The sequence below is a fragment of the Cryptosporangium japonicum genome (assembly GCF_039524755.1).
Lineage (GTDB): Bacteria > Actinomycetota > Actinomycetes > Mycobacteriales > Cryptosporangiaceae > Cryptosporangium > Cryptosporangium japonicum.
In genome coordinates this window covers 305,420-418,231 of the sequence record NZ_BAAAGX010000014.1, presented here as the reverse complement: position 1 = coordinate 418,231, position 112,812 = coordinate 305,420, and the positions used below count along the sequence as shown (strand labels likewise).

The window sequence follows — 112,812 nt, the reverse complement described above, 5'->3', positions numbered from 1 at the left end:
GTCGAGCCGCCACTCCAGCACGGTCCGGTCGATCACTATCGCCCCGGGGAGCTCGCCGGCCGCGGCCCGCTGCGTCTCCGTCCTGGTGTCGATGAGCAGCGCACCCCGCGCGGCCGCCGCCCGCGCCTGTGTCGGCGTCAGGCGATGGAGCCCGGCGCGGGCCTTGGCGAGCACGGCCTCGACGCCGCGCGGAGAGTCCGGCACACGACCTATCCTGCCTCACGTGCGAAGTACCGGCGGACCGGCCAACGCATCCTGAGAATGTCCTAAACTGCTGACAAAAATCAGCTGGAAGGGCCGGGACATGGCTGCCGCTATCGACGCAACGCCGACGACGCTCCCGGAGGACCTGTTCCTGGACGTCGACCGCACCAGCGCGATCCCGCTGTACTTCCAGATCGCCACGCGCATCGAGCAGGCCATCGTCGACGGACGGCTCGCGCCCGGCGCCCGGCTGGAGAACGAGGTCACGCTCGGGCAGCGGCTGAACATGTCCCGGCCGACGATCCGGCGCGCGATGCAGGAGCTGGTCAACAAGGGCCTGCTGGTGCGCCGCCGCGGCATCGGCACCCAGGTGGTGCACGGTCCGGTCACCCGCAAAGTGGAGCTGACCAGCCTCTACGACGACCTCGACCGGGGCGGTCAGCGCCCGGCCACCAACCTGCTCGTGCACGAGATCGTGCCCGCCGACGACGTGGTCGCCGACCGGCTCTCGATCGCCGCCGGTGAGCCGGTGCTGCACGTCCGGCGGTTGCGCCTGTCCGACGGCGTGCCGCTGGCCGTGATGGAGAACTACCTGCCCGAGGACTACACCGATCTCACCGCCGACGCGCTGGCGAGCCGCGGGCTCTACCAGCTGCTGCGCGGGCGGGGCACGCAGATCCGGGTCGCCCAGCAGCGGATCGGCGCGCGCGCGGCCACCGCCGAGGAGAGCCGGCTGCTCGAGATCAAACGCAGCGGCCCGGTGCTGACGATGGACCGCACCGCCTACGACACGTTCGGCAAGGCCGTCGAGTACGGGCACCACTGCTACCGCCCGGACAACTACTCGTTCGAGATCACGCTCGTCAACAACTGAGCGCTCCGTGCACGAGCGCGGCGGCGACGTCGACCGCTCCGGCCACGTCGCCGTCGTGCGGATAGAGCAGCGTCCGGCCGACGACCAGCCCGTGGACGCCGGGCAGCCCGAGCGCGTGCTCCCAGGAGGCGTAGGTGACCTCGGGGTCGCCGCCGCCCTCGCCACCGAGCAGCAGCGTCGGGAGGGTCGCGGCCTCCAGAACGCGTTCCATGTCGTCGACCACCGGCAGTTTGAGCCAGGTATAGGCGGACGAGCCGCCGAGCCCGGACGCGATCGCCACCGAGGTGATCACCGCGTCGGTGGACAGGTCGTTCACGATCCGGTCGCCCCGGCGGGCGCTGCGGAACGGTTCGAGCAGGAGCGGCAGCCGCGCGTTCGCGGCCGCCGTCACCGCGTGCGCGGTCGCTTCCAGGGTGCGGACGGTGCCCGCGTCCTCCAGATCGATGCGGACGAGGAGCTTCGCCGCGTCGAGCCCGGCGGACACCATCGAACCGACGTCGTGGCCGGTGAACCGGTCGTCCATCTCGAACACCGCACCGCGCAGCCCGCCGCGGTTCATCGAGCCCACCGCGACCTTGCCGTCCAGCGCGCCGAGCAACGCGAGGTCGTCGAGGACGTCCGGCGTGCCGAGTACGCCGTCGACGCCCGGTCGCGAGAGCGCGAGCACGAGGCGTCGCAACAGGTCGTAGCGGTTGGCCATCGCCATCGGGTCGGCGCCGACGCCGAGCGCGCCCCGGGCCGGGTGGTCGGCCGCGACGATGAACAGCCGCCCGTCGCCCCGCACCAGCGGACGGCGGGTGCGGGATGCGAACGCGGCGGCGATCGCGTCCGGGTTCTCGAACCGGGTCCGGCGCAGCCGCCCGAAGTCGACGGCCGGAGGCGCCAGGTCAGGCCGGGACATGCTGCTCCACTTCCGCGGTCGTGGGCATCGCCGTCGAACACTCGCGGCGGCCGGCGACGATCGCGCCGGCGACGTTCGCGAAGCGAACAGTACGTTCGAGCGACCAGCCCGCCAGCAGGCCGTGGCAGAGCGCGCCGCCGAACCCGTCGCCGGCCCCGAGCCCGTTGACGACGTCGACCGGGTGCGGTGGCATCTCGACGCTCTCGTCGCGGGTCCTGGCCAGCACCCCGCGTGGCCCCTGTTTGACGACCGCGAGCTCGACGCCGCGCTCCAGCAGCGCGTCGGCCGCGCGGTGCGGATCGGCCTCGCCGACCGCGACCTCGCACTCCTCGCGGTTGCCGACCGCGACCGTGACGTGCTCCAGCGCCTTTCCGACCTCGTCGCGCGCCGACTCCGGTGACGGCCAGAACATCGGGCGCCAGTCCAGGTCGAGCACGGTGAGCGGCGCCCGGCCCCGCGCCTGCCAGGCCGCGTGGTGGGTGGCGCGGCTCGGCTCGCGGGAGAGGCCGGTGACCGTGGCCCAGAAGATCCGGGCCTCGGCGACGGCGGCCTCGTCGACCGCGTCGATCATCAGGTCGGGCGCCACGGGCTCGCGGTAGAAGTAGAGCGGGAAGCGGTCGGGCGGGAAGATCTCGCAGAACGTCACCGGTGTCTTCAGGTGGCCGATCGTCGCGACCCAGCGGTCGTCGACGCCGAGGCGGGTCAGCTCCCGGCGCGCGTACCGGCCGAACGGGTCGTCGCCGACCGCGGTGATCACGGCGCTCCTCCGGCCGTGCCGCGCGGCCGCGATCGCCACGTTGGTCGCGCTGCCCCCGAGGTACTTGCCGAACGTCTCGACGTCTTCGAGGCCGACGCCGTCCTGCAGCGGGTAGAGGTCGACGCCGATCCGGCCGATCGTGATCAGGTCGTACGGTGCGGACATCCCGGAGCCCACCCTTCGTCTTTTTGTCCTGACAAACTATCAATGCCCTGTTGTTCGGACAAGTGGTCACGCGCTTGTTCCGTTCCGTGACACTGGCTATCGTCAGTCCACAAGTGAGTCAGGGGTGGGCTGGCTCGAGGGGGATCGATGATCGTCGTGTTCGGCGGCCGAAGAACCAGCGGCCGCGACGGTGCCTTTCCGGACACCAACGTGCCCTACGTCAAGCAGCGGATCGAGCGGCTGATCGCCGGCATCAGGCCGTCGCATCTCATCGGCTCGGCCGCGGCCGGGAGCGACATCCTGTTCCTCGAGGCCGCGCTGAAGCACCGCATCCCGGCGACCGTCGTCGTCACCGGCGGCAGGAAGGCGTTCGCCGCCGCGAGCGTCGACGACCGGCCGGGGTGGCGCCACCGGTTCGACCGGGTCCTGCGCTCGCGCCGGGTATCCGTCCGCGAAGCCAGGGCCGGCACCGGCGACGAGGCCTACCGGGCGGTCAACACCCGGATCGTCGACACCGCGCTGCGGATGCGTGACTCCCAGGCCCACACCGAGATCCTCGGGTTGGTGGTGAGCGACGGCGGGGGGCGCAACCACACGGAGGAGTTGGCCGCGGAGCTCGACACCCACGGCGTCGTCGTTCTCCGGGTCGACCCGCTGGTCACCAAGGACGAGGCCCCGCTGGCGTTCGTGGCGATGCCGTTCGGCGACAAACCCGATCCGGCGCGACGCACCGAGCCCTACCAGTCCGACGCCACCTGGGACCGGCTGCTCTTCCCCGCGCTGACCGACGCCGGCTACCGCGCGGTGCGGGCGGACTCGGAGGCGCGTCCCGCGGTCATCGACACCCAGATGATCCGTAACCTGCTGCGTGCCGATCTCGTCGTCGCCGACCTGGCGACGCTCAACCCGAACGTGCTCTGGGAACTGGGCGTGCGTCACGTCGCGCAGCGCCAGGGCACGATGGTGATCCAACCGCGGTCGGCGGCGATCCCGTTCGACCTCACCCGGCTGTCGATCCGCCCGTACGAGCGCGCGGCCGAGGCGATCACCGATCAGCAGATGCTCGACGGCCTGCGCATGCTCAAAGAGGCGCTGACCGAGATCGGCGAGCACCGCGGCAACCAGGACCACGTCGACAGCCCGGTCCACGACATGGTCCGCACGCTGCGCCTGGTCGGGCTCCCGGAGACGACCGACCCCAACCTCGACCTCGCCGAGATGGTCGACGTGGCCCGCGAGACCGACGACATGACCGGCCTGGTCGACGCCGCACAGGCGGCGCAGGATGCGAACATCGCACCGGAGGACCGGACCACGCTCCAGTTGAAGGCCGCGCTCTCCCTCGTCGAGGGAGCGCGGTACGACGCGGCGATCGACATCCTGCGGCCGCTGGCCGACGCCGACGCCGGCCACGACAACGAGCTCCTGCAGCAGACCTACGCGCACGCCCTCGTGCGCACCGGCCGGCGGCCCGCCGCGAGCCTCGAGGACGCCGAAGCGCGGCTCCGGACGCTCAACGAACGGCACCCGGGCTCGGCCGAGACGCTGGGGCTCATCGGAAGCGTCGCCAAGGCGCACGCCAACCGGCGCAACCGGGCCCGCAAGGACGCCACCGCGGAACTCCGGACCGCCGCCGAAGCCTACGAGGAGGGCTTCCACCTCGTCCCCACCGACTACTACCCCGGCGTCAACGCGGTGACGCTCCGGCGCCTGCTCGCCGACCACGCCGACCTCCCCGACCGCGAACGCGACCGCAACCGGGCCGCCGCGATCCGCCTGCTGCCGGTCGTCCGGTTCATGGCGGAACGCGCACCGGGCACCGACGGCTGGGCCCGGGCGACGCTCGCGGAGCTCGCCCTCCAGGAGCACCTCCTGGCCGACGCTCCCTACCGCGACGCGAAGGACCGGTACGCGGTCGCCGCGGCCCAGGCCACGAAACAGCAGTGCACGAGCATGGCGAACCAGTTGAAGATGCTGCGCGAATGGGGTGATTCCGACGAGGTGATCACCCCGTTGCTCGAAGCGGTGACCCGGCGACGACACACCTGATCTACTGTGGAAAGGCGGCGCGCGGGTGAGGGGTTTCGTGGGTCCGTTGCCCGAAGGTTCCGAGGACTGGCTCACCGACGATCAGCTGCCCGGGTTGTTCCGCGCCGCCGATCGGGCCTCGATGGCCGGGCAGCGGTACACGCTGTGGTGGAACCAGCTCCGGCTCGGTGGTGCGGTCGTCGCGGCGGTCGGTGGGGCGTTCAGCTTCATGGCCGGCCGGTTCGACCTCTGGGGGTTCGTCGGCCTCGCGGGTTTCCTGGCGGCGCTCGTCGCCGAGCTGGTGATGCTCGCGCAGCGGCCGGAGCAGGAGTGGTACACCGGGCGCGCGATCGCGGAGTCGGCGAAGACGCTCGCCTGGAAGTACGCGGTCCGCGGCGCGCCGTTCGACGACACGCTGCCCGACAAGGACGCGCGTCTCCTGCTCGCCGAGCGGCTGCGTGAGGTCACGGCCAAGGCGCAGGGGCGGGTCACCGTGCCGACCGGCCCGCACGCGTTCGTCACCGAGGCCATGCTCGCGTTACGCGAGCAGGACCTGCCCACGCGCCGGGCGATCTACCTGCGCAACCGCGTCGACGACCAGCGCGCCTGGTACGAGCGCAAAGCCGAGGCCAACCGGCGGCGCGCGGTCTGGTGGCAGCTCTCCCTGGTCGCGGGTGAGATCGCGGCCATCCTGATCGCCGCCGGCCGGGCGTTCGGCATCTGGGAGGCCGACTGGTCCGGCATCATGGCCGCGCTGGTGGCGGCCGGTGCGGCCTGGCTCGTGCTCAAGCAGCACTCGTCGCTCGCGACGGCGTACGCGGTGACCACGAACGAGCTGGGGCTGGCCGCGGAACAGCTGTCGACGGCGTCGGACGACGACTGGTCCCAGGCGGTGGCCGACGCCGAGGAGGCGATCAGCCGCGAACACACCATGTGGCTGGCCTCACGCAACGACCGCGGTCACTAGAGCGTGGCCACCTCGGCGGCGGTGAGAGCGGAGTCGTAGACCCGGACGTCGTCGATCGTGCCGCGGAACCAGTCGGCGTCGCGGCCGTTGAACTTGGCCCGGCCCACCGCGAACTTCCCCGTGGACGCGAACCCGGCTCGGTAGGCGGCGGTGCCCTGCGGCACCCCGTCGACGTACAGGCGGAGCTGGCCGGCCCGCGCGTCGAACACGCCGACCAGCCGGACCCACGTCATCGTCTTCGCCGGGGCGGTGGAGAGCGCGCGGGTGCCCGCCGCGTTCTGCGTGTCCCCGGCCACCCGCGAGAACGCCCACTTCTTCTCGGCCACCGAGTACTGGAGGTAGAACGCGCTGTTCACCGCGCCGTCCTGGCTCACCGCGGTCTGGTAGCCCTCGCCGTTCACCAGGAACACCGACGCGGCGACGGTGAAGCTGCTCGTCGCCGCGGTGTCGAGCACCGCGCCGGGCGTCGTCATCTGGCTGTTCCGGCCGTTGAAGCCCCCGGCTCCCCCGGCGGCGGTGACGTTCGCGGCGGTGAGGTTCCGGCCGCCGACGTCGGCCGTGCCGCTACCACCGTCGACGCCCCACGCCGCGACCGGGCGGGGCCCCGCGGGCGCCGGCGCGGCCGCGCTCGGAGCGGCCGACGACACCGCCGGTGACGCGGTGGGCGACGCCGCCGGCGGTTCCGCGGAGGGCACGGCCGGGGACGGCTGCTCGCGTGACGCGGTGGGCTCGTCGCCGCCGAACACGCCGCTGACCAGCACCACTCCCGCGACGATCGCGACCGCGAGCACCGCCGCCACCGCGACGAGCACGCCCACGCGCCGCGTCGACGCGGGGGCCTCGGGTGGCGCCCCGCCGGCGTCGAAACTCGGCACCGCGGACGGGTCGGCCAGCACGAACGGCACCGCCGCCGGCTGCCCCCAGGGGTCCGACGTCACCTCGGTCGGCGCCTCCGCTCCGCCCGGGGCGCTCAGGAGGACGGTTTCCCGATCCAGCGAGACGGTTTCGTCGTGGCGTAACTCGGGCGTGTCCTGCGGCACGGCGGAACCTCTCTGAATCGATCGAAGTACCCCACTCTATCCACAGTGGTAACTCGGGCTCCGGCGGGCCGAGGTAGCGTCGGGCCGTGCGCCCCGAGTTCCTCTGGTACATCCCGAACGAGGTCACCGCCGGGCACCGGGGCGACGACGTCGTCGAGAACCACAACAGCCTCGCGACGCTCACCGCGCACGCGCTGGCGATCGAGAAGTACGGCTGGGGTGGCGCGCTGCTCGGCGCCGGGTGGGCCCGGCCCGACACGTTCACCGTGGCCACCGCGCTGGCCGCCCGCACCACGACGTTCCAGCCGCTGATCGCCGTCCGGCCCGGCTACTGGCACCCGGCGCACTTCGCCGCCGCGGCGGCCACGCTCGACCGGCTCAGCGGGGGCCGGGTGCTGGTGAACGTCGTCTCCGGCCGGGACGATCCGGCCGCCTACGGCGACACCGACGGCGACCAGGCCCAGCGGTACGCCCGCACGGCGGAGTTCCTGCGCATCGTCCGGGCGCTCTGGACCCGCGAACGGGTGACCTGGCGCGGCGAGTACTTCTCGGTCACCGACTCCACGGTCGGGTCGCGCCCGGTGGTCCGGGCCGGTCGCACGCACCCCCGGCTGTACTTCGGCGGTGCCTCCGCGGCCGCCGAGCGGGTCGCCGCCGCCGAGGCCGACGTGCAGTTGTTCTGGGGCGAGCCGCTGGAGGGCATCCGGGACCGCATCGCGCGGCTGCGGCACCTGTGCGCCGAGGTCGGCCGGGAACACGCCCCGCTGGAGTTCGGGTTGCGCGTCACCACGGTGGTGCGCGACACCACCGAGCAGGCCTGGGCCGACGCGGAGGCCCGGGTGGCCGCGATGGCCGCGGGCCGGATCGCCGGCGGGCCCGACTGGAGCGCCGCGGTGGGCCAGCAGCGCCTGCAGGAGCTGGCCGCGCGCGGCGACGTCCTCGACGACAACCTCTACACCGCACCGGGCCGGTACGGCGCGGCCGGCGCGGGCACCACCTGGCTGGTCGGCTCCCCCACCGACGTCGCGACCGCCCTGCGCCGCTACCGCGCGCTCGGGGTGACCCATTTTGTCCTCTCCGACACGCCGTACCCTGCCGGAGGTGGAGCGCCAGGGCCGCCACCTGCTCCCCCTGCTGACCACGGACTAGGGGGCTCGCCTCACCACGCGTGCCACTGCACGGCCTCTTCCACCGGGCGGCGGGCCGGCTGGGACCAGCGGCCCCGAGCCGCGTGGTCCCCGGGCCGTCGTCAGCGCGTCGGCGGGCGGGCCCAGCAGGTCACGCACCTCCCCGTGCCGACGTGGAACGACATGAGCGGGCCGCCGTTCGGAGCTGCTGCACGGCGCCGTAGGTCGACGCGCCGAGGCGGGGGTCGGTCAAGCCGGCGGCGTTACGCCGCACCGGGATCACCCACACCGGGGCCTCGTCGAGGTGCCCCGGTACGCGGCGGGGCTGAGCCCCCGACGTCGCTCGCCGGGGCGCTGAGCAGTTCGTCGCGGCGCGGCCCGCAGGCCTGCTGCCAGCCCTCCCGGCACCAGGCGCCGGTCGGGGACCGGTCGGAGCGCCACGACGAGTTCGACGGCTTCGCCCCGCTGGCGCGCACCGCCGAGACGGCTCGGCCGGAACCTCGTGACCACGCACAACACGTGGACCGGGGAGAACCTCCCCGACGGCGCGGAGCACGCGCGGCGACTCGCTCGCGGACGCCCGCGAGAAGGCCGCGTGGTTCGCCGCGCGCACCTGGACCGACCGGCGGATCCGCGGGGTACTGGAGAGCGTCCGGGGCTGCGATCTCTCCGCCTACGACGTGGAGGGACTCAGAGCCGGTCGAACCCCAGCAGACCACCGAACACGGTGTCGTGAACAGCGGCGCACTCCGTGCGGGCCGGTGCGATCGACGGGCTGGACCTCGTCCCGAACGCGGTGCCGACCGGTTTCGACGAGGTCGTCGAGCGGCTCGTGTCCGAACTCCGGGACCGGGGCGTCCATCCGGCCGGGTACCCCGGCACCACGCTGCGCGTGAAACCTCGCGTTACGTCCTCACCGCGCGGGGCGGTGATCGACGATCCGGCGCATCTTGCCGACCGAGCGTTCGATGCCGCCCGGCTCCACGACCTCGACCCGCACCGAGACCCCGATCCGGTTCTTGATCCGGCGCGCCAGCTCGTCCCCGGCGTTCCCGGGCCGCACGGCGTCCCGGTGCTCGACCCGCACGGTCATCGAGTCCAGGTGACCGCTGCGGTCGAGCACGCACTGGAAGTGCGGGCTCAGCGGCGCGAGGCCGAGGATCAGCTCCTCGATCTGGGTGGGGAACAGGTTCACCCCGCGCAGGATGATCATGTCGTCGGTGCGGCCGGTGATCTTCTCGATCCGGCGCATCGACCGCGCGGTGCCCGGCAGTAACCGGGTCAGGTCGCGGGTGCGGTAGCGGACGATCGGCATCGCCTGTTTGGTCAGCGAGGTGAACACGAGTTCGCCCTCCTCGCCGTCGGGGAGCACCCGGCCGGTGATCGGGTCGATCACCTCGGGGTAGAAGTGGTCCTCCCAGACGTGCAGGCCGTCCTTCGTCTCGACGCACTCGCTGGCGACGCCGGGCCCGATCACCTCGGACAGCCCGTAGATGTCGACCGCGTGCAGGTCGAGCCGTTCCTCGATCTCGCGGCGCATGTCGTTGGTCCACGGCTCGGCCCCGAAGATGCCCACCTCGAGCGACGTCGAACGCGGGTCGACGCCCTGGCGCTCCAGCTCGTCGATCAGCGCGAGCAGGTACGACGGCGTCACCATGATGATCTGGGGCCGGAAGTCCTGGATCAGCTGCACCTGGCGCTCGGTCATGCCGCCCGACACCGGCACCACCGTGCAGCCGAGCCGTTCCGCGCCGGCGTGCGCGCCGAGGCCACCGGTGAACAGGCCGTAGCCGTAGGCGTTGTGCAGGATCATGCCGCGGCGCCCGCCGGCCGCACGGATGCTGCGTGCCACCACGTCGGCCCAGGTGTCGAGGTCACCCCGGGTGTACCCGACGACGGTCGGGCGGCCGGTCGTGCCCGACGACGCGTGGATCCGGACGACCTCCTCGCGCGGCACCGCGAACATGCCGAACGGGTAGTTGCGGCGCAGGTCCTCCTTGGTGGTGAACGGCAGGAGGGCCAGGTCGTCGAGGGTCTTGACGTCGTCGGGGTGCGCGCCGGCGGCGTCGAACGCGGCCCGGTAGTGCGCGACGTTGTCGTAGGCGTGCCGGATCGTCCGGTGCAGGCGCCGGGTCTGCAGCGCGCGGAGCTCGTCGCGCGACGCCGTCTCGATCGGGTCCAGGTCGCCGGGGCGGGGGCTCAGGTCCTTCACGGCGCCTCCCCGGAGAACGTGGGCTGCCGCTTGGCGAGGAACGCCTCGACCGCGCCCTGGTGATCCTTGGTGAGCCCGAGCCGCGCCTGGGCGCGCGCCTCGGCGGCGAGCACCGGGTCCAGCTGCTGGGCGAACAGACGTTTCGTCGCGGCGTAGGCCGCGGTGGGGCCCTGCGCGAGCCGGCCGGCCAGGGCCCGGGCGGCGGCCGGCAGGTCGTCGGCGGGCACCGTGGTGGCGCCCAGGGACGCGGGTGTGAACGGTGTGCCGAGCAGCACCAACTCGCGGGCCCGGCCCACCCCGACCGCGGCCGACAGCGTCGCGGTCAGCCCCGAGTCGCAGGTGAGGCCGATCGCGGTGAACGCGGTGGCCAGCGTCGCGCCCTCGGCGAACAGCCGGACGTCGCAGGCGAGCGCCAGCGCGAGCCCGGCGCCGGCCGCGGTGCCGTTCACCCCGGCGACGACCGGCTTGTCCATGGTGGTCAGCAACCGCACCACCGGCGCGTAATCACGTTCGACGGTGTCGAACGCGGTCGCCGCGTCGGCACGCAGCGCGTCGGCGTGTTCACCGAGGTCCTGGCCGACGCAGAACGCGGAGCCCGCGCCGGTGAGCAGCACCGCGCGCACGCCGTCGTCCGCGGCGACCTCGGCCAGCGCCGCGTGCAGCGCGGTCTTGGTGGCGGCGTCGAGCGCGTTGCGCCGGGCGGGCCGGTTGAGCGTGACGATCGCCGCCGCGCCGTCGCGTTCGAGCAGCACCTCGCTCATTTCGCCACCAGCGTCAGCACGTCGTAGGTGGCGACCGGGGCGCCGTCGGAGTTGGTGACCACGGCGTCCCAGCGGACCTCGCCGTAGTCGGCGGTGGTGCGCGGCGAGATCTGCTTCACGGTCAGCGTGACGCCGATCGTGTCGCCGGCCTTCACCGGGGTGAGGAACCGCAGGTTGTCGACGCCGTAGTTGGCCAGCACCGGGCCCGGCGAGGGCTCGACGAACAGGCCGGCGGCCAGCGACACGACCAGGTAGCCGTGGGCGACGATGCCGCCGAACAGCGGGTTCTTCGCGGCCGCGTCGGCGTCGGTGTGGGCGTAGAACGTGTCGCCGGTGAACTCGGCGAAGTGCTGGATGTCGGCGAGCGAGACGGTGCGGGTGGCCGAGCGGATCGTGTCGCCGACGCGCAGCGTGGCCAGGCTCTTGCGGAACGGGTGGACGTCCTCGTCGTTGCGTGCCGCGCCGGTGGTCCACTGGCCGGTGACCGCGGTCAGCAGGTCCGGGGACGCCTGGACGGCGGTGCGCTGCATGTGGTGCAGCACGGCCCGGATCCCGCCGAGCTCCTCGCCGCCGCCGGCGCGCCCGGGGCCGCCGTGCACGAGCACGGGCAGCGGCGAGCCGTGACCGGTGGACTCCCCGGCGTCGTCGCGGTCGAGGACGAGGACGCGGCCGTGCCAGGGTGCGAGCCCGAGCACGACGGCGCGGGCCACGGCCGGATCGTGGGTGACCACCGACGCGGCCAGGCTGCCCTTGCCGCGGGCGGCGAGCGCGATCGCGTCGTCGACGCCGGAGTAGCCCAGCACCGTGCTGACCGGCCCGAACGGCTCGACGTCGTGCGGCTCGCCGGCACCGGCCCGGGCCCGCAGCACGACCGGATCCAGGAACGCGCCCCGCTCGGGGACGCGGTCCGGGTCGCCGATCACGACGTCGGCCGACGCACGCAGCGCCTCGATCGCCTTCCGGACCTCGTCCCGCTGGGCCAGGCTCGCCAGCGCGCCCATCCGGACGTCGGGGTCGCGCGGGTCGCCGACCGGGATCCGCGCCAGGCGGGCTCCGAGGGCCTCGATCACGGTGTCCTCGAGGGCCGACGGCACCAGCACCCGGCGGATCGCGGTGCACTTCTGCCCGGCCTTCACCGTCATCTCGGTGACGACGCCCTTCACGAACAGGTCGAACTCCGGATCCTCGGGGCGCACGTCGGGTCCGAGGATCGAACAGTTCAGCGAGTCGGCCTCCACGCCGAGCACCACTCCCCCGTCGACGATGTTCGGATGCCGACGCAGGATGCCCGCCGTGTGCGCGGAGCCGGTGAACGCGACCGAATCCTGCACGGTGAGTTCGTCGAGCAGGGTTCCGGCGCGGCCGGCGATGAGCTGGAGCGCGCCCTCGGGCAGGATCCCCGACTCCACGATGCGGCGGACGACCAGTTCGGTGAGGTAGGCGGTCTGGCTCGCGGGCTTGACGATCGTCGGCAGCCCGGCGAGGAACGCCGGGGCGAGCTTCTCGAGCATGCCCCAGACCGGGAAGTTGAACGCGTTGATCTGCACCGCGACGCCGGGCCGGGACGTGTAGAGGTGCCGCCCGACGAACGTGCCGGCCTTGCCCAGGCGCTCGACGCCGCCGTCCAGCACGATCGTGTCGTTCGGCAGCTCACGCGTGCCCTTGCCGGCGAAACTGAACAGCGTGCCGATGCCGCCGTCGACGTCGACCGCGGTGTCCCGGGTGGTGGCGCCGGTGTGCAGCGAGAGCGCGTAGAACTCGTCCTTCTGCGCGGTGAGGTGCTTGGCCAGGTTCTTGAGCAACGCCGCCCGCTGGTGGAACGTCAGCGCGGTGATCGCCGGGCCGCCGACCTCGCGGGCGTACCGCACCATCGCGCCGAGGTCGAGGCCGCGGCTGGAGATCCGGGTGACCTCGTCGCCGGTGACGGCGTCGAGCAGCGGCTCGCCCTCGTCCGGGGCGCGGTACCAGCGTCCGGCGGCGTAACTCTCGAGCACGGTGCCTCCTCGGGTGTTGCGAAGAGCGGCTTGTTCATGTCACGGTATTACAGACCGATCGTTAAGTAAATGCGCCGGAGGGGACGATGGAGCTGCAGGAGAAGTTCGACGCGGTCATCGCCCACCACGACCGGATCGAGCCGCGCGACTGGATGCCCGACGGCTACCGCCGCACGTTGATCCGGCAGATCGCGCAGCACGCGCACTCCGAGATCATCGGCATGCAGCCGGAGGGCAACTGGATCGGGCGCGCACCGTCGCTGCGCCGCAAAGCGATCCTGCTGGCCAAGGTGCAGGACGAGGCCGGCCACGGCCTGTACCTGTACTCGGCGTGCGAGACGCTCGGGATCTCCCGCGACGAACTGGTCGAGCTGCTGCTCTCCGGCAAACAGAAGTACTCGTCGATCTTCAACTACCCGACGCTGTCCTACGCCGACGTCGGCACGATCGGCTGGCTCGTCGACGGGGCCGCGATCTGCAACCAGGTGCCGCTCTGCCGCACCTCCTACGGGCCCTACGGGCGGGCGATGATCCGCATCTGCAAAGAGGAGTCGTTCCACCAGCGGCAGGGTTACGAACTGCTGCGCACGATGATGAGCGGCACCGAGGAGCAGCGCGCGATGGTGCAGGAGTCGGTCGACCGGTTCTGGTGGCCGTCGCTGATGATGTTCGGCCCGCCCGACACCGAGTCGCCCAACAGCGCCCAGTCGATGGCCTGGGGCATCAAGCGCAACTCCAACGACGAGCTGCGCCAGAAGTTCGTCGACATGACCGTGCCGCAGGCCGACGCCCTCGGGGTCACGCTCCCCGACCCGGCGCTGACCTGGAACGACGAGCGGGGCCACTACGACTTCGGCGAACCCGACTGGGCCGAGCTCACCGCGGTGATCCGCGGCGACGGCCCCTGCAACGCCCAGCGCCTGGCCCACCGCCGGGCCGCCCACGACGACGGCGCCTGGGTCCGGGAAGCCGCCCTGGCGTTCCGCGCCCACGAGGACGGCACTGCGCCCGTGGTTCACGATGCGGCGGACGCGTTCGGAGACCGGTCGTGAACCGCGCCGAGTGGCCCCTCTACGAGGTGTTCGTGCGGGGCAAGCGCGGGCTCAACCACGTCCACGTCGGATCGCTGCACGCGCCGGACGACACGATGGCGCTGCGCCACGCCCGGGACGTGTACACCCGGCGCAACGAGGGCGTGAGCATCTGGGTCGTCAAGGCCGACGCGATCACCGCGTCCAGCCCCGACGAGAAGGACCCGCTGTTCGCGCCGAACGGCGACAAGGTCTACCGCCACCCGACGTTCTACGAGATCCCCGCCGACGTCCCGCACATGTGAGGCCGCCATGGACAACGTGTACGACGGACTGCTCGAGGGCGACTCGTCGCAGTGGGCGTTCGGCACCGACTTCGAGGACCCGCTGGCCGGGGTCGACACCACCGTGCCGGCCGGCGTCGACGGGGCCGACCTCGCCACCTACTGCCTCATGCTCGGCGACGACGCGCTGGTCCTGTCGCAGCGTCTCGCCGAGTGGTGCAGCCGCGCCCCGGAACTCGAAGAGGACATCGCGCTGGCGAACATGGCGCTCGACCTGCTCGGCCAGGCGCGGTTGCTGCTGGCGCGCGCGGCCGCGGCCGACCCCGCGGTCGTCCCCGCGCTGCCGTCCGGCTCGCCCGTGCCGGCCGAGGACGCGCTCGCGTTCTTCCGCGACGCCGGGCAGTTCCGCAACGTGCGCCTGGCCGAGGTGCCCAACGGCGACTTCGCGCACGTCGTCGTGCGGCTCCTGCTGTTCTCGACCGCGCGCCTGGCGACCCTGGACGCGCTGCGCGCCAGTGTGGACACGGTCCTCGCCGCGGTGGCCGCGAAGGGCGTCAAGGAGCTGACCTACCACCGGGACTGGGCCGGTCGCTGGTTCGTGACGCTCGCCCAGGGCACCGAGGAGTCCCGGCGGCGCCTGCTGGGCGCGCTCGATTCGTCGTGGCCGCTGCGGGCCGAACTGGTCACCGCGCACCCGGTCGAGCGGTCGCTGCCCGGCGTCGCCGCCGATCAGAGCGCGGTCGCCGGCCAGGTCGACGCGGTACTCGACCAGGTGCTCGCCGTCGCCGGGGTGGACCGGCCGGGGAAGGCCCCGCTGGCCGGTGTCGGTGGCCGCACCGGCCGGGACGGCCGGCACACCGAGCACCTGAGCCGCCTGCTGGCCGAGATGCAGTCGGTGGCCAGGGCGCACCCGACGGGCCGCTGGTGACCCCGGACCCGTGGGTGGTCGCGAGCGAGGTCCGCGACCCGGAGATGCCGATGCTCACGCTCACCGACCTCGGCGTGCTGCGCGACGTCCGCCTCGTCGACGACACCGTGATCGCGTCGATCACGCCGACGTACTCCGGGTGCCCGGCCATGGCCACCATGCGCGACGACCTCGTGCACCGGCTCACCGACGCGGGGTTCCCGCGCGTCGAGGTGCGGATCGTGCTCGAACCGGCCTGGTCCAGCGACTGGATCACCGCGCGCGGCCGCGCCGCACTCCACGACGCCGGCCTCTCCGCACCCGGCCCGGCCCGGACGGACACCGGCCCGGCCCGGACGGACACCGGCCCGATCGCGCTGACGCTGGGCCCGGTGCGCCGGGCGCTGACCTGCCCCCGCTGCGGCAGCGGCGCGACCGAGCTGGTCTCCGAGTTCGGCGCCACCGCCTGCAAAGCGCTCTACCGCTGCACGGACTGCCTGGAGCCGTTCGACCACGTGAAGGAGATCTGATGACCGCGCCCGCCCTGGTCCCGGCCCGGTCGGCGGTGTTCCATCCGCTGACGGTGTCGGACGTCGAGCGGCTCTGCGACGACGCGGTCGCGGTCACGTTCGCGGTGCCCGACGACCTCCGCGAGGCCTACGCGTTCTCCGCCGGGCAGTCGCTCACGCTGCGTCGTTTCGTCGGCGGCGTCGAGGAGCGGCGGTCGTACTCGATCTGCGCCCCGGCCGGGAGCGCACCGGCGATCGGCGTCCGGGAGATCCCGGGCGGGCTGTTCTCGAGCTGGCTCGTCCACGAGGTCCGGCCCGGCACCCGGATCGACGTCCGGACGCCCACCGGGGCCTGGAACGCGGATCCGGCCACCGGTGAGCGGCACCTCCTCATCGGCGCCGGCTCCGGCATCACTCCCCTGCTCTCGATCGCCGGTACCGTGCTCACCCACCCCGACGCCCGGGTGTCGCTGCTCTACGGCAACCGCACCAGCGCGACCGTGATGTTCACCGAGCAGCTCGGCGACCTGAAGAACCGCTACGGCCCCCGCCTGCAGATCGCGCACGTGCTCTCCCGCGAACCCCGCGACGTCGAGCTCTGGGCCGGGCGCCTCGACCGCGACCGCCTGAACCGGCTGTTCGCCGACGTGATCCCGGTCGAGACCTTCGACCACGTCTGGCTCTGCGGCCCGCTGGCGATGGTCGAGGACGCCCGCGCGGCGCTCACCGGGTGCGGTGTGCCGCCGGAGCGCGTGCACGTCGAGCTGTTCCACGTGGACGCGCCGCCACCGCGGCCGCGCCGGACCGGCCCGGAGACGGTGGGCGCCACGACGGCGCTGACCACCGTGCTCGACGGTCTGCGGACCACGGTGGACGTCCCGCGCGACGGCACGCTCCTGGACGGGGTGCAGAAGTCCCGGTCCGACGCGCCGTTCGCCTGCAAGGGCGGCGTCTGCGGGACGTGCCGGGCGCTGGTGCGCGACGGCGAGGTGGACATGCGCCGCAACTACGCGCTGGAGCCGTCCGAGGTCGCGGCCGGGTTCGTGCTCACCTGCCAGACGTTCGGCGTCAGCGACGCGGTGACGGTGGACTTCGATGCCTGAGCCGCTGGTCGTCGACGACGCCGGGGACCGGGTCGTGTGGCGGCTCAACCGGCCCGAGGTGCGCAACGCGATCGATGCGGAGCTGGTCACCGCGCTGCACGACGCGTGCGCGCGGGTGGAGGCCGAACCGCGGGTCGTGCTGATCGTCGGCGAGGGCGGCACGTTCGCGGCCGGCGCCGACATCGCGCAGCTGCGGAAACGGCGCCGCGACGACGCGCTGCGCGGCATCAACTCGTCGGTCTTCGACCGCGTCCACCGGCTGCCGATGCCGACGATCGGGCTGGTCGACGGGTACGCGCTCGGCGGCGGTGCGGAGCTGGCGTACGCGTGCGACTTCCGGATCGGCACCCCGCGCACGCGGGTGGGCAACCCGGAGACCGGGCTCGGCATCCTCGCCGCCGCGGGCGCGGCCTGGCGGCTCTCCGCGCTGGTCGGTGAACCGCTGGCGAAGGAGATCCTGCTGGCCGGTCGGATACTGAACGCGTCCGAGGCGCAGGCGGTGCGGCTGCTGAACGAGGTGGTCGAACCGGAGGAGCTGCTCGCGGCCGGGCACCGGCTGGCCGACCGGATCACCGCGAACGCGCCGCTCGCGACCCGGCTGTCCAAGGCGGTGTTCCACGCCCCGCGCGGCGCGCACCCGTTCGTCGACGACCTCGCGCAGGCCGTGCTGTTCGAGACCGAGGAGAAGGAGACGCGGATGACCGCGTTCCTCGAGCGGAAGGGGCGACGCCCGTGACCGCCGACGTCGCACGGCGCAGCGCCGAGGTGATGCTGGCCGCCGACCGGGCCAGCCGCTCGCTCGGGATCACGCTCGAGCACGTCGGGCCGGGCACCGCGGACGTCTCAATGGTGGTCCGCGAGGACATGACGAACGGCTGGGACCTGTGCCACGGCGGTCTCATCGCGACGCTCGCCGACACCGCGTTCGCGGTCGCGTGCAACTCGCACGGCGAGGTGACCGTCGCCGCCGGGTTCGACGTCACGTTCCTCGAGCCGGGCCGGGCCGGTGACCGGCTGCGTGCCCACGCGGAGGAACGCTCCCGGCGCGGCCGCTCCGGCATCTACGACGTCACCGTGCGCCGCGACGAACCCGACGGCTCCCCCGGCGTCGTCATCGCCGAGTTCCGCGGCCGGAGCCGCTCGCTGGGCCGCCCGATCACGGGCTGACCACCCAACCGGCCACCCGGGCTCGGCGGCGGCCGAAGGCGAGCGGCGGCCGGCTCAGCGGCGGGCCAGGCCGTCGAACGCGAGCTGGGTCAGCGCGTCGGCCACCGCGGCCGCGTCGTAGGTGCCCTCGGCCCGGTACCACTCCGCCAGCGAGTTCACCATGCCGAACAGCAGGCGGCTGACGAGCTCGGCCGGGATGTCGTTCCGCAGCGCGCCCTCGGCCACCGCCGCACGCACCAGCGCGGCGAGCCGGTCGTCGAGCCACCGCCGCCGCTCGAGCGCCTCGACCTCCACCGGCGTGTTGCCCCGCACGCGCAGCAGCAGCGTGACCGCGGGCTGGTGCGCGACGAGCACCTCCACCGAGCGACGCACGACCCCGCGCAGCCGCTCGTAGGCGCCGGCCGAGCCGGCGTCCTCGACCGCGCCGCCCACCACCGCGGTCAGCTCGTCGAGCGCGTCGTCGAGCGCGAGCCGGAGCAGGTCCTCCTTGCTCGTGACGTGGTGGTAGATCGCGGGTTTGGTGACCCCGAGCTCCTTGGCCAGGTCACCGATGCTGGTGGCGTCGTACCCCTTGCGGTTGAACAGCTCCACCGCGGTGCGCAGGACCGCGGCCTGGTCGTAGCCGGGCCGGCCGCGGCCGCGGCGTGGAGCGGGGTCGGCTGCAGTCACCGCCGAAGCCTCTCACGACCGGAGGCGTTCGGCGGCGCGCGCCACCACCGGCCCACGGTTGCGCCGGTTGTCGGCGAGGAGGCGCTCGACCTGCTCCGGGTCGGCCTCCGGGCTGGTCGGCGACCCGGCGTCGAACGGCGGCCGCGGGTCGTACTCCATCACGAGTTGCACGGCGCGTGCCGTCGCCGCGTCGTAGACCTCGGCGGCGACCGTGAGCGCGAAGTCGATTCCGCTGGTCACGCCCCCACCGGTGATGACGTTGCCGTCCCGGACCACGCGCGCCCGCTCGGGCACCGCGCCGAGCAGCTCCAGCAGCGGGTGCGACGCCCAGTGCGTGGTGGCGCGCTTGCCGCGCAGCAGCCCCGCCGCTCCGAGCACGAACGCGCCGGTGCACACGCTGGTGACGTACCGGACGCCGGCAGCCTGCGCGCGGACGAAGTCGAGCGCGACGTCGTCGGCCAGCAGCTCGAACGCGCCCTGCCCGCCCGGCACCATCAGCACGTCGGCCGGCGGGGCGTCGGCGAAAGCCACCGTCGGGACGATCGAGAAGCCGGCGTCGGTCGGCACCGGCCGGGTGTCGTGCCAGGCCAGGTCGACGGTCGCGCCGGGTAGCCGGGAGAACAGCTGCACCGGCCCGGTGAGGTCGAGCTGGGTCACGTCCGGGAACAGCAGAGCCACGAAGCGCACGGCTCCGAGACTAGCTCGGGCGGGTCAGGCCTCCGGGTCGAGCCGGTAGCCGGCGCCACGGACCGTGCGGAGCGTGTCGCGGTCGAACGGGCGGTCGATCTTGTCACGCAGGTGACGGACGTAGACGTCGACGACGTTCGAGCCGCCGTCGTAGGCGAAATCCCAGACGTGGTCGATCAGGTGGGTGCGGCTGAGCGTCTCGCCCGGGTGGCGCATGAACTCGTGCAGCAGCGCGAACTCGCGCGCGGACAGGTCGAGCGGCGTCGTCCCCCGACGCACGCGGTGCGTCGCCGGGTCGAGCTCCAGGTCCCCGACCAGCAGCTGCGTGGGGCGCGGTACCGGGCCGCGGCGGGTCAGCGCCCGGACACGGGCGTACAGCTCGTCGAGCGCGAACGGTTTGGTGAGGTAGTCGTCGGCGCCGGCGTCCAGGCCGCGGACCCGGTCCTGGACGTGGTCACGGGCGGTCAGCATCAGCACCGGCACCCAGACGCCGTCGGCCCGGATGCGGCGGACCACCTCGAACCCGTCCGGCGGCGGGATCGTCGCGTCGAGCACGATCCCGTCGTACTCGGTCTCGGCGATCCGCCACAGGGCGTCGACGCCGGTGACCACGATGTCCACCGCGTAGCCCGCGCGGCGCAACCCCCGGTCGAGGAGCGCGGACATGGGCGGGTCGTCCTCGACGACCAGCAGCCTCATGCCCCCAGGATAGGGGTAGACATGTCGGGAGGGGTGGTGCGATGCGATCGCTACGGAGCCGGCTCGTCGTCATCTTCGCGGTGGGGTCGGCGCTGACGCTGCTGCTCGGCCTGGGCGGGCTGTACGCGCTCGTCGACCTGCGCCTGCGCTCGGCGCTGGACACCGAGCTGAGCTACCGCAGCGCCGACCTCGCCGCGAGCATCACCGTGCGTGAGGGCCGGATCGTGCGCTCGGACCCGCTGGCGCAGCTCTACACCGCGGACGGGGCGCTGATCGCCGGGTCGCCGTCGCTCAACGGCCACCGGCTGCTCAGCGAGGAACAGGTCCGCTTCACCGACCAGCCGTGGATGACCGACGCCGAGACGCGGATCGGGCACAGCACCGGCACGGTGCCGCTGCGGGTGGAGGCCCGCCGGGTCGGCACCAGCGGCGAGGTGCTGGCGGTGGCGGCGTCGCGGCGGGTGATCGACCGCGCCAGCCTCAGCGCGCTGGTGGGCCTGGTCGCGGCCGCGCCGCTGCTGATCGTGGCGCTGAGCGGCGCGGGCTGGCTGGTCGTGCGGGCGGCGCTGCGTCCGGTGGACGCGCTGACCAGGGAGGCCGCCGCGATCTCGTCGTTCGACCACGACCGGCGGCTGCCGCGGGTCGCCGGTGACGACGAGATCGCCCGGCTGGCGACGACGCTCGACGGCATGCTCGACCGGCTCCGCGTCGCGTTCGAGCGGGAGCGGGCGTTCGTCGACGACGCCAGCCACGAGCTGCGGACCCCGATCGCCGTGCTCCGCGGTGAGCTGGAGCTCGCGCTCACCGCCCTCGACGACCCGGCCGAGGTCGAGCAGTCGCTGCGCGCCGCCCAGACGCAGGCGGTGCGGCTGACCCGGCTGGCCGAGGACCTGCTGCTGCTGGCCGGTGACCCGGTGGCGGTCCGCGAGCCGGTCGAGCTGCTCGCGTTCACGGCCGCCGAGACGCCGGCGCTGGGCCGGGTCGTCGGCCTGCGGATCGAGACCACCGGTTCCCCGGTCGAGGCCCCGGTCGACGCCGACCGCCTCCGCCAGGTGTTCACGAACCTGGCCGGGAACAGCGCCGCCGCCGGCGCGGGCGCCGTCCGGGTGACGATCGGCCACGACGAGGCCGGTGCGCTGATCGAGTGGGCCGACGACGGCCCCGGCTTCCCCCCGGCGCTGCTCGGCTCGGCGTTCGACCGGTTCGTGCGCGGCGACGCCGCCCGCGCGCGCGGTTCCGGCGCGGGCCTCGGGCTCTCGATCGTGCGGGCGATCGTGACCGCGCACGGCGGCACCGTGCAGGCCGGCAACGGCGCTCCGCTGGGTGGCGCGGTGGTCACCGTGCGCATCTGACGTTTCATCGTGGTGTCATGCCGCGCGGCGCATCGTGCGGTCATGACCCTGATCGGACTGCCGCTCCTGCTGGTTCTGAGCGCGGCACTGCTGGTGGTGCTGGCCGGAACGCTGATCGGCTGGAACCGCTGGCCGCGCCGGGTGGCGTGGCCGGCCCGGGTGCTCGGCCTGCTGCTGGTGATGGTGCTGCCGGTCGCGGTGAGCGGCGACATCATGAACCGCTACTACGGCTTCTACACGTCCTGGAGCGACCTGACCGGCGGCCCGGTCGACGTGCGGCTGACCGCGGCGGCCGAACTCCACCACGAGCGCGTCTCCTCCTCGGACCTCGCCGACGGGCGGGCCGCGGCGGCGCACGGCCACGGGATCATGATCCCGTGGTCGATGCCGGGGGCCCGCTCGGGCCTGAACCGCAGCGGCTACGTGTACTTACCCGCGGCCTACTTCGACCGGGCGCGCTCCACCGAGCGGTTCCCGGTGATCGAGCTGCTGCACGGCTACTCCGGCAGCCCGCACAACTGGGTGCACGCGCTGCCGATCGCGTCGATGCTCGACACCGAGATCGCGGCCGGGCGGATGGCCCCGGTGATCGCGGTCGCGCCGTACGAGTACGACCGGAACGACGGCGAGTGCGTCAACGCGGTCCGCGGCGAACAGAACGAGACGTACCTCGCGCGGGACGTCCCCACCGACATCGCCGACTCGTTCCGCACCGCGACCGCGCCCGGCTCCTGGTCGACGCTCGGCTTCTCCACCGGCGGGTTCTGCGCGGTGAACATGGCGTTGCATAACCCCCACACCTACCGCGCGGCGGTGTCGCTCAGCGGCTACTTCACCGCGCTGACCGACGCCTCGACCGGTGACCTGTACCGCGGCGACGCGGCCGTGCGCCGCTACGACTCGCCGGCCTGGTTCGTCCGGCACCGGCCGGTGTATCCCTCCCTCTACGTGTTCGCCAGCGGCGGGGACACAGCGGCGATGCGTGAGATCGCGCCGTTCCGCCGGGCCGTGCCGGCCGGCACCGACCTCACCACGGTCACGATGCCGACCGGCGGCCACAACACGACGGTGTGGAACGCCGCCCTGCCACCGGCCCTGGACTGGCTCGGGCACCGCCTGCCCGCGCCGACCACGACGCCGCTGGTCGCGAAGTGAACGCGCACGTCGTCGCGCTGGGGCTGGCGGCCGGCGCCGCGGCCGGGTACGGGATCAGCTCCCTGCTGCAGGCGATCGGCGCCGGGCAGCCCGGCGGCACGCTGCGCCGGCCGGTGTACCTGGCCGGGCTCGGGCTGGACGGCGTCGCCTGGGTGGCGTCGCTGGCCGCGGTCCGCGGGCTGCCGCTCTACGCGGTGCAGGCCGTGCTGGCCGGGTCGGTGGCGGTCACCGCGGTCGCGGCACGGATCGTGCTCGGCACCCGGCTGGGCCGCGCGCACACCGCGGCGCTGGTCGTCACCGTGGGGGCGCTGGCCGTGCTCGGCGGCAGCGCCGGGTCCGAACACGCGGTCGCGCTGTCGCTCCCGGTCCGCTCCGGCGTCCTCGCCGTCGCGCTCCTGCTGGCCGCCGCCGGGTGGGCCACGGTGCGCCGGACCGCGTCCGGATCAGACACCGCGCCGACGTCCGCCGGGTGGGCCGCGCTCACCGCGGCGCTGGCCGGTGCCGCGTTCGGGGGTACCGCGCTCGCCGCCCGCGCCGTCACCCTGCCGACGCCGTTCTCGCCGCTCGCCCTGGCCACCGACCCGCTCGTCTGGGCGCTCGCGTGCTTCGGCGTCACCGGCACCGTCCTGTACGCCTCGGCCCTGGAGCACGGGGACGCCGCCCGCGTCACCGCGCTGCTCTGGATCGTCGAGGTCCTTCTTCCGGCCGGCTTCGGCGTCGCCCTGCTCGGCGACACCGTCCGGCCGGGCTGGGGACCGGCCGCCCTGAGCGCCGTCCTCGCCTCGACCGCCGCCGCGGTCGTGCTCGCCACCCCTCAACCGGAAATGGCCCGACGATGAACGAAGACCTGGTCCCGGACCGGCTCACCCTCGACCTGCCCGCCGACGCGACCGTGCTGGTCGGCAGCGACCTGCACCTGCACCAGACCGCGACCCCCGCCACCGCCCGGATGGAGCACGACCTCGTCGAGCGCCTCGAGGCCTGGGACGGGCCCGGCGCCGTCGTCCTCAACGGCGACGTCGTCGAGCTGTGGGGCGAGCCGGACGGCACGGTCGCCGGTGCGCTGGCGGCCCACCCGGCGCTCACCGCGGCGCTGCGCCGCTTCACCGACGGGCCCGGGCGCACGCTGGTGATCACGGTCGGCAACCACGACGCGGCGATCGCCTGGGACGAGAAGGCGGCGACCGTCCTGCGGGACACGATCGGCGCGCGCTGCGCCCTGCAGGTCGACCTGGTCTTCGCCACCCCGGCCGGGCGGCGCGTGGTGCGCTGCGAACACGGCCACGCCTACGACCCGGCCAACGCGTTCGCCGACCCCCGCGACCCGCTCGACTCGCCGCTGGGCCAGCACATCGTCCAGCAGGTGCTCCCCGAGGCGCGGCGGGCGCCGTTGCTCGGTGACCTGCCGGAGCTGGCCGATCCGGGCGCGGCCGGCGAGTTCATCGGCTCGCGCCTGCTCTACCGGCACCTCGCCCCGGCGGCGAAGTGGCTGCTCGTCCCGCTGGCCGTGCTGCTCGCGCTGCGGATCCACGGGCTGGTCCGGCTCGTCTCGCACCCGGCCCGGTTCGAGCGCTGGGGGTTCTTCCTGGGCGCCGGGATGCTGGCCGAGGTCGCCCTGATCGCCCTCCTGGTCCTGCTGGTCATCCGCACCGTCTACACCGGCCTGGCCGCGAGCGGTCTCGGGCCGCGCGGCCGGGGCTCCAACGCCGCGCCGAACGCCGCCGCCGCGGCGCTGTGCGCGCAGGGGTTCGCCGGTCTGATCACCGGCCACACCCACCAGCCCGAGCTGAGCCCGGTGCCCGGCGGCTTCTACGCCAACACCGGCAGCGGCACGCGGGTGGTCGAGCGGCGCGCGGCGCGCTGGTTCCTGCCCCCGGTCTTCGTCCCGTTGCTGCGCCGCGTCTGGGTCGAGCTCGACGTGGTGCACGACCTGCGGATCCGGCTGGTCGTGCACGAGACGTCCAGCGGCGAGAACACCCGGGTCGAGCGGCTGGCCGTGCGCCGGGTCGCGGACCGCGACGCGGTCGTCGCCCAGCTGCCGGGGCAGGCCGGCTGGCCGCTGCCGCAGAGCGGGCTCCAGCGGCGCGCCCGGCTGGAGCGAACCCGCCGGATCGCGGCGCTGGCCGTGGCCGCGGTCGCCGTGGTGGGGCTCGGCTCGGCGTTCACCGCGCCGCTGCACGGCCGGTTCGACGCGCTGCTCGACGTGTTCCCGGTGCAGGCGCCGCGAGCGGCGGCCGCCGCCGTGGTGTTCACCAGCACCGCGCTGTTACTGCTGGCCTGGGGCCTGCGCCGGGGCCGGAGCGTGGCCTGGGCCACCGCGCTCGCGCTGCTGTTCTCCTCGGCCGTGCTCCACGTGCTCAAGGGCCTGGACCTGGAGGAGGCGCTGCTCGCGCTGGCGGTGGCCGGGTGGCTGGTGCGGCAGCGGGCCGCGTTCCCCACCCACCCCGACCGGCGGACGCTGCGCTGGACGCTCGTCGTGATCGCCGCCGGCGCCGCGGTCGTCGGGGGCGCGAGCGCCGCGCTCGGGGGCCTGCGCGCCGACACGGTCCGGGCGGTCGCCGAGCGCATGGTCGGCGACCACGACCTGCCGCTGCCGGGTGCGGGGCCCGCGTCGGTCGCGTTGCTCGTCGCCACCGGGCTCAGCCTGCTGATCGTGCTGTCCGGGGTGCTGCTGCGCTCCCGCGAGCTGCCGGCGACCGGCGGGGCCGACCGCGCCGCCGACCTGGCCCGCGCCCGCCGCATCGTCGCCCGCCACGGCGGCGGCACCCTCGACTACTTCGCGCTGCGCGACGACAAGAGCTGGTTCTTCACCGGCGACTGCCTGGTCGCGTACGCGATCCGCAACGGCGTCTGCCTGGTCTCCCCCGACCCGATCGGCCCGCCCGACCAGCACGCCGACGCGTGGGCGCAGTTCACCGCGTTCGCCGATCGGCACGGCTGGCCGGTGAGCGTGCTCGGCGCCGCCGAGGGGTGGCTGCCGATCTACCAGGCCGGTGGCCTGCGCCCGATCTACCTCGGCGACGAGGCGATCGTCGACTGCACCGCGTTCTCGCTCGAGGGTCGTCCGGCCAAGAGCATCCGCGGGGCCTACAACCGGGTCCGCAAAGCCGGGTACACGGTGCGCTTCTACGACCCGGCGGCGCTGCCGCCCGCACTCGCCGACGAGCTGCGCGCACTGGCCACCGAGAGCCGCATCGGGGAGGTCGAGCGGGGCTTCTCGATGACGCTGTCCCGGCTCGGCGAGGCCGACGACACCGGGCTGATGCTCGCCGTCGCGCACGCGCCCGACGGCCGGCCGGACGCGTTCTGCCACTGGGTTCCGGCCGCCGACCTCAACGGCTGGTCGCTGGACCTGATGCGCAGGCGCACCGACCGGGAGCTGCCCAACGGGCTGACCGACTTCGTTCTCATCGAGACGATCCACCACCTGAAGACCCGCGGCGAGTGGGGGCTGGGCCTGAACTTCGCGGTGATGCGTGCGGTGCTCGCCGGTGAGCGCGGTGAAGGGCGGCTCAGCGAGCTCCAGCGCCAGCTGCTGCGCCGGTTCTCCGACGGCACGCAGATGGAGACGCTGTGGCACTACAACGAGAAGTTCCGGCCGCTGTGGCGCCCGCGGTACGTCGTGCTCAGCGACCTGAGCAACGTCGCGCCGCAGGGCCTGGCCATCGCCGGCGCGGAGGGGCTCACCGAGATCCCGATCCTCGGCCCGCTGCTGCGCCAGCGCCCGGCCCCGCACGCCCCGGCCGAGCCGACGCGTCAGGAGGTCGCCGGCCTGCGGTGACGTACAGTTCGTCCGGTGATCCGCCTCGACGACCTGCGTACCGGCCGGACGCTCGGCTTCCCCGACGTCACGACCGTGATCGAGGCCCGGTCGGCGGCGGAGGTCGCGCCCGCGCTGCAGGCGGTGCAGGACGCGGCCGACGCCGGACGGTGGGCCGCCGGGTACGTCGCCTACGAGGCCGCGAGCGCGTTCGACCCGGCGTTACTCACCCGGCCGCCGGTGCCGGGCCTGCCGCTGGTCTGGTTCGGCGTCGCCGACCGACCCCGGCCGGTGCCGGCGCTGGAGGCGGCGCCGTACACGACGAGCGACTGGACCGACGGCTGGACCTACGCCGAGTACCGGGACGCCGTCACCGCGGTACGGGCGGCGATCGCCGCCGGCGAGACCTACCAGTGCAACCTCACCACCCGCCTGACCAGCCTGTTCGACGGTGATCCCGGGGGCATGTACGCCGACGTCGCCTCGGCCCAGCGCGGCGCCTACAACGCCTACCTCGACCTCGGCGACCACGTCGTGGCCAGCGCCAGCCCGGAGCTGTTCTTCCGCCTCGACGGCGAGCACCTGCTGCTGCGGCCGATGAAGGGCACGGCGCCGCGCGGTGCCACCCCGGCCGAGGACGCCGCGCTCGCCGAGGCGCTGCGCACCAGCGCGAAGGAACGCGCCGAGAACGTCATGATCGTCGATCTCCTGCGCAACGACGCCGCGCGGATCGCCCGCACCGGCACCGTCGACGTCCCCGCGCTCTGCCGGCTCGAGCACTACCCCACCGTCCACCAGCTCACCTCGGACGTGACCGCGCGGCTGCGGTCGGGCGTCGGCCTCGTCGACGTCTTCCGGGCGTTGTTTCCCTGCGGTTCGGTCACCGGGGCGCCGAAAGCGAGCACGATGGCCCTGATCGCGGACCTGGAGAGCGGCCCGCGCGGGGTGTACTGCGGCGCGATCGGCGTCGTGGCCCCGGGGCGCCGCGCCGAGTTCTCGGTGGCGATCCGCACCGCGGTGATCGACCGGCGCACCGGCGTCGCCACCTACGGCGTCGGCAGCGGTGTGACCTGGCCCTCGGTCGCGGCGGACGAGTACGCGGAACTGCGCGCCAAAGCAGCGGTGCTCTCGCACCACATCAGTCGCACGACAGACGGCAGACACCTCGTGTGACCGATGCGTCCGGCACCGGGGCGGCGTCATCGTGGAGGCGTGACCATACTGCTCGCGCCGGTGGCCGGAGTCCTGCTCGGCTCGCTGGACTTCCTGTGGATCAAGTACGTGCCGTTCCCGCTGGGCGGGCTCGGCAACTCCAGCGCGGTCTGGGCCGTCGCCGCGTTCCTGTTCGCCTACCGGCGCCGGTCGGTCGCCGGGTCCCTCGCCGGGTCGATCGTGCTGCTCGTCGTGGCGGTGCCCAGCTACTACCTCACCGCGACGCTGGTGCAGGGTGACGACCTCGCCAACGTCTGGAGCCCGGTCTGGACGGCGTTCGCGGTGATCGCGGGGCTCGTGTTCGGCGCCGCCGGCGCGGTGGCCCGGCGGACCGACCGGTGGCAGGTCGCCGCGCTCGCGGTGCCGGTCGCGGTGCTGTTCGCCGAGGCGGCGCTGCACCTGGCGCGTCCCTCGTCGGACGCCGGCGACGCGCAGCACGCGGCGCTGGTGACCGCGCTCGGCGTCCTGCTGCCGCTGGCGGTCGCGGCGTCCGGGAAACGGCGGGCGGCGGCCATCGGGCTCGCGGTCCCGATCGCCGCCGCGGGTTACGGCCTGTTCCGGCTGGCCGGTTTCATGTGGTGAGCCCGACCCGGAACTCGTCGGTGAGGCCCAGCCCGGCCAGCACCCGTCGTACCGGCTGGGAGGGCGCCTCGATCAGCAGCGAGAGCATGTCGAGGTCGGCCAGCTTCCGCAGACGCAGCAGGAAGGTGGCGCCCTCGGCCGAGAAGAACGACACCCCGGACAGGTCGGCGTGGATCGTCTTCGGCCGTAGCGTCGACGTGGTCCGCACCGCGTCGGCGAGATCGCCGCGGGAGCCGAGGTCGATCGCTCCGGTGAGCGTGATGCGCAGGTCACCCGGAGGGTCGGGTCGTACGGTGCACGTGTAGTGCGTCATGGGGAATCGACTTCCAGCTCGGGGAACGGTTCGCCCTGGTGCATTCGGCAGGCGTCTGCGTCGTGCGCCCCGGTCACCAACCCGAAGCCGGCCCTACCCCTCCAGCGTGCGCGCTGACCGTGGATATCGCAACCCGGATGACCTGCGAATTCGTATTAACGAAAGACGCGGAGGACGATCGGTGCCCACCCCGACGGGTGGGAATAGTGTCCGAATCGCACCAGCATCAAGGCGATCATCGCCACCAGCATCAGACCGTGCCCGACGGTGTACACGACGCCCCCGGAGACCAGGCCCAACCCGTACGGCGCGAGCAGCAGCAGGAACGGCACGACCATCACCGCGGACATCTCGCCGATCATCCGGAGGTCGTGGCCGCGCACCGCCATCCACGCGCCCATCCCGACCGTCATGTCGAACGCCATCGTGAGCACCATCCCCACCGTGCCCCCGGTGAGCCCGGCCGCGGTCCACAGCGGCCCGAGCAGCATCATCCCGGCGACCATCGCGACCACCATCTCGACCAGGTGCAGCAGCCAGTACCCCGCGCGAAGAATTGTCATGGCGACGAGAATGCGGTGCCGCGCGGTCACTCCACCCGTGCCGAAGGTCACGGCCGAGGTCATGATGGGCCCGTGAACCGCATTCTGTGGCTGGTGACCGCGGCCGCGTACGGCGTCCTGCTGCTCGGCGCCGCCGGGTGGACGGCCGCGCTGGCCGGAGCGCTGTTCGCCGTCCTGACCGTGCTCGGCACGCTGGTGCTCCCGGCCCGTTCCCTTCCCGAGCGCGTCGCGTTCGTCGTCGTGCAGCTCGGGCTCGGGTACCTGGTCTTCTCCTCCGCGGGCGCATCCGCCGGCGCGACGCTGCTGCTCATCGTGCTGGTCGTGCAGGCGGGGCTGCTGCTGCCGCTGGCCGGTGCGCTCGCGGTCGCGGTCGTCGTCCCGCTCGCGCACCTCGGGATGGAGTGGCGCGGCGCGCTGCGCGAAGGCCTCGGCACGCTCACCGCGACGCTGCTCGCCGTCGCCGTGACCTGGCTGCTGCGCCGCGAGCGCGAGACCCGACGCGCGCTGGTGACGCAGGCCGAGGAGCTGGCCACCACGCGGGAACGCAACCGGGTCGCCCGCGACATCCACGATGGACTCGGGCACCATCTGACCGTGCTCCAGATGCAGGTACGGGCCGGCCGGGCCCTCCTCCCGTCCGACTCCGCGCGCGCCGACGCCGTCCTCGGGCAGGCCGAGGAGCAGGCCCGGGAGGCGCTGGGCGAGGTGCGCCGGTCGGTCGCGGCGCTGCGCGAACCCCGGGTTCCGCTGGCCGCGCGGCTGGCGCGGCTCGGCGCCGAGGTCGACGTGGACGGTGTCGCCCGGTCGCTGCCGCCCGACGTCGAGGAGGCGTTGTTCCGCGCGGCCCAGGAGGGCCTCACCAACGCACGCAAGCACGCGCGGGCGTCGTCGGTGTCGGTCGTACTCGGTTACCGCGACGGCGAGGTGCGTCTCTCGGTCCGTGACGACGGCGTCGGTGGCGCCGGCCGCGGTCCGGGCGGCTTCGGCCTGGTCGGGTTGACCGAGCGGATGGCCGCGCTCGGCGGAACGCTCACGCTGGAGTCCGCGCCCGGGGCGGGCACCACGCTCACCGTGAGCGCACCGGCGTGATCCGCGTCCTGCTCGTCGACGACCAGCGCCTGTTCCGCGAGGCGCTGGCCATGCTCCTGTCCGTACGCGACGACGTCGAGGTCGTCGGTGGGGCCGGCGACGGGGCCGAGGCGGTGGAACTGGCCGCGCGCCTCGACCCGGACGTCGTCCTGATGGACCTGCGGATGCCGGGCATGGACGGCGTGAGCGCCACCCGGCGGCTGCGTGCCGACCGGCCGCGGACCCAGGTGATCGCGCTGACCACGTTCGACGACGACGCCGACGTGTTCGCCGCGATCCGCGCCGGCGCGATCGGCTACCTGCTCAAGGACGCGTCCTCGGAGCGGCTGGTCGAGGCGATCCAGGCGGCCGCGCGCGGCGAGTCCCTGCTGGAGCCCGCGGTGGCCGCGAAGCTCGTGGCGCGGTTCGCGCAGCTGCCCGACGAGCCCGCCGGGCCGCGTCCCCAGCCCCTGCTCACGCCGCTGACCGACCGCGAGCTCGACGTCGTCCGGCTGCTCGCCGACGGGCGGAGCAACCGCGAGATCGCCGCGGCGCTGTTCCTCGCCGAAGGCACCGTCAAGAATCACGTGACCGCCGCGCTCGCCAAACTGAACGCCCGCGACCGGACCCAGGCGGCGCTCCGGGCCCGCGACCTGGGCCTGCTCTGAGCCCGTCGTAATAAGCCGTCGCGGTACACGGTCGGTATCCCCCCGGAGTCTCGGTTGCGGTGACACGACCAAGGTCGGCCGGGCCGGTTGCCGGGGCCGCACCGCGCCGGGAGCGGGGCGGTTGCGCCCGAGCCGCGCCCGGCGCCCGCAACCGGCCGGTCACCGGGTGGCCGTGACCACGTCCAGGATCCGCGCGCGGTCGGCGGCGTCCCCGAACGGCATCAGGACGACGTCGGTCGCGCCGGCGTCGCGGAAGCGGTCGAGTTCGGCGGCGAGGTGCGACTGGTCGCCGACGATCACGGTGTCGGCGATGCCGCCGATGCCGAACCGGCGCAGCGAGTCCCGGTAGGCCGGCAGGTCACCGGCGAAGCCGAACTCGCGCGTGATCCGCTCCCTGGCCGCGTCCGGGTCGTCGCTCAGCACGACGCCGACGCCGGCCACCACCCGGGCACCCGGCGTCACGGCCGGAACGATCCGGGAGGCCACCACCTCGGGCGTGATCCAGGTCAGCACCACCCCGTCGGCCAGCTCACGGGCCAGCTCGAGCATCTTCGGGCCGAGCGCGGACATCAGCACCGGCGGCGCCGGGGCGGACACGGTGAGCGCGGCGTCCACCGAGAAGAACTCGCCGGTGCGGCGCACCGCCTCGCCGCGCAGCAGCGGCCGGAGCACCGAGAGGTACTCCCGGGTGTGCCGCAGCGGCGAGGTGTACGGGATCCCGAGCATCTGCTCGACGAACCAGGCGTGGCTCGGCCCGATCCCCAGCGTCAGCCCGCCCCGCGCGGCCTGCAGCGTCAGCGCCTCGGAGGCGAGCGCCACCGGGTGGCGCGGGTAGGTCGCGACGATCGCGGTGCCGATCTCCGGCGGGCGCTCGTCCAGCACGGCGAGCAGCGCCAGCGGATCCCAGCCGCCGGGCATCTGGTTGGTCCAGAAGCTGTCCAGCCCGCGCCGGGCGGCGTCGGCGGCGGCCGCGACGACGTCGGCGGGTGAGGTGGTGACGGCCAGAGCGGTTCCGATACGCATGCCTCCATCCCATGACCTACGGGCGGGGAGAACCAGACGCACTTCACCCGGGCAGCGATCACTTTTCGTGATAGATAGAGACGTGGAACTCAGGTCGCTGCGCTACTTCGTGACGGTCGCCGAGGAGCTGCACTTCGGCCGGGCCGCCGAGCGCCTGCACATCGTCCAGCCCGCGGTGAGCCAGCAGATCGGCCGGCTCGAACGTGAGCTCGGCGTCCGCCTGCTCGACCGGTCGTCGCGCCGGGTGCGGCTGACGCCGGCCGGTGAACGCGTGCTCGACGCCGCCCGCGACACCCTCGCCGCCGCGGCCCGGGTGCGCGTGGTGGCCGGCGAGCAGGCCGCCGTGCTCCGGATCGGGGTCGCCTCGTGCGTCACCGGGCGGCTCGACCGCGCGCTCACCCGGCTCCAGGGCGGCGACCGGCCCGCCGAGCCGGTCCTGGTCGACCTGCCGGTGGGCGCGCGGCTCGACGCGGTGCGCGACGGCGAGCTGGACCTGGCCCTGGTGCGCGGCCCGGTGGCGGCGGGGAACCTGACCGTGGTCCGGGCCTGGTCGGAGCCGCTGCACGCGGTCGTCGCGCGGGCCCACCCGGCGGCGGAGAAGCCCACCATCGGCCTCGACGACCTGGACCCGGCCGGCCTGCGCCTGCCCTCCCGGGCGACCGACCCCGGCCTGCACGACGCGGTCGTCGCGGCGCTGCCCGTGGCGCCGGTGCGGCCGGCCGCCGGGAATCTGGTCAACGTGCTGTTCGAGGTCGGCACCGACCCGCGCGGCTGGACCCTGCTGCCGGCCGAGCAGATCGCCGGCGCCAGCGTCGACCGGCTACGCACGGTGCCGCTGGATCCGCCGGTACTGGTCGACGGCTACGTGGTGACGTCACCGGTGACCCCGCACACCTGCGTGGAGTCGTTCCTGGCCGCGTTGGCCGACTAGATTCCGCGACCCGGCCGGGACCCTCGGCGGGGAACGCTCGGAGCGGGGCGGCTCCACGGCTGTGCCTACAGGCGGCCGACCAGGTCGCGTAGTTCGCGCAGGGCGGCCGGGTCGTGGCGGCGGCCGGCGGTGTCGACCACCTCGGTGACGCCGTCGAGCAGGCGGGCCGCGCCGGCCACGTCGCCGAGCTGGGCGAGGGCCTGTGCGGCGAGCCAGTCGCAGTAGGGGCCGGGCGCCCCCACCGCACGCAGCTGGGCGACGAGCACCAGGCAGACCTCGTCCAACCCGCCGGCCAGCACGAGCCGGGCCAGGAAGTCGGTGCCCTCGGTCCATTCGGGCGTGCCGGGGAACCGTTCGCGCAGCGCCTCGAACGTGTCCACGGCTTCCTGCCACTGCCCGGCACCCACCAGGCTCCGGCCGAGGTCCAGCATCGTCGCCGCGCTGACCTGCTCCTCGAGCGCCCGGCGGGCCAGCGCGGCGTTGCGTGCCGACTTCGCGCGTCGCGCCTCCGGGGTGGCGTACCCGTCGTGGGACAGCGTGATCGCCGCGCGGGGCACGGCCGCGGTGACCCCGCCCATCAGCCGCTCGTGGATCCGGCCGTGCCAGACCGCGGTGTCCGGCCGGTAGATCCGTCCCTCGGAGTGCGTGTACGGCAGCTCGTCGTGCGCGTTGTCGATCTCGACGCGCAGCACGTCCGCGTCCGTGGCCCGCAGGCAGGCACGCAGCGCGCCGGGGTCGCCCGCGTACCGCTGGTCGGCGTCGACGGCCAGCACCCAGGGCGTGCTCACGCCCTCGTGCGCGGTGTTACGGGCGGCGGCGAAGTCGTCCACCCAGTGCCCCCGCCGGACGACCGCGCCCGCCGCCGACGCCACCTCCACCGTGCCGTCGGCCGAGCCGGTGTCGTACACGTGCACCGCGTCGACGACGCCGCGCAGCGACGCGAGGCACCCGGGGAGCGTCGCCTCCTCGTCGCGCACGATCAGTACCGCCGCGATCAGATCGCTCACCCCACCCCGTTCGGCAGCGGGCGCCGGAACTTTAGCGGCCCGGTCCGGACCGGTGGCCGTTTCCCGGCCAGCGCCGTCGCGTCCCACCGGGCCGGCCATCGCACCCGGTCGAACGCCGCGCCCGCAGCGGTGGCCCGGTCACCGAGCCCTGCGCCTGGCCCGGGTGAACGGCGACACGCCCGCCCCGGCCGATCGTCGGGCGACCACCCCCGACCAGCGGGGCACGCCCGGCGCGGGCGGAGCACCGGGAGGACGTGCCGCCGGCCGGTTCGCGGTCCTGGCCGGCCGTAGGGTCCGGTCGTCGACCGGCGGGCCCCGGCGCCCTCCGCGGGACCACCGCCCGTATTTCAGTCCAAATCGGACCGCGTCCGAATGAAATGCGCCGAACGAGTTGGCGTGCAGAGGCCCAACCGGTTTAGTAGTCGGCACAGTCTGGTGTGACTAATGAGCCTTGTGTTGCTCCGCGCGGTGAGGTGACCGAGAACGTGTCGACGGCACTGCCGAGTACGGCGATGGTGCGCGCTGCTCAGGACGGCGATGTGCAGGCCGTCCGCACGCTCGTCTCCGATCACCTGCCGTTGCTGTACACGCTCGTGGTCCGCGCCGCGGGTCCGTCCGTCGACGTCGACGACGTGCTGGGCCGCACCGTGTCGCTGGTCGGCGCGGGCATGCCCGGCCTGGCCGAGCCGGAGAGCTTCCGCCCCTGGTTGATGGGCACCGCGCTGCGCTTCCTCTGGACGGCCGAGCAGGCGGCGAACCGGCCCGGGCCGTGCGGCGACTGGCCGCCGGTCGTCGCCATCGACCCGTCCGACCAGCGCGAAGAGGCCAACAACGCGGTGCGGTGGCTCGCCCCCGACGACCGTGAGCTGCTCTCGATGTGGTGGCTCGAAGCGTCCGGCGAGGTCACCCGCGAGGAGGTCCTCGCGGCCTGCGGCCTGACGCCCACGGTCGCGGAGAACCGGCTGCGTCAGATCGAGGCACGCTTCGAGGACGCCCGGACCGCCATCCGGACGCTCGGCGCGTCCCCGCCGTGCGGGCCGCTGACGACCCTGCTGCAGCACTGGGACCGCCGCCCGTCCGACCGTCAGCGCCGGCAAATCGCGCGGCACGCCACCGACTGCCCGACCTGCTCCGGGCGGGCCGCCGACCTGATCCCGGCCGACCGGTTGCTGCGCGGCACCCCGCTGATCGCGCCGCCGCACGCGCTGCGCGAGTCGTTGCTGGCCCGCTGCGAGCAGGTCCCCGACCCGGCCGACGGGTCGGGCTCGACGGCGATCGTGGAGCGGGTGCGCCGGACCGCGGCGAACCCCTGGGTGGGCAACACGGCCCGGATCGTCGCGGTGACCGTCGCGGTCGTGCTGCTGATCATCTCGCTGGCGACGTACGCCGACAGCCGGAAGTCGCGGCCGGTGCCGACCGGGGTGCGCAACAGCCCGTCGGCGTCGGCGGCCGCGTTACCGTCGGGCTCCGCGTCGGCCCGGCCGTCGACGGTCGTCTCGTCGGCGATCGGGACGCCGTCCCCGCTCGCGGCCGGCGATCTGACCGGCCGCCGGGCGCTGCGGTCGGTCGCGAGCCCCGACCGGTACGCCCAGGTCGTCAACCGGACCGCGTTCGTGCTCCCGGTGACCTCGACCAGCCCGGTCGCGCTCCGGCAGGGCGCCACGTTCGAGCTGGTGACCGGTCTGGCCGACGCGAAGTGCCGGTCGTTCCGGGTGGCGCCGGGCCAGTACCTGCGTCACTTCAGCTTCCGGGTGCGCGTCGACCCGGACGACAAGTCCGACCTGTTCCGCAAGGACACCACGTTCTGCCCCCGCCCCGGGGCGACGCCGGACTCGGTGTCGTTCCAGTCGATCAACTACCCCGACCGGTACCTGCACGTCCGCGGGGACGAGCTGTGGATCGACGAGCCCGACGGCACCGCCGGTTTCCGCGCGACATCGTCGTTCCACGTCGTCGGGGGCTGGGTCTAGGCCTAGTCGTCGTCCTTGCGGGACAGGGCCAGTTCGAGCGCGAGCACGCCGGCCAGGATGAGCAGGTCGTTCTCGCCCGCGACGATGTCGACCGCGTAGGTGTCACGGACGCGGAACCACTTCTTCGAGACCGCCGCGACGTGGCGCCCACCGCGCTCGACCCGGAACTCGTGGTCGATCAGGTCGCCCTTCATCTCCAGGTCGTCGGGCCCGGGCACGTCGATCGTGAACTTCTCCCGGAACGGCGTGAACAGCTTCTTCTTCACCTCGGCGGCCTTCTGGCCCCCGATGGTGATCTCGTAGGTGGGGCGCAGCGAGATCAGGTGCCGATGGACCGAGGCGAGCTCCTGGCCGTCCAGGTTCTCGATGATCAGCCGGTTGCGCAGGCTGAGCACCTTCCCGTCCACGTGCAGGAGCTTGGTGCCGTGTTCGTCGGTGATGTCGTAGTCGTCGCCGATGTCGAAGAACCGCTCCTTGATCAAGTACATGCCTCGATTGTCGTCCCTCCCCGCTACTGCCCTCCCCCGACGTGCCGGAACAGCTCGCGAACACCGGGCCGCAGCCCCCACCCGTCGAAGAGCGGCAGCGACGCGTTCTCGTCGCCCTCCCGTCCGTGCGTGCTCCCCGCGAGCACCCAGCCGGGGCGTCTACCGCTGCGCACCTCGTAGACGGTCTCGCCGGGACGCGTCTCGCCGACGACCGGGCGTGCGGTCTCCGGCCGGCCCACCGTGATCTCGAGGCCCGCCAGCTCCGTCGCCAGGCAGGCCGCCGCGGCCGGCTTGAACCAGATCTCGACCCGGCCACCGCGCCCCGGCGCCGGGTGGCTCCGCAACAACAGGCCGTGGTGACCGACGCCCCAGCCGACGACCTCGAACCGACGGGGGCTCCGGTAGATCACGCCGCTGTGCACGTCGTCAGTGTGGCGGAAAAGTTTTTTCGACCCGGGTGTCGTGGGAGGGCCGACGGTTTCGTAGCCCTGATGAGAGACCGGAAACCACACCGCATCGGAGGCTCGACATGACCACCACCGCCCTCGCCCCGGCCACCACCTCGACCCGCGCCCTGCTCGTCGCCGGCGCCGCGGCCACCGTCGCCGCCGCGGTCGCCACCGCGGCCGTGGCCGCCGCCGGCTCCGCCGCCGGGATCAGCCTGGACGTGTCCGGCGCACCGATCCCGATCCCCGGCTTCGCCACGCTCACCGCGTTCTTCTCGATCGTCGGCCTGGTGCTGGCCGCGGCGATCGGCCGCTTCGCGTCGCACCCGCGCCCGGCGTTCGTCCGCACGACGGTGGCCCTGACCGTCCTGTCGCTGGTCCCCGACGTCCTGGCCGACGCGACGACCGGCACCAAGCTCCTCCTGATGCTCACCCACGTGGTCGCCGCCACCATCGTGATCCCGGTCGTCGCCCGCCGCCTGCGCGCCTGACCCACCGGGTGATTCCGCTGCGACGGACGTCGACGCTTGCGAGGATTCGTCGATGGATCGCGGCGGGAAGCGCTGGGACGTCTTCGTCTCCTACACCGGGGCGGATCAGGCCTGGGCCGAATGGGTCGCCTGGGTGCTGCGGGAGAGCGGCCGGTCGGTGCTCTTCGACAAGTGGCACATGGTGCCCGGCGAGCGCTGGGTCGCGCGCATGGCGGAGGGCATCCGCGACTCGGAGCGGACGGTCGCGGTGTACTCCGAGGCGTACCTGGAGTCCGAACACGGTGCGACCGAGACCGAGGGTGCGTATCTGCGTGATCCGCGCGGGGTTGATCGCCGCTTGATCCCGGTGCGCATCGAGGACTGTCCGCGGCGGGGCATCTTCGACGGCATCGTCGGCATCGATCTGTTCGACCGTGCGTCCGAGGCCGACGCCCGCCGCGCGTTGATCGACGGGGTCCGCGCGGCGGAGCAGGGCACCGCTCCGGTGCCGGATCGCCCCGGCTGGCCCGGCCGGCCAGCACCGGCCGACCGCCCGGCGTTCCCGCAGGAGGGTCCGGCGAAGCGCCTCACCGAGACCACGTTCCTCGACGGCGTCCGGTCCGGTGGGTACCCGGCCGGCTACGCCGAGGCGTTGCGTGCGCTGTTCGCGGAGCTCCGGGAGCTGGGGCTGACGTTCGAGTGGGGCACCGCGGGAGCCAGCGCGCGGCTGCGGTTCGCCGGCCGCACCGAACCGGTCTCCGTGGGGTGGATCTTCACCCGGACGCCCGGCTGGTACGGCCTGCGCGACCTGACGCTGGGCTTCGATCCGGCGACGGCCGTCTCGTTACCGCAGGCGCGGCCGGCACTGGACGCGTACCGGGCGGCGGTTTCGGCGGTGAACGGTGCCGTCCGCGTCCCGAAGCTCGAGGCGTACCAGTTCGCGCCGGGGGTCGTCGTCGCCGAGCGGACCGCGATCGTCGAGGCCGTCCGGAGCTTGTGCACGGCCGTGGGGGCGGCCGGTACGGACGGGTCGCGCGGGGCCGCGGACGCGGCGCGCGGGAGTGCCGTCTTCGAGGACGCCATCGGGTCGGCGCCGGCTGAGCGGCAGAAGGAGCTCCGCCGGCTGCTCGCGTGGGCGCGGAGTGTGGAGCGCGAGGGGCTGGCCGAGTTGTCGACCTCCACCGGTCGGAATCGGTGGGTGCTGCGGATGCACGTTCCGGGCCGGGGCCGCGGCCTGGTGGTGCTGTGGAACGAACGGGGGCCGACGCTCTCACCGTACCGATCGGTGTTCGCGGACCTGGCCCCGGGCACGCTCGCGCAACTCGACGCGCGTCGGCCGGGCGAGGTCCGCCAAGGCTCCCCTCTCACCCCACCCCTCGACGACACCACTCTCGACCTGCTCCGCACCGCCTACCTCGAGGCGAACGGGTCCGCGCATCACCGGTGACATCAGCGCCGCTCTCCGAACCACGGGCAGACAATGTTCGCCGCCGTCCCTACTGTGTGCCGATGGTGTCGTCACGATTCCGCGTTCCGTTCACGGGACGGCCGGGTGAGGGGTACCTCGAGGATTACCTGCACTCGGCGACGGTGGAGTCCGCGATCGACCGGTACGGTCTCCTCAAGATCCGCCGGGCGGCGTTGAACAGCGCCGTCCGTGACCTGGCACGACGGCCGAAACTCCGCGGATATCCTCCGCGGATCTTCGTCTCCTACCGCTGGGACGACGAGGCCGGCCACGAATGGATCCGGAACCTGGTCCACCACCTGCGCGAGCGCGGATATCACGTCGAACTCGACCAGGAGCATCTGGACGTGATCGGCCCGCACGGAATCGAGATCGGACCCTTCGTCGCGCGGGTCATCGACTGCCACATCTTTCTGCGGGTCGTCACCCGGAAACTCCTCGCGGACGACGCCCGGGAATGGCTCGTCGAGGAACAGCAACTGGCCACGCTGGCCGAGCACACCGGCCAGCGACAGATCGACGTGACCAAGGAGACCCGGCCCGGTCCCCGCCGTCGGTCCGGTGCGTTCAGCCTGGACGAGATGCTGAAGGACGGTCACGGCGTCACCGTCTCGGCGTTCCCGGAGCGTCGCGCCGTCGAGACCATCGATCTCTCCGCGGACCCGTCCGACCTCACCCCGTTGAACCGGCTCGCCGAGTACCGCGGCCTCGTGCTCTCCCCGGACGAGGAGGCGCGGCTGCTGGCGCTGATCGAACGCGCCGATCCGCTCCTCGACGCCGGCGACGGCGACGGCGACACGGTCCTGCAGCTCCTGGCGCAGCACGAGAACCTGGCCGCGACCGACGAGTACGACCAGCTCCGGGCCAACGCGCTCGCGCTCGTCGGCGCCACGAGCGCGGCCGTGGCCACCGCCGACGCCGTCCTCGTCCGCGGAAGCGCGTCGTACCAGACGTCCCGCGACCTGTGCTTCCTGCTCCTCGAGCTGGGCCGTCCGCGCGTCGCGCTGCGGGCGCTCGGCACGATCCGCCGGCCGGGCAGCGCGCTGGACTGGTCGATCGCCGGCCTCATCGGCGACATCCTGGACGATCTGGGTTCGTACCAGGCGGCGATCAATCACTACCGGCACACGGCGTCCGCCCCTGGTGAGCACCACAACGAGGCGCGCGCCGCGGCTCTCGGCAACCTCGGTTACGTCTACCTGATCCGGCTGGGCGACGCCCCGTCGGCACTGCCGCTGCTCCGGGCAGCGGTCGAGTCCGACCCGCGGCACGAGTCGGCTTGGGCGAACCTGGTCACCGCACTCGCGGCCCTGGACCGGCTCGAGGACGCCCGGGCGGCGGCACACCGAGGCCTTCGCCAGGTGGGGCGCAGCGAATCGCTCCGCACGCTCGCCCAGGACCCCGAGACGCCACTACCCCTCCCCGACCCCGTGCGATTACCGCCGGCCACGCACGCATGCGGGACGTGCGGCGCGGGCTACGTCCTCACCTCGACCGTGCGGACCTGCACGGCGTGCGGCACCTCGTACGCCGACCATCCCTGGTGCCCGTGCTGCCGGCATCCCGCGACCCTGTCCGATTCCGGCTCCCGCTGCCCGACGTGCCTCGACGGGGTCGTCACACCGGCCTAACAACGTCGTGGGTTCGCGGGCCAGTCAGGTATCCCGCATCTGTGGAAACCGTTTAAGACTGATCGGGTAGTTTCCTTCCTCCATCGGCATGAGTACCTCGCGGCTTTGTTCCTGCCACGAAATTGGATTCGGGGGCCCGTCGCGAGACTGCGAGCACAGCCAGTGCGTTGCGAGGGCCTCGACCGTCGCAGGGTTGAAGCCCCATTCATCCATTCACTTCGCTCCTACCTGTCCGAAGCTCGGCGACTGTTGTACCGCGGCGTAACCGCCTGCGGAAGGGCTGACCAGGAATAGGGCGAGGGGGCCCCCGCCGCGTTCGCGGAGGCCCCCTCTACCGGCCCTCTACCAGGTCGCTTCGAGCGCCAGCGGCCCCCGGACGTTCAGCGACTTGCGGACGTCGACCCGTTGGTTCTCCACCAGCCGCAGCCCCGGCAGGCGCTCGACCAGGGTCTGCAGCGCCACCCTCATCTGCAGCCGGGCCGAGGCCGCGCCCACGCACGTGTGCACCCCCGCGCCGAACGCGAAGTGGCGGCTCGGCTTGCGGGTCACGTCGAAGCGCTCGGGGTCGGGGTAGCGCTCCTCGTCGCGGTTGGCCGACGCGAACAGGAGCAGCACGTCGGCGCCCGCGGGGAGGTCGACACCGCCCACCGTCGCCGGGCGGGTGGTCAGGCGGTACTGCGCCGGGATCGGGGGTTCGAAGCGCAGGGCCTCCTCCACCGCGTACGGCACCAGGTCGGGCTGCCGGCGCAGCAACTCCCACTGGTCGGGGTGGCCGAGCAGCAGCGCGAGCGCGCTGCCGATGCCGTCGGCGGTGGTGATGTGCGCCGCCCCGAACGTGCTGGCGAACGTCGCCACCAGCTGGGCCTCGTCCTCGAAGGACAGCGGGTCGTCGCCGGGGTGGAGCGCGGCGACGACGTCGCTGATCAGGTCACCGGTCGGCTCGGCGTGCCGGGCCCTGGCGTACTCGGCCAGCCGGTGCTGGAACGCGACCACGGAACGCGCGACCTCGACCTCCTCCGCTTCGGTCTGGTCGGGCGTCGCCAGTGCGAACAGCGACCGGCTGCCGGCGTCGGCCAGCGGGACGTCGTCCGGCGCGAAGCCGAACAGGTCACCCGCGGTCTCCAGCGGCAACGGTGCCGCGTAGCTCGAGACCAGGTCGACGGTGGAGCCGAACGAGTCGATGTGGGCCTCGGCGCGTTTGCGGATCGCGGGTTCGCTCCCCTTCACGCGGCCGGGCGTCGTCATGTGCTTGCTGTAGGGCACGCGCAGGCGGCGGTGGGCCTCGCCGTCGGACGTGACGTGGTCGGGGCGCTGCGGGTAGCCGGTCATCAGGACCTCGATCGAGGCCGGATACGGCGACCGGAGCGGCCGGAGGCTGTTGACCGAGGAGAATCCCTCCGGGTCCTTGATGATCTCGTCGACGTCGGCGAACCGCGTGACGACCCAGGCGTCGAGCCGCGGCGCGAAGAAGATCGGCTCCTCGCGTCGCGCCTGGGCGTAGATCGGGTATGGATCCTCGTAATTCGCCCCTAACGGATCGAAGCTCTCGGCGAGCTCGCTGACGGTCAACTCGGCTCCTCTGACGGTGTTTCTCTGATGACGCCTCATGAGCATGGCCCGGCTTCTCCACAATGGGCAAACGCGCCGGGGCCCGGCCCCCAGCGACACGGTGCGGACGCGTAAAACGTTCATGCCGAAACGCGGACGACCGTGCCCCCGGTCGACCGGCTCACCCAGGACGGCGTCGCGCACGTCAACTGTTCGCGGTCGCTGCTGCGCCGCACGGTGGCCGCCGGTGACCTGCGGTTCTCGACGGCGGCGGGGATCGAGTTCGTCCTCGGCCGGGGCGACGGGCCCGACTTCGGGCCGGCGTGCGAGGGCCCGGCCTACGGGCTCACCCGGCTGACCGAGCTGAGCGCGTACTGCGACGACGTCCTGACCGGGCTCGACGCGCAGGGCGTGCCGGTCGATCAGCTCCACCCGGAGCACGCGCCCGGCCAGTTCGAGATCTCCGTCGGGGCCACCGACCCGGTCGCGGCGGCCGCTACGGCCTCACCCCCGAGACCGAGGCGCTCGCCGCCGGCATCCTCGACGCGCTCCCGGCGCAGGCCGCGGTGAACACGCCGAGCCCGGCCGGCTTCCTGCGCCGGCAGCCGAGCCACTGGGCCGGCGTCCACGCCTGCTGGGGCCACGAGACCCGGGAGGCCGCGCTCCGGGTCGTCACCGGGGCGATCGGCGTCCGCGGCACCGCGGCCAACCTGGAGGTGAAGGCCGTCGACCTGGCCGCGCCGTCCGGGCCCTCCCCACCACCATGGACGACGCCGTGCGCGCGTTCACCGGCGGCGTGCCGGCCACCGCCTGGGACGAGCTGCTCGTCGGCGCGATCGTCGCGGAGAAGCGGCCCGGATGGACGGGCGGTCGCCGGCCGCCGTCGCGGAGGCGTACCGGTGGGTCCACTGATCGATCACCGCTGTCACGGTGTCGTCACCCGCGAGCTGGACCGCGCGGGCTTCGAGGCCCTGATCAGCGAGGGCGGCGCCCCACCACCCCGGCGGGACGAACTTCGACACGCCCGTGGGCCTCGCGATCCGGCGGCACTGCGCCCCGCGGCTGGACCTGCCCCGGCACGCGTCGGCCGAGGACTACCTGGCGCGCCGCGCGGAGCTCGGTACCGCGGAGGTCACCCGGCGGCTGCTCGCGACGACCGGCACCGCGCGCTACCGGCTATAAACCGCACCGATGGCAGGCATCAGAAGATCGCTGTTCCGCATGGCTCCGCGATCCTCGATAGTTCTCAGCGTGTTCGAATACTTTCCCGGCAATTACGTCTGGAACCTGGGCGTCGTCGCGGCCCTCAACTCCGGCGGGCTGATCGACGAGGTCGATCGCGCCTGCCGCCCGATCCGCGAGGCCGCGGCGCAGGGCGAGGACGCCGGCACGCCGGACTTCCTGCGTGCCTGGACCGCGCTCACCGACCAGCTCGTCGGCCAGGCCGAGGACGCCGAGAAGGCCGGGCACCGGCGCACCGCGACGCAGCTCTACCGGCGCGCGACGAACTACCTGTGCCAGGCCGAGCGGATGCTGTCGAACTCCGACCCGAACCGCGTCCCCACCTACCGCCGGGTGCTCGAGCTGCAGGAGAGGGCGTTCCCCCCGAGCGTGGAGCGGGTCGCGGTGCCCTACGAGGGAACGACGCTCCCCGCCTACTACAGCGCGGCCCCCGGCGACGGTCCGAAGCCGGTCGTCGTCCTGGTGAACGGCCTGGACTCCACGAAGGAGCACCAGTTCTCCTCCGGGCACTGGGAGGAGCTCGCCGCCCGCGGGATCTCCTGCCTGATGCTCGACCAGCCCGGCAGCGGCGAGGCGCTGCGCCTGCAGGGCCTGACCGCACGCGTCGACGCCGAGGCCTGGGGCGCGGCCGCGGTGGACTACCTGCTCGGCCGGGACGACGTCGACGCCGGCCGGCTCGGCATCGTCGGCTGGTCGCTGGGCGGGTACTACGCGCCGCGCGTCGCCGCGTTCGAGAAGCGGTTCGCGCTCTGCGTGGCCTGGGGCGCGAACCACAACTGGGGTGCGGTGCAGCGCCGCCGGCTCGAACGCGAGGGCGAGCGCCCGGTGCCGCACTACTGGGAGCACGTGCTCTGGGTGTGGGGCCACACCGACCTCGACGAGTTCATCGCGTTCGCCGACGACGTGCACCTGGACGGCGTGGTCGAGAACATCACGGTGCCGTTCCTGATCGCCCACGGTGCGAACGACCGGCAGATCCCGCTCGAGTACGCGCACCGCTCCTACGACCAGGCGGTGAACGCACCCCGGCGGGACCTGCGGATCTTCACACCGGAGGAGGGCGCGACCGAGCACATCGGCCTCGACCACCTGCCCTACGTCAGCACGTTCATCGCCGATTGGGTGGCGGATACGTTCGCCTAGTGAACGGACTCGCGTTCGTCGGCACCGGCGAGGGGCCCGCCGGCCCGATGCCGCACGACGCGCGTTACCTTCCCGATGACCAGGTCATCAGCACCGTGGCCACCGCGCTGCTCGCCGGCTGGCTCGGTGCGGCCACCGTGGAAGGGACGTCATGCAGCTCGACGCCGTCATGTGGCCGGACGCGACCTGGCCGGTCGTGCGGGAGGAGTGGCGGCACGCCGAGCGCCTCGGGATCCACCGCGGCTGGTTCTACGACCATCTGAACCTCAACGGCCCGGCTCCGTGGCACGAGGCCTGGACCGCGCTGGCCGCGGTCGCGGCGGCCACCTCACGCATCGGGGTCGGCACGCAGGTGACCTCGCCGAACTTCCGGCACCCGGTCACCACGGCGAAAGCGGCGCTGAGCCTCGACGCGCTGTCCGAGGGGCGGTTCGTGCTGGGCATCGGCGCCGGCGGACCGGGCCGCGACTCGGACGCGTTCGGCGGCGCCCCGCTCCCCCGGACCGAGCGCACCGCCCGGTTCCGCGAGTACGTCGCGCTGACCGACCGGCTGCTGCGCAGCGAGCACACCGACGTCACCGGCACGTACTTCACCGCGCACGACGTCGCCCTGGGCGGCGGTGAGCCGCGCCGCCCGCCGATCGCGATCGCCGCCACCGGGCCGCGGGGCATGGCGCTCGCGGCCGAGTTCGGCGACCTGTGGATCACCCAGGACATCGCGAAGGACCCGGCGGTCTCCGGCCACACCGAGATCGCCCGGCAGCTCGGGGTGCTGGCCGAGGTCTGCGCCGAGCACGGCCGCGACCCGGCGACGCTGCCGTCCCTGGCGGTGCTCGGCTACGGCGACGAGCGTCCGCTGGCCTCGATCGAGTCGTTCCGCGACTGCGTCGGACGCTACGCCGAGCTGGGCGTCACGACGCTGGCCGTGCTCTGGCCCCGCGAGCACGACCAGCTCGCGGTGCTGGAGGAGGCGGCCGCGCTTCTGGTCCCCGACCGCGTCACCGGGGGGTGCGGTGACGGCGCGGCTACGCCGGTGCGGTGAGGTAGGTGGTGACCATGACGGTGAGGTTCGCGAGCGTCGCGTCCCAGTCGCCGCCGTCGGCCTTCTCGGCGGTGCCGAGCCCGAGGTGCCGGGCGATGACGCTGTAGGTCACGGTGTACGCCCACCGGGTGGCCGCGTCCGGATCGGGGTGGGCGATCTCGTCCCGGCGGGCGCCGAGCCGCTCGTTCCACAGCTCGAGGATGCGGGCGTAACTGACCTTGCCCCCCTGCGCGATCGTCTCGTCGTGCGCCGCGACCAGCATGAACGCGCGCAGCAGGGCGGCGTTGCGGCGCAGGTGCTCCCCGACCTGCCCGATCAGCTCGCCGACGAGCTCGCGGAACGACCCGGAGCCGGACGGGGGCGCGGCGAGGGCCGCCTCCCCCTCGGCGACCAACCGGGACATCTCCCGCTCGTGCGCGGAGCGGATCAGGTTCTCCTTGCTGTCGACCCTGGTGTAGATCGACCCGGTGGAGACCCCCGCCCGCGTCGCGACGTCGGCCAGCGTGAACGCGTCCGAACCGCGCTCGGCGAGCAGCTCGACGACGGCGTCGAGCGCCCGCTCGAACGAGATCTTGCTGCGTTCCTGCTTGGGCGCGCGGGCGAGGGCTCCGGTCGGGTTCACCGCTCGATTGTCACATCGACGTCGATCGCGGTCGACGACGTGCCCAGGCGAACGGTGTGGGTTCCGGCGGGCACGTGCCACCCCGGGCCCCAGCGCCGGAACGCGTCCGCCGGCAGCGCGACCCGCACGAGACGCGTCTCGCCCGGTTGCAGCTCCACCGCGGTGAACCCGGCGAGCCGCGACCAGGTTTCGCCGGGCCCGCGGACGTAGGCCTGGAGCACCTCCTTGCCCGGGCGCGTGCCCACGTTCGTCACGCGGACGCCGGCCACCGCGCCGCCGTCGCCGGTCGGGTGGACGGCGTGGTCCTCGCGGCGGAACCGCGTGTACCCGAGGCCGGCGCCGAGACCGAAGCGAGGCGCGGTCCCGGCGTGTTCCAGGCCGCGGTAGCCGCTCGGCTCGGACGCGGTGTAGTCCAGCGCCGAGTTCTCGTCCAGGTGCTGTCCGAACGTCGGCCGGTCGGCGTCGGCGAACGGGATCGACACCGGCAGCCGGCCACCCGGCTCGCGGTCACCGGCCAGGACGGCGGCCAGCGCGGTCCCGAAACCCTGCCCGGGCAGCCAGGCGCAGAGCACGGCGGCGACGTCGTCGGCCCAGGACAGGTCGACCGGGCGGCCGGCGTTGACGACCACGACCGTGCGCGGGTTGACCGCCGCGACGGCCCGGATCAGCGCGACCTGGTCGTCGGGCAGCGCGCTGGTCTCCCGGTCGCGGCTCTCCCGCGTCGCGGTGATGGTGTCGCCGACCACGAGGACCACGTCGTCGGCGGTGGTCGCGGCGGCCACCGCGTCGGCGAGCGCGTCCCCGGGTTGCGGTGGGAGGATGCCCGCGGTCAGCGCGATCACCCGTCCTTCGGTGCACGCCATGTCGACGACGACCGACACCGGCACCCCGGCCGTGAGCGCGACGTCGACGCCGCTGGTCTCGGAGCGGGCGACCGCGCCCATGAGGTCCTGCGGCGCCGGTGCCGGCCGGTCGAGCAGGTGGGCACCGTCGACGGTCAGGGTCAGCGCGCCGCTGCCGCCGATCGTCAGCCGGTGCACACCGGACAGGTCGGGCGTGACGGTCGCGGAGAGCCGCACCCGGTCGATCTCCGGGGTCGGCCCGACACCCGGCACGGCCCCGAACCAGGTGAACAACGACGACTGGCGGACGTCGGCGAGCGCCGGGGTGTCCTCGCCGCGCCGCCAGTGCTCGACCAGGAGCCCGGGCCGTCCGTCGGGGGTCGTGACGCCGGGTCCGGTGAGGGGCCCGGCCTCCGGCTGCGCGGTTCCGGGGGCGTGCACGACGGTCCCGAACCGGGCGCGGACGGCGTCCAGCGGGGTGGCGACGCCGTCGAAGGGGTGGATCCGGCCGAACGTGGCGCCCTGGTACGTGGGCCGGGCCGCGTTCGGTCCGATCACCGCGAGCGAACGTCCGGGCGCCAGCGGCAGGACGCCGTCGTTGGCCAGCAGCACGAACGAGGCGACGGCGGCGTCGTGCAGCGTCGGGGTCGGGGCCGGCGCGGGCTCGGTGAGCACGACCGGACCACCGGCCAGCGCACCGGTGCGGGCGCCGAGGCGCAGCAGCCGGTCCACCGCGGCGTCGAGGCGTTCCTCCGGGACCTGCCCGGCGCGGACCGCGTCGGCGATCTTCGGCCCGTACCAGATCGCCGGGCCGGGCATCTCGAGGTCGGTACCGGCCAGGAACGGCTCGATCGTGCGCTTGAGCGCGTAGTAGTCGGAGACGACCAACCCGTCGAAGCCCCACTCCTCGCGCACGATCGCGAGGATCTGGGCGTGCTCGGCGTTGGGGACGCCGTTCACCGCGTTGTAGGCGGTCATCAGCCCCCACACCCCGGCGCGGACGGCGAGCTCGAACGGCCGCAGGTAGACCTCGCGCAGCGTCACCTCGTCGAGCGTCGCGCTCATCGTCTGACGCGCGGTCTCGGTGTCGTTGGCGACCAGGTGCTTGACGACCGAGGCCACCCCCTGGCTCTGCAGGCCGAGCGCGAACGCGACGCCGAGCACCCCGGTGAGCTCCGGGTCCTCGGAGTACATCTCGAACGACCGTCCGGAGAGGCCGGTGCGGGGCAGGTTGAGGTTCGGGCTGTAGACGCCGTGCACGCCCCGGCCGACCGCCTCGGCCCCGAGCACCTGGCCCAGCGCGCGGGCGACCGCCGGGTCCCAGGTCGCGGCGACCGCGGCGCCGCACGGCAGCAGCAGCGACCGGTCGCGCTCGTCCATCGTCGGGCTGACCAGGCCGAGCGGCCCGTCGCACAGGATCACCGGCGCGAGCCCGACGGCGGTCGCGTCCTCGGTGCTCCAGCCGGTGCGCCCGGCGGTGAGCCGCGCCTTGGCGTCGAGGTCGAGCTTGTCGACGAGAGGGTCGGTCATCGCGCGAACCGCGGCATGACCTGCTCGGCGAAGAGCTTGAGCGACTTCTCGCCCAGTGCCGCGCGCTCCGGCGTGAGCGGGCCGCCGAGGAAGCCGCCGAGGATGTTGCCGATCCCCAGGTCGGCGTACTTCTGCAGCTTCTCGGCGACGGTGTCGGGGCTGCCCCACAGGCACCAGGTGCCCTGCCAGCCGTTGCCCTTGCCGCGCGCCGGCGGGTGCGGACGCAGGTCGACACCGCTGATCGTCTCGGCGGCCTTGTTCGCCTCGTGCTCGCGCTCGATCGCGTCCATGTAGCCGTCCATGATGATCTGCAGTTCGTCCTCGGCCTGCGCGTCGGACTCGGCGACGTGGATGTGCTGGTAGGTGTGGGTCGTCCAGTCCAGGGCGGCCGCGACGGCCTCCTCGGAGTGGCCGGCGGCCTCCAGCGCGGTGCGGTAGTTGGTGAAGTGCTTCTTCACGTGCGTGTACGGGTCACCGTCGTCGAGCACCGGCACCGTGAACGCGGGGATGAACGCCGGCTGCGCGTACGTCGCGGCGCGCTCCACGCTGGACGGCCGCTGCGCCACCGACATCAGCCTGCTCATCGGCTTCGAGTACGGCGTCGGAACGATCCGCGAGACCACCGCACCCTGGTAGCGGCCGTTGTCGAAGATCACCGGCTCGTCGTCGGGCTGCTTGGCCCACAGCCGCTCGGCGATCTCGATGTTCTGCACCGACAGCGTCGAGGACTCCTGGAACTTCACGCCGAAGCCGATCATCTCCTCCGGCGTGGTGCCGCTGCCGACGCCGACCAGGAGCCGGCCGTCGGTGAGCTGGTCGAGCAGCGCCACCCGTTCGGCGAACCGCACCGGGTGGTGCAGCGCGACGGTCTGCACCGAGAAGCCCAGGTGCATGCCGGGCAGCCGGCTGGCCAGGTACGCGCCGAAGATCATCGGGTCGCTGGCCGGCGGGCAGTACCCGGTGAAGTGGTGGTCGGGCAGGAAGACCGCGTCGAAGCCGTAGCGGTGGCACGCGGTGGCGTGCTCGGTCAGCGCGTGGATGAGCCGCCGGTCGTCGCCGGGCTCGAGCGAGCGCGCGGTGAGGAAGCTGGAGAATCGCATCGTTGCTGCTCCTAGAGGGTGGGGGTGGCTTCGGCGTAGGCGCCGCCGAGGAAGACGAGCGGTCCGCTGCTGGTCGGGCCCGCGTCCAGATCGAGGACGCGACCGAGGACGACGTCGTGGTCGCCGGCGGCCTGGACGGACTCGATCACGCAGTCGACCCAGGCCGCGGCGCCCACCAGCAGCGGGCAGCCGGAGGGGCTGTCGGCCCACTCGAGCAGGTCGAATCGCCCGGGGTGCTTGGCGACGATCATCCGGCAGACGTCCTGCTGGTCGGCGGCGAGCACGCTGACCGCGAACCGGCCGGTCGCCCGGATCCGCGGCCAGGACGTGGAGCCGTGGTCGGGCAGGAAGCCGACCAGCGGCGGCTGCAGTGAGACGGCGGTGAACGTGCCGACCACCATCGAGACCGGCGTGCCGTCGGGCTCGCGGGAGGTGATCACGCTGACGCCCGTGGGGTAGCGGCCCAGTACCTGACGGAACCTCGCGTCGTCGACCAGGGTCACGTGAGCTCCTCGGCGGGAATTTTCAAGATCAAAATGATGATTTTGAAGTTAGGCTACCCGCGGCCCGGTCGTCAACGGGCCTCGGAGGTTCTCGTGGATCAACGGTTCGCGGTGAGCGCGTCGGTCGTCGCGGCCGGGTCACTCACGCTGCTGGACGGCACGATCGTGAACGTCGCCCTGCCGGCGATCAGCGCGGACCTGCACCTGACGGTGCCGGGTACGAGCGCGGTGACGGTCGCGTACCTGATCGCGCTCGCGACGGCGATTCCGCTGGCCGGGTGGGTGGGCGACCGCTTCGGTGAAGCGGTGACGCTGCTCGGGGCGATGGCGCTGTTCACCGCGGCGTCGGCACTGTGCGCGCTGGCCGGGAGCTTCGGAGCACTGGTGGCGTTCCGCGCGCTGCAGGGCCTGGCCGGAGGGCTGCTGCTGCCGACCGGGACCGCGCTGCTGTTCCGGACGTTCCCGCCGTCCGAGCGGGCCCGGGTCGCGGCGATCATGGCGGTTCCGACCGCGGTGGCCCCGGCGATCGGCCCGGTGCTCGGGGGCGTGCTCGTCGCCCATCTCGACTGGCGCTGGATCTTCGCGGTGAACCTGCCGCTGGGCGTGGCCGCCGTCGTCTTCGGCCTGGCCTTCGTCGACCGCCACCGCGGGCGACGCCGGGCGCGGCTGGACGCGGTGGGGTTCGCGCTCGCGGCGGGCGGGCTGGTGGCCCTGATGGTGGGCCTGGACCTCGGGCCGCGGACCGGGTGGGGCACACCGGCCGCCTGGGGGTCGATCGTCGGTGGGGTCGTGCTGCTCGGCGGGCTGCTGGGCCACCAGCTCACGACCCCGGCGCCGCTGCTGGCCCTGCGGCTCTTCGGCGACCGCGCCTTCCGGTACGGCTCGATCGTCACGCTCCTGCAGTCGGCCGCGTTCGCCGGCACGCTCTACGCGGTCGCGCTCTTCCTGCAGGACGGCCTGGGCATCGATCCGCTCGACGCCGGCCTGGTGATGTGTGCCGACGCGGTCGGGGTGGCGGTCGGCGCCCGGCTGGCCGGCCGGTTCCTCTACCCGCGGACCGGTCCGCGCCCGCTCCTGATCGGTGGCCTGCTCGGGATGGCGGCGGCCTGCGCGGCGCTGGCCGTGGCGTCCGGCCCCTGGGTGATCCGCGCGGTGCTGTTCGGGCTCGGCGTGAGCCTGGCGCTGTTGATCGTGTCGTCCCAGGCGTCCACGATGGCCCGCATCCACCACGACGACCTCGGCGCGGCCTCGACCCTGGTGACCGCCGGCCGCCAGGTCACCAGCGCACTGGGGGTGGCGCTCTGCGCCGGTCTCCTCGGCGCGGCGGGCTACCGGTGGGCCTTCAGACTTTGCGCCGCGCTCGCGGTCGTGGCGGTCCCGGCCGCGGCCCGGCTCCGCGACGCCGACGTGAGATCGCCTCTTGACACCGGCACCGCCTCAATATCAAATTCGGAATGTTGATTTCGCAAGCCGCAACGGAGCGCGCATGACGATCAAGACCGCGGCCGGCGATACGGACCGCCTCGTACGACGAGAACACATCCGCTGGGCCGAGCGCATCGGCTTCGGGGCCGGTGACTTCGCCACCAGCCTCCCGTGGAATCTCGCCGGAAGCTTCCTGCTCTACTACTACACCGACGTGGTGAAAGCGCCGGTCGCGGCGCTGGGCACCCTGTTCCTCGTCGCCCGCCTGCTCGACGCGGTGTTCGACCCGTTCGTCGGCTTACTCGTCGACCGCACCCGCAGCCGCTGGGGCAAGGCCCGCCCGTACCTGTTGTTCGGCGCGATCCCCCTGGCGGTCACCGGCGTGCTGATGTTCAGCGCTCCCCCGGGCCTGGGCGACACCGGCAAACTCGCCTTCGCCTTCGCCACCTACCTGCTCGCCGGGCTGGTGTTCTCGATGGTCAGCGTGCCCTACAGCGCGATGCTGCCGATGATCACCCGCGATCCGGCCGAGCGGCTGCGGCTCGGCGGCATCCGCGCGGTGGGCAGCGCGCTCGGCATCATCGTCGCCACCGGCACCGCGACCGGCCTGGTCGCCGCGCTCGGCGGTGACGACGAGCGCCGCGGCTGGACGCTCGCCGGCATCGTCTACGGCGTCCTGAGCGTCGCGCTGCTCGCGCTGACCTACCGCTACTGCCGGGAGCGGTACACGGTGCCGACGCTCGGCGGGCGCGCCGAGGTGCGGCGGGCCGTCCGGAACATGCTGCGCAACCGGCACTGGGTGGTCATGTTCACCTACCTGGTCCTGAACTTCACCCGCCTCGGCCTGACGCTCACGGTCACCGTGTTCTTCGCCCTGCACGTGCTCCACGCGCCCTGGGCGATCGCCGTGCTGCTGCCGCTGGTCTCCGGCGCGCTGCTGGTCGGCGGGATCGCCTCCCCCGCGTACTACCGCCGGTTCGGCAAGCGCCGCGGGAACCTCCTCGCGCTCGGCGTCGGCGGCGCGCTGTGGCTGGTGCTGCCGCTGCTCACCGGCGTCATCCCGGCGTTCATCGTGGTGTACCTGCTGGCGAGCGTCGCGATCGCGCTCTCGATGGCGTCGTCGTTCACGTTGGTCGCCGACACCGTCGACTACCAGGAGTGGCGCTTCGGTCAGCGCGACGAGGGCCTGCTCTCGGCCGGCATCAGCCTGGCCACCAAGGTCGGCTCCGCGGTCGGCGCGGCGCTCGTCGCCTACGGCCTGTACCTCGCCGGGTACGACGCCGACGACGTGAGCGGCTCGGCGGTCACCGCGATCGAGATCCTCTACTTCGCCGTACCGGTCGTGCTCATCGCGCTGCAGGCGCTCACGATCGCGTTCTACCGGCTCGAAGACCAGCACGCGGCGATCCTCACCGACCTCGCCGCGCGCGAATCCTGACTCCCTCCCCGAGAACACAAGGAGCAACCATGTCCGTAGAAGACCGCCTCGCCGAGCTCGAGAGCCGCCTGGCCGCGGCCGAGCTGGAAGCCACCCGCGCGAAGGACCGCGGTGACGTCGAGAACGTGTTCTCGAAGTACATGTACTACCACAACGCGTTCGAGGACCAGCGCATCATCGACGAGCTGTGGGTGGCCAAGGGCACCGAGGGGGTGCGGTCGCAGTACACCAACGAGGGTGTCTTCACCGACTGGGACTCGATCATGGAGTACCACCGGGGGCGTCCGCACCCGATCGGCAAGCTGCTCATGCACTACACGACCACGCCGGTCATCGAGGTCTCGGCCGACGGCCGCACCGCCAAGGGCCTCTGGATCATGATGGGCCTGGAGTCCGGCACCAGCGAGCCGTCGGAGATCGAGAACGTCCCGCCGTTCATGTTCGTCGAGAAGGAACTCCCGGACGGCCGCAAGGTCTGGGCGCACTGGGTGTGGTGCAAGTACGGCATCGACTTCCAGAAGCAGGACGGCGAGTGGAAGATCTGGCGCTTCCGCTGCTACGAGGTGGCCCGGGCCTCCTACGACGAGGACTGGATCAACTTCGCCGCGCACGAGCGGGCCGAGTTCGACGCCAAGCTCATGTACTTCGGTGACGACGGCAAGCCGGTCTTCTACCCGCCGGTCGACGGGCCGACCGTCACCAAGTCGTTCCCGTACGCGCTGGACACGAGCGAGAAGCTGCTGCCCGAGCCGCCGCTGCCCTACTCCGAGATCCAGGACACGTTCGCCTGATCCCACCCGCCGCGCCGCGCGGGCACGATGTGGTCCATGACCACAGTGCTCCGCGCGGCGTGGTGGTACGACGGCGTCACCCCACGCTGCCGACGATCCTCGCCGCCGGCCCGCCGCTGACCACGGTCGGCGGCCACTGTCACTTCCTGGGTGGCGCGGTGTCCGACCCGCGCGCCGCGGTCCGCGCGCACGCCGAGCGCGGTGTCGACGTCGTCAAGATCATGGCCAGCGGCGGGGCGCTCACGCCGGGCACCCGCTCCGAGGTGGCCCAGTTCAGCCCGGCTGAGCTCCGCGCGGCGGCCGACGAGGCCCACCGGCTCGGGCTGCCGGTCATCGCGCACGCGCACGGCACCCAGGCGATCCGGAACGCGATCGAGGCCGGCGTCGACGGGCTGGAACACGTCACGTTCATGACCGCCGACGACGTCGACCCCGCGCCCGGCGACGTCCTGCGCGCCCTGGCCGCGAAGCGCATCACGGTCGGCCTCACGTTCGGCACCGTGCCCGGCACGACGCCGCTGCCGGAGATCGGGCGCCGCATGCCGGGCCTGCTCGCCAACGGCCGGCGCCGGTGGAACTGCGGCGCGCCGGTGGCCCTCGGCACCGACGCCGGCATCGGCCCGGTGAAACCGCACGACGTGCTGCCCTACGCGGCCGCCCAGCTCGAGCGGCTCGGCGCGACACCCGCCGACGCCCTCCGCACGGTGACGTCCGGCGCGGCCGCGGCCTGCGGTCTCGGCGACCGGAAGGGCCGCATCGCGCCGGGCTACGACGCCGACCTGCTCGCCGTCGACGGGGACCCGCTCACCGACCCGGCCGCGCTCCAGCGCGTGCGTGCCGTCGTCGTCCGCGGCCACCTGCTCCCCACCGCGGGAGGCCGGTGAGCCCGGCCGCGTGCTCAGGCTTGGCGGCTCTCGTACATCTCGCGGACCATCGGTTCGAGCGTCGTCGGCCACCAGTCGCCGCCGGGCACGGGCTCTCCGAACCCGTCCGGCAGCCCGAGCGTGACTTTGCCGGTCGCGGCCCACTCCGCGCCGCGCACGAACAGCCCGCGGAACGACGGGTGCGAGACGGCCTCGGGCCCGTGGCCGATGCCGGTCGCGTAGACCCGTCCCTCGCCGTACCGGTTCGTCCAGACGATCGGGTGCTCGTCACCCATGCCGGGCAGCGCGTTCCACTCGCTCGGCACCTGGGTGTACCGCAGCGGGTTGTCCCACCCGCTGATCAGCACCTCGACGTCGGCCGACGGGTCCCACCGCAGGTTGACGTAGAGGTCGTCGTCGTAGTGCGGGAAGCTCGAGGGCATCCCCGCGGTGACCGGGTGATCGGGCGCCTTCACGTGGAGCCGGAAGTCGTTGATCGGCGCCCGGCGGCTGCACTCCTCGCGGAGCACCCCGCCGGCCATCTTCTCGAAGTCGTCGCCCCAGCCCGCGCCCATCTGCAGCGACGCATGGTAGACCACGACGCCCTTGCCGGCCGCCACGAAGTCGTAGAGCGCCTGCTCGGCGGAGGTGCCCCAGCGCTTCTCCGGCGCGTGGCCCCACGGCTCGAACCGGCCGAAGTAGTTCAGCACGACCAGGTCGTACGGTTCGAGCGTCTCGCTGCTCGCGCCGCGGAACTCCTCGGTGATCCGGACGTCGAACGCGCCCGTCCCGGTGAGTAACTCGGCCAGCATCGGGGACATCGTCCGCCAGTCGTGATGGATGTCGGTGTGGCCGGTGATGATCAGGGTCTTGATGGTGTCGCTGTCGCTCAACTGCCGCTTACCGATACCAGGCATGGCTCCATTATTTATGTATAGAATCAACATAAGTCAAGGGAAGGATTTCGCTTGTCCGCCCCACCGTCCGCGCGGGACATCCTCGTGCTGGCCCAGATCGTCGACCTCGTGCGCGCCGGCACGGCGACCACGCGCCCGGAGCTCGAGACCGCCACCGGCCTGGGCCGCACCGTCGTCAACGACCGGGTCCGGGAAGGACTGGAACTCGGCGTCCTGGCCGAGATCGAGGCCGCGCCCTCCGGCCAGCGCGGCCGCCCCTCGCGGGCGGTCCGCTTCCGGGCCGAGGCCGGCGTGATCCTGTCCGCGGCCCTGGGCGCAGTGTCGCTGCACACCGCCGTGTCCGACCTCGACGGCACCCCGCTGCGCACGGCTCACCACGACATCGACATCGACGACGGCCCCGACCGCGTCCTGGCGGCCGTGCACGCCGCGTTCGGTGAGCTGCTGCGTGGCGAGGACGTCTGGGGCATCACCCTCGCGCTGCCGGGGCCGGTCGACATCGCCACCGGCAGCGTCGTGGCCGCACCGGCCATGCCCGGCTGGGAGGGCTACGACGTCCGGCTGCCGCTGCGGCTGCGCTACGGCGCGCCGGTCTGGGTCGACAACGAGGTCAACCTGATGGCGCTGGGCGAGTGGGAGCGCGGCACCCCGCAGGAGCGTCGCGACCTGCTGTTCGTCAAGGTCGCGAGCGGCATCGGCAGCGGCCTGGTCACCAACGGGCGCCTGCACCGCGGCGACAGCGGCGCCGCCGGCGACATCGGGCACGTGCGGGTGACCGACGACCCCGCCGCGCTGTGCCGGTGCGGCAAGACCGGCTGTCTGGTCGCGGTGGCCAGCGGCTGGGCGCTCCTGCGCACGCTGGAGGAGCGCGCCCGCACCGGCGCCAGTCCGCTGCTGGCCCGGCGGCTGGCCGAGCGCGGTCGCGTCGTGCCGGAGGACATCGGGTACGCGACCGCGGCCGGTGACCCGGTCGTCCGCGAGGCGGTGGCCGCCTCCGCACGGCTCGTCGGCACGACGATCGCGAGCGTCGTGAACTTCGTGAACCCGGGCACGCTGGTGCTCGGCGGCGGGGTGATCCGGTACAGCCCCCTGTTCTTCGACGAGTTCCGCCGCGCCGTGCTGGCCGACACGATCGAACTGGCCGCCCGGAACCTCACGATCCGGACGGCGAGCCTCGACCACAGCGAGGGCGCGGTCGGCGGCGCCCTGCTCGCCGCCGACCGCCTGTTCCGCCCCGACTCCCTGCGCGTCTGGCTGGCCGACGGCAGCCCCGTCGGCTCGGCCCTGCGCTTACAGGAGCCCGCGTAGCTCGTGGTTCAGGTACCACCGGTTGAGCATCACGAGCTCGGCCGGGTTGCCGCCCTGGTCGCTCTCGACGACGACCCAGCCGTCGTAGCCGTGGTCCCGGAGCGCCCCGACGAACGCCTTCACGTCGACGAGGCCGCCCTCGGTGCCGAGCTCGTAGAACCACCGCTCGATCCGCCGGCCGGCGCCGCCCTTCAGCATCGTGGACTCGGCGCCGGGCATCCGGTACTCCTCGCCCGCGTCCGCGAACCGCGTGTCCTTCAGCTGGACATGCGTGACGCGTCCGGCATGCGAACGGTAGAAGTCGACCGGGTCGATGCCGCCCACGGTCAGCTCGGCCGTGTCCAGGGCCAGCCCCACGTCGGTGGCGGCGAGCAGCCCCTCCAGCTCCGCCCGTGAATGCACCGCACCGAGGCAGTCGTAGTGCAGCGACACCCCCACGCCGGACGCGGCCGCCACCTCCCCCACCCGGTTCCAGACCTCGCCGATGACCTTCAGGTCGTCGGCGGACACCGGCGGGCCCATCCACGCCGGCCCCACCGGCCGCGCCACCAGCTGCGAACCCCCGACCGCGGCGAGGAAGTCCACGAACGGCCGCGCCGACTCGACGATCGCGTCGTGGTCGGCCGGGTTGCGCGTCGACCGGAACGCCCAGCCCTCCTCCTCGGCGAACTGGCCGGGATCCCAGAAGAAGCTGGAGACGCCCCGGATGCCGCAGCGGTTGAGCATCGGCCGGAAGTCGTCGCCGTAGTTCAGCGCGATCTGCTCCGGCCGGCCCAGGTTGTCCCACCGCCCGGTGCCGGCGGCCAGTTCGACGTGGTCGAACCCGCACGCCGCGATCGTCTTGAACGCCCGGGCGTGGTCCTCGTGGCGCACGAAGACATCCATCCGGAAGTTCCACTGATTGAGCGCGTAGGCCCACTTCACCGCGCCACCTCCGCGAGCACGTGGTCGATGTACCACTTCGCGACGCAGGTGGCCTCGGCGTAGGACCCGCCGCCGAGCTCGGCCTTGTCGTGCTCGACGGTGAGCCACCCGTCGTAGCCGGACGCCACGATCTCGCGCATCAACGCCGGGAAGTCAACCAGCCCGCCCTCGGTGCCCATCTCGTAGAACCAGCGGGAGACGGTCGGCGCCATCAGCTCGGGGTCCGGCGGTGTTCGGTACGCGCCCTCGGTGTCCACGTCGTGGGTGTCCTTGAAGTGGAACCCGGTGCACCGGTCGGCGTAGTCGCGGAACATCCGCACCGGGTCGACCCCGGCGATCGTGTGCTGCGCGGTGTCGCAGAAGAAGTACACGTACCGCGGGTCGGTGTACTCGAAGAACAGGTCGAGCTGGGCCCGGGTGCGGATCGCGCCCCAGAACTCGAAGTGGCACGTGGTCTTCTGACCGTGCGCGAGCGTCAGCTGTCCGACCCGGTTCCACAGGTCGGCCATGACCTTGATCTTGTCGTCGGTGACCGGCTCCACCTGGAAGTACGTGGAGGACGGCATCACGATGAAGTTCTCGACCCCGGTCAGGCCCTCGCAGGCCCGCAGGGTGTACTCACAGTCGGCCACGATCCGGTCGTGCGTTTCGCGGACGTGCGGGGCCTGGAACTTCGTCGCGGACGGGTAGGCCGAGAAGATGCCGGTGATCTTCTCGAACCCGTTGTCCTGCAGGAACCGCTCGAACCCGGGCAGCGAGCCGTACATGCCGGCGTACATCGGCAGCGAGAAGAAGAACGTGTCGAAGCCCGTGAAGCCCAGCGCCGACAGCTGTTTGACGTACCGGTCCATGTGGGCGCGGTTGAACGACGGCGGCTGCGGGCCCTGCGGCGTCTCGGTGACCCAGTGGTCCATGTACGACCACTTCATTTCGCGCCCCCGGAGGAGAACGCCGCGTCGAACGCGGCTTCCGGGGCGTCGAAGAGCTTGCTCTTGACGTAGTTCAAGGCGTCCGGCGCGCCGGCGAGCCGATCCATCCCGGCGTCCTCCCACTCGACGGAGATCGGACCGGAGTAGCCGATCGAGTTCAGGGCCCGGAAACACTGCTCCCAGGGGACGTCGCCGTGGCCGGTCGACACGAAGTCCCAGCCGCGGCGCGGGTCGGCCCAGGCCAGGTGCGAACCGAGCCGCCCGTTGCGCCCGTTGCCGACGTGCAGCTTCACGTCCTTGCAGTCGACGTGGTAGATCCGGTCGGCGAAGTCGAGGATGAACCCGACCGGGTCCAGGTCCTGCCACATCATGTGCGACGGGTCCCAGTTCAACCCGAACGCCGCCCGGTGCCCGATGGCCTCCAGCGTGCGCTTCGTGGACCAGTAGTCGTACGCGATCTCCGACGGGTGCACCTCGTGCGCGAAGCGGACACCGACCTCGTCGAACACGTCCAGGATCGGGTTCCACCGGTCGGCGAAGTCCTGGTACCCGGCGTCGATCAGGTCGGCGGGCACCGGCGGGAACATCGCCACGTACTTCCAGATCGCCGACCCGGTGAACCCGACGACGGTGTCCACTCCCAGCCGCGCGGCCGTGCGGGCGGTGTTCTTCATCTCCTCGGCCGCGCGCTGCCGGACGCCCTCGGGGTCGCCGTCGCCCCAGATGGCGTCGGGCAGGATGTCGCGGTGGCGGGCGTCGATCGGGTCGTCGCAGACCGCCTGACCCTTGAGGTGGTTGGAGATCGCGTGGACGCGGAGCCCGTACTTGTCGAGGATCGCTCGGCGGTCGTCGAGGTACGCGTCGTCGACGGCGCCCCGGTTGGGGTCGAGGTGATCGCCCCAGCAGGCGATCTCCAGTCCGTCGTATCCCCAGCCCGACGCGAGCCGGGCGACCTCCTCGAACGGCAGGTCGGCCCACTGGCCGGTGAACAACGTGATCGGACGGGGCATGATCAACTCCCTCGCAGCATCAGATACTTCGCGTCCCGGCCGCCACCCGGGACCGGCATGTACGAGAGCCGGAGGCGCACCGAGACGGCGACCTCGTGCTCACCGGGGCGCAGCGGTTCGTCGGTCTCGAACGTGAGCGTCGCCCGCTCGCCGAACTCCCACCGGTCGTCGACGACCCGCGGCATCTCCGCGAACGTGTAGGTGGCGCCGTGCACGGTGAACGTCGCCCGGGCCGGGGGCACCGGGCGCCCGTCGAGGGTCAGGTCGACGGCCTCGACCATCGACAGCCGGAGCCCCCGGTAGTACGGCATCCGAACTTCGACGACACCCCCGGGGCGGCCGTCCGGGCGGCCACGCAGGCTGCCCTCACAGACGATGTACTGGTCGAACACGGCTCACCCCTCGTTCTCACCGAGCAGGCGGACGAACATCGCCTGCTGGCGGCGCACCTGCTCGACGCTGTCGACCGGATACGCGTCCTGGATGTGGCGGTTGCCCTCGTACTCGCTGGACAGGTAGCCGCTGAACCCGCCCTCGACCAGCAGGGGCACGATGCGGTCGTAGGGGATCGAGTACTCCGTGCCGTCGTCGCCCATGTCGTAGAACTTGGCCTGGACGTGGTGGATCAGCGGCATGTGCTCGAGCATCGCCCGCGGGTCGGACCAGATGTAGTGGCCGGCGACCCGGGCCAGCTCGTACTCGCGCGGGCCTCCGCCCCGGTAGTTCACGATGTCCATCAGCGCGTGGGTGTCGCCGTGGTCGTCGTAGAGCTTGACGATGTAGTCCACGATGCGCGGGTTCGCGCCGTCACGCAGCGCCCGCTCCTTCACGACCAGCGGGAACCGTTCGACGAACGTCATCATGTCCGGCATCAGGCCGAGCGCCGACATGCCCGGCCGGTGCATCACGTCCAGGTGCTCGAGGATCCACGGGTGCTCGTAGTGGAACGGGGCGTGCACCTCGATGAGCAGGCGCACGCCCTTCTCCTCCGCGTACGGCGCGGCGCCCGCCATCACCTCGGGTGACGTGTTGATCGTCGCCTTGACGATCGGCATCCCCAGCCGAACGGCCACGTCGATGTCGGTGCGGATCGACGCGACCTGCTCCTCCAGGCTCAGCCACTCCCCCGGACGCAGCCGGGTGTCGAGGTAGGAGTTCGTCGCGGTGGGGGTCGTTCCGTACTTCTCCATCCAGGCGAACCAGGTGGCGACGAACTCGTCGTCCAGGTCGGTGAAGTGCGGGAGCGACTGCTCGGGGATGATCTCGATCCCGTACGCCCCCATCTCGCTGCAGATCCGGATGCAGTCCTCGAGGTCCAACGTCCGCAGGAACGTCTCCTCCTGGAACGAGTACAGGCTCACGCCGCGCTTGATGCTCATGCCCGGTCCTTTCCGGAGACGAGCGGGCGGAGGTCCCGCTGCAGCAGGTAGCCGCCGAGCAGCGCACTCGCCGCTGGGTGCGGGCTCTGGTCGCTCTCGAACACGATCCAGCCGGAGTAGCCGGCGGCGACGAGAGCGCGGGTGAGCGCGGCGAAGTCGACGGTGCCGCCGTCGCCGCCCGGTTCGCCGAACCAGCGCGGTACCTCGCGGGCGCCGCCGCGGACCCGGACGGTCCAGTGGGCGTGCTCCTGGCGGTACTCCTCGTCGGTGTCGCGGTCCAGGGCGTCCTTGAACTGCACGTGCCGGATCCGGTCACCGTGCCGTTCGACGACGGCGAGCGGGTCCAGGCCGGCGACCGTGAGTTCCCCGGTGTCCAGGGCCAGGCCGACGAGGTCGGGATCCGTGCGGCGCAGCAGCTGATCGAGTGCGTCGCCGGTGCGCAGTGCGGACAGGAAATCGACGTGCAGTGCGGTGTGGATCCCCTCGGCCCTGGTCGCCGTCCCGACGGCCTCCCAGCAGGCGGCCAGCGCATCGAGCCCGGCGTCGTCGAGCCCGCCACCACCGGCCGGACCGGCGCCGGGCGGGAGGTCGCCGGCCGCGGGACCGGGCGGGAGGTCGCCGGCCGGACCGGCGCCGGGCGGGAGGTCGCCGGCCGGACCGGCGCCGGGCGGGAGGTCGCCGGCCGCGGGGCCGGCCGGGACGACCAGCACCGAGCCGCCCAGCTCGGCCAGTGCCGCGGCGAACTCCCGGGCCCGCTCCACGATCCCGGGCACGTCGGCCGGCTCCAGCAGGGAGTACGGGCCGGTGAGATGCTCCGCCGACCGCGGCTGCGGGTCGAGGAACCAGCTGCTCACGCCGTCGAGCGCACAGTCGCCGAGGAACGTGCGGAACCCCTTCAGCGAGCCGAAGTTCGCCACCAGCTGCCCCGGGTTGCCCAGCGGCTCCCACCGGCCGGTGCCCGACGTCAGCTCGACCCCGGTGAAACCGGCGACCGCAATCGTCTTGAACGCCCGTTCGTGCTGCTCCCGCCGGACGAAGTCGTCGAACTGGGGCTTCCACTGGTTGATCGCGTAGCCCCAGCGGATGCCGCTCACGAGTAGATCCGTTCGAGGACGTTCGCGGCGTACCACCGCGCGACGGCGGTGCTCTCCGAGTAGTCGCCGCCCTCCTTGTTGGCCTTGTCGTGCTCGACCGAGATCCAGCCCCGGTACTCGTGGTCACGAACCGCGGTCATCATCGCCTCGAAGTCGACCAGGCCCTGGTCCGTGCCCATCTCGTAGAACCACTTCCCGGTGGTCGGCGCCATGATCTCCGAGTCCGGCCGGTGCCGGTGGTCGTCCCCGGTGGCGATGTTCCGGGTGTCCTTGAAGTGGAACCCGCTGACCCGGTCGGCGTGCCGCCGGTACAGCGCGACCGGGTCGACGCCGGCGATGCAGTGCTGCGCGGTGTCGACGAAGAGGTGCACGTAGCGCGGGTCGGTGTACGAGTAGAACGTCTCGATGTCGGCTTCGCTCTGGATGCCGCAGAAGAACTCGTGGTGGCAGGTGAGCCGCACCCCGGCGGCGGCGGTGATCGCGCCGACCTTGTTCCACAGCTCGGCGGCGTGCTTGAGCTTGTCCTCGGTGACCGGCTCCATGTCGTAGTAGAGCGTCGCCGGCATCACGATGATGTTGTCCAGCTGGATGCTCGACCAGAGCCCCAGCGTGACCCGGAAGTCCTCGAGGATGGTCGCGTGCGTCTCCGGCACGTGCGGGGCGTAGTTCCGGACGTCGTAGTCCGCCGCGTGGAACGTGTTCACGATGCGTTCGAGGCCGTGGTCCTGCACCATCTCCTGGTACTTCGCCGGGCTGCCGTAGTCGCCGAAGATCTGCCCGATGCGGAAGTCGAACGTGTCGATCGCGTCGAAGCCCGTGGCTTTGATCTGTTTGAGGAACCGCGACATGGTCTTCACCGAGTGCCACTGGTCGATCGGCCCGGCCGGGCCGTCACTGCGCCAGTGGTCCATGTAGCTCCACTTGATGCGCCGCTCCATCAGCGCACGTCGCTGAGGGTCCGGATCAGCGCGTGCTGGCGGCGCAGCTGGTCCGAGGCCCGGCCGACGCCGTAGTCGCCCTCGTACTCGCTCGACAGCCAGCCGTCCCAGCCCCGGCGGGTCAGCAGGTCGAGGAACTCCTTCCACGGGATGTAGTGGTCCTGCAGGTCGTCGTCGATCTCGTAGAACTTGGCCTGGACGTGGCAGACGTGATCGAGGACGTCCTCCAGGTCGGAGACCGGCACGACCGGGACCTCCGGCGGGCGGCCGCCCTTGTCGCCCATCCGCGACGCGACGCCCCCGGTGCGCCGGTGCATCGACGTCTGGAACACGCCGGTGTCCATCAGGAGTGCGAAGTGCGACGTGCCGGTGCGCTGGATGAACGCGAGGTAGTCGTCGACGACCTTCGACTTGATGACGCTCGGCCAGTGGATCTCCGGGCAGATGATCACGTTCTTCTCGGCCGCCAGGTCGAGCACCCGCTCGGTGGCCGGCTCCCAGACCGGGTCCGGCTCCAGGTCGTCGGTGACGACGCCGAGCTTCGGCCGCACGTACGCGAAGCCGAGGGTGGACGCCAGCCGGATGTCGGTCTCCAGCTGGGCCACGGCCTCGTCGACGGTGATCGGCCGCCGGCCGCGCCGGGTGTCGACCCAGGAGCCGTAGCAGGTGGGGGTGAGTTCCCACCGCGACAGCCGCGCGAACCAGGCGTCGATCCACGCGGTGGACGGCGACGGGTAGTTCTCGACGTGCGCCTCGCCGAGGATCTCCAGCCCCGAGGCGCCCAGGTCGGCCACGTCCTCGATGCAGTCGTCGAGCGTGAGAGTGGTACCGAACTCCGACGTGTAGCTGTAGAGGGAGACACCGAGCTTCATCGCGTGATCACCAGCCTGCGCTCTTCGCTCCAGATCGTCGGCTGGAGCTCTTCGGGGATGTACGACATGTGCAACCGCAGTTCGGCCGCGACCGTGTGGAAGCCGATCGACAGCGGCTCGCCGCGGGGAACGGTCAGCGTCGCCGGGACGTCGACCGGCCAGCGTGCGGTGTCCGAGCCGACCAGTTCGGCCAGCGTGTAGTCGGTGCCGGCCAGGGTCCAGCCGATCGTGTCGGCGGCGTACTCCTCGCCGTCGACGGTCAGCGAGACGCCTTCGAGCAGGTTCGTCCAGACCCCCCGGTAATACGGGAGGCGGAGCCGGACCTGGAAGCCGCCGTCGGAGTTCCGGAAGCCCCTGGTCTGGATCATCGGTACGTCGAGCATGGTCACCGTCCTGTCGTTGCTGCCGCGGTGGGCGTGGTGAGGTGGGCCGCGATGTTCCGCGCCCCGGTCACGGCGAGCGCCACCGAGGTCAGCGTGGGGTTGCAGGCGATCGGCGTCGGGATGACGTTGTTGCCGGCGACGTAGAGCCCGTCGACGCCCCAGACCTCGGAGTTCGGGCCGCAGACGCTGGTGCCGTCGTCGACCGGGCCCATCCGGGTCGTGCCCTGGTAGTGCAGTGAGGCCCCGGGCGAGAGCACGAACGGGTCGGTGCCGATGTGTTCGCCGAGCGCGGTCGCGGCCCGGAGGATCGCGGTACGGGCACGGGCCAGCGTCTCGTGGTCGCGGGGCGTCAACCGGTAGTGGATCGTCGGCTTCGGCATCCCGTAGTCGTCGGTGGTGTCCTCGTCGAACTCGATGCGGTCGGACGCCTGGAGGTCCTTGCCGCAGAACCAGCCCAGGCCGACGATCGTGCCGAGCGCGGGTTCGTCGTCGGACACCAGCGGGATCGGCGACGCGTCGAGCTGCATGACCTGACCGTGGAACGGGTGCTCGTCGGTGTAGGGGACCCAGCCGACGCCGCTCTGCCCGACGATCTCGGTCGCGTCGCCGGTGTCCGCGGCCGGTTCGCGCACATCGCGGAGCCGGATCGCGAACACGGTCTGCGGCTGGTCGTTCAGGTACCGGCCGAGCGCGGGCAGGCGTACTCCGGAGGCGAACAGCAGCTGCGGGGTGCGCAGCGCGTCGCACGCGACGACCACGTACCGCGCCCGCACGTCCACGCCGTTGACGTGCACCCCGACGGCTTTCCCGTCCTCGATCAGCACCCGCTTCACCGGCGACTCGGCGTACAGCGAGAAGTTCGGGTTGTCCCGCGTGACGTCGCCGAACACCACGTCCGGGCCGCTCCAGATCAACGCGCCGTCGTCGCGGCGGTGCACGGCCAGGGGCATCGGCTGCACGCGCCGGTCCGCCGCCCGGCCCGGGTCGAACTCGGCCGCGAGCCGGTCGCGGACCACGTCGGTGTAGGGCGCGCCGGCGAACGGGTGCTTGTCGACGGAGAGCAGGCGCTCGGCCTCGTCCAGCAGCTCGTCGAGGTCCGGCAGGAAGTCGATCCGCTCGGCGTCGCCGGGGCGCGGGCACGCCCCGGTCCAGTGCGCCCCCATGCCGCCGACGTTCGTCGACATCGCGAGCGCGGGAAGGCCGTCCTCCCCGTCGACCTGGTAGCCGGACTCGAGAAGGAACGTGCCGGGGCGCACGACGCGGCGGGCCGGGTCGGCGTACTCGCCGGCCGTGCTGTCGGTGTGCGGGCGCAGGCCCTCGGAGCGGCGCTGCGCCGCGATGCGCTCGGCGTCGTCGGCGATGTTCTTGACGTGCATGCCCGGTGGATCGGTGAGGACCGGCCCGGCCTCGAACACGGCGATCCGCGCGGACGGGGCCCGCTCGGTGAGGATCCGGGCGTACGCCGCGCCGGTCGGTCCGCTGCCGACGATGGCCACGTCGACGTCGTCGGGATAGGTCATGTCGTCTCCGATCGGAACGGAAGGGGGAGCCGCGCTCAGGCGGTGGTCGGGAAGGAACGCGGAGGCGGCCAGCGCGAGGAGGAAGAGCAGCACCAGGCCGAGGAACAGGGGGCGCATCGCGGTGAGGTAGGTCTGCGCGTAGAGCTCGCGGGCGGCGTCGGGGAGCTCGCGGAGCCGGGCCGGGGAGAGCCCGGCCAGCGCGGCCCGGTCGCCCAGCCCGGCCAGGAGCCGCGCGCCGAGCAGCCCGCCGAGCGCGGCCGAGCCGAGCGTCACCCCGAGTTCGCGGACCAGCGTCACCGCCGCGGTGGCGGTGCCGACGACCGCGGCCGGCATCGCGTCCTGGACGGCCACCGTCATCACCTGGTTGAAGCACCCGACGCCGAGGCCGAGCACCCCGATGAAGAGCCCGATCAGCGCTACCGGGGTGCCGGTACCGATCGTGGCCAGCCCCACCAGCGCCACCGCGCCGGCGAGGCTCCCGTAGACCGGGAACGAGCGGTACCGGCCGGTCCGTGCGACCCGGTGCCCGGTCCAGATCGAGGTCAGCATGATCCCGGCGACCATCGGCAGCACCACGGAACCGGCGACGGTCGCCGGCAGCCCGTACACCGCCTGCATCAGCCCCGGCAGGTACCCGACCATGCCGAACACCGCGGCCCCGACCACGAACGCGAGGCCACTGCTGATCACCACGACCCGGTGCCGGAACATCCAGAGCGGCACGATCGGGTGCTCCCGGCCCCGGCTCCAGGCGACGAACGCCGCGAACCCGGCCAGGGCGCCGAGCGCGATCGCCCAGAGCCGCGGCGACGACCAGGCGATGCGCGATCCGCCCCACGCCGCGAACAGCACCGCGCCGGTGGTCCAGGTCGTGAGCAGCGCGGTGCCGGTCCAGTCGAAGCGGGCCCGCGCCCGGACGGCGACCGCCGGCACCGACACCCACGCCAGCAGCAGCGCCAGCGCACCGAGCGGCGCGTTGACCCAGAAGATCCACCGCCACCCGACGGTGTCGGTCAGCGTGCCGCCGAGCAGCGGCGAGACGACGCTGGCGATCCCGTACACCGCGGTGATCGGCGCGAGGAACCGGCCCCGCTCCCGGGCCGGGACCGCGTCGGCCACCACGGCCAGGCTCAGCACCGTGATCCCGCCGCCGCCGATGCCCTGGCCGAAGCGCAGCGCGATCAGCTGGCCGAAGCCGGTGACGAACCCGCAGAGCAGCGACGTCAGCACGAACGCGGCGATCGAGGAGAGGAACAGGGTGCGGCGGCCGCGCAGGTCACCGAGCCGGCCGAACATCGGCATCGCGATCGTCACCGCGAGCGTGTAGGCGACGAAGATCCACGCCAGGTCCCGCTCGCCGCCCAGGTCGGCGACGATCGTCGGCAACGCGGTGGCGACGATCGTCGCGTCCATCGCGGTGAGCAGCGTGACGACGACGAGCGCGACGAACAACATCCGCCGCTCCGAAGGCGCTCGGGAGAGCCGAGCACTCGGCCCGCTCAGCGGCGCAGCTCCGCGGTCAGCGCGTGGGCTCCCCGGAGGGAGAGCGCGACGCTGGTGAGCGTGGGGTTGCAGGTGTTGGCGGTGGGGATCAGCCCGTTGCCGGCGAGCACCAGCCCGTCCACACCCCACACCCGGCTGTTCGGATCGCAGACACTCGTGCCGTCGTCGACCGGCCCCATCCGGACCGTGCCCATGTAGTGCAGCGAGCTACCGGCCGGCAGCACGCGGGGCATCCCGTCGACGAACGACCCCAGCGCGGCCGCGGCGCGGGCCTGGATCTTCTGCGCGCGCTCGATCTCCGCCTGTTCGCGATCCGTGAGTTCGTACGCGATCCGGATGGACGGCAACCCGTCCTCGTCCGGCTGCGTGTCGTCGAGGATCACCCGGTCTTCGGCCCGCGGCCACTTCCGCACGCCCCAGCCCATCCCGACGTAGCCGCCCGCGCTGTTCCGGTGCGGCGAGTCGGCCGGGAGCGGCACCGGACACACCGGCGTGTACATGACCTGGGCGTGGAACGGGTGGTGGTCCTCGTCGTAGCCGACCGACACCACGGCGCGCACCGGGTCCACGGCCGGTCCGGTCACCGGCGGCAGCACCCCGGCCCGCACCGCGACCACGCCGAAGATCAGCGGGTGTTCGGTCAGGTACCGGCCCAGCGCGGCCGGCCGGATCCCCGACGCCCACAGCAGCTGCGGTGTGCGGATCGCGTCGGCCGCGACCACGACCGCGTCCGCCGTCACGCTCTCCTCGGCGCCGGTGGCCAGGTTCCGCAGCACCGCGCCGACGACCCGCGGTCCCTCGCGCAGCAGCCGGACGCACAAGGTGAACGACCGCAGGGTGAACCGCGGATCGTCGACCACCGGTCCGAGCACCACGTCGGTGCCGCCCCAGCGCAGCGACCCGTCCGGGAGCTCGTCGGCGGCGACCGGCAGCGACCGCACCCCGATCCGGTCCGGCGCGAACTCCTCGCTCAGGCGCTCCAGGATCGCGGTGGCCTGGGGCGCGTCGCCGAACGCCGACTTCGTGACGTGCAGCAGCGCCTCGGCCTCGTCGAGCCGCGCGTCCAGGTCGGGCAGGAACCCGATCCGTTCGCCGCCGCTCGGCCGCGGGGTGGCGCACGTCCAGTGCGCGCCCTGCCCGCCGACGCAGGTCGCCAGCGCGGCCGCGGGCAGGCCCGGCGAGCCCTCCGCGGCCCGGCCGATCAGGTGGGTGCCCTGCCGGGCCGTGACCGTGCCCTCGACGACCGCGCCGAGCGGCAGACCGGCGATACCGGCCGCGCCGGTGCGTCCCTGCGAGGCCAGCCGCGCGGCCGCCTGCGCGTCCGCGTCCGGGATGTTCCGCACGTTCATGCCGAGTGGACGGTCGATGACCGGCCCGGCCTCGACCATGAGCACGGTCGCACCGGGCACCTCGTCGAGGACCGTGCGGGCGTACGTCGCGCCGTTCGGACCCGAACCGACGATCAGCACGCGCGTCATGACGCGGTCTCCTTGCGGTGGTCCACCCAGCCCGGCAGGTCCCAGGGCCGGGCCAGCGCCTCGCGCAGGGCGGTGCTCAGCTCGTCGGCGCCGGGCAGCGGGGACGACCGGCCGTCGGCGCGCCGGTAGACCCGGCAGGTCAGCGACGGTTCGGTCGCGGTGGGGAACAGGTCGCGGCGACCGACCTGGAACGTCGGCGACCCGGGGAAACTCCGGTCGGTCGCGTCGGCGCGGTTCCGGATCTGCCGTTCGACCACGGTCACGTCGTCGCGGCCCAGGTCGGCGAGGGTGTCCCGGAGCAGGTCGGCGGCGCGTCCCCGGCTCGGGCACCCGTCCCACCACAGCAGCTCCACGCGCCACTTGATCGAGCACCCGGCCGGTGAGGTCCAGGGCCGGCGCACGTTCCGCCCGGCGAGCACGTCGTCCAGCGCCGCGCGCACCCATTCGGCGTCGCGCGCCGGGTCGTCGTAGTCCCCGTCCGGCGCACCGTGGTACCGCACGACCCCGTCCCGGTCGAGCACGAACACCTCGGGCGTCGCGGTCGCCCCGAACGCCCGCGCGAACGCCTGGTCCGCATCGTGCACGAACGGTGCGGCCGGTCGGGCGTCCTCCGGCCGGTGGGTCGGGTCGTTACTGATCACCTGCACCAGTTCGACGCCCTGAGCGGCGTAGTCGCGACCGACGGCCTGGATCCGGTCGTGCCAGGCCTGCGCGTACGGACAGCCCAGCGAGGTGAACACCACGACCGTCACCGTGTTCGCGGCGGGGATCCACGGGGCGTTCTCCCCCACGGCGAGGCGGGTCATGCCGGCACCTCCGCCCAGGCCCGGGTGCGTGCGGATTCGAGGACCGCCTCGATCAGGGCGGCGGCGCGGGCACCGTCGGCGAACGTCGGCAGCCCGTCCGGCGCGTCCCCGGCGATCGCGGCGTAGCTGTCGGCGACGAACGCGTCGAAACAGTCCTGGTAGCCCTGCGGGTGACCGGCCGGCGTGGTCGTGTACCGCGATGCGAACGCGCCCCGGAGCAGCTGCCGGTTGACGTCCCGGCCGCCGATCCACAGCGCCTCCGGGTTCTCCTGGTCGAAGCTCAGGCTCTCGGCCGACCCGTCGACCGAGAACCAGAGCCGGTTCTTGCGGCCGGGCGTGATCTGGCTGATCGTGACGTTGCCGAGCGCGCCGTCGCCGGTGCGGAACACCAGCACGGCGGCGTCCTCGGTGGTCACCGGCCGGCCGCCGCGCTCCGGGACCGCGGTGAGGGTCTGCGCGGCCACGTGCGTGATCCGCTGCCCGCTGACGAACTCGGCCAGGTCGCACCAGTGCACACCGATGTCACCGAACGCACGCGACGGCCCGCCCGCCGCGGCGTCGACGCGCCAGTTGTCGTCGGTCTCCTCGACCAGCCAGTCCTGCAGGTACGACCCGTGAAGCAGCCGGACGGGCCCCGTGGTCCCGTCGGCGACGCGCTGCCGGGCCTCGCGGACGGTCGGGTAGAAGCGGTAGACGAACGGCACGGTCGCGGTGAGCCCGGCGCCGGTGACCAGCGCGAGCAGTTCGTCGGCCTCGGCCCGGCCCACGGCCAGCGGCTTCTCGCAGACCACGTGCACCCCGGCCACGACCGCGGCCCGCACCAGCGGCGCGTGCGACGCGTTCGGCGTGCAGATGTGCAGCACGTCGAGGTCACCGTCGGCGAGCAGCTCGTCGACCGTGTCGAACGGGCGTTCCGCGCCGAGACGCTCGGTGGCCGCGCGCGACGACTCCGGGGTCGATCCCACCGCGCCCACGACGACGCCACCCGCGCGCCGGATCGCCCGCGCGTGCACCGTACCCATGAAACCGACGCCGACGATGCCGGCCCTGATCCGATCAGCCATCGATAGCTCCTTCAGTCCCAGCGAGACGTGTCGCCGGCGTAGTAGGGCCAGACCCGCCAGCGGTTCTCGCCGGCCCGGTCGGGCGGTGCGATCGTCGCCGCACCGGTCGCCGCCCACTCGACGCCGCGACACAGCAGCGTCATGTAGTCCGGGCGCCGGAACGTGTCCCAGTCGTGGCCGGGGGTCAGCGAGAAACAGCGCCCGCTCCCCCACTCGTTCGCCCAGGCCAGCGGCTGATCGGTGTTCATGCCCGGCAGCGCGTCCAGGCCGCCGTCCCCGACGACGACCGGCGTGTGCGGCCGCGGCCAACCGGCGGCCCGGTACGTCTCGACGTCGTCGAACACGGTCAGCAGCACCTCGGTGCCGGGGTGGATCCGGACGCCGGTGAGGATGTCGTCGTTGGTGAGCGTCCACTCCGGCGAGACACCGTCGGTGATCGGGTGCCCCGGCCGCGTGCGGACCGTCACCTGGCCCGGTGGCCGCGGCCGGAGACCGGTCGCGGCGCTGAGTTTCGCGCCGCGCATCCGGTCGAACTCCTCGGGCCAGCCCCAGGAGTCCTCCTGCACCGACGAGCCGTGGAACCAGACCATGCCCTTGCCGTCGTCGCGGACGAAGCGCAGCAGCGCCTCGTTCGTCACCGGGCCGAAGCCCTCGGCCGCGTCGAAGTAGTTCCGCCGGCCCTCGTACATCACCAGCACGACGTCGTACCGGTCGATCAGGTCCGTCCCGGCGCCGCGGAACTCCTCCAGCACGCGCACCCGGAACCGGCCCGTCGACTCCAGCAGCGCGGTGATCATCCCGGTGTGGTGCCGGAAGCTGCGGTGGGCGTTGTCGTGTTCCTCGCTCACCAGGCCGGTGGCCAGGAGCACGTCGATCTTCGTCACGACGCGAGCGCGACGACGGGCTTCACCGACTCGGCCGAGCCGACGGTCGGGTAGTACTCGAGCCCGATCGGGCCGTCGTACCCCGCCGCCCGGAGCGTCGCGAACGACGAGGCCCAATCGATTGCCCCGGTGCCGGGCTCGCCGCGTCCGGGGACGTCGGCGATCTGCACGTACTTGACCAGGGCACCGGCGTCGGCGAGCACGGCCGCGGGGTCTTCGCCCTCGGTGACCGAGTGGTAGAGGTCGTAGAGGACGCCGAAGGAATCGTCGTCCACCGCGCGCGCCACCTGGACCGCGTCCGCGGTGCGGTCGAGCAGCGCGCCGGGGTGGTTGACCCGGGTGTTGACCGGCTCCACCACCAGCGTCACGCCGGAGCCCGCGACCCGGGCCACCGCCTGGGTGAAGACCTCCGCGAGGAGGTCGAGGTTCGCCGCGCGCGACCGGCCGGGGAACCCGACGCCACCGGCGACGACGATCCGCGGGCAGCCGACCGTGACCGCCGCCTCGACCGCGCGCTCGACCCGCTCGAGATACCCGGACGGGTCGCTGTCCGGCCAGGTGAACGACGTCGCCGGCGGGTACTCGGCCAGCGCGGCGGTGAGCGTGACCCCGGTCTCGGCCAGCACGGCTTTCAGCGACGGCAGATCCGGGCCGAGGATGCTCCAGATCTCGACCGCGTCGAACCCGGCCGCGGCGGCCGCGCGCACCCGGTCGGGGAGCTCGCCCGCTTCGGTGAAGAGCAGCTCGATGTTCGGTGCCAGCTGGGTCATGAGTGTGCCTCGGCGATCGATCGGCGGATCAGGTCGTGCTGCTTGCGGACGAGGTCCACCGGGTCGGCCTCGTCGAGGTCGAGGAACGCGTGCCCCTCCCACTCGCTCGACATCCAGCCGTCGTAGCCGCCGGCCACGAACTCCCGGACGATCGCCGGGTAGTCCAGCGCGGGCTCGTCGCCGTTCTCGTCGATGTCGTAGAACTTCGCGTGGACGTGGACGATCTGCGGCATGATGTCCGACCACTCGCGCGGGTCGACGTGGCCATGCATGTTGAACGCCAGCCGCGCGAACGACCCGAGGCTCTCCGGGGCGATGCCCTGCGAGTGCAGGTACTCGACGAACTCGGCGTGCCGTTCGTTGATGCCGGTGTCCTTGGCCCAGATGACCCGCAACGCCTCCAGGTCCTGCTCGCGGAGCCCCTTCTTGGTGAGCCCGTGGAACAGTGCCGGTGACATCCCGCGCATCGTCGAGGAGAAGTCGGCGACGAACCCGAGCCGGGGCGAGTCGAACTCGGCGTAGGTCTCGCGGATGGCCACGACCTGCGGGGAGTTCGGCCCCATCGGCGCGTGGATCTCCCAGCCGAGCGTGAGGTCGAGCTCCTCGGCGAGCGGCAGCAGGCGGCGGATCAGCTCCGGCTTCGCGCTCTGGATGCGGATCTTCGAGTAGCCCAGTGCGTGCGCGCTGCGGAACTGCGCGACCGTGAACTCGTACTCCTCGTCCGGCGTCATGTCGCGGTCGCGCCGCCGGCCCAGGTCGAGGTTCGCGCCGAACGACGTCGGGGTGAACCCGTGCCGGTCCATGGTGTCCCGGAAGGAGCGGACGAACTCGTCGGTGACGTGCGGATAGGTGCGGAGCATCTGGGACGCGTTGATCTCGATGCCCGGCCCGATCCCGGCCTTCGCGACGACGTCGAGCAGGCCGTCGAGGTCGTAGCGACCGGCGGCCCACTCGCTGGTGAGCGAGTAGAGCGTGAGACCGAGTTCGATGGTCACCGTGCCTCCAGTACGCGTCGGTTGGTGGCGTGGTTGGTCACGTAGAGCCCGGGTTTGATCTGCATGTACGGCAGCCGCAGCGCGACGCTGACCTCGACGTCGACGGTGTCGGTGCCGGGATCGTCGGGCGTGCGGATCACGAGCCGGTCCTGGAGGAACCAGAGCGTCTCGGACTGCTCGCCGAGCTCGTCGATCGTGTACGTGCGGCCGTTGAGCTCCGCGGTCAGGCCGGTCGCCGGTTTGCCGTCGATCGCCACCGTGACGCCGCTGACGCTGGACAGCCAGAGGCTGCGGTACCAGGGGATCTTCAGCGCGATCGCCAGGCCGTCCGGGCGCCGGGTGAGGCTGTCGTCGGTGAGGACGGTGTCGTCAGTGGCCATCGGTCAGTGCCTCTCGGATCAGTTTCTGCTCGGCGGCGACCATCGCGAACGGGTCGTCCACGGCGTTCCAGTGGAAGCCCTCCCACTCGGACGAGTAGGTGCCCCGGTAGCCGTGGGCCTTCCAGAGGGCGACCAGGTCGCGCACCGGAACCGACGGCTCGTCGCCGTCGGCGTCGATCTCGTAGAACTTGGCGTGCGTGTGGACGGTCCAGGGCAGGACGTCGGCCCAGTCGGTCACGGGTGCGTGGCCGAACAGGCCGGTCAGGTTGACCGCCATCTCGATCGCGCGGTCGCCGGCGCCGTGCCGGTGCGCGAGCTGAATCACCTGCCCGAACCAGCGGCCGTGCTGCTGCTCGGTCCTCGGCGGGCCCTCCCGGTGGTGCTCCAGCCAGGTGGTGTTCAGCGCGTCGAGGAGGTCCTCGGAGTAACCGAGCTCGGAGTAGCGGCGGAGCAGCGTGGACGGCACCGCGCGCAGCGAGGCGCCCCAGTCGGGCACGAACCCCAGGTGCGGCGAGCCGAGCTTCTCGTACCGCTCGAGCAGCGCCTGGATGGCCGGGTGCTTCGGGTGCTGGTGCGAGTGGATCTCCAGCCCCAGGGTCACGTCGTGCTGTTCCGCCACCGGGAGCAGGCGCTCCATGTCGTCAGGGGTGAGCGAGATCTGCACCCGTACGACGGGGAAGCCGAGCGCCTTCGCGGCCGCGATCTGCGGGCGCATGTAGTCGACGAGTTCGTCGTCGGTCAGCATGCGGTCGCGGCGCAGGCCGGCGTCGGCGTTGGCGGCGAGCGAGGTGGGGGTCAGCCCGGTCTCGGCGACGAGGTCGCGGAAGCGGCCGGTGAACTCGTCGGTCAGCACCGGGAAGCCCTTGATGCTCTGGAAACCGACGATCTCCAGGCCGGGGCCGAGGCCGCGGCCGGCCACTTCGCGAACAAGTTGTTCGAAGGTGTAACGCCGCTGGTGGAAGGCCCGGGTGAAGCTGTAGAGCGTGACGCCTTGGATCATCGGGAATCGGACTCCTCGATGAGAAGGACACCGTGATCGGTCGTGATGTACGGGATGTAGAGCGCGATCGTGACCGCGGTTCCGGTCGGGTTCTCGACCGGCGCGTCCCCCTCGATCACCGCGGAGTCGAGCACGTACCACCACTCGTCGTGCTTGGGCGGCAGCTCGTCCAGCGCGTAGGTGGTGCCGTCCACCGTCCAGGTGATCGACTCGCGGGGTACCGGTTCACCGTCGAGGAACCACCGGACGTCGGCCACCGAACTCAGCGGGAGCGCGCGGTACCAGGGCATCCGGACCGACATCCGGGCCCGGGAACCGGTCACGGAGTACGACTCGATGATCGTTTCCGGCATCATCCCTTCAGCCCTCCGGCGTAGCCCTGGATGAAGCGCTTCTGGGCGAAGAAATAGAAGGCGAGGATCGGCACCATCGACACGATCACGACCGCGAAGATCAGGTTCCACTGGGAGACCAGCGAGCCGACGTAGTTGTACATGACGACCGGCAACGTCTGGGACTCCGAACCGTTCAGGAAGATCAGCGCGGTGAAGAAGTCGTTCCACACGATCAGCCCGGCGAGGATGGACACGGTTCCGGTCGCCGGCCCCATCAGCGGGAACACCACGCTGGTGAAGATCCGCGTCCGGGACGCGCCGTCCACGGTGGCGGCTTCCTCGTAGTCGCGCGGCATCCGGCGGAAGAACCCGCTGTAGAGGAACACGCTCAGCGGGATGAGGGTGCCGGTGTAGACGACGATCATGCCCCACGGGCTGCCGACCAGGCCGAGCGTGCGCGCGCCGACGTAGAGCGGCACGATGCCCAGCTGCGTCGGCAGCAGGATCGCGATCAGGAACAGGTAGAACGTGCGGTTGGCCCAGCGGCTGGTCGCGCGGGTGAGCACGTACGCGGCCGGCGAGCCGACCACCACCAGGCCGATGATCGTTCCCGCGGTGATGATCAGGCTGCTGAGCAGGCCGGTGAAGATGCTGTCGGAGGCCTGTCCGGCCAGCAGCTCGGTGAAGTTGGCGAACGTCGGGCTCGTCGGGAACGAGAGCGAGGACGTGGTCAGCACCTGGTCGGACGTCTTGAGTGACGTGGAGATCAGGAAGTAGAACGGCATGAGCATGACGACGGCCGCGAGAATCGTGACGATCTCGAGGACCAGCGTCTTCCTGGTGTAGCGGAACATCGACGCCTCCTCAGGTCCGGTCGCGCGTGGCGTACTGCTGGAAGACGGTGAAGATCAGGATCAGGGCGCTGAGCACCAGCGCGAGCGCGGCGCCGAACCCGAAGCTGCTGTAGACGAACGTCTGCTGGTAGACCTGCGTCGCGAGCGTCTGGGTCGCGCCGGCGGGACCGCCGCCGGTGAGCGCGAGCACCTGGTCGAAGATCCGCAGACCCTGGATCAGCATCAGCGTGGTGGCGATCGCGATCGAGGGTTGGATCATCGGCACCGTGATCGCGCGGAACCGGCGGAACCGCCCGGCGCCGTCGATCGCCGCGGCCTCTTCGAGCTCGACCGGCACGGTCGCCAGGCCGGCCAGGTAGATCACCATGACGAAGCCGATGTTCTGCCAGACCATGACCACCAGGACGCAGGCCAGTGCCAGTTTCGGCTCGGCGAGCCAGTCCTTCTGCCAGCTTTCGAGCCCGACCGCTTTCAGGGTGGCGTTGAGCGGACCGTCGAACGCGAAAATGAACTTCCAGATGTAGGACACCGCGATCGGCGCGATGACCACCGGCATGAACAGCAGCGTTCGCAATACGTACCGCGATTTCAGACCGCGGTTGAGCGCGAGCGCGAACAGCAGGCCGAAGATGTTGGTCAGCACGAGGAAGCCGAACGCCAGCACCAGCGTGTTCACCAGCGAACCGCGGAGTTCGTCGGTGCTCCAGATCTTCCGGAAGTTCTCCAGGCCGGTGAAGTCGTACGCGCCGATCCCGGTCCAGTTCGTGAACGCGTAGAACGCGCCGCTCGCGGTGGTGGCGTAGATCAGCCCCAGGAGCAGCACCACCGCGGGCAGCGCCCAGGACCAGTGGCCGTACCCCACCCGGTAGGACTTGGTGCGGCCCGTGGCCGGGGGGCGGCGCGGTGTCCGGACCGCCGGTACTCGGCTCTCGGTCGTCGTCATGTCTCTGCTCCCTGTTCCGGGCGGGTGGGGCCGGAACGCGCCGGCCCCACCCGCAGCGGGGGCTCAGCCCCAGGCGGAGTCCATGGCCTTCAGGACGTCGTCGACGGTCTTCTGGCCGGTGAGCAGGCCGGTCAGACCGCTACCGAGTGCGGGGTACACCTGCGGGCTCTTCCAGCTGTCGACACCGAACGGGCGGTACTGCTCCTTCGCGAGCAGGTCGGCCACCGGCTGGTACTGCGGCAGCAGGTCGGCGGTCGCGACCTTGCCGATCGGCATGCTGCCCTGCGACTGGGCGAACTTCTTCGACGCTTCCGGGCTGACCGCGTACTTGAGGAAGTCCTTGACCAGGTCCGGGTTCTTGGTCTTCTTGTTGCCGGAGAGGCCGAGGTTGTTCGCGACCGACATCTGGGTCGGGGTGGCGGCCGGCCCCGGGAACGGCAGGGCCACCAGTTTCACCCGGCCCTTGGCCCCGTCCATGATGTCCTTCGTCGCTCCGCTGGGCGCGAAGAAGCCGAAGAGCTTGCCCTGCGCGGCACCGTTGGTCAGCGCGTCGAAGCCGGCGCCGGCCGCGCCCTTCTGGAAGCACTTGGCGTCGTTGAGGTCCTTGACCGCCTGCAGGGCGTCCTTCCAGCCCTGCGTGTTCGCGAACGTGACCTTGCCGTCGGCGCGCTGCTGGTTCCAGTCCGGCGTCGGGCCGTAGACCGTCGAGGAGGCGATCTCCAGCGCCAGGATGCCGTTGTTCTCCGGGATCGACCCGGCGAGGCCGAAGATCGACTTGCCGGTCGCGGCGACCTTGCCGCACTGGCTGAGAACCTCTTCGAGCGTCGTCGTCGGCGTGATCGTGACGCCGTTCTGCTTGGCCAGCTCGTCGTTGTAGACGATGCCGCTGATCGTGATCGAGGTCGGGAGGCCGTAGAGCTTGCCGTCGAACTCGTAGCCGTCTAACTGGGCCTCGGGGATGCCCGCGGCGACGCTCTTGTCGAGCTCGAGCAGGTGGTTGGCCTTCGACAGCTGGCCGACCGAGACGGTCTGGCCGGTGCCGGAGTTCATGTACAGCACGTCCGGGGCGTTGCCGGCCTGGAGCTGGGTGCTGATCGTCTGGTTGTAGGCGTTGAGCGCGATCCGGGTGGTCTTGACCGTGGTGCCCGGGTGGGCGGCCATGTAGTCCTTGGCCAGGACCTCGTACGCCTGCTCGGTGTTGTTCGCGGTGGCGTAGGCGAGCGTGATGGTCTTGCTGTCCGCTCCGGAGTCCCCACCGCCGCAGGCGGCCAGCAGGAGCGTGGCGGTGAGAGGCAGCGCCACGGCGGCGGCGCGGCGTCTGTGCCGAGCTATCGAGAACGTCATGGTGAGCCCTTCGTTGAGACTCGAGCGACGAGCCCTCGGGGCCCATCTGCGACGTGCTGAGACTCACATGAGTTACGTTGAAAAACAACATAAGTTTGCTGATGGTCGGCATTAACCGCATCGATGTCTTGCGCTTCGTAGGCCGTCAGCGGTTAGCCTCGACCCCCACCCGATCCGCTCGGAGGCCGCGATGTCCGCGCATTAGGCCAGCTCAGAAACTCTGTGCTCGACCACATCGGAGAGAAGGCCCCCGCACGAGCGAGAGAGCACCCCCGGCCCGATCGGCGAACTTTTGCCGGTTACCGGAGGAACGCGCCATCTCTCGCAATCATCGCGAAACCTGTCTCCGCTTCGCCTCGACCGGAAGGATTCCCACCGTGCCCGCTGAACGGAGCGAGAGCCTCGCTGCCGTGCTGGACGCGATCCGCGGTCACCAGGGCATCACCCAGCCGATGCTCATCCAGCGCGTCGGATGGGGACGCAGCGTGATCGCGGCACGCATCACCGAACTCGAATCCGCCGGCCTCGTCGTCACCGCGGGTGTCGGCCCGTCGACCGGTGGGCGCGCACCGCGGCAGCTCCGACTCCGGGCCGAGGCCGGGGTCGTCGTCGGTATCGGGATCGGCGCGACGCGGATGGCGATCGGTATCGCCAACCTCGCCGGACAGCTGATCCACCGGGCCGAGGAGCGCATCGACGTCGCCGACGGCCCCGACGCCGTCCTGGGCCACGCCGAGGCCGTCGTCGACCGGATCCTCCCCGACCGGCGCGCGGTCTGGGGCATCGGCGTCGGCGTCCCCGGGCCGGTGGAGTTCGCGACCGGGCTGCCGGTCGCGCCGCCGATCATGCCGGGCTGGGACGGCTACCCCGTCCGCGACCGGTTCGCCCGCCACTACGACGCCCCGACCTGGGTCGACAACGAGGTGAACCTGCTCGCGCTGGGCGAGGTGCGCACGAATCCGGCCGCCGCCGCGGCGCGGGACCTGGTGTTCGTGAAGATCGGCACCGGCATCGGCGCCGGGCTCATCTCGGGCGGCCGGCTGCACCGCGGCCACAACGGCTGCGCCGGCGACATCGGGCACGTCGTCGCGGCCGAGACCGAGGGCGTGATCTGCCGGTGCGGCAACTCCGGGTGCCTCGAGGCCGTGGCCGGCGGAGCCGCGATCGCCCGCGAGGGGCGCTGGCTGGCCGAGACCGGCGGCAGCCCGCTGATGGCCGAGATGCTCGCGGCGACCGGCGCGATCCGCGCCGCCGACGTCACCAACGCCGCCTACCGGGGCGATCCGGGCGCCCGGGCGCTGCTGGCGCGGGCCGGGCGGCTGGTCGGCGCGACGCTCGCGACGCTGGTCAGCTTCTACAACCCGGGGCTGGTCGTGGTGGGCGGCGAGGTCGCCAGGGCGGGTGACTACGTGCTGGCGGCGATCCGCGAGTCGGTGTACCGCCGGTCGCTCCCGCTGGCCACCCGCACGCTGCGGATCGAACCGTCGACGCTCGGCGAGGCCGCGGGCCTGACCGGCGCGGTGCACCTCGTGGTGGACGAGCTGTTCGCGCCGGCGCGGCTGGCCCGCTGGCTGCCGTACTCCAGCCCGGCCGGCCAGCCGGACCTGGCCACCGTCGAGGCCGACGACCCCGCGGCGTAGATCGTCACCGACAGTGACGTCGACCGACGTCACCGAGGGTGATAACCAGTGCGGCGGCCCCGCTTCAGCTCCACAATGGTCTGATGAGCGACGCCGTCGAGCTGCGCACCGACCGTCCCCACTCGGCCCGGATCTACAACTACCTGCTCGGCGGCGAGGACAACTTCCCCGCCGACCGGGCCGCCGCCGAGGCCGGGCTGGCGGTGAACCCCGGCGCGCGGGTCGCCGCCCAGGCCAACCGCGAGTTCCTGCGACGCGCGGTGACGTACCTGGCCGGCTCGGGCGTCGACCAGTTCCTCGACGTCGGCAGCGGCATCCCGGCCGCGGACAGCACGCACCTCGTCGCGCCGGACGCCACCGTCGTCTACGTCGACTACGACCCGCTCGTCGTCGCCCGGGGCCGGGACGTGCCGGGGCGGGTGCGTTACGCCCGGGCCGATCTGCGCGAGCCCGACCGGGTGCTGGCCCGCGCCGCCGAGACGCTCGACCTGTCCCGGCCGGTCGCGCTGCTGCTCGTCGCCGTGACCCACCACCTGCTCGACGCCGAGGACCCGCAGGCCCGCGTCGCCCGTCTGGTCGACGCGCTGCCGTCCGGGTCGTACCTGGCGCTCTCCCAGCTGACGTCCGACCTCGCCCCGGACAAGTGGGCGGCCCTGGAGCAGGACTTCGCCCGGCGCGGCGTGGTGCTGCGGCCCCGCCCGGGGCCGGAGATCGCCCGCTTCTTCGAGGGCCTGGAGCTGGTCGAGCCCGGCCTCACCCTCGTCCACCGCTGGCGCCCCGACGCCCACGACCACCAGTCCGACCGGCCCGACGCGCTCGTCTCCGTCCTCGGCGCGGTGGCCCGCAAGCCGTAGGACACGGTGCGGGTGGTCGTGGTCAGCCGAAGGTTTCCTCGGCCGCCGGGGCCGACGGGGTCGCCGGGGTGGCCGGGGCCGGGTTGACGGTGCGGCGGTCGCCAGGCCAGCGCGGCGTGGGCGACGACGACTGACCAGGCTCAGCAGCAGCTGCGAACGGGTGCCGGACCCCACCGCCATCGACACCAACACGACGAGGATCGCGACGACGACCACACCGGTCAGCCCCACATCGTCACCGGGAGCTCGTCGTCGGGCGTGCGCCGGCGCAGGATCAGCTGCGACAGGCAGATGAACAGGATCACCGCGCCGGACGAGTTGAGCAGGACCAGGAACACCGTGTCGAGCGAGATGTACGCCGCGACCCCGCACAGGGACCCGATGACCGTCGACACGAGGATCGCCGCGATCGGGACACCCTGGCGGGACAGGCGCGTCAGCCGCTGCGGGGTGTGGTGCCGCGCGGCCAGCACGACACCGTGAGCACCACCGCGTTCATCAGGTCGGCGGCGCCCAGGATGCCCATCACGTCGAACGCGCTCACGTAGGGCGATTCGCCGAGGCGGGTCACCCAGTAATACCAGTACAGCCGACCGACGGAGAGGCCGGCCAGTTGCCCAGCGCGGCCCGGGCGCAGTCGGCGAACGAGCCGGTGGACGGGTGTGCCACCGCCATCTCACCGAGCATGCGCATGACCAGCACCCAGACGGCACTGCTTGCCGCACGAAACACGCTCGCCGCGCTGCGAGTCCTTTGACAGCGATGTGCAACGACGCACGCACTTGCCGAGTTGAGTGCGTCGACCTCTCGCCGGCACAAAGGCTAAGTGCCGACGGGCAGGTAACATCGGAACGTGAGTGTGAATCCGGCCGAATTGTCGCGGCTATGGGATGAGCAGTGGCCTGAGTACCCGAAGGTGTCGTACGAACTTCGGGCCATTCCCGACCGGTGGGTCCGGTTTCATGCCCTACCCGGCTCAAAGCGATACCCCGAGTCGGAAGCCGAGTACGCGGTGGTGCTGGCAAGACACAACGCGATCTTGAGCAGTTTGATCGCTACGAGAACAGTGCTCGTGGTGGCGGCAGGTTACTCGGCAACTGCGTCACCGCACGCGTCGCTGCGACCCGAAGGTGTCGATCACCTCCTACTCGAGGCCGTGCATTGGTCCAGCGTCCTTATCGATGCGGAGCCGGGCTCCGAGAGCTGGATGCACTTGTATGTGAGCGAGATCCTCGACGCACCGCATGCCCTGAGTCCGCTGCTGCGTCTGGTCGCCGACCACGAGATAGCGAATGTGCTGATCGCGGACCCTTCATTGAATTGGCTGTACCACCCGTACGACGGCGGCATGGATGTGTTGTTGCCCTCCACGGCTAAGCGCGACGCACTTCGCGGGCAGCATCGTTCCTGGCTGTCGTCTCACCCGAGCGGCCTGTAATCCGCTTTCCTGACTCCGTGATGGAAAACGCGACGTCCCTCCATCCTCGATGGCTCGGGTCACGAACTCTCGTGCCGCCGATCTCGCAAAGCGCACGCCTGCTCGTCGAAGCGTGCGTCAGAGACCGAGGCTGTTATCGACGTCGGCGGTCGGCCATACCGGCACGGGCGCCAACTGCTCGCGGACGAAGGCTGCTTCTTCGGCGTCCAGACCGTACGAACCATCGGGGTCGTCGCCGGAGTAGGACATGGTCCAGGCGATCCGGCACGGTCCGGGATGCTCGTGCGATGCGCCGCACACGGTTTCGCCGAGGAGCGCCTGAAGTTCGATCACCTGAGCCTCGGTCGCCAGGACGTCGACCACCATCCGGAACGGTCGGCGAACGTCGCTGTCGGGGGGTGGTTCGCGTTCAGCCATCCCGGAGACAGTAGCCGTTGGGCACCTGTACGCCAGCGCAATTTACTGCTGGCCGAACGTACGCATCTGCCGCAAGTAGACAGCTGACTGGCGCGGCTCTTGGTGTCCGGATAGCGCGTGCCTACCTTGCTGGGTCCTTCCACGGTTGTCCGATCCACGGATTGTCGTCGAGGTAAGCCGTTAGCCGGGGAAATCGCTGCCTCATGCTGGCCCCATCGGTCAACCCGGCGGGGACTCCTGACGGCTCGTCAGGCCCGTCGAGCCGATCGGCGGTAAACGACTTCCCGGTTGCGGCAATGTGTGCCTCCATGGGCAGACCGCAGAACCAATCGATGCGAGCGTTGTGCCGATCCACCGCCAGTTCGACGAGGCTGTCGGGGTCGTCAAGAATGCGTTGAACGGTGCCTCGCCCATGGGACACGATCCAGTCCTGCACCGCGAGCAGCGCATCATCATCAAGCGGCCCCAGCAGGAGAGTCGCCGCGTCGTGGATGGGCCAGCAGTAAAGCGTGTCCTGTTCCTGCTCCCAGAGCTCTTGGAACGGCTCGAGCTCGGTCGGCGGCAATTCACGAAGGCGCCGGAGAAGTACCTGCGCGACGCGTTCGGTGTCGGCGCCCCCCGCAGCGCGAGCACCTTCGACGATGCGCCAGAACTGAGCCCGCTCCACCGGCTGAACCATACAGGTTTGACGCCGACACCCCGGCCGAGAGCGAACGCACTCACATGCCGCCGAGCGCGCGTTTAGGTGTGGCGTGGGCGCCTGCGCGAAGGCATCGTGGACATCTCGACCAGCGATATAGGTCGCGATCTGCCTAAGCGCTGCCGCGGAGGGCCCACCGCCGGCTCAAATAGCGACAGGCTCCGCTCCTGCGCATCGAGGGCCGCCCGGATGCCGACCGGCATCGGCAGGTTCTGACCGGCGTGCCCGAATTCGACGTCGCCAAGACCAGGATGTCGCGGTCGCCGAGCACGACGCCGTGTCGGACCGGTGTACCTGCGGGGTGTATGAACACGATCGTGGGAACGAACGACTCCGGTGCCGGTGCGGGAGAGCTCGACGCCGAATTGATCGACTGCCAGTCTCCGGCCGATGTGCTGCAGGCGACGGGACGATGGTTGGCGTCCCGTCTGGCAAATCGGGAGTTCGAGTGGCACGCGACCCGCAGGAGCCTCGAAGCGAAGGTGGCCGGCCGGCTGGAGCGGATCGGTTTCGTAGGCAGTAAGTACAACCGGACAGGCCGCCTTATTGAAGTCCAAGCCGTCAATCTGGGGGTGTACGACGAGGGCCTCGGCCGTTGGCGCCGACTGCATGCGCCTCTCACGGTGTCCCGCCCGCCGTCCGTGGCGAACATCGTGTGCTACTCGAGTTATCTCGATCTGTCTCCCAAGAGCACACTCCTGACCGATCCGCAGAAACGGGTGGCCGCCGCCGGAGCGTTGGTCGCGGAATTGGAGGAGATCGCGCTGCCGTGGTTGGGTGCGACTCGAGACCCGACCGAACTCGCAGGTGCCGTGCCGGATGGCTTACTCCGGCCATGGGCGTTCGCTCAGGACCTCTTGGAGTACCTTGTCAGTCTCGGTCTGACCGATCAGGCACAGGCACTGATCCGTCGTTTCACCGCAATCAGCGCAGCGCACGCCGAGGCATTCGCGGAAGGCCGCCGCATGGCCGTGGCCGGTGAGCGCCCAACCTGGCACAGTGCACCCGCCTTCGGATGGAGCAGCGAGGTTCTCGACCTGGTCTGAGCGGACCTGAGTCCCCCGAGCTTTGGCGCCCCGCTACAAATCACCGAGAAGCTCCCTGGCGGCGAAGCCGAGAGACTCACTCACATGCCGCGGCCAGGCTGTTCGAGGTATGCGCCAGTTGACCGGGTGGTGATCGCGACGAGCCCCACGGATCTACGGTGAGGGCGCTGTCCGCGACCCGCTGAGCGCTGCTCTACTCCGCCGCTGTTTCTCGGCGGCAGGTCCATCGAGCGCTCTCGGCAATCGACTGCAGAGGCCCGCTCAGATCGACGAAGCCGTTCAGGCGTCGCGACAGGCGGAACTCAACGGCTGCGGCGGGAGACGCCGAGTTGCGGAGCGCCAACGAGATTCTGAAAGCGGCCACTGCTCTCTTTGCGACCGAGTTCAAGCGGCCCTCGCCTCGCTCGTGCGGTTCATCGAAGACCACGCCGCCCGCGCCGCCGGGGTGTGCGATGGTGTCGAGCCGATCTTGGAGAGTGCTCACCGAGCATGGCTGCCTGCTCGCCCCGTCCAGCTACTCCATGTTCCGTTCTCGTATCCCGTGCTTCCGAGCGGCACGACGCCTTCTTGACCAGCGAAATCAAGCGGTTTCACGCCGAAGATTGCAGCGTCTGCGGCGTCCGCCAAATCTGGTTGGCGCTCAATCGCGAACGCCTGCCGTGCCCTCGGGACGCCACCGGTCGGACGCGCCCGCTCTTGCTGCGCCCGCCCGTGGACGTCAATACGCGGCCCGGTCGTGGGCGGCGACCTCGCGCACCGCGCCAACGATGGCCGCGGAGTCCTTCTTCAGCAGCGCGCCGTGATTACTGCCGACCTTGGCGCTGATCCGGATGTGGGGGTTCCGTGCGACGACCGCGTCGAGGCCGGCGCGGATCCGTTCCTGCTCGTCGCCCTTGCTCCCGAGCGACGTCCCGGACGCCACGACGTAGCGCGCCGGCACGGTAAGGGAGTCCAACACGGGGCCGAGCTCGCGTTCACGGGAGAGCTTGCCGAGTTCGATGTTGCTGTCGGCCATCTGGTCGGGGGTCATCCGGGGGGTCAGCCCGGTCGGACGCACCAACGGCAGGAACCATCCCATCCGGCGGAACATCGTCCGGATCCGCTGCTCCATCGCGTCGTCGAGCCAGTCGTGCGGGAACGCACCGTCGACCATGACCGCACCGATCGCGCGCTCCGGGTTGCGGGCCGCCCAGTGCGCCGCGACGACCGCTCCGTAGGACCATCCGACGACCAGGGCGCGCTCGACGTCCCGGGCCGCGAGAACGGCGTCGACGTCCCGGACCGCGGCGCCGAACGAGTAGTCGGCGGAGCGCTTCGACTTCCGGCCGCGTGCCCGCTCGTCGAAGGTGATGTGGCGCCAGTCCGCGCCCAGGTCGGCGATGACGCGCCTCCAGTAGCCCTGGGTGGCGAATTGGCCGTTGAGGTAGAGCACCGGGATGCCGTCTCCGCCGAAGTCGGTGACAGCGAGCGCGGTGTCGTCGACGGGCACCATGCCGGTCCATTCGGTCATCGGAACACTCCTTGTTCGCGTCGTTTCTAACATTGGAAACGCTACGTTGCGTTCGCGATCTGAGCAACGAAGAAGCCCCGCGAAAGCGATAAACCTGCGGTTCAGGACAGTGTAATCCTTGCAATGGATCTGAATCGAACGCAATGCGTTGCAATGCTGTGGAGCTGAAGGCTACGGTGGCCGGTCCTGAGTGGAGGAGTAGCGGCGCGCCGGGAGGACGACTCACCTCACCGGCACACCGGCCCCCGCTGAACTTCGGCAGTCCCGGTGACCGGGCATCCACACATGCCCGGAGGAGCTGAAGCGCTGGCATCCAACGGTTAGCTGTCTAGGCATTACTCGACTCGGCTAGGGCAGATCGTCCCCACCTACATCCTTGCCGCCTACCTGGTCTCCGGGACGTGACAGATCGATCGCCCGGATGGGCGGCGATGGATAGCCGAGCACTCCGCTTCAGGCTCTCGCGCATGAGGCCCGAACCGATCCTCTGCATCAGTCCCGTGGTGTCGGGGCTACTCCGCTGCTCTGGCTAGCGATGTTCCGACCCGGTGATGTCGGTCAGCACGGACGACGTCTAGATCTTGCTACTGCTCACCGGCCTCGGCAGAGAGGCCCTGCGCGCTCCTGCGGCTCCTATCGCCGTCAGCGTCGGTCCACCGTGCACCCCAGGACGATTTGAGCCGCATTCTCGGCCGATCCCACATGCGGATGGCTTCTTTAGGGGTGCCGTTCTGACCTTCCGCTGCTGCCGACGCACTCTCATGCCGCGGTTAGTCATTCGTTCGTCGCCAGGGCGGCTGGCTCGACTCGGGTGGGGGGTCAGCCGCCAGCACGGTGAAGGTCGGCAGCCCGTACCATCTGCGTCGTCGCCAGACGGTTCCAGCCGAGCAGGCCTAAGATAGTGAGCACCCCACCGGAACCGCTCAGGAGCCACCGGACGCACCCCTCTCCCAATGGGTAACCGAAGACGAAGAGTCCGACGCCTAGCAGGGTCAGAAGCCACCGAGGTCGACGATTTCGCCACCGCTCGAAATTGGCTCGCGCCCAACACACTCAGCGACAGCTGCCACTCCCGGATCGGGGTGGACTTCCCCGCCATTCGATCGCCTCATAACCTCAGCCCGTACGGGTGCTGGCAGTTGCCGCCATGCGCGATTCGCGGCACGTCGCTGACTCCGATCAACCGTTCCCCCGGCGCCCACCGCTTCATGGTGCGGCGCGGTCGGCGGCAACCCACGGAGGGCACGTTCCGAGTGTCGGACGGTTGCGCGCGATTCATACCCGGACCACGATCACTCTCCCGCCGCGCAGCGGGCTTAGATGATCAGTCGCGCGCCGCCTCGTCATCGATGTCGTCAGCGGCGAACTCGACCGATGACACCGCCATCGATAACCGGTGGTAGCGAGGATTCTGGTTGTTCTTCGGTTCACACGTGCGATTCCGGATCGCCCTCAGCTCGTCGGCGATCTGGCGAAGGCGCGCAGCGTCGGGGTCAGTCATGTCGGCGACCGTAGTGCCGGTGCCGGCTCGCGGTGTCGTGTTCTCGAAGAGCGCGGCCACTTGGTCGCGGCGTGCACTCTCCTGCCGCCGGTCGCGCCTCGCGGTAGGACCCTTTATCGCTGGGCGGATCGGTCCCGTTCCGGGGATTGCCAGGAACGCGTCGGTTCCGCGCCGTCGGATCCGACGATTTCCCGGCAAACCGCGTCGGCGGCAGCCGGCGGGCGCCGCAAGAGCGCGCGGATTTCGGCGCGCTCGGACAGGTCGGAATCCACACGCACCGGAGGTTGCGGTCACGTCTCACATGCCGCTATGTGCATGCTCAAGCTGACCGGAGCACCGCCATCCGTCTCGACGCCCACGACCCGTCGGCGTTCGGAAGGCCGGGCGGCGTTGGATCGGGTCAGGCGGCAAATCGAGGACCGGCCACCGCGCGTGCTCCGCTCGCGGTCGATGGACGCATCCGATCTCGCCGTCCGGTGCCCGTTATACCGGCTCGCCACCCCGTCTGCGGCTGGACCGAATCGTTGGGTCGTACCGCAAACGAGGACTTGGTGATCGAAGTGCATCGGCGCGCCACAGGAGTCGTGAAAGGATCCGATGGTGTCGAACCCGCAGGATCCTCAACGGCTAGGAATGAAATATTGGATCACGCGTTATGTCGGTTTCGGCGTAGTGATCCCCGCCCTCATCCTGGCCTTCTTTGCCGTCACACACTGGCTATTCGGTCGGGGAGACACCTGGCATCCCGGGCTATGGCAGCCCTGGTGGCAGGGCTTCTTAGGGCAGGGCTTGGGCGCGGCCACCGCATTGCTTATATACGACGTCGTGCGCGCGGTCCGCCGGCATCGACGGCGTGACAGCTCCATACCGGCCGCTGGTGAGTAGACGCTTCCTCGGGTGAGGATCGTGCGTCTCGTTCACCATGCGGGAGACCGCGAACAGCGGAGCCGCAGGCTCGGCCAGACACCGACGAGCTCACCAGAGCCTTGGAGGGAGGCGTCGACCGCGTTCCTGTCGCGGTCGGCCAGCGCTGCGACTCCTCGGCGCCCACACCGTCCGCGCCGCCACAGTCTGGCCCCAAAGTCACGCTCATGCCGCGGTGCGCCTCTGCGCTTCTGCCGCGTGCGGTTCACGCGTTGGCTGTCCGCTGCTCGATCACCGTGAAACTGATCAATACCCCGAGATCATGGCGACCGTCCGGCCGGTGGATCGGATCGGTGAGGTCAACGAATCGAGGAGTGGATCGCACTCGGCGATAGGTTCCTGTACCGCCGACCGGCACGGCCTCCTCGGCTTCCGGAACCCACCTGGCGTACTCCGCGCTGTAGACCTGAAGATCCTCGATGAGGATTTCGACCGACGGGAAGTCAGCCGGGAGATCGACAGGCTCGTTGTAGCTCGTCATCGGCAGGAGTTCGCCGGCCAGTCGTACCGAGCCCCGGGTCTCCTGCTCCGCCTCCCAGTAGGCGGTCACGGCGCCGGCGCGCAGGAGCGTCGGGTACGCGCCCTCCTGCGTCCTCGGCAGCGGAGTGACGTCCCACTTGAGCTCTGTCACCCACTCCGGCGTGACGTTCGGGTTGGCCTCGAAGACCAAGCGCCACAGCAGCCGGTCTCCCACCGTCAAAACGATCCGATCCGCCGCGCATTCGTCGTACTCGATGTACGTCCGCCAGTCCCCGGCCACCACCATCTCCGCTCGCTAGATCGGGCGAAGCGTAGTAACGCAACCCGACCGACCGCTGCGGGCGGTCCTATCCATGAACATCCGCTTCTGCCGCCGGTCGTGATCCTGCCCCGGATCCGGGAGACCGGGTCCGACGGCGCCGTGGCGGTGCTGATCGCGACCCTCCGTTCTCTTGAGAACGTGCAACTGTCCTCAGCGCCACGGCACGGCCCGGACGCAGATCCCTGGGTCGTCGGTGACCCCGAACACGACCGCACCGTTCGGATCCACCGCGCAGACCCGCTGCCCCTGGCGCCACTCGCCGAGCAGGGAGCCGTCGGCGGCGAGGGCCCGCACGGTGATCGGGCCGCGGCTGGTGCCCGGGCGGGTCTCCGCCGCCGCGACGAACGTTCCGTTGCGGACCGGCACGACCGTCACCATGTCGCCGTTCACGACCTCGACGGTCTTCGCCGTGGCGACGGCCCGACCGACGAGCAGCGCCGACCACGGTTCACCCCCGGCGCCGGTCGACAGTTCGACCGTGACGGGCCCGGGCATCCACTGCACGTGCTTCCGGTAGCCGAGCAGTCGTACCTGGCCGGACGGCGGCATCGGCGAGGACCCGCCGGGCCCGCTCCAGACGCAGAACACCATCGTCTCGTCGTCGGTGAACGCCGCGGCGAACTGTTCGTTGTCCGTCGCCGCGCCGAGGAAGCGCAGCGCGTCGAGATCGACGAACTCCCTCGCGGGCGGCGTTTGGTTGCTCGTCGCGCCGGGCTCCTCGTCGCGCAGCGCGGTCGCACAGGCGTCGCGCAGCACCCCTGCCTGGGCGGTGAAGTTCTGGTCCTGCGGGGTCACCTGGCGCGACGGCGTCGCGGACACGATCGGCGTGGGCCGCTGCGCGGGCGGTGCCGGCTTCTCGTTCCGGATCAGCGTCAGCACGGTGACCGTGGCGCCGAGAACGACGAGCACGGCTGCGGCCGCGACCAGCGGGAGCAGGTGACGGCGCGGGCCGGCCGCGCGCGGGCCGCGAGCCTGCCGGTACCGCTCCGCCGCGATCCGGCGACGCAGCTGGTCGTGCATCGCGTCGCGCCGCGCGGACGAGACCTCCCGCTCCGTGGGCGGCTGGGGGATCGTGCTGGTCATCGGCCCTCCCTCGCGATGTGCGTCGGAATCCGGCTGGTGAAGTATTTGGTCAGGCGCGCCTTCGCGCGGCTCACCCGGGAGCGGACGCTCACCTCGGCGATGCCGAGCACCGCGGCGGCGTCGGCGTAGGACACGTCCGACCAGACGCAGAGCGCGAGCGCCTCGCGCTCGGCGCGTGGCAGCTCCTCCGCGGCGGCGAGCAGCTCCGCCATGCGGTGCTCGTCGTCGAGGCGTTCGGCGACGTCGTCGGCGTGGTCCGGCGCGGGCACGGGCGGCGGCAGGCGCTCGAGCAGCGCGGCACGACGCCGTCGCGACCGGTACTCGTTACGCACGGTGTTGGTCGCGACCGTGAGGAGCCAGGGCAGCGCGGAGTCGTGCACCAGGGCCACCGAGCCTCGCGCACGCCAGGCGGCGACGAACGCGGCGGAGGTGGCGTCGTCGGCGAGGGACCAGTCGGCGGTGAGCCGGAAGCAGTGATTGTTGACCGCCTTGAGATGGCGGTCGAACAGCACGCTGAAGGCGTCGTCGTCGCCGGCGGCCGTCGCTTCCCACAGCTGCCGATCAGTGGGTGGGGAGGTCGTCACACTGATCAGTCACCGCCGGGCCGGTTCGTGTTGCATCCGCTCACCATCCTCGCCGCCGCTGGTTCACTGTCTGGGGAGGGTGCTCGACCTCAGCCACACTGGTGTCCGCACCTGCGGCGAGCTTCCGGCACGTCCCGTGCGGTGTCGGCGTCGAGGGCGGCGGGTTGGAATCCGAACGCACACACCTGCCATCGAGCGCGCGAAGCCTCCGCGCCGGACCGTTTGGCGTCGCTCTCCGACAGCGGTCCGGACGCGACGACGCCCGGGGGCGGTACGTTCGCGGCTTTTGTGGGGGTCACGTGGGTGCGAAACTGGTGGCGGCCGGGCACCCCGTCGGCCAACGGGCTTCGGGCGGGCGTAGCTGAGGATCGGCGGCCAGCGCCAGCTCCCACAGTGCTGCGCGGAGCGCCCGCGCTCGCCGGGTGCCCAGCAGAGCCCGCCAGTCGGACTCGATCCGGGCCTCCTCGGCCATGGCGACGGGCAGGATGCTGCGGCCGCGCGGCGTCAGCCGGATCAGGCGTGCGCGCCCGTCGGAGGGATCCGGCACCCGCTCCACGTAGCCGGCCTTCTCGATGCCGTTGACCAGGGCCAGCGCCGTCTGCTTCGGGAGCCGTGCACGGTCGGCGAGGACGACCAGCCTGGTGCCGTCCAGGTCGATGCCGGCCAAGAGCCGGGCCTGTGTCCTGGTGAGGTCGTCGAAGCCGGCCTCGGCGAGCGCGGCGAGGATCCGGTCTTCGGCCGCACGGAAGCCGATGAACATGAGCCAGCCTGACGAGAGGTCGCGTTCCACGCCTTAGGGCCTTCCCAGGTAGTACCAGACAGGACTAGATTTGGTCCATCATCGTACTAGTTTCGCCTCGGCGAAGGGATCGGCCCCCATGGACGACACCGAAGTCTGGTCGGCCGTCGACCGGCGACGCCGCGCCATCGTGGACCTTCTGACGGGTCTGTCCCCGGGCGACTGGAACACGCCTTCACTGTGCGAGGGTTGGAGAGTCAGGGACGTCGCGGCGCATCTGACGATGCCGCTGCTGACCGTTCCGCAGATGGCGTTGCTCGCGCTCCGGCATCCGGGCTCGACCAATCACCTCATCCGGCACGGCTCGATCGACCTCGCCCGGCGCTACGACTCCGACCAGATCCTCCGACGACTGAGCCTGCTGATCGGCCATCACCGGCCGTTTCCCGGCCTGACCTGCCGCGAGGCGCTCATCGACGCCGTCGGACACACCTACGACATGACCATCCCGCTGGGCCGTGAGATCCACATCCCCGCCGACGAAGTGGCCGAAGCCGCCGACCGCGTCGTCTCCTACCGCGCCCGCGGGAACGCGAAAGTCTTCCGGCGGCTGCCGCTGACGACGGTGCGGCTCACCGCGGCAGACCACACCTGGTCCACCGGAGCCGGCCCGGAGGTGACGGGCACCATGACCGACTTGTTCCTGCTGCTCACCGGACGCACCGCGCGGATAGCACAGCTGCAGGGCCCCGGGGCCGAGGGTCTTCGCCGGCTCGTCACTGCCTGAACCGCGCCCCGGTCGTCCGCACGTACACCACGAGAACTGGTCGCCGGATCGCTCTCCCGGCTCCCCTCCGTGTCAACCCGCGCGGCATCGGCGAACGACCAGGGCTGAATGCCGGCCCAACAGATCCGCTCTTCGTCGCGGACGAGCGGATCCGCGCCGGTATGGGGTAACCAGACGGAGTACGGGGCACCGCCGCTGATGTTCGCCTGGTGGAGAGAGTCGGCGGCGATGGTGATCTCCAACGGCCCCGCGATCTCCGGATTCACGTCCGGAAATGGGGCGTCCCAGTTGTCACGTGGGACGAGGTCGATCGTTCCGACGATGCGCCAGTAGGCGGCCAGCGCCAGCGGCACCGCCGATCCGGTGATTTCCTCCAGTTGCCGCAGCCGGTCTTCCTGGTCCGCGGCCGGGCCGGGCATCGCCTTACGCTTGCTGACCGGCCAGCCGCGTTCGATGAGCGCGGTGGTGAGGTTGGAGGCGTTCCGGCGCACACGTGTGCGACGAGAACTCCCGGCTGCGGTCGCGCGCCGACAGGCGTACTCGTCGCGCGGCTCGAGCAGCGTCCAGCACTGGACCGGTGACGGCGGAATCGGCGTACCGGAGCACGTGGCGGGCCTCCCGGCCCAGGATCTCGTGGTCGCGAAGACCGCTCCTGTCCTGGTGAGCCGCCGCCTCGACCGCGGTGAGCCCGCTCCACTGCTCGATGCTCAGGCGACCCCGGCTCCCGGAGCACACTGACATTCCTCGCTCAAGCCCTGACTCCGGGCGGCCGACAACCGCCTACCGTGGCCTGCCGCCGAGACCTTTACCACCTCGACGTGGAGCGGAGCTCCGGCGCCGAGACGCATCTGGCGCAGGTAGCTCGTTTGACGGTCGGTCTGCCCGGACGCGGTGCGGCCCGGAGCGCATCGTTCGCGGTCCGGGCCGGTGGTGCTGCTGGGTGGTTCAGGAGCAGTAGTTGTAGTCCCAGCAGTCGTTGTAGCGCTTCTTGTGGTGGCGGCGACGCGGCTTGCAGTAGTTGTAGTCCCAGTCGTTGGTGCACTCGTCGTACGAGTAGTCGTAGCAGCCGCTCATGTCGTCCAGCCTCCCAAGGCCTCATGTCCGGGAGCGTCTCTCCCGTCCTGGACACAGGTTCTCCCGGATCGGCCCGCTGCTCGATCACCCCGCCGACGCCGGAAACGTTCGCCTCCCAACACCCAAGCCGCCGCGCCCCGCTTCCCTGGAGCGTGCCGCGAGCCGGGGCGGAAACACCAGCGGTAGACATCCGATCAGACGCAGTCACGCGCGGATCCACAGAACTCAACCGCGCCGCCGGTCCGGCGGGAGCGCGGAACTCGGTCGCGTGCGGCACCGCGGACGCCCACCCGCTCCGTGATCGCGAACACGGCCGAGGCCGCGTGGCCCTGGCCGAAGCGCCACCCGACGACGGGGTAGAAACCGTCTGCTCGGCGAGCGGCCGCAGCTCGCAGAGGGTGGTCGCCGGGGCCGAGGTAGTAGTACGCACCGTCGCTGCGGGCGCCCGCGTCGAGATCGACCGAGCCGTCCAGACGGTCTTCGAGCGCCGGCACGGAGATTCGTCGCTCCAGGCGTAGAGCGCGTACTCCGAGGTGGCGGGGTAGTCCTCGAGTGGCCGGGCCGGCCGCAGCGCGAACGCGTCGCCGAGCGCCCGCTGATCATCTCGGCGGAAGCGGCTCTGAGCGGGTTCGGCCAACCGGCCTTCTAACGTTCGTTTCAGTTTCGCTCGGTACGAAGTCGGCATGAGACACGCGATGCGGCTCGTACCCAGAAGGCTGTTGACGGCCGCCACGGCACCGGCAAAAGCGTTCCCAGTCGCCGACCGCGCCGCCGGACACCCCTGCTAACGACGACGGCTCCGATTCGGAGCATCTCGGCGGCACTACACCACCGGAAAAGAGAATGACATGAAATCCATGGGACGCCGCAGCTTCCTGGCCGCCGCAACGGCGCTCGGCATCGGCGCCGGCTTGACCACGCACGCCGTCGCCTCGGCCGCGGACGGCGACGAGAGTCCGGGCAAGACGTCGGACATTTATCTGCGCGACAAGGACCTGCCCTTCATCGGCACGGAGGAGACCTTTTCGACCCCTACGTTGTTGAAGCTCAACTCGATCAACGAAGACCACATCGCATTCCTCGAAGAAATCGGTCTCGCCGATCTGGGTCAACGCCGAATCGGCGACATGGACGCGGGGGGACTCAACGTTCAGATCCTCTCTGCGCACACACCGTCCGTGCAGAACGTCCCGGGGCAGAAGGGCATCGACCTCGCCTATCGGCTCAACCGGCAGCTCGTGGAGGGGCCCATCGCCAAATATCCGGGCCGCTTCAAGGCTTTCGCCACCCTGCCCTTGCAGAGCCCGGAGGCGGCGGCGGACGAACTGGAACGCTCGGTGCGGGAAGACGGCTTCCTCGGCGCGCTGACCAACGGACACATCACGAAGAAGTACCTCGATCATCCCGATTTCGAGCCCGTGCTGGCCCGCGCCGTCGCGCTCGACGTGCCGATCTACCTGCATCCCGGTTATCCGGCCGACGAGGTCTTCAAGATCTACTACAGCACCACCCGGTCCGAATACACCGAAGAGTTCCAGGACTACATCTTCAGTGGGTCCGGTTACGGCTGGCACCAGGAGGTGCTGACCCAATGCATCCGGATGATCACCTACGGGGTGTTCGACCGATTCCCCGGACTGAAAGTCATCATCGGCCACATGGGCGAAGGTCTTCCGTTCTACTTCGAGCGGATCGTCAACGACATGGGTGAGCCGACCGAGGACTCGCTCAAGAAGCCCTTCGGGCAGTACTTCCACGACAACTTCTGGATCACGACCAGCGCCTTCCCCCAGACCGACCTCCTCCGTCTCCTGCTGAAGTACATCAGCGTGGATCGAGTGATGTTCGCGACCGACTACCCGTTCGCCGACATCAAGGAGCAGACCGACTGGTTCCGCGGAGTCGACCTGCCCCGCCAGGACAAGGAGAAGATCGCGTTCCGGAACGCCGAGAAATTGTTCCGGATGAAGCTGCCGGTGAAGTAATACGTCGGCGGCCGGGAATGACACGGCCCGGAACGCGATGAGCGTTCCGGGCTTCGAAACTCGAGGTGACCGGCGAAGGCATCACGGTGACGGCGGTGACCGAACCCCAGGTCCCGGTGTTCGGGGGACACGGCGATCCACGGCCGCGAGCCGGGGATCACGCACTTCGCGGAAGCCGTCCTCCGGCCCTCAGACCGCCGCGCGGAACTCCGCCGGGCTCACCCCGCGCACGCGTTTGAACGCCGAGCTCAACGCGAACGGGCTGCTGTAGCCGACCTTGCGGGCGACGGCCGCCAGCGTGGCGTCGGGTTCGCGCAGGAGGTCCGCGGCCAGCGCCAGGCGCCAGCCGGTCAGGAACGCCATCGGTGGTTCGCCGACGAGCTCGGTGAACCGGCGCGCGAGCGCGGCCCGGGAGACGCCGGTCTCGCGGGCCAGCAGCGCGACCGTCCACGCCCGCGCCGGGTCGGACTGCAGCATGCGGATCGCCGGGCCCACCACCGGGTCGCCGTGCGCGCGGTACCAGCCGGGTGCCGCCGCGTCCTGCCGGGAGAACCACCAGCGCAGCGCCCCGATCAGCAGGAGGTCGAGCAGCCGGTCGAGCACCGCGCCCTGGCCCGGGGCGTCGCGGGTGATCTCCTCGGCCAGGAACCCGATCAGCGGGTTCTCCCAGGAAGTGCGCCGGACCACCAGCACCGGCGGCAGCGTGGCGAGCAGGCGGGAGCTCACCTCGCTGTGCACCTCGTACGTGCCGGTCAGCAGTTCGGTGCCGCCGGTGGCGTCGTTGCCCCAGGTGCGGACGCCGAGCGCGCCCGGCGGCGACATCAGATCGGTCATCAGGCCGAGCGGGGCACCGGCCGGGGTCTGGCACACCTGGCCGGGCAGGATGTGCACCTGCGGTGCGGTGGCCGGGTCGTCGGCGAGCGTGTACGGATCGGGGCCGCGGAAGATCGCCAGGTCGCCGGCCTCGAGGCGGGTCAGCCCACCGGCGTCGGGCAGCACGCACAGGGTGCCGTGCACGACCGCGCAGAGCGTCAGCGGCGACTCGTCGCGGATGCGGATCGACCAGGGCGGCGTCAGCAGGGAGCGGACCAGGAACGCGCCCCGGGCGCGGGGTCCGTCGAGGAGACCGGCGAGAGTGTCCACGCGGCTACCGTAGACGATCGCGTATGCGGATGCGGCTCGTGGCGATGGAACCGTCTCGGCGTAACCGGTCTCCTGGAGACATGACGATCCTCATCACCGCAGGACACGGAAAGACCGGCCGCCGCGTCGCCGCGCGCCTCGACGCGCTCGGCATCCCCACCCGGGTGGGCTCCCGCAGCGGCACCCCACCGTTCGACTGGTACGCACCGGACACCTGGCCGGCCGCGCTCGCCGGGGTGGACGCCGCCTACCTCGCGTTCGTCCCCGACCTGGCCGTGCCGGCGGCACCGGCGACCATCGAGGCGTTCACGGCCGAGGCCGCGCGGCAGGGCGTCCGCCGGCTGGTGTTGCTGTCCGGACGCGGCGAAGCCGAGGCCGAGCGGTGCGAGCAGCTCGTGCGCGCCGGGGCGCCGGAGTGGACGGTCGTGCGCTGCAGCTGGTTCGCGCAGAACTTCAGCGAGGACTACCTGGTGCCGTCCGAGGACGGCGTGCTCCGGCTGCCGGTCGGCGACGTGCGTGAGCCGTTCGTGGACGCCGACGACATCGCCGACGTCGCCGTCGCGGCGCTCACCGACTCCCGGCACGCCGGTCAGCTCTACGAGCTCACCGGGCCGCGTGCCCTGACGTTCGCCGAGGTCGCCGCGGAGATCGGCCGGGCGTCCGGCCGGGACATCCGGTTCGAGTCGGTGCCGCTGGACGCGTACGCGGCGGCGATGCGTGAGGCGCGGACGCCGGAGGAGGTGATCGCGCTGGTCTCCTACCTGTTCACCGAGGTGCTCGACGGGCGCAACGAGCCGGTCTGCGACGGCGTGCGCCGCGCGCTGGGCCGCGAGCCGAGGGACTTCGCCGACTACGCCCGCGCCGCCTTCTAGTTCAGAGCACGCCCGGATCGTTGAACGCGGTGATCCGGGCGACGCGCCCGCCGGTGATCGTCACGATGTGGACGCCGTGTGCGACGCCGTCCTCGTACACGGCGAACGCCGGCTCGGTGTTGGCCCGGATCGGTGTGAGCCGCCACGTGCCGGGGCGGCGCAGCACCCGGGCCCGCAGGAACCCGAGCACCGCGTCGCGGCCGCGGAACCAGGTCGGGATCGGGGGCATCTCGAGGACGACGTCCGCGCGGAGCAGCTCGACCAGCGGCGCGGCGTCGGCACGCGCGAACGCGTCGGCGTAGCGGTCGAGCAGTGTCCTGGTCGCGGCGTCGACCGGCTCGGCGACGTCGTCGGCCGCGACCCCGAGCGTCCGCAGCCGGGCCCGGGCCCGCTGCAGCGCGCTGTGGACACCGGCGCGCGAGGTGCCCAGCACGTCCGCGACGTCGGCGGCGGGCCAGCCGAGCACGTCGGCGAGGATCAGCGCGGCCCGCTGCCGCGCCGGCAGGTGCTGGAGCGCGACCGTGAACGCGAGCCGGATACCGGCGTGGGCGGCCACGACCGACTCCGGCGTCTCCCGCTCGGTACGCAGCAGCGCGTCCGGCAGCGGTTCGAACCAGTCGAGGTCGAGTTCCGGTGCGGTCTCCGGGCCGGTCCCCGGCGGACCGAGCCCGGAGGGCAGCGGGCGACGGCCGCGGTGCTGCCGAGCGGTGAGGCAGACGCGCGTCGCGATGACGTAGAGCCAGCGGCGCACCGACGAGCGGCCCTCGAACGCGGCGAACCCCCGCCAGGCCCGGACGTAGGTGTCCTGCACCGCGTCCTCGGCGTCGTGCCTGCTGCCGAGCAGGCGGTAGCAGTGGGCCAGGATCTCGCCGCGGTAGGGGTCGGCGAGCTCGGCGAAGTCGGGGGCCACGGCGTCCATCGTGGCGGCTCGGGTCACGCGACGGGCCGCGATCCGTCGGCGGTCACCAGGTACTCGGCACCGGACGCGGCGTCGCGGACCGCCGTCCGGACGGCGTCGGCGACCTGCTCCGGGGTGAGCACCGTCCCCATGGTCGCGATGTGGGTCGCGGGGTCCACCCCGGCGCGGGCCGCGTAGGCACCCACGCCGGCGCGCCCCAGGTCGGTCGCCGGGGTGAGCATCGGCAGCAGCGTCACGAAACGCAGGCCGAGCCCGGCCCGGGCCGACTCGTCGGCGGCGTACGCGGTGAGGAAGCGGATCGCGGCCTTCGCGCCCGCGTAGCCGCCGCTGGCCGGCGAGCCGCGCAACGCGGCCCCGCTGGAGATCGTCACCACCGTGCTGCCCGGCGCGAGCGGCGCGGTGAGCGCAGCGCGTGTCCAGGTGAACGCGTGCCGGGTGTCCACGTGCCAGTTGCGTGAGAAGTCGTCCCAGCTCAGCGTGTGCAGCGGGCCCATCGCCGGTACCGCGCCGGCGTTGAGCACCAGCAGGTCGGGCCGGTGCTCGGCGATCAGGTCGGCGGCGGTCCCCGGATCGGTGGCGTCGCCCTTCACCCAGGTGGCGGACGTGGCCGCGGCCGGCGCGCTCCGGGAGACGCCCAGCACCGTGGCCCCGTCCGCGGCCAGCGCCTCGGCGATGGCCCGGCCGAAGCCCCGGCTCGCGCCGGTGACGATCGCGATGCGAACGTTCAGTTCGTTGTCCATGAGGATGAGACCGCGCGACCCGGGCGATCTCATCGCGACGATCAGAAAAACGTCGCCGCCCGTTCGGCCAGCATGACGGCGGTCGCGTTCGTGCCCCGGCGGGGCACCGCGGGCAGCACCGACGTGTCGACGACACGCAGGCCCGCGACCCCGCGCACGGCCAGTGAACCGTCGACCACCGCGCCCGGATCGCCGTCCGGACCCATCCGCGCGCTGCCGGACAGGTGGAAGTTCGAGTTCAGGTGCGTGCGCAACCACCGGTCGAGCGCGCCGTCGTCGGCGAGCGTGCGCGCGTCGGGCCCGGTGATCGACGCGACGTGCGCGGCGAGCGGCCCGCTCCGCAGCAGCTCGGCGGCGGCCCTGACCCCGGTGCGCAGCCGCGCCCGGTCGCCCGCCGACCGCAGGTAGTCGAAGTGCAGCATCGGCTCCCCGGCCACCAGCTCGAGGCGCCCCCGCGACTCCGGGCGCTGCAGCGCGACCATCAGGTTCAGGTCGCCCTGCCGGATCACCTGCGTCGCCAGGCGCCGCAGCGAGACACCGCGCAGCGCCGAGAGGGTGCGCCGCGGCCGGCGCAGCACGTCCGACGCGCCTTTCACCAGCGACGTCCGGCCGCTGCCGGTGTCGGTCATCATCGCGCCGAGCGGGATCGCGAACAGCAGCAGTTCCAGGTCGCCCGCCGGGTCGGCGCCCGAATCGAGGTTCAGACCGACCTGCGCGGGCAGCGTCGACGGGTCGAACGGCAGGTCACCACGCGCGCGGAAGCCCACGTAGACGTCCGGGTGGTCGGAGAAGTCCTTGCCGACGCCGGGCAGGTCGACGGCGACCTCGATGCCCGCCGCCCGTAGCTCGGCCGCCGCCCCGATGCCCGAGCGCAGCAGCAGGTGCGGCGAGGTGACCGACCCCGCGCAGAGCACGACCTCGCCGGCCCGGACAAGCTCGTCGCCGACGTGCACGCCCACGGCCCGGCCGTGCTCCAGCGCCACCCGGGACACCGCGGCGTCACCCCGCACGGTCAGGTTCGGCCGGTCGAGGTGTGGCAGCAGGTGCGAGATCGCGGTGTTCACCCGCACCCCGTCGACGAAGTTGCCCGGCATCAGCCCGGCGCCGGGCGTCTCGTCGCCGTTCTTGTTCTTCTCCTCGGGGAAGCCGGCCGCCAGGCAGGCGTCGAGGAACGCGGCCGAGAGCGGGCTGAGCGCGTCGCCCTTGACGCGCTGCACCGGCAGCGGGCCGCGGGTGTCGCCGGGGTAGTCGAGGTCGTCCTCGGCGCGGCGGTAGAACGGCAGGCACGCCTCGTACGACCAGGCGGGGTTGCCGAGCGCCACCCAGTCGTCGAAGTCGGCGCGGGTGGCCCGCACGTAGTTCGCGCCGTTCATCGCGCCGGAGCCGCCGAGCACCCGGCCGCGCGGGATCGTCCACGGCAGGTCGGGCGTCAGGTACGCGGGCCAGGCCGAGTTGTACGGGTTCCCGGGGAGAACGGCGGAGAGCGACGAGACGCGCAGGAGCTCCTCGGGGAACTCGCCGGGCGCCGCGAAGACCGGGCCGGCCTCGAGCAGCAGCACGCGCCGGTCCGGGTTCTCCGAGAGGCGTCCCGCGAGCACGCACCCGGCGGTGCCGGCGCCCACCACGACGACGTCGTACTCTCCCACCCCCGAATTATGCTCCGGCGCCGGTCAGCGGCTGGCCCGCGCCAACGGGGTGCCGTCCAGGGCCTGGCGGAACGCCACCAGCGAGTCGAACACCTGCAGGACGCCTTCTTCCAGCAGCTCCCCGACCGAGAACCCGCCGGTGCGAACCCCGAGCGTGGGGATGCGGAGCTTGGCCGCCGCCCGGACGTCGAAGACCGAGTCCCCGACCATGATGCCGCTGGCGCCCTCGACCTTGGCCAGCGCGGCCGCCACCAGGTCGGGTTCGGGCTTGCTCCGCGCGACGTCGTCTGAGGTGGTCCAGGCGTCGGCGAGCGACTTGCCGTCGATGAGGTCGAGGAACCTCTCGACGTGCCTGCTCTTGCCGGAGCTGGCCAGCACCAGACGGAACCCCCGGTCCTTGACCTCGGCCAGCAGCTCGTGGGCGCCCTCGAACGGTTGGACCTCGTCGATGAGCTGGTCGAACTCCTTCTCCCAGGCCGTACGCAGCTCGTCGCCGTGCGCCTCCTCGAGGTCGCGGCCGCCGACCTCGGACACGAACTGGTCCCCACCCATCCCGATGCCCCGGTGGAGACGCCACATCGGCACCGTCACCCCGTACCGGCGGAAGGCCCGGAACCACGCCAGCGCGTGCTGATAGTTGGTGTCCACGAGAGTGCCGTCGACGTCGAAGATCGCGGTATCGCCCATACCCCGCCTCTACCCACCGAGGCCGCGGTCACACGATAGTGTTTTGCCATGTTCTGGGGGGAATCGTGCGCGGTGCCGCTGATCGTCACCGCGCTCCTGTGCGTCACCGCACCGCCGGTCGCGCACGCGGCGCAGCGGGGCTGCCCGGCGCCGGACTGGCGCACCCGTCCCGGTTCGGCCGTGTACGCCTACACGGCCGAGGACGTCTGGATCGCGCCGACGACGAACGGCCGCACGATCGGACTGGACGGCACCCCGCTGGCGGGCAAGATCACGCCCGGCGACGTCGTGCGCATCACCGCGACGGGCCGCGTCAGCTACGGGGGCTGGTTCAACTGGCGGGGAACCTGGGGGCCGGCCGGGAACGGGCGCCGCGTGGATCCGCGGGCCGCCGGCGACTGGCCGTTCCGCGGCGGCCGGGACGCCGCGCTGGTCGGGAAGTGGCGCGGTACCGGCACAGCCCTGGACGTCGGCGTCGACAGCGGGTGCGTCACCGTGCCGCCGGGCGCGGGGCAGGGTCTGCTGCTGGTCCCGAACGACGACCAGCGCTGGGACAACGGCGACGTCGGCTACACCGCGACGATCGAGGTCAGCCACTGGGAAAAAGTTCGGTGATCGTTGTCTGGCCGGCCGATCGTCGTCGCCGACGTCGTGGACCCACCACCCGGGTGAACTCACGCGCGGGGTGTGCCGGTCCAGTCGTCGACCAGGTAGGCCCAGCGGTCGGAGATCGTCTGTTCCAGGTCGGCCATGTCGCTCGCCGGGGCCTCGGCGGAGGCGGCGGTGATCGTCGGCAGAAGTGCGTGCAGTTCGTCGCCGCTCAGGCCGATCGCGGTGAGTGCCGGGGCGTCCCGTTCGACGTCGATCTCGTCCGGCAGGTCGGAGCGGGCGAGGAGCACCGCCAGGTCCTCCTCGCCCTCCTCCAGCAGCAGCCCGGCCAGGCTGGCTTTCGAGACGCGCATGGTCAGACCGGCCGGCGCGTGGCCAGGAAGCGCCCGTTGTCGCGCATGACGGCGCGGCAGTCCTCGTCGCTGTAGTCGTAGTTCTTCAGGTCCTTGATGTACGACGCGGGCTCGGCGAGCCCCTCGACGTGCGGATAGTCCGAGCCCATCAGGATGTGACCGGCGCCGATCAGGCGCAGCAGGCTGGCCAGCTCGTCCTCGTAGAACGGCGACACCCAGACGTGGCGCTTGAGCGTCTCGCGCGGGTCCTCCGGGTACAGGTGCGGCACCTGCCCGTAGGACTTCGTGAGCTTCTCGAACAGGTGGAACACCCAGTCCGACCCCACTTCGATCGACGCCACGCGCAGGTTCGGGAAGCGCGCGAACAACCCGAGCGCCAGGTGCGAGGCGATCGTGTCCTGCAGCGGGTTGGCGCTCACCAGCCCGCGGAACGCGTTGGCGCGGAACGCCTCGGTGAAGTCGTTCTCGCCCCAGTCCTTGAGGTACCTCGTGTACGGCGACTCGCCGCCGTGGTAGAGCACGGTGATCCCGGAGTCGTTCGCGAGCTGCCAGAACCCGTCGAACATCGGGTCGCCGGGTGCGCGCGAGCCGAGCGCCGTCGTCACCGGCCCACCGACCATCACGACGAACCGGGCGTCGCGTTCCAACGCCCATTCGAGCTCCGCGACGGCGTTCGCCGGGTCGGCGAGCGTGATGTACGGGGCGGCGAAGATGCGGCCCTGGTAGGCGAAGCCCCAATCCTCGTCGAGCCAGCGGTTGAACGCCCGGAACGCGGCCGTCATCGCCGGCAGATCGTGGATCAACGCCTGTTCCATGCCGACGCCGAGCGTCGGCAGCATGATGCACGCCTCCATGCCCTGGCGGTCCATGCAGGCGATGCGGGCGTCGCGGTCGCGGTACTCGGCGCGGATCGGCTCCAGCTCGCCGAACAGCTGCTTCGGATCGGCGCTCTTCGGGTTGCGACCGCGGAAGTACTCGTCCATGACGCCGGGCGCGGCGACCGGGTCGAACGTCGGGTTCGGAATGAACTTGTTCACCTTGCCGCCGACGAGTAACCGCTGCCTGCCGTTGATCGTCGCCCACTGCATCGTGCGCTTCCGGTACTCGGGCTCGAGGTGGCGGGTGAACGCGTCGAGGGCCTCGTAGTAGTGGTTGTCGCAGTCGAAGAAGGTCCACGGGAGCTCGGTCATGAATCCGCCTCTCAGAGTCCGAGGATGCGCGCGGCGTTGCCGTACAGGAACTTGGGCCACACGTCGTCTTTGAACGGGACGTTCGGCATGTCCCGGAAGATGCGCTCCAGCGAGAGGCCCATCGGGAAGTAGCCCGCGTAGAGCACCTTGTCCGCGCCGCGCGTGTTCGCGAAGTCGATGACGGCCTTCGGGTAGTACTTCGGGGCGAACGCCGACGTGGAGTAGTACAAATTCGGCCACTTGAGCATCAGCTTCACCGCGAGTTGCTCCCAGGGCTCGCAGCCGTGCCGGGTGACGAACACCAGGTCGGGGAAGTCGAACATCACCGTGTCGATGCGGCTGACTTCCTGCGGCGCGAACTTCAACCGGGGGCCGGGCACGCCGGCGCAGACGAAGATCGGGATGCCGAGCTCCACGCAGGTGGCGTAGATCGGGTACATCTTCGGATCGTCGATCGGCACCTGGGGAAACGTTCCGGACGGGAACGCGGACGTGGCCCGGATGCCGAACTCCTCGTACTCCCGCTTGATCGCCCGGACGCTGCCGACGACGTCGTTCGGGTCGTTGATGCTTCCCGACGCGATGAACCGGTCGGGGTGCTTCTTCAGCGCGAGCTGCGACGTCTCGTCGCCGACGCCGACCATGCCTTTCTCGACGCCGAAGCGGTCCATCTCGTGCAGCGTGACCGCGATCGGGTCCGAGGTCGGCAGGTCCTTCGGCACGTTCTTGAACATGTACTCGGCCGGGAACTGCGAGTCCTTCGACGCTTGATCCTTGGTCTGTTTACGGATGAAGTCGTAGACGGCGAACCCCTCGTGGGGGAACCCGATCATCGTGTCGATCACGGGCAGCCCGGCCGGAAGCGTCATGGCGACACTCTGAAACGAAATTCTAGTTCTGTCAAGCTGTGCTACCGTGCGCGGTTGTATATTTCATATTGTCTGGGGGCTCATCGATGAGTGACCTGACCGAGCTCGGCTTCTACACGCTCGCCGGCCCTACCCGCAGCGCTCGTGACGTGGTGCGCGAGATCCCCGAGGCGGAGGCACTCGGCCTCGGCGCCGGTTTCCTCTCCGAGCGCTTCAACGTCAAGGAAGCGGGCACGGTCGCCGGGGCGATGGGCGCGGTCTCGTCCACGATCGGGCTCGCCACCGCGGCGACGAACCACAACACGCGCCACCCGCTGCTGACGGCGTCCCTGGCGACGTCGATGCACACGCTGACCGGCGGGCGGTTCGCGCTCGGGCTGGGTCGCGGCATCGAGCTGCGCAGCCGGGCGATCGGGCTGTCCCCGGTAACGTCCGCGCAGCTCGAGGACTTCGCCGGCCTGATGCGCCGGCTCTGGAAGGGTGAGGCGATCGTCGGGCACGACGGCCCCGCCGGTTCCTACCCCTACCTGCACCAGGAGTCGTACTTCGACTTCGACATCCCGATCGTTCTCGTCGCGATCGGGCCCCGCACGCTCGAACTCGCCGGTCGCATCGCGGACGGCGTCGTCCTGCACACGTACTTCTCCGACCAGGCGTTGTCGACGGCGCTGGACGCGATCGCCCGGGGCGCGAAGTCGGTGGGGCGCGACCCGGCGTCGATCCGCGTCTGGTCGGTGCTCGCCACGATCGGCGACCACATCCCGGACGAGGCCCGGCTCACCAGAACCGTCGGGCGGCTCGCCTCCTACCTGCAGGGTTACGGCGACGTGCTGGTGTCGATCAACGACTGGGACCCCGCGGTGCTGGCCCGGTTCCGGGCCGACCCGGTCGTCGGGAGCTTCCTCGGCGCGATCGACGACCGTGCGACCACCGAACAGCTCGAACACATCGCGACGCTGCTCCCGCCGGAGTGGCTGTCGGCGGCGGCCACCGGGTCGCCGGCGCGGTGCGCCGCGGAGGTGGCGCGCCAGTTCGGCCTCGGCGTGTCCGGGGTGATCCTGCACGGCGCCACGCCGGCCGAACTGGAGCCGGTGGTCACCGCCTACCGGGCGGTCCGGCCGTCGTTACCGGCGTACCCGGCGAACCCGGGGTGGGTGGCGTGAGGCTGTCGTTGCCGGTCGAGCCGGATCCGTCGCTGGTCGCCGACAGCGCGGACGCGTTGACGCCGGCCTGGCTGGGCCGCGTGCTCGACGCCCCGGTGAGCGCGGTGCGCACGCGGCGCATCGGCACCGGCCAGATCGGGGCGAGCTACCGGGTGCAGCTGGACTACGCGGGCGGCGCCGGGACCGCGCCGGCCTCGGTCGTGGTCAAGATGGGCACCGGCGCCGACCGGAGCATGACCAGCCAGGGGTACGCCTGGGAGGTCGGCTTCTACCGGCACCTGGCCGCGCGGGTGGCCGCGCGCCTGCCCCGCTGCTGGTACGCCGCGATCAGCCCCGACCACACCCGGTTCACGCTCGTGCTCGAGGACCTCGCGCCGAGCACGCCCGGCGCCCAGGCCGAGGGCTGCACGGTGGCCCGGGCCCGGCACGCCGTCGTGAACCTGGCCGGGTTGCACGCTCCGTTCTGGAACAGCCCGGTGCTGGCGTCGGGCCTGGACTGGCTGGCACCCACTGACGCGGAGGGCGCCGCGTTCCTGGGCGCGCTGCACCGCGATGCGACCGAGGTGTTCACCCAGCGGTTCGGCGCCGCGCTCACGCCGGCCGACGCGGCGACGTTGCGTGCGGCGGCCGCGCTCACCGAGCCGTGGCTGCGTGACCACCAGACGCCGTTCTCGCTCGTCCACGGCGACTACCGGCTCGACAACCTGATGTTCCACCCGACGTCGCCGGAGGTGGCCGCGCTGGACTGGCAGACGGTGTCGGTCGGTCACCCCGGCCGTGACCTGGCCTACTTCGTCGCGCTGTCCCTGCCGGTGGACGAGCGCCGCGCGGCCGAGGACGCGCTGGTGGAGGCGTACCACGCGGCCCTCGACGTGCCGGGGTACTCGCTCGCGGAGTGCCGCGCCGGCTACCGCCTCGGCCTGCTGCACGCGCCGGTGATCACGGTGCTGGGGTGCGTGTACGCGGCGGTGGAGCGCACCCCGGCCGCGGACGCGATGTTCCTGTCGATGACGGCACGCGCCTGCCAGGCGATCCGCGACCACGGCACGCTGGAGGCCGTCACCGGCACGCCGGCGTGACCACCGTGCCGGCGCGCCTCAGCCGAGGCGTTCGGTCACCGCGATCAGGTCGGGGTAGCGGCGGGTGCTGGCGCCGCCGTCGATGCGGTGGACGCTGCCGGTGATGAACGAGGCCTCGTCGGAGGCGAGGAACGTGATCAGCGCGGCGATCTCCTCGGGGGCGGCGAACCGGCCGAGCGGCGTGTTCTCGACGTACTCCTCGACCGCGCCGGGCAGACTCCAGAGCGCCTCGGTGGCCGACGTCCGCACCAGTCCCGGCGCGACCGCGTTCACCCGGATCCCGGCCGGCCCGAGCTCCAGCGCGGCCACCTCGGTCAGCGCGACCACCCCGGCCTTCGCCGCGCAGTACGCCCCCATCCCCCGGCCGGGCTGGATCGCGTTCAAACTGGCCAGCGCGACGATGGCCCCACCCGCTCCGAGCGCCCGCCCGGCGTGCTTCACGGTGTGGAAAACGCCGTGTAAGGAGAGGTCGACGACGCGGCGCCACTCGGCCGCGTCGAGCTCGGTGATCTCCCCGATCGTCGCCCCACCGGCGTTCGCGACCACGATGTCCAACCCACCGAACTGCTCGGTCGCGGACGCCACGAGCGCGCGGACGTCGTTTTCCACCGTGACGTCGGTGCGGCGCCCGACGAAGCTCTCTCCCAACTCCGCTGACACTGCGGCGAGCCCGTCGACGTCGACGTCTCCGCCCACCACGCGCGCCCCTTCGGCGACGAATCGCCGCACCACCGCGGCCCCGATCCCCTTCGCGGCCCCGGTGACGACCGCGGTCTTGCCGGACAGGCGCGCGCTCGAGTCCACCATGGAGGCAGGGTGCCAGGGTGATGTCGGTGAATCAACGGTCGCGTCATGCGAACGTCCGAGGAGCGAACCTTCGTTCCGGATCGAGCGACTGGTCGGTGGCGACTGGTCCGTGGCGACTGGTCCGTGGCGACTGGTCCGTGGCGACTGGTCCGTGGCGACTGTGGCGACCGTGGCGCCTGGTGCGTAGTGACCGGTCCGTGACGACCGGTCCGTGGCGACCGGTCCGTGGCGACCGGTCGGTTCGTCGCTCGCTGGCCGGGGCCCCGACCGTGGGCATGGCGCTCGCCGCCGTCGCCCACGGGGCCTCGGCACGCCGACGGTGCACCCGATGCACGCCAGCCGGGCACCCGATGCACGCCAGCCGTACGCGATGGTGGTCGCGACGCGGCTGGCTGGTGCGTGACTCGTTATATGCGCCCCTTTTGGCTCGGGCCCCGCGCTCATTGCGGCCGGCGTGCCGAGCCCGAGGGCAATCCCGTGCGGGCGGCGGCCACCCGGTCGTCCGGAACCTGGCCGAAGTGACCGGTGGGATGCGCGTGGTGCTGGTGGCGGCGCGGTGTGCCCGGCAAGGACGGCGACCTGCTCATGGGCGGCATAGCCGAATGCCCTCCGCCGCAAGCAGCGCGCCCTGAGCAGTAGGCAATGCGTTCCTCCGCGATGCGCACCGCACCTGGTGCCAAGGTTGGCGGCGCCTGCCCGACCTCGGCGGCCGTGCGGGCGGACGATGAACTCTGCGGCGCCGGACCACGTCGGGCCGCAGCGCCGGCAACCGCCATCACCAAATCCGGCATCAACGATGCATGCGAACAACCACCCCGCGAACAACCACCCCGCGAACAACCACCCCGCGAACAACCACCCCGCGAACAACCACCCCGCGAACAACCACCCCGCGAACAACCACCCCGCGGACAATGCCCGTCACCGGTTCGCATGCCGGGCGGACGGTGTTGGCGACTCTGCGGCCGGCCGTCGGAAACGGGTGTCCTGGGGCATCCCGCGCGCCCCGAGAGCTCGCTCGGCGCGGCTAGCATCGGGGCGCGTGATCGTGTGGATCAACGGCACCCATGGCGTGGGTAAGACGACGACCAGTTCGCTCGTGCAGCAGCTGCTTCCGGGATCGCGGGTCTTCGACGCCGAGATGGTCGGCGTGACGCTCATGAGCGTCACCCCGGGCCTGCCCGAGACCGACAACTTCCAGCATTGGCCTCCGTGGCGGCCGCTCGTCGTCGAGACCGCGCGACGCATCTTGGACTACACCGGTGGCACGTTGGTGATGCCGATGACCGTCCTGGTGGAACCGTACTGGCGCGAGATCAGCACCGGTCTGGCCGACCACGGCATCCCGATCCGGCACTTCGTTCTGCATGCCGACCAGGGGACGCTTCGTGAGCGCATCGCTGGGGACACCGTGCTCGGGCCCAACTCGCCGTTCCGACTCCGGTACCTCGAGCCCTACGCCGAGGCCGCTGCCACCTGGTTGCGCCGCGAGGCCGAGTTCGTCGACACCACGCATCTCACCGCCGCTGAGGCCGCCCAGCGGATCGCCGAGGCCGTTGAACGGTAGGCGCGGCTCAGTGCGCCGGGGGGTGAGGCTGCGGGTCCCACCAGTTGTAGCCGGGGTGGTCCTCCGGGGCGGTTCGCTGGGACGGGATCCCCGGCCGGGGTGACGCGGGTCGCTCCGGGTCGTCTTCCGGCACGATCTCGGTCCGGGCCGGCCACGGCTGATCCCCACCACCGGTCCACGGCCCACCCACCGGCCTCACCCGCCACGGCTCGGACCTCGTGCGCCACGGTTCGGCAGTGGGTGTCCCGGGTTGCGCCCCGAAATCAGGCCCTACCGGCGGACGCCCGGAACCCACGAACCCCGACCCGGCACCCGGGATTTGCGAAATCGGCCGATCCCCCGGCACGGCCTCCGGCCGACGCCCCGGCAAGGCCCCCGGCCGATCCCCCGACACACCCCCCGGCCAATCCCCCGGCTGGGCCCTCGACACACCCCCCGGCCAATCCCCCGGCACGCTCCCCGGCTGGGCCCCCGACACACCCCCCGGCCGACCCCCCGATACAACCTCCGGCCGATGCCACACCGCCGGCACCACGTCGCCCGACAACCGACCCCGGTCCAACGACCCCGGCACCCCCACCGAAGACTCCGGCGGCGGGCCCGCGTGGGGATCGGCGGGTACAAAACCCGCCGACGCCGGGTGCGTGGCGCGATCCTGGTACGACACCGCGACCGGCTCCGGGAGCACCACGACCGTCGGTGGCGCGGTCGGGGCCACCGGCGGTGTGACCCCGGGCGAATCCATCCCGGACCGCCCGATCATCGCGTACACCGACGGCCGCGCCTCGCGCAACACCAGCGCCGCGACCACCCCGGACAGGAACGGCACGAACACCACCGCGACCACCGGCCACGTGCCCCCGGACCCCTCCGGATTCAACGCCGCCACATGGGTGAGCCCGTACACCACGATCAAACCGAGCGTCAGCGCGGAGAACGCGGCCGCGACGACCTGCCCCTCCCACCCGAAGAAACCCGTCTCGTCGGCCTCGCCCCGCAGGAACCACACGGTCGCCGAGAGCGACGCGAGCCCCAGCGTCCCGATGACGCCGAGCGCGGACCCGATCAGCACCCAGGGCTCGAGTGCGCCGGTCGTGCGGTCACCGAGCAGCAGCGCGACGAAGCCGCCGACGGTGGGGTGCGCGAAGTGCAGCAGGTACGGGCGCTTGCCCTTGGCGTCGGGCTCGATCAGGGCCGGCGGGAGCACCCCGTCGCGGGCCAGCCCGGCCAGCTGACGCACGAGCGCGCCCTGCAGCGCGGCGGTCGCGCCGAACACGCCGGTCAGCAGCACGGCCATCAGCACGTCGGTCACCAGCACCGCCTCCTGCGGCCCGACGACCTGCGCGACGAGCAGCGGGAACAGCGCCGGGCCGGCCTGCTGGGCCGCCGCCGTCGCGTTCACCGGGCCGACGAGCACGCTGATCGCGACCGCACCCGCGACGGTCACCGCGGTCGTGATCGCGTACGACAGGTACGTGGCCCGCGGCAACGACCGGCCCGGGTCCGTCAGCTCCGCGGTGTAGTTGGCCGCGGTCTCGGTGCCGGTCGAGGCCATCAGCGCGAACACCACGGCCACCCCGAACGTGCCGGTGAGCAGGCCACCGGGTTCCAGGCTCTGGTACGACGCGGCCCCGCCGGCGGGTGAGCGGAACGCGGCGACGAGCGTCACGACGACGGTCACCAGCTGGAGCACCAGGATCACCGCGAAGATCGGCAGCACCTGACGGGCCCGGAACCGGCTGAGGACCGCCCCGGCGGTCACGCACAGCACGATTCCCACCCAGAGCGGCACGCCGTAGCCGAAGACGCTCTGCGTCAACGCGGTGAGGACGCCGGCGAAGAAGCCGTACATCCCGGCGACCATGCCGATGTAGACGACGAGCAGCGCGACCGCCGCACCCACCCCGACCGGCCGGCCGAGACCGTGCGCCACCTGTACGTACAGGCCGCCGGGGTGGCGCAGGCGCTTGGCCAGCCCGCTGTAGCCGAACACGAAGCCGAGCAGCACGACGCCGGAGAACGCGAAGACCAGCGGCGTCGCCTCGACCTGCCCGACGCGGTAGGTCTCCGGCACCGCGCCCCACAGCAGCGTCAGCGGGGTGTGGGTGACGAGCAGGAAGATCAGCAGATGGCCGGTGCGCAGCCGTCCGCCGACGAACGGTCTGGATGCCGCGAAGGGAGCCGGGGTCGAGCCCATGGGGAGCCTTCCGTAGGTCGACACGACCAGGGATCCCGGCAGGTACTCGCCCGAAGCAGGAGCAGGAGCAGGAGCATGAGCCCCCGCGCCGCGAGCGTGACGGCGGACGCAGGGTGGAACGGAAGACGCGGCGACCGAGAGCCCGGACACGCGTCGATCGGGTAACGGGTGTATCCGGAACTGCGACCGGACTCTAGTTATAGATTTTCACACGGTCAACAGACCCCGAAATAAAACACGTTCTCAGTGCAGGCCCCATGACCTGCGACTTCAGCTAACGGTGCGACCCGGGACCGGTGCTCACCCGCTCCAGCACGCGCAGCGACCCGGTGACGCTCACCTCGGCGAACTCTCCGCCGTCGATCGCCTCGCGGTAGATCCGGTAGGGCGCCTGACCGCCGTCGGCCGGATCCGGGAACACGTCGTGGATCACCAGCGCTCCCCCGGCACGCACCCAGGGCGCCCAGCCGCGCAGATCGGCGCGCGCCGCCTCGTCGGTGTGGCCGCCGTCGATGAACAGCAGGTCGATCGGGTGCGCCCACCACCGGGCGACGTCGACCGAGCGGCCGACGATCGGCGTCACGACGTCCTCCAGGCGGGCCGCGGCCAGCGTGCGGCGCAGCTCCGGCAGGGTGTCGAGACGCCCGGTCGTGTCCACCAGCGACCGGTCGTGGTACTCCCAGCCCTCCTGGTGTTCCTCGGAGCCGCGGTGGTGGTCGATCGTGACGATCGTGCCGCCGGTGAGCGTCGCGGCGTGCCCCAGGTAGATGCTCGACTTCCCGCAGTACGTGCCGATCTCCACCGCGACGCCGTCGCCGAGGTGCGCCAGCGCCGCCGCGTGCAGCGCGAGCCCTTCGTCGGCCGGCATGAAGCCTTTGACCGACTCCGCGAGCGCGGCCAGCGCACCAGGCAGTGTTCCGAAGGCGGGCTGGGTCACAAACTCGCCGGGCATGAACACGTCCCTTCCAGAACGCCGGGTGGGAGCCCTTCGCCGCGGAACAGTCCGCTGGCCGGGGTGGTGCGCGACAGGGCGTCGGCGGCGAGGATCACGGTCGCCGCGGTCCACGCCGTCTGCTCGACCGGCCAGCGGGTCGCGTCCGGGTAGACGTAGCCGGTCCAGTACGAACCGTCGGCCTCACGCAGGTGCTGCATGGCGGCGAACTGCTCCAGCGCGTCGTCCTTGCGGCCGAGGGCGTCGAGCGCGAGGACCAGCTCGCAGGTCTCCGCGCCGGTCACCCAGGGCTGGTCGGCGACGCAGCGGATGCCGAGCCCGGGCACCACGAAGTCGTCCCACCGCGCGGCCAGCCGGGCGGACGCCTCCGCCGCGCCCAGCGAGCCGCCGAGGATCGGGTAGTACCAGTCCATCGAGTAGCGGCTCTTGTCGGCGAACCGCTCCGGGTGGAAGTCCAGCGCGTGACGCAGGCGGGCGGCGGCCAGCTCCCACTCCGGCACCAGCTCGCCGGCCAGCTCGGCCAGCGCGACCGCGCAGCGCAGGCTCAGGTGCATGCTCGCGTTGCCGGTGAGCAGCACCTCGGTGCGTAAGGCCCCGTCGGCGTCGCGGCCCCAGGGGATCTCCCCGCCGGGAGCCTGCAGGCGCAGCACCGCGCTGATCGCGCCGCGCACGACCGGCCAGAGCCGGTCGACGAAGGCCCGGTCACCGGTGATCGTCCAGTGGTGCCACACCCCGGTCGCCACGTAGGCGCAGAAGTTCGTGTCGATGCTCGCGTCGGTGACGTCGTCGCCGACGTACTTCTCCGCCCAGGTCCCGTCCGGTCGCTGGGCGCGCAGGCACCACTCGTAGGCCCGCGCGGCCGGCTCGAGGAACCCCGCGGCGGACAGACCCATCGCGCTCTGCACGTGGTCCCACGGGTCGGTGTGCCCGCCCGGGAACCAGGGCAGCGCGCCGGACCCCTGCTGGGTCCGGGCGATCGCGGACGCGGTCCGGACGCACTGTTCGGTCGAAAACACGCCGTCG

The 112,812-nt window shown here is 71.9% G+C and carries 109 protein-coding genes and 3 pseudogenes (2 of these 112 only partly in view); 45 read left to right on the top strand and 67 right to left on the bottom strand.

Annotated features, from left to right (window positions below):
* Positions 1-204, bottom strand: the beginning of a protein-coding gene (locus ABD437_RS18825; RefSeq protein ID WP_344650149.1) for a rhodanese-like domain-containing protein. Its footprint begins 207 nt before the window's first position; only the first 204 of its 411 coding nucleotides appear in the window; the start codon lies at positions 202-204; its stop codon lies off the left edge, out of view.
* Positions 205-304: 100 nt separating this feature from the next.
* Between ABD437_RS18825 and ABD437_RS18820 the strand changes: the two genes are divergently transcribed.
* Positions 305-1,078, top strand: a complete 774-nt coding sequence (locus ABD437_RS18820; protein ID WP_344650148.1) for a GntR family transcriptional regulator — start codon at positions 305-307, stop codon at positions 1,076-1,078.
* Here ABD437_RS18820 and ABD437_RS18815 read toward each other — a convergent pair.
* Positions 1,068-1,979 (bottom strand): Cgl0159 family (beta/alpha)8-fold protein, encoded by a 912-nt coding sequence (locus ABD437_RS18815; RefSeq protein WP_344650147.1) that lies wholly within the window; start codon positions 1,977-1,979, stop codon positions 1,068-1,070. The genes ABD437_RS18820 and ABD437_RS18815 overlap by 11 nt on opposite strands.
* Entirely contained in the window at positions 1,966-2,901 is a 936-nt protein-coding gene (gene iolC / locus ABD437_RS18810) for a 5-dehydro-2-deoxygluconokinase (protein WP_344650146.1), read from the bottom strand. The genes ABD437_RS18815 and iolC overlap by 14 nt, the downstream gene beginning before the upstream one ends.
* Before the next feature lie 147 nt (positions 2,902-3,048).
* Here iolC and ABD437_RS18805 point away from each other — a divergent pair, with 147 nt between their 5' ends.
* Positions 3,049-4,950, top strand: a complete 1,902-nt coding sequence (locus tag ABD437_RS18805; RefSeq protein WP_344650145.1) for a TRAFs-binding domain-containing protein — start codon at positions 3,049-3,051, stop codon at positions 4,948-4,950.
* Positions 4,951-4,996: 46 nt separating this feature from the next.
* Positions 4,997-5,896 carry a DUF4231 domain-containing protein gene (locus ABD437_RS18800; protein WP_344650144.1) on the top strand — a complete coding sequence of 300 codons (900 nt, stop codon included), beginning with the start codon at positions 4,997-4,999 and terminating at the stop codon, positions 5,894-5,896.
* Here the strand turns inward: ABD437_RS18800 and ABD437_RS18795 are convergent.
* Positions 5,893-6,936: a LamG domain-containing protein gene (locus ABD437_RS18795; RefSeq protein WP_344650143.1), complete on the bottom strand. Its 1,044-nt coding sequence runs from the start codon at positions 6,934-6,936 to the stop codon at positions 5,893-5,895. The two genes, ABD437_RS18800 and ABD437_RS18795, sit on opposite strands and share 4 nt — an antisense overlap.
* Before the next feature lie 86 nt (positions 6,937-7,022).
* Between ABD437_RS18795 and ABD437_RS18790 the strand changes: the two are divergent.
* Positions 7,023-8,085 (top strand): annotated as a pseudogene (locus tag ABD437_RS18790) (LLM class flavin-dependent oxidoreductase).
* 891 nt (positions 8,086-8,976) lie between these two features.
* Here the strand turns inward: ABD437_RS18790 and paaK are convergent.
* From paaK to paaZ, 3 genes are read right to left on the bottom strand one after another with little or no spacing between them, the layout of a single operon-like run.
* Positions 8,977-10,275, bottom strand: coding sequence for a phenylacetate--CoA ligase PaaK (gene paaK, locus ABD437_RS18785; RefSeq protein WP_344650142.1), 1,299 nt, complete (start codon positions 10,273-10,275; stop codon positions 8,977-8,979).
* Positions 10,272-11,036 carry an enoyl-CoA hydratase/isomerase family protein gene (locus ABD437_RS18780; RefSeq protein ID WP_344650141.1) on the bottom strand — a complete coding sequence of 255 codons (765 nt, stop codon included), beginning with the start codon at positions 11,034-11,036 and terminating at the stop codon, positions 10,272-10,274. The genes paaK and ABD437_RS18780 overlap by 4 nt, the downstream gene beginning before the upstream one ends.
* Complete coding sequence (paaZ, locus tag ABD437_RS18775; RefSeq protein WP_344650140.1) at positions 11,033-13,030, bottom strand: phenylacetic acid degradation bifunctional protein PaaZ; 1,998 nt, start codon at positions 13,028-13,030, stop codon at positions 11,033-11,035. The genes ABD437_RS18780 and paaZ overlap by 4 nt, the downstream gene beginning before the upstream one ends.
* Before the next feature lie 86 nt (positions 13,031-13,116).
* Here paaZ and paaA point away from each other — a divergent pair, with 86 nt between their 5' ends.
* From paaA to paaI, 7 genes are read left to right on the top strand one after another with little or no spacing between them, the layout of a single operon-like run.
* A complete protein-coding gene (paaA, locus tag ABD437_RS18770; protein ID WP_344650139.1) occupies positions 13,117-14,082 on the top strand; it encodes a 1,2-phenylacetyl-CoA epoxidase subunit PaaA in 966 nt (321 codons plus the stop codon).
* Positions 14,079-14,366 (top strand): 1,2-phenylacetyl-CoA epoxidase subunit PaaB, encoded by a 288-nt coding sequence (gene paaB / locus ABD437_RS18765; protein WP_035855601.1) that lies wholly within the window; start codon positions 14,079-14,081, stop codon positions 14,364-14,366. Before paaA ends, paaB begins: the two co-directional genes overlap by 4 nt.
* A gap of 7 nt (positions 14,367-14,373) precedes the next feature.
* The gene (gene paaC, locus ABD437_RS18760) at positions 14,374-15,273 is read left to right on the top strand and encodes a 1,2-phenylacetyl-CoA epoxidase subunit PaaC (protein ID WP_344650138.1); all 900 of its coding nucleotides are present in this window, start codon (positions 14,374-14,376) and stop codon (positions 15,271-15,273) included.
* Positions 15,267-15,782 carry a 1,2-phenylacetyl-CoA epoxidase subunit PaaD gene (gene paaD, locus ABD437_RS18755; RefSeq protein WP_425558183.1) on the top strand — a complete coding sequence of 172 codons (516 nt, stop codon included), beginning with the start codon at positions 15,267-15,269 and terminating at the stop codon, positions 15,780-15,782. Before paaC ends, paaD begins: the two co-directional genes overlap by 7 nt.
* Positions 15,782-16,864, top strand: coding sequence for a 1,2-phenylacetyl-CoA epoxidase subunit PaaE (gene paaE / locus ABD437_RS18750; RefSeq protein WP_344650136.1), 1,083 nt, complete (start codon positions 15,782-15,784; stop codon positions 16,862-16,864). Before paaD ends, paaE begins: the two co-directional genes overlap by 1 nt.
* Entirely contained in the window at positions 16,857-17,600 is a 744-nt protein-coding gene (locus ABD437_RS18745) for an enoyl-CoA hydratase/isomerase family protein (RefSeq protein ID WP_344650135.1), read from the top strand. Before paaE ends, ABD437_RS18745 begins: the two co-directional genes overlap by 8 nt.
* A complete protein-coding gene (gene paaI / locus ABD437_RS18740; RefSeq protein ID WP_425558177.1) occupies positions 17,597-18,031 on the top strand; it encodes a hydroxyphenylacetyl-CoA thioesterase PaaI in 435 nt (144 codons plus the stop codon). The genes ABD437_RS18745 and paaI overlap by 4 nt, the downstream gene beginning before the upstream one ends.
* A 54-nt stretch (positions 18,032-18,085) precedes the next feature.
* Here the strand turns inward: paaI and ABD437_RS18735 are convergent, their stop codons facing one another.
* Genes ABD437_RS18735 through ABD437_RS18725 form a run of 3 tightly spaced genes read right to left on the bottom strand, consistent with a single transcriptional unit; the run spans position 18,086 to position 20,086 of the window.
* Positions 18,086-18,700 (bottom strand): TetR/AcrR family transcriptional regulator, encoded by a 615-nt coding sequence (locus ABD437_RS18735; RefSeq protein ID WP_344650134.1) that lies wholly within the window; start codon positions 18,698-18,700, stop codon positions 18,086-18,088.
* A 12-nt stretch (positions 18,701-18,712) separates the two neighbouring features.
* On the bottom strand, positions 18,713-19,387 hold the full coding sequence (locus ABD437_RS18730) for a DJ-1/PfpI family protein (protein ID WP_344650133.1): 675 nt from the start codon (positions 19,385-19,387) through the stop codon (positions 18,713-18,715).
* Between the two features lie 24 nt (positions 19,388-19,411).
* Complete coding sequence (locus ABD437_RS18725; RefSeq protein WP_344650132.1) at positions 19,412-20,086, bottom strand: response regulator transcription factor; 675 nt, start codon at positions 20,084-20,086, stop codon at positions 19,412-19,414.
* 41 nt (positions 20,087-20,127) lie between these two features.
* Here ABD437_RS18725 and ABD437_RS18720 point away from each other — a divergent pair, with 41 nt between their 5' ends.
* Genes ABD437_RS18720 through ABD437_RS18695 form a run of 6 tightly spaced genes read left to right on the top strand, consistent with a single transcriptional unit; the run spans position 20,128 to position 28,147 of the window.
* Positions 20,128-21,438, top strand: a complete 1,311-nt coding sequence (locus ABD437_RS18720; protein WP_344650131.1) for a sensor histidine kinase — start codon at positions 20,128-20,130, stop codon at positions 21,436-21,438.
* A gap of 42 nt (positions 21,439-21,480) precedes the next feature.
* Positions 21,481-22,593: an alpha/beta hydrolase gene (locus tag ABD437_RS18715; RefSeq protein WP_344650130.1), complete on the top strand. Its 1,113-nt coding sequence runs from the start codon at positions 21,481-21,483 to the stop codon at positions 22,591-22,593.
* Positions 22,590-23,432 carry a hypothetical protein gene (locus ABD437_RS18710; protein WP_344650129.1) on the top strand — a complete coding sequence of 281 codons (843 nt, stop codon included), beginning with the start codon at positions 22,590-22,592 and terminating at the stop codon, positions 23,430-23,432. Before ABD437_RS18715 ends, ABD437_RS18710 begins: the two co-directional genes overlap by 4 nt.
* Complete coding sequence (locus tag ABD437_RS18705; protein ID WP_344650128.1) at positions 23,429-26,374, top strand: phosphatidylglycerol lysyltransferase domain-containing protein; 2,946 nt, start codon at positions 23,429-23,431, stop codon at positions 26,372-26,374. The genes ABD437_RS18710 and ABD437_RS18705 overlap by 4 nt, the downstream gene beginning before the upstream one ends.
* A gap of 15 nt (positions 26,375-26,389) precedes the next feature.
* The gene (gene pabB, locus ABD437_RS18700; RefSeq protein WP_344650127.1) at positions 26,390-27,526 is read left to right on the top strand and encodes an aminodeoxychorismate synthase component I; all 1,137 of its coding nucleotides are present in this window, start codon (positions 26,390-26,392) and stop codon (positions 27,524-27,526) included.
* Positions 27,527-27,565: 39 nt separating this feature from the next.
* Positions 27,566-28,147 carry a DUF6518 family protein gene (locus tag ABD437_RS18695; protein ID WP_344650126.1) on the top strand — a complete coding sequence of 194 codons (582 nt, stop codon included), beginning with the start codon at positions 27,566-27,568 and terminating at the stop codon, positions 28,145-28,147.
* Here ABD437_RS18695 and ABD437_RS18690 read toward each other — a convergent pair.
* Together ABD437_RS18690 and ABD437_RS18685 are read right to left on the bottom strand one after the other, a co-directional pair.
* Positions 28,137-28,460, bottom strand: coding sequence for an STAS domain-containing protein (locus tag ABD437_RS18690; RefSeq protein ID WP_344650125.1), 324 nt, complete (start codon positions 28,458-28,460; stop codon positions 28,137-28,139). The genes ABD437_RS18695 and ABD437_RS18690 overlap by 11 nt on opposite strands.
* 155 nt (positions 28,461-28,615) lie before the next feature.
* The gene (locus tag ABD437_RS18685) at positions 28,616-29,023 is read right to left on the bottom strand and encodes a hypothetical protein (protein ID WP_344650124.1); all 408 of its coding nucleotides are present in this window, start codon (positions 29,021-29,023) and stop codon (positions 28,616-28,618) included.
* A 72-nt stretch (positions 29,024-29,095) separates the two neighbouring features.
* On the opposite strand from ABD437_RS18685, the gene ABD437_RS18680 reads away from it, so the two are divergent.
* Both ABD437_RS18680 and ABD437_RS18675 read left to right on the top strand, forming a co-directional pair.
* Positions 29,096-30,112 (top strand): sensor histidine kinase, encoded by a 1,017-nt coding sequence (locus tag ABD437_RS18680; RefSeq protein WP_344650123.1) that lies wholly within the window; start codon positions 29,096-29,098, stop codon positions 30,110-30,112.
* Positions 30,109-30,759 carry a response regulator gene (locus ABD437_RS18675; protein ID WP_344650122.1) on the top strand — a complete coding sequence of 217 codons (651 nt, stop codon included), beginning with the start codon at positions 30,109-30,111 and terminating at the stop codon, positions 30,757-30,759. The genes ABD437_RS18680 and ABD437_RS18675 overlap by 4 nt, the downstream gene beginning before the upstream one ends.
* 159 nt (positions 30,760-30,918) lie before the next feature.
* On the opposite strand, the gene ABD437_RS18670 is transcribed toward ABD437_RS18675, so the two are convergent.
* Entirely contained in the window at positions 30,919-31,782 is an 864-nt protein-coding gene (locus ABD437_RS18670; RefSeq protein WP_344650121.1) for a TIGR03564 family F420-dependent LLM class oxidoreductase, read from the bottom strand.
* 82 nt (positions 31,783-31,864) lie between these two features.
* Here ABD437_RS18670 and ABD437_RS18665 point away from each other — a divergent pair, with 82 nt between their 5' ends.
* Positions 31,865-32,713, top strand: coding sequence for a LysR family transcriptional regulator (locus ABD437_RS18665; protein ID WP_344650120.1), 849 nt, complete (start codon positions 31,865-31,867; stop codon positions 32,711-32,713).
* Between the two features lie 65 nt (positions 32,714-32,778).
* Here ABD437_RS18665 and ABD437_RS18660 read toward each other — a convergent pair whose 3' ends face one another.
* Positions 32,779-33,720 carry a glycosyltransferase gene (locus ABD437_RS18660; RefSeq protein ID WP_344650119.1) on the bottom strand — a complete coding sequence of 314 codons (942 nt, stop codon included), beginning with the start codon at positions 33,718-33,720 and terminating at the stop codon, positions 32,779-32,781.
* Positions 33,721-34,193: 473 nt separating this feature from the next.
* Between ABD437_RS18660 and ABD437_RS18655 the strand changes: the two genes are divergently transcribed.
* A complete protein-coding gene (locus ABD437_RS18655; RefSeq protein WP_344650118.1) occupies positions 34,194-35,690 on the top strand; it encodes an AbfB domain-containing protein in 1,497 nt (498 codons plus the stop codon).
* Positions 35,691-35,692: 2 nt separating this feature from the next.
* On the opposite strand, the gene ABD437_RS18650 is transcribed toward ABD437_RS18655, so the two are convergent.
* Both ABD437_RS18650 and ABD437_RS18645 read right to left on the bottom strand, forming a co-directional pair.
* Positions 35,693-36,178, bottom strand: coding sequence for an LURP-one-related/scramblase family protein (locus ABD437_RS18650; protein ID WP_344650117.1), 486 nt, complete (start codon positions 36,176-36,178; stop codon positions 35,693-35,695).
* Positions 36,179-36,201: 23 nt separating this feature from the next.
* Entirely contained in the window at positions 36,202-36,600 is a 399-nt protein-coding gene (locus ABD437_RS18645) for a hypothetical protein (RefSeq protein WP_344650116.1), read from the bottom strand.
* A gap of 107 nt (positions 36,601-36,707) precedes the next feature.
* Between ABD437_RS18645 and ABD437_RS18640 the strand changes: the two genes are divergently transcribed.
* From ABD437_RS18640 to ABD437_RS18630, 3 genes are all read left to right on the top strand, one after another.
* On the top strand, positions 36,708-37,115 hold the full coding sequence (locus tag ABD437_RS18640; RefSeq protein ID WP_344650115.1) for a DUF6069 family protein: 408 nt from the start codon (positions 36,708-36,710) through the stop codon (positions 37,113-37,115).
* Between the two features lie 52 nt (positions 37,116-37,167).
* Entirely contained in the window at positions 37,168-38,541 is a 1,374-nt protein-coding gene (locus ABD437_RS18635; protein ID WP_344650114.1) for a toll/interleukin-1 receptor domain-containing protein, read from the top strand.
* A 62-nt stretch (positions 38,542-38,603) separates the two neighbouring features.
* Positions 38,604-40,193 carry a tetratricopeptide repeat protein gene (locus ABD437_RS18630; RefSeq protein WP_344650113.1) on the top strand — a complete coding sequence of 530 codons (1,590 nt, stop codon included), beginning with the start codon at positions 38,604-38,606 and terminating at the stop codon, positions 40,191-40,193.
* A gap of 342 nt (positions 40,194-40,535) precedes the next feature.
* Here the strand turns inward: ABD437_RS18630 and ABD437_RS18625 are convergent, their stop codons facing one another.
* The gene (locus ABD437_RS18625) at positions 40,536-41,762 is read right to left on the bottom strand and encodes a cytochrome P450 (RefSeq protein WP_344650112.1); all 1,227 of its coding nucleotides are present in this window, start codon (positions 41,760-41,762) and stop codon (positions 40,536-40,538) included.
* 141 nt (positions 41,763-41,903) lie between these two features.
* Here ABD437_RS18625 and ABD437_RS18620 point away from each other — a divergent pair, with 141 nt between their 5' ends.
* The 5 genes and pseudogenes from ABD437_RS18620 to ABD437_RS18600 all read left to right on the top strand — a co-directional run bounded on the left by ABD437_RS18620 (position 41,904) and on the right by ABD437_RS18600 (position 45,168).
* Positions 41,904-42,311 carry a type I glutamate--ammonia ligase gene (locus ABD437_RS18620; protein WP_344650111.1) on the top strand — a complete coding sequence of 136 codons (408 nt, stop codon included), beginning with the start codon at positions 41,904-41,906 and terminating at the stop codon, positions 42,309-42,311.
* Positions 42,278-42,415: pseudogene (locus ABD437_RS18615) on the top strand (glutamine synthetase); the annotation flags it as partial. The gene ABD437_RS18620 and the pseudogene ABD437_RS18615, both read left to right, overlap by 34 nt.
* A 352-nt stretch (positions 42,416-42,767) precedes the next feature.
* Complete coding sequence (locus ABD437_RS43040) at positions 42,768-42,923, top strand: hypothetical protein (protein ID WP_425558176.1); 156 nt, start codon at positions 42,768-42,770, stop codon at positions 42,921-42,923.
* Positions 42,924-42,992: 69 nt separating this feature from the next.
* Positions 42,993-44,126, top strand: a complete 1,134-nt coding sequence (locus ABD437_RS18605; protein ID WP_344650110.1) for an alpha/beta hydrolase family protein — start codon at positions 42,993-42,995, stop codon at positions 44,124-44,126.
* A 151-nt stretch (positions 44,127-44,277) separates the two neighbouring features.
* A complete protein-coding gene (locus ABD437_RS18600) occupies positions 44,278-45,168 on the top strand; it encodes an LLM class flavin-dependent oxidoreductase (protein ID WP_344650109.1) in 891 nt (296 codons plus the stop codon).
* Here the strand turns inward: ABD437_RS18600 and ABD437_RS18595 are convergent.
* Genes ABD437_RS18595 through ABD437_RS18580 form a run of 4 tightly spaced genes read right to left on the bottom strand, consistent with a single transcriptional unit; the run spans position 45,152 to position 49,765 of the window.
* On the bottom strand, positions 45,152-45,790 hold the full coding sequence (locus ABD437_RS18595; protein ID WP_344650108.1) for a TetR/AcrR family transcriptional regulator: 639 nt from the start codon (positions 45,788-45,790) through the stop codon (positions 45,152-45,154). The two genes, ABD437_RS18600 and ABD437_RS18595, sit on opposite strands and share 17 nt — an antisense overlap.
* Positions 45,787-48,162: a beta-glucosidase gene (locus ABD437_RS18590; protein ID WP_344650107.1), complete on the bottom strand. Its 2,376-nt coding sequence runs from the start codon at positions 48,160-48,162 to the stop codon at positions 45,787-45,789. Before ABD437_RS18590 ends, ABD437_RS18595 begins: the two co-directional genes overlap by 4 nt.
* Entirely contained in the window at positions 48,159-49,262 is a 1,104-nt protein-coding gene (locus ABD437_RS18585; protein WP_344650106.1) for an LLM class flavin-dependent oxidoreductase, read from the bottom strand. Before ABD437_RS18585 ends, ABD437_RS18590 begins: the two co-directional genes overlap by 4 nt.
* 11 nt (positions 49,263-49,273) lie before the next feature.
* Complete coding sequence (locus tag ABD437_RS18580) at positions 49,274-49,765, bottom strand: flavin reductase family protein (RefSeq protein ID WP_344650105.1); 492 nt, start codon at positions 49,763-49,765, stop codon at positions 49,274-49,276.
* Positions 49,766-49,858: 93 nt separating this feature from the next.
* Here ABD437_RS18580 and ABD437_RS18575 point away from each other — a divergent pair, with 93 nt between their 5' ends.
* Genes ABD437_RS18575 through ABD437_RS18560 form a run of 4 tightly spaced genes read left to right on the top strand, consistent with a single transcriptional unit; the run spans position 49,859 to position 54,303 of the window.
* Positions 49,859-51,226 (top strand): DHA2 family efflux MFS transporter permease subunit, encoded by a 1,368-nt coding sequence (locus ABD437_RS18575; protein WP_344650104.1) that lies wholly within the window; start codon positions 49,859-49,861, stop codon positions 51,224-51,226.
* A gap of 25 nt (positions 51,227-51,251) precedes the next feature.
* The gene (locus ABD437_RS18570) at positions 51,252-52,628 is read left to right on the top strand and encodes an MFS transporter (RefSeq protein ID WP_344650103.1); all 1,377 of its coding nucleotides are present in this window, start codon (positions 51,252-51,254) and stop codon (positions 52,626-52,628) included.
* A 29-nt stretch (positions 52,629-52,657) separates the two neighbouring features.
* On the top strand, positions 52,658-53,419 hold the full coding sequence (locus tag ABD437_RS18565) for a nuclear transport factor 2 family protein (RefSeq protein WP_344650102.1): 762 nt from the start codon (positions 52,658-52,660) through the stop codon (positions 53,417-53,419).
* A 59-nt stretch (positions 53,420-53,478) separates the two neighbouring features.
* Entirely contained in the window at positions 53,479-54,303 is an 825-nt protein-coding gene (locus ABD437_RS18560) for an amidohydrolase family protein (protein ID WP_344650101.1), read from the top strand.
* A gap of 14 nt (positions 54,304-54,317) precedes the next feature.
* Here the strand turns inward: ABD437_RS18560 and ABD437_RS18555 are convergent, their stop codons facing one another.
* The gene (locus ABD437_RS18555; protein WP_344650100.1) at positions 54,318-55,199 is read right to left on the bottom strand and encodes a ThuA domain-containing protein; all 882 of its coding nucleotides are present in this window, start codon (positions 55,197-55,199) and stop codon (positions 54,318-54,320) included.
* 51 nt (positions 55,200-55,250) lie between these two features.
* On the opposite strand from ABD437_RS18555, the gene ABD437_RS18550 reads away from it, so the two are divergent.
* Entirely contained in the window at positions 55,251-56,507 is a 1,257-nt protein-coding gene (locus ABD437_RS18550; RefSeq protein WP_344650099.1) for an ROK family protein, read from the top strand.
* Here ABD437_RS18550 and ABD437_RS18545 read toward each other — a convergent pair.
* The 22 genes from ABD437_RS18545 to ABD437_RS18440 all read right to left on the bottom strand — a co-directional run bounded on the left by ABD437_RS18545 (position 56,490) and on the right by ABD437_RS18440 (position 77,912).
* Positions 56,490-57,431 (bottom strand): sugar phosphate isomerase/epimerase family protein, encoded by a 942-nt coding sequence (locus tag ABD437_RS18545; protein WP_344650098.1) that lies wholly within the window; start codon positions 57,429-57,431, stop codon positions 56,490-56,492. The two genes, ABD437_RS18550 and ABD437_RS18545, sit on opposite strands and share 18 nt — an antisense overlap.
* A complete protein-coding gene (locus tag ABD437_RS18540) occupies positions 57,428-58,360 on the bottom strand; it encodes a sugar phosphate isomerase/epimerase family protein (protein ID WP_344650097.1) in 933 nt (310 codons plus the stop codon). The genes ABD437_RS18545 and ABD437_RS18540 overlap by 4 nt, the downstream gene beginning before the upstream one ends.
* A complete protein-coding gene (locus ABD437_RS18535) occupies positions 58,357-59,370 on the bottom strand; it encodes a sugar phosphate isomerase/epimerase family protein (RefSeq protein WP_344650096.1) in 1,014 nt (337 codons plus the stop codon). The genes ABD437_RS18540 and ABD437_RS18535 overlap by 4 nt, the downstream gene beginning before the upstream one ends.
* Positions 59,371-59,372: 2 nt before the next feature.
* Positions 59,373-59,762, bottom strand: coding sequence for a C-glycoside deglycosidase beta subunit domain-containing protein (locus ABD437_RS18530; protein ID WP_344650095.1), 390 nt, complete (start codon positions 59,760-59,762; stop codon positions 59,373-59,375).
* A gap of 3 nt (positions 59,763-59,765) precedes the next feature.
* Entirely contained in the window at positions 59,766-60,749 is a 984-nt protein-coding gene (locus ABD437_RS18525; protein ID WP_344650094.1) for a sugar phosphate isomerase/epimerase family protein, read from the bottom strand.
* Entirely contained in the window at positions 60,746-61,843 is a 1,098-nt protein-coding gene (locus tag ABD437_RS18520; RefSeq protein ID WP_344650093.1) for a sugar phosphate isomerase/epimerase family protein, read from the bottom strand. Before ABD437_RS18520 ends, ABD437_RS18525 begins: the two co-directional genes overlap by 4 nt.
* Entirely contained in the window at positions 61,840-62,781 is a 942-nt protein-coding gene (locus tag ABD437_RS18515; protein ID WP_344650092.1) for a sugar phosphate isomerase/epimerase family protein, read from the bottom strand. The genes ABD437_RS18520 and ABD437_RS18515 overlap by 4 nt, the downstream gene beginning before the upstream one ends.
* On the bottom strand, positions 62,781-63,653 hold the full coding sequence (locus tag ABD437_RS18510; protein ID WP_344650091.1) for a sugar phosphate isomerase/epimerase family protein: 873 nt from the start codon (positions 63,651-63,653) through the stop codon (positions 62,781-62,783). The genes ABD437_RS18515 and ABD437_RS18510 overlap by 1 nt, the downstream gene beginning before the upstream one ends.
* Positions 63,650-64,036: a C-glycoside deglycosidase beta subunit domain-containing protein gene (locus ABD437_RS18505; RefSeq protein WP_344650175.1), complete on the bottom strand. Its 387-nt coding sequence runs from the start codon at positions 64,034-64,036 to the stop codon at positions 63,650-63,652. Before ABD437_RS18505 ends, ABD437_RS18510 begins: the two co-directional genes overlap by 4 nt.
* 2 nt (positions 64,037-64,038) lie before the next feature.
* Positions 64,039-67,011: an MFS transporter gene (locus tag ABD437_RS18500; protein WP_344650090.1), complete on the bottom strand. Its 2,973-nt coding sequence runs from the start codon at positions 67,009-67,011 to the stop codon at positions 64,039-64,041.
* Between the two features lie 44 nt (positions 67,012-67,055).
* Positions 67,056-68,537: a GMC oxidoreductase gene (locus ABD437_RS18495; protein ID WP_344650089.1), complete on the bottom strand. Its 1,482-nt coding sequence runs from the start codon at positions 68,535-68,537 to the stop codon at positions 67,056-67,058.
* The gene (locus ABD437_RS18490; protein WP_344650088.1) at positions 68,534-69,343 is read right to left on the bottom strand and encodes a redoxin family protein; all 810 of its coding nucleotides are present in this window, start codon (positions 69,341-69,343) and stop codon (positions 68,534-68,536) included. Before ABD437_RS18490 ends, ABD437_RS18495 begins: the two co-directional genes overlap by 4 nt.
* Positions 69,340-70,407, bottom strand: a complete 1,068-nt coding sequence (locus ABD437_RS18485) for a Gfo/Idh/MocA family protein (RefSeq protein WP_344650087.1) — start codon at positions 70,405-70,407, stop codon at positions 69,340-69,342. Before ABD437_RS18485 ends, ABD437_RS18490 begins: the two co-directional genes overlap by 4 nt.
* Positions 70,408-70,418: 11 nt before the next feature.
* A complete protein-coding gene (locus tag ABD437_RS18480; RefSeq protein ID WP_344650086.1) occupies positions 70,419-71,291 on the bottom strand; it encodes a ThuA domain-containing protein in 873 nt (290 codons plus the stop codon).
* A complete protein-coding gene (locus tag ABD437_RS18475) occupies positions 71,288-72,061 on the bottom strand; it encodes a TIM barrel protein (RefSeq protein WP_344650085.1) in 774 nt (257 codons plus the stop codon). The genes ABD437_RS18480 and ABD437_RS18475 overlap by 4 nt, the downstream gene beginning before the upstream one ends.
* Complete coding sequence (locus tag ABD437_RS18470; RefSeq protein ID WP_344650084.1) at positions 72,058-73,056, bottom strand: sugar phosphate isomerase/epimerase family protein; 999 nt, start codon at positions 73,054-73,056, stop codon at positions 72,058-72,060. The genes ABD437_RS18475 and ABD437_RS18470 overlap by 4 nt, the downstream gene beginning before the upstream one ends.
* Positions 73,053-73,436 carry a C-glycoside deglycosidase beta subunit domain-containing protein gene (locus ABD437_RS18465; RefSeq protein WP_344650083.1) on the bottom strand — a complete coding sequence of 128 codons (384 nt, stop codon included), beginning with the start codon at positions 73,434-73,436 and terminating at the stop codon, positions 73,053-73,055. The genes ABD437_RS18470 and ABD437_RS18465 overlap by 4 nt, the downstream gene beginning before the upstream one ends.
* Positions 73,426-74,436 (bottom strand): sugar phosphate isomerase/epimerase family protein, encoded by a 1,011-nt coding sequence (locus tag ABD437_RS18460; protein WP_344650082.1) that lies wholly within the window; start codon positions 74,434-74,436, stop codon positions 73,426-73,428. Before ABD437_RS18460 ends, ABD437_RS18465 begins: the two co-directional genes overlap by 11 nt.
* Complete coding sequence (locus ABD437_RS18455) at positions 74,433-74,792, bottom strand: C-glycoside deglycosidase beta subunit domain-containing protein (RefSeq protein WP_344650081.1); 360 nt, start codon at positions 74,790-74,792, stop codon at positions 74,433-74,435. The genes ABD437_RS18460 and ABD437_RS18455 overlap by 4 nt, the downstream gene beginning before the upstream one ends.
* Positions 74,789-75,625, bottom strand: coding sequence for a carbohydrate ABC transporter permease (locus ABD437_RS18450; protein WP_344650080.1), 837 nt, complete (start codon positions 75,623-75,625; stop codon positions 74,789-74,791). The genes ABD437_RS18455 and ABD437_RS18450 overlap by 4 nt, the downstream gene beginning before the upstream one ends.
* Positions 75,626-75,635: 10 nt before the next feature.
* The gene (locus ABD437_RS18445; protein ID WP_344650079.1) at positions 75,636-76,568 is read right to left on the bottom strand and encodes a carbohydrate ABC transporter permease; all 933 of its coding nucleotides are present in this window, start codon (positions 76,566-76,568) and stop codon (positions 75,636-75,638) included.
* A gap of 63 nt (positions 76,569-76,631) precedes the next feature.
* Entirely contained in the window at positions 76,632-77,912 is a 1,281-nt protein-coding gene (locus tag ABD437_RS18440) for an ABC transporter substrate-binding protein (RefSeq protein WP_344650078.1), read from the bottom strand.
* A 377-nt stretch (positions 77,913-78,289) separates the two neighbouring features.
* Between ABD437_RS18440 and ABD437_RS18435 the strand changes: the two genes are divergently transcribed.
* Positions 78,290-79,552 carry an ROK family protein gene (locus ABD437_RS18435; protein WP_344650077.1) on the top strand — a complete coding sequence of 421 codons (1,263 nt, stop codon included), beginning with the start codon at positions 78,290-78,292 and terminating at the stop codon, positions 79,550-79,552.
* Positions 79,553-79,635: 83 nt separating this feature from the next.
* Positions 79,636-80,406: an SAM-dependent methyltransferase gene (locus ABD437_RS18430; protein ID WP_344650076.1), complete on the top strand. Its 771-nt coding sequence runs from the start codon at positions 79,636-79,638 to the stop codon at positions 80,404-80,406.
* A 129-nt stretch (positions 80,407-80,535) separates the two neighbouring features.
* Here ABD437_RS18430 and ABD437_RS43035 read toward each other — a convergent pair.
* Positions 80,536-81,111 (bottom strand): annotated as a pseudogene (locus tag ABD437_RS43035) (hypothetical protein); the annotation flags it as partial.
* A 148-nt stretch (positions 81,112-81,259) separates the two neighbouring features.
* On the opposite strand from ABD437_RS43035, the gene ABD437_RS18415 reads away from it, so the two are divergent.
* Positions 81,260-81,844: a DUF3885 domain-containing protein gene (locus ABD437_RS18415; RefSeq protein WP_344650073.1), complete on the top strand. Its 585-nt coding sequence runs from the start codon at positions 81,260-81,262 to the stop codon at positions 81,842-81,844.
* A 117-nt stretch (positions 81,845-81,961) separates the two neighbouring features.
* Here the strand turns inward: ABD437_RS18415 and ABD437_RS18410 are convergent, their stop codons facing one another.
* Both ABD437_RS18410 and ABD437_RS18405 read right to left on the bottom strand, forming a co-directional pair.
* Positions 81,962-82,261: a hypothetical protein gene (locus tag ABD437_RS18410; protein WP_344650072.1), complete on the bottom strand. Its 300-nt coding sequence runs from the start codon at positions 82,259-82,261 to the stop codon at positions 81,962-81,964.
* Between the two features lie 121 nt (positions 82,262-82,382).
* Positions 82,383-82,928 (bottom strand): DUF4240 domain-containing protein, encoded by a 546-nt coding sequence (locus ABD437_RS18405; protein ID WP_344650071.1) that lies wholly within the window; start codon positions 82,926-82,928, stop codon positions 82,383-82,385.
* A gap of 338 nt (positions 82,929-83,266) precedes the next feature.
* Between ABD437_RS18405 and ABD437_RS18400 the strand changes: the two genes are divergently transcribed.
* On the top strand, positions 83,267-84,007 hold the full coding sequence (locus tag ABD437_RS18400; RefSeq protein ID WP_344650070.1) for a hypothetical protein: 741 nt from the start codon (positions 83,267-83,269) through the stop codon (positions 84,005-84,007).
* Between the two features lie 718 nt (positions 84,008-84,725).
* Here ABD437_RS18400 and ABD437_RS18395 read toward each other — a convergent pair.
* The 6 genes from ABD437_RS18395 to ABD437_RS18370 all read right to left on the bottom strand — a co-directional run bounded on the left by ABD437_RS18395 (position 84,726) and on the right by ABD437_RS18370 (position 91,171).
* Positions 84,726-85,517, bottom strand: coding sequence for an alpha/beta hydrolase (locus ABD437_RS18395; protein ID WP_344650069.1), 792 nt, complete (start codon positions 85,515-85,517; stop codon positions 84,726-84,728).
* Between the two features lie 1,324 nt (positions 85,518-86,841).
* Positions 86,842-87,018 carry a hypothetical protein gene (locus tag ABD437_RS18390; protein ID WP_344650068.1) on the bottom strand — a complete coding sequence of 59 codons (177 nt, stop codon included), beginning with the start codon at positions 87,016-87,018 and terminating at the stop codon, positions 86,842-86,844.
* 1,129 nt (positions 87,019-88,147) lie between these two features.
* Positions 88,148-88,708 (bottom strand): hypothetical protein, encoded by a 561-nt coding sequence (locus ABD437_RS18385; RefSeq protein WP_344650067.1) that lies wholly within the window; start codon positions 88,706-88,708, stop codon positions 88,148-88,150.
* Positions 88,709-88,894: 186 nt separating this feature from the next.
* Positions 88,895-89,827 carry a hypothetical protein gene (locus ABD437_RS18380; protein ID WP_344650066.1) on the bottom strand — a complete coding sequence of 311 codons (933 nt, stop codon included), beginning with the start codon at positions 89,825-89,827 and terminating at the stop codon, positions 88,895-88,897.
* A complete protein-coding gene (locus ABD437_RS18375; protein ID WP_344650065.1) occupies positions 89,824-90,411 on the bottom strand; it encodes an RNA polymerase sigma factor in 588 nt (195 codons plus the stop codon). The genes ABD437_RS18380 and ABD437_RS18375 overlap by 4 nt, the downstream gene beginning before the upstream one ends.
* A gap of 295 nt (positions 90,412-90,706) precedes the next feature.
* Complete coding sequence (locus ABD437_RS18370; RefSeq protein ID WP_344650064.1) at positions 90,707-91,171, bottom strand: MarR family winged helix-turn-helix transcriptional regulator; 465 nt, start codon at positions 91,169-91,171, stop codon at positions 90,707-90,709.
* A gap of 70 nt (positions 91,172-91,241) precedes the next feature.
* Here ABD437_RS18370 and ABD437_RS18365 point away from each other — a divergent pair, with 70 nt between their 5' ends.
* Positions 91,242-91,937 (top strand): maleylpyruvate isomerase family mycothiol-dependent enzyme, encoded by a 696-nt coding sequence (locus ABD437_RS18365; protein WP_344650063.1) that lies wholly within the window; start codon positions 91,242-91,244, stop codon positions 91,935-91,937.
* 945 nt (positions 91,938-92,882) lie between these two features.
* Here the strand turns inward: ABD437_RS18365 and ABD437_RS18360 are convergent.
* Together ABD437_RS18360 and ABD437_RS18355 are read right to left on the bottom strand one after the other, a co-directional pair.
* Entirely contained in the window at positions 92,883-93,011 is a 129-nt protein-coding gene (locus ABD437_RS18360) for a hypothetical protein (RefSeq protein WP_344647219.1), read from the bottom strand.
* Between the two features lie 194 nt (positions 93,012-93,205).
* Complete coding sequence (locus ABD437_RS18355) at positions 93,206-93,505, bottom strand: hypothetical protein (protein WP_344650062.1); 300 nt, start codon at positions 93,503-93,505, stop codon at positions 93,206-93,208.
* A gap of 354 nt (positions 93,506-93,859) precedes the next feature.
* Between ABD437_RS18355 and ABD437_RS18350 the strand changes: the two genes are divergently transcribed.
* On the top strand, positions 93,860-94,996 hold the full coding sequence (locus tag ABD437_RS18350; protein WP_344650061.1) for an amidohydrolase family protein: 1,137 nt from the start codon (positions 93,860-93,862) through the stop codon (positions 94,994-94,996).
* 189 nt (positions 94,997-95,185) lie between these two features.
* Here the strand turns inward: ABD437_RS18350 and ABD437_RS18345 are convergent, their stop codons facing one another.
* Entirely contained in the window at positions 95,186-96,139 is a 954-nt protein-coding gene (locus tag ABD437_RS18345; RefSeq protein ID WP_344650060.1) for an AraC family transcriptional regulator, read from the bottom strand.
* An 80-nt stretch (positions 96,140-96,219) separates the two neighbouring features.
* On the opposite strand from ABD437_RS18345, the gene ABD437_RS18340 reads away from it, so the two are divergent.
* The gene (locus ABD437_RS18340) at positions 96,220-97,011 is read left to right on the top strand and encodes an NmrA family NAD(P)-binding protein (RefSeq protein ID WP_344650059.1); all 792 of its coding nucleotides are present in this window, start codon (positions 96,220-96,222) and stop codon (positions 97,009-97,011) included.
* A gap of 1 nt (position 97,012) precedes the next feature.
* Here ABD437_RS18340 and ABD437_RS18335 read toward each other — a convergent pair whose 3' ends face one another.
* Genes ABD437_RS18335 through ABD437_RS18320 form a run of 4 tightly spaced genes read right to left on the bottom strand, consistent with a single transcriptional unit; the run spans position 97,013 to position 101,003 of the window.
* Positions 97,013-97,948, bottom strand: coding sequence for an RNA polymerase subunit sigma-70 (locus ABD437_RS18335; RefSeq protein ID WP_344650058.1), 936 nt, complete (start codon positions 97,946-97,948; stop codon positions 97,013-97,015).
* Entirely contained in the window at positions 97,945-98,670 is a 726-nt protein-coding gene (locus ABD437_RS18330; protein WP_344650057.1) for an SDR family oxidoreductase, read from the bottom strand. The genes ABD437_RS18335 and ABD437_RS18330 overlap by 4 nt, the downstream gene beginning before the upstream one ends.
* A 41-nt stretch (positions 98,671-98,711) precedes the next feature.
* On the bottom strand, positions 98,712-100,316 hold the full coding sequence (locus tag ABD437_RS18325) for a GMC family oxidoreductase (protein WP_344650056.1): 1,605 nt from the start codon (positions 100,314-100,316) through the stop codon (positions 98,712-98,714).
* A 24-nt stretch (positions 100,317-100,340) separates the two neighbouring features.
* A complete protein-coding gene (locus ABD437_RS18320; protein ID WP_344650055.1) occupies positions 100,341-101,003 on the bottom strand; it encodes an HAD family hydrolase in 663 nt (220 codons plus the stop codon).
* A 48-nt stretch (positions 101,004-101,051) separates the two neighbouring features.
* Here ABD437_RS18320 and ABD437_RS18315 point away from each other — a divergent pair, with 48 nt between their 5' ends.
* Positions 101,052-101,618 (top strand): hypothetical protein, encoded by a 567-nt coding sequence (locus tag ABD437_RS18315; protein WP_344650054.1) that lies wholly within the window; start codon positions 101,052-101,054, stop codon positions 101,616-101,618.
* Positions 101,619-101,677: 59 nt separating this feature from the next.
* Here ABD437_RS18315 and ABD437_RS18310 read toward each other — a convergent pair whose 3' ends face one another.
* From ABD437_RS18310 to ABD437_RS18300, 3 genes are read right to left on the bottom strand one after another with little or no spacing between them, the layout of a single operon-like run.
* Positions 101,678-101,965 (bottom strand): hypothetical protein, encoded by a 288-nt coding sequence (locus ABD437_RS18310; protein ID WP_344650053.1) that lies wholly within the window; start codon positions 101,963-101,965, stop codon positions 101,678-101,680.
* 2 nt (positions 101,966-101,967) lie between these two features.
* Positions 101,968-103,155 (bottom strand): amidohydrolase family protein, encoded by a 1,188-nt coding sequence (locus ABD437_RS18305; RefSeq protein ID WP_344650052.1) that lies wholly within the window; start codon positions 103,153-103,155, stop codon positions 101,968-101,970.
* An 11-nt stretch (positions 103,156-103,166) separates the two neighbouring features.
* Positions 103,167-104,024 (bottom strand): amidohydrolase family protein, encoded by an 858-nt coding sequence (locus ABD437_RS18300; protein WP_344650051.1) that lies wholly within the window; start codon positions 104,022-104,024, stop codon positions 103,167-103,169.
* An 86-nt stretch (positions 104,025-104,110) separates the two neighbouring features.
* Here ABD437_RS18300 and ABD437_RS18295 point away from each other — a divergent pair, with 86 nt between their 5' ends.
* Both ABD437_RS18295 and ABD437_RS18290 read left to right on the top strand, forming a co-directional pair.
* A complete protein-coding gene (locus ABD437_RS18295) occupies positions 104,111-105,187 on the top strand; it encodes a TIGR03857 family LLM class F420-dependent oxidoreductase (protein ID WP_344650050.1) in 1,077 nt (358 codons plus the stop codon).
* Positions 105,184-106,266: a phosphotransferase family protein gene (locus ABD437_RS18290; RefSeq protein ID WP_344650049.1), complete on the top strand. Its 1,083-nt coding sequence runs from the start codon at positions 105,184-105,186 to the stop codon at positions 106,264-106,266. The genes ABD437_RS18295 and ABD437_RS18290 overlap by 4 nt, the downstream gene beginning before the upstream one ends.
* An 18-nt stretch (positions 106,267-106,284) precedes the next feature.
* Here the strand turns inward: ABD437_RS18290 and ABD437_RS18285 are convergent, their stop codons facing one another.
* The gene (locus ABD437_RS18285) at positions 106,285-107,073 is read right to left on the bottom strand and encodes an SDR family NAD(P)-dependent oxidoreductase (RefSeq protein ID WP_344650048.1); all 789 of its coding nucleotides are present in this window, start codon (positions 107,071-107,073) and stop codon (positions 106,285-106,287) included.
* A gap of 1,042 nt (positions 107,074-108,115) precedes the next feature.
* Here ABD437_RS18285 and ABD437_RS18280 point away from each other — a divergent pair.
* Positions 108,116-108,640: a DEAD/DEAH box helicase family protein gene (locus ABD437_RS18280; RefSeq protein ID WP_344650047.1), complete on the top strand. Its 525-nt coding sequence runs from the start codon at positions 108,116-108,118 to the stop codon at positions 108,638-108,640.
* A 7-nt stretch (positions 108,641-108,647) separates the two neighbouring features.
* Here ABD437_RS18280 and ABD437_RS18275 read toward each other — a convergent pair whose 3' ends face one another.
* The 3 genes from ABD437_RS18275 to ABD437_RS18265 form a co-directional block, all read right to left on the bottom strand.
* Positions 108,648-110,837, bottom strand: a complete 2,190-nt coding sequence (locus tag ABD437_RS18275; protein ID WP_344650046.1) for an amino acid permease — start codon at positions 110,835-110,837, stop codon at positions 108,648-108,650.
* Between the two features lie 274 nt (positions 110,838-111,111).
* The gene (locus ABD437_RS18270) at positions 111,112-111,789 is read right to left on the bottom strand and encodes a class I SAM-dependent methyltransferase (RefSeq protein ID WP_344650045.1); all 678 of its coding nucleotides are present in this window, start codon (positions 111,787-111,789) and stop codon (positions 111,112-111,114) included.
* Positions 111,771-112,812: the 3' portion of a glucosidase family protein gene (locus ABD437_RS18265; protein WP_344650044.1), read on the bottom strand. The gene runs 17 nt beyond the window's last position; the window shows 1,042 of its 1,059 coding nt (coding positions 18-1,059); the start codon falls outside the window, past its right edge; the stop codon is at positions 111,771-111,773. Before ABD437_RS18265 ends, ABD437_RS18270 begins: the two co-directional genes overlap by 19 nt.

Excerpts from the sequence above, each read along its gene's own strand:
- ABD437_RS18820 (WP_344650148.1), top strand. The coding sequence starts at position 305 with ATGGCTGCCGCTATCGACGCAACGCCGACGACGCTCCCGGAGGACCTG.
- ABD437_RS18275 (WP_344650046.1), bottom strand. The coding sequence starts at position 110,837 with ATGGGCTCGACCCCGGCTCCCTTCGCGGCATCCAGACCGTTCGTCGGC.
- ABD437_RS18725 (WP_344650132.1), bottom strand. The coding sequence starts at position 20,086 with ATGAGGCTGCTGGTCGTCGAGGACGACCCGCCCATGTCCGCGCTCCTC.
- ABD437_RS18390 (WP_344650068.1), bottom strand. The coding sequence starts at position 87,018 with ATGACTGACCCCGACGCTGCGCGCCTTCGCCAGATCGCCGACGAGCTG.
- ABD437_RS18330 (WP_344650057.1), bottom strand. The coding sequence starts at position 98,670 with ATGGACAACGAACTGAACGTTCGCATCGCGATCGTCACCGGCGCGAGC.
- ABD437_RS18490 (WP_344650088.1), bottom strand. The coding sequence starts at position 69,343 with ATGACCCGCCTCGCCGTGGGGGAGAACGCCCCGTGGATCCCCGCCGCG.
- ABD437_RS18570 (WP_344650103.1), top strand. The coding sequence starts at position 51,252 with ATGACGATCAAGACCGCGGCCGGCGATACGGACCGCCTCGTACGACGA.
- ABD437_RS18630 (WP_344650113.1), top strand. The coding sequence starts at position 38,604 with ATGGTGTCGTCACGATTCCGCGTTCCGTTCACGGGACGGCCGGGTGAG.
- ABD437_RS18720 (WP_344650131.1), top strand. The coding sequence starts at position 20,128 with ATGCGATCGCTACGGAGCCGGCTCGTCGTCATCTTCGCGGTGGGGTCG.
- ABD437_RS18805 (WP_344650145.1), top strand. The coding sequence starts at position 3,049 with ATGATCGTCGTGTTCGGCGGCCGAAGAACCAGCGGCCGCGACGGTGCC.
- ABD437_RS18300 (WP_344650051.1), bottom strand. The coding sequence starts at position 104,024 with ATGACGCTTCCGGCCGGGCTGCCCGTGATCGACACGATGATCGGGTTC.
- paaE (WP_344650136.1), top strand. The coding sequence starts at position 15,782 with ATGACCGCGCCCGCCCTGGTCCCGGCCCGGTCGGCGGTGTTCCATCCG.
- ABD437_RS18310 (WP_344650053.1), bottom strand. The coding sequence starts at position 101,965 with ATGCGCGTCTCGAAAGCCAGCCTGGCCGGGCTGCTGCTGGAGGAGGGC.
- iolC (WP_344650146.1), bottom strand. The coding sequence starts at position 2,901 with ATGTCCGCACCGTACGACCTGATCACGATCGGCCGGATCGGCGTCGAC.
- ABD437_RS18670 (WP_344650121.1), bottom strand. The coding sequence starts at position 31,782 with ATGCGTATCGGAACCGCTCTGGCCGTCACCACCTCACCCGCCGACGTC.
- ABD437_RS18315 (WP_344650054.1), top strand. The coding sequence starts at position 101,052 with ATGTTCTGGGGGGAATCGTGCGCGGTGCCGCTGATCGTCACCGCGCTC.
- paaC (WP_344650138.1), top strand. The coding sequence starts at position 14,374 with ATGGACAACGTGTACGACGGACTGCTCGAGGGCGACTCGTCGCAGTGG.
- ABD437_RS18815 (WP_344650147.1), bottom strand. The coding sequence starts at position 1,979 with ATGTCCCGGCCTGACCTGGCGCCTCCGGCCGTCGACTTCGGGCGGCTG.
- paaA (WP_344650139.1), top strand. The coding sequence starts at position 13,117 with ATGGAGCTGCAGGAGAAGTTCGACGCGGTCATCGCCCACCACGACCGG.
- ABD437_RS18395 (WP_344650069.1), bottom strand. The coding sequence starts at position 85,517 with ATGACCGAATGGACCGGCATGGTGCCCGTCGACGACACCGCGCTCGCT.
- ABD437_RS18445 (WP_344650079.1), bottom strand. The coding sequence starts at position 76,568 with ATGACGACGACCGAGAGCCGAGTACCGGCGGTCCGGACACCGCGCCGC.
- ABD437_RS18565 (WP_344650102.1), top strand. The coding sequence starts at position 52,658 with ATGTCCGTAGAAGACCGCCTCGCCGAGCTCGAGAGCCGCCTGGCCGCG.
- ABD437_RS18555 (WP_344650100.1), bottom strand. The coding sequence starts at position 55,199 with ATGCCTGGTATCGGTAAGCGGCAGTTGAGCGACAGCGACACCATCAAG.
- ABD437_RS18585 (WP_344650106.1), bottom strand. The coding sequence starts at position 49,262 with ATGCGATTCTCCAGCTTCCTCACCGCGCGCTCGCTCGAGCCCGGCGAC.
- ABD437_RS18685 (WP_344650124.1), bottom strand. The coding sequence starts at position 29,023 with ATGACAATTCTTCGCGCGGGGTACTGGCTGCTGCACCTGGTCGAGATG.
- ABD437_RS18485 (WP_344650087.1), bottom strand. The coding sequence starts at position 70,407 with ATGGCTGATCGGATCAGGGCCGGCATCGTCGGCGTCGGTTTCATGGGT.
- ABD437_RS18305 (WP_344650052.1), bottom strand. The coding sequence starts at position 103,155 with ATGACCGAGCTCCCGTGGACCTTCTTCGACTGCGACAACCACTACTAC.
- ABD437_RS18400 (WP_344650070.1), top strand. The coding sequence starts at position 83,267 with ATGAACACGATCGTGGGAACGAACGACTCCGGTGCCGGTGCGGGAGAG.
- ABD437_RS18460 (WP_344650082.1), bottom strand. The coding sequence starts at position 74,436 with ATGATCCAAGGCGTCACGCTCTACAGCTTCACCCGGGCCTTCCACCAG.
- ABD437_RS18430 (WP_344650076.1), top strand. The coding sequence starts at position 79,636 with ATGAGCGACGCCGTCGAGCTGCGCACCGACCGTCCCCACTCGGCCCGG.
- ABD437_RS18440 (WP_344650078.1), bottom strand. The coding sequence starts at position 77,912 with ATGACGTTCTCGATAGCTCGGCACAGACGCCGCGCCGCCGCCGTGGCG.
- ABD437_RS18540 (WP_344650097.1), bottom strand. The coding sequence starts at position 58,360 with ATGAAGTGGTCGTACATGGACCACTGGGTCACCGAGACGCCGCAGGGC.
- ABD437_RS18640 (WP_344650115.1), top strand. The coding sequence starts at position 36,708 with ATGACCACCACCGCCCTCGCCCCGGCCACCACCTCGACCCGCGCCCTG.
- ABD437_RS18525 (WP_344650094.1), bottom strand. The coding sequence starts at position 60,749 with ATGAGCATCAAGCGCGGCGTGAGCCTGTACTCGTTCCAGGAGGAGACG.
- ABD437_RS18690 (WP_344650125.1), bottom strand. The coding sequence starts at position 28,460 with ATGACGCACTACACGTGCACCGTACGACCCGACCCTCCGGGTGACCTG.
- ABD437_RS18515 (WP_344650092.1), bottom strand. The coding sequence starts at position 62,781 with ATGGAGCGGCGCATCAAGTGGAGCTACATGGACCACTGGCGCAGTGAC.
- ABD437_RS18350 (WP_344650061.1), top strand. The coding sequence starts at position 93,860 with ATGAAATCCATGGGACGCCGCAGCTTCCTGGCCGCCGCAACGGCGCTC.
- ABD437_RS18535 (WP_344650096.1), bottom strand. The coding sequence starts at position 59,370 with ATGCCCCGTCCGATCACGTTGTTCACCGGCCAGTGGGCCGACCTGCCG.
- ABD437_RS18450 (WP_344650080.1), bottom strand. The coding sequence starts at position 75,625 with ATGTTCCGCTACACCAGGAAGACGCTGGTCCTCGAGATCGTCACGATT.
- ABD437_RS18385 (WP_344650067.1), bottom strand. The coding sequence starts at position 88,708 with ATGGTGGTGGCCGGGGACTGGCGGACGTACATCGAGTACGACGAATGC.
- ABD437_RS18370 (WP_344650064.1), bottom strand. The coding sequence starts at position 91,171 with ATGTTCATCGGCTTCCGTGCGGCCGAAGACCGGATCCTCGCCGCGCTC.
- ABD437_RS18505 (WP_344650175.1), bottom strand. The coding sequence starts at position 64,036 with ATGCTCGACGTACCGATGATCCAGACCAGGGGCTTCCGGAACTCCGAC.
- ABD437_RS18295 (WP_344650050.1), top strand. The coding sequence starts at position 104,111 with ATGAGTGACCTGACCGAGCTCGGCTTCTACACGCTCGCCGGCCCTACC.
- ABD437_RS18475 (WP_344650085.1), bottom strand. The coding sequence starts at position 72,061 with ATGACCCAGCTGGCACCGAACATCGAGCTGCTCTTCACCGAAGCGGGC.
- ABD437_RS18510 (WP_344650091.1), bottom strand. The coding sequence starts at position 63,653 with ATGAAGCTCGGTGTCTCCCTCTACAGCTACACGTCGGAGTTCGGTACC.
- ABD437_RS18380 (WP_344650066.1), bottom strand. The coding sequence starts at position 89,827 with ATGACCAGCACGATCCCCCAGCCGCCCACGGAGCGGGAGGTCTCGTCC.
- ABD437_RS18500 (WP_344650090.1), bottom strand. The coding sequence starts at position 67,011 with ATGTTGTTCGTCGCGCTCGTCGTCGTCACGCTGCTCACCGCGATGGAC.
- ABD437_RS18360 (WP_344647219.1), bottom strand. The coding sequence starts at position 93,011 with ATGAGCGGCTGCTACGACTACTCGTACGACGAGTGCACCAACGACTGG.
- ABD437_RS18320 (WP_344650055.1), bottom strand. The coding sequence starts at position 101,003 with ATGGGCGATACCGCGATCTTCGACGTCGACGGCACTCTCGTGGACACC.
- ABD437_RS18600 (WP_344650109.1), top strand. The coding sequence starts at position 44,278 with ATGCAGCTCGACGCCGTCATGTGGCCGGACGCGACCTGGCCGGTCGTG.
- ABD437_RS18285 (WP_344650048.1), bottom strand. The coding sequence starts at position 107,073 with ATGGTGGACTCGAGCGCGCGCCTGTCCGGCAAGACCGCGGTCGTCACC.
- ABD437_RS18495 (WP_344650089.1), bottom strand. The coding sequence starts at position 68,537 with ATGACGCGCGTGCTGATCGTCGGTTCGGGTCCGAACGGCGCGACGTAC.
- ABD437_RS18465 (WP_344650083.1), bottom strand. The coding sequence starts at position 73,436 with ATGGCCACTGACGACACCGTCCTCACCGACGACAGCCTCACCCGGCGC.
- ABD437_RS18705 (WP_344650128.1), top strand. The coding sequence starts at position 23,429 with ATGAACGAAGACCTGGTCCCGGACCGGCTCACCCTCGACCTGCCCGCC.
- ABD437_RS18590 (WP_344650107.1), bottom strand. The coding sequence starts at position 48,162 with ATGACCGACCCTCTCGTCGACAAGCTCGACCTCGACGCCAAGGCGCGG.
- ABD437_RS18455 (WP_344650081.1), bottom strand. The coding sequence starts at position 74,792 with ATGATGCCGGAAACGATCATCGAGTCGTACTCCGTGACCGGTTCCCGG.
- ABD437_RS18780 (WP_344650141.1), bottom strand. The coding sequence starts at position 11,036 with ATGAGCGAGGTGCTGCTCGAACGCGACGGCGCGGCGGCGATCGTCACG.
- ABD437_RS18340 (WP_344650059.1), top strand. The coding sequence starts at position 96,220 with ATGACGATCCTCATCACCGCAGGACACGGAAAGACCGGCCGCCGCGTC.
- ABD437_RS18745 (WP_344650135.1), top strand. The coding sequence starts at position 16,857 with ATGCCTGAGCCGCTGGTCGTCGACGACGCCGGGGACCGGGTCGTGTGG.
- ABD437_RS18410 (WP_344650072.1), bottom strand. The coding sequence starts at position 82,261 with ATGGCTGAACGCGAACCACCCCCCGACAGCGACGTTCGCCGACCGTTC.
- ABD437_RS18270 (WP_344650045.1), bottom strand. The coding sequence starts at position 111,789 with ATGCCCGGCGAGTTTGTGACCCAGCCCGCCTTCGGAACACTGCCTGGT.
- ABD437_RS18715 (WP_344650130.1), top strand. The coding sequence starts at position 21,481 with ATGACCCTGATCGGACTGCCGCTCCTGCTGGTTCTGAGCGCGGCACTG.
- ABD437_RS18650 (WP_344650117.1), bottom strand. The coding sequence starts at position 36,178 with ATGTACTTGATCAAGGAGCGGTTCTTCGACATCGGCGACGACTACGAC.
- ABD437_RS18635 (WP_344650114.1), top strand. The coding sequence starts at position 37,168 with ATGGATCGCGGCGGGAAGCGCTGGGACGTCTTCGTCTCCTACACCGGG.